Source organism: Microcystis aeruginosa NIES-843 (assembly GCF_000010625.1).
GTDB lineage: Bacteria > Cyanobacteriota > Cyanobacteriia > Cyanobacteriales > Microcystaceae > Microcystis > Microcystis aeruginosa.
In genome coordinates this window covers 2702887-2818229 of sequence record NC_010296.1, presented here as the reverse complement: position 1 = coordinate 2818229, position 115343 = coordinate 2702887, and the positions used below count along the sequence as shown (strand labels likewise).

95 protein-coding genes, 1 other RNA gene, 11 pseudogenes and 1 CRISPR repeat array (2 of these 108 only partly in view) are annotated in these 115343 nt (G+C 43.1%); of the genes and pseudogenes, 48 read left to right on the top strand and 59 right to left on the bottom strand.

Annotated elements, in window-relative coordinates; all coding sequences use genetic code 11:
- Positions 1–3461: direct repeats of the CRISPR family, unit length 37 nt; unit sequence GTTTCAATCCCTAATAGGGTTTAAGATTAATTGGAAC; it reaches 4583 nt to the left of the window's first position.
- A 233-nt stretch (positions 3462–3694) separates the two neighbouring features.
- From cas2 to MAE_RS13405, 12 genes and pseudogenes are all read right to left on the bottom strand, one after another.
- Positions 3695–3967, bottom strand: coding sequence for a CRISPR-associated endonuclease Cas2 (gene cas2, locus MAE_RS13455; protein ID WP_002742874.1), 273 nt, complete (start codon positions 3965–3967; stop codon positions 3695–3697).
- Positions 3968–3979: 12 nt separating this feature from the next.
- Positions 3980–4984 carry a type I-D CRISPR-associated endonuclease Cas1d gene (gene cas1d, locus MAE_RS13450; protein ID WP_012266061.1) on the bottom strand — a complete coding sequence of 335 codons (1005 nt, stop codon included), beginning with the start codon at positions 4982–4984 and terminating at the stop codon, positions 3980–3982.
- Between the two features lie 5 nt (positions 4985–4989).
- Positions 4990–5583 carry a CRISPR-associated protein Cas4 gene (cas4, locus tag MAE_RS13445; protein WP_012266060.1) on the bottom strand — a complete coding sequence of 198 codons (594 nt, stop codon included), beginning with the start codon at positions 5581–5583 and terminating at the stop codon, positions 4990–4992.
- Between the two features lie 2 nt (positions 5584–5585).
- Positions 5586–6419 (bottom strand): CRISPR-associated endoribonuclease Cas6, encoded by an 834-nt coding sequence (gene cas6 / locus MAE_RS13440; RefSeq protein ID WP_012266059.1) that lies wholly within the window; start codon positions 6417–6419, stop codon positions 5586–5588.
- A 240-nt stretch (positions 6420–6659) separates the two neighbouring features.
- Entirely contained in the window at positions 6660–7226 is a 567-nt protein-coding gene (locus MAE_RS13430; RefSeq protein ID WP_012266057.1) for a Uma2 family endonuclease, read from the bottom strand.
- A 9-nt stretch (positions 7227–7235) separates the two neighbouring features.
- A pseudogene (gene cas5d, locus MAE_RS29650) lies at positions 7236–7427 on the bottom strand (type I-D CRISPR-associated protein Cas5/Csc1); the annotation flags it as partial.
- 225 nt (positions 7428–7652) lie between these two features.
- Positions 7653–7745 (bottom strand): annotated as a pseudogene (locus MAE_RS35045) (CRISPR-associated endoribonuclease Cas6); the annotation flags it as partial.
- Entirely contained in the window at positions 7745–8311 is a 567-nt protein-coding gene (locus tag MAE_RS13425; RefSeq protein ID WP_012266055.1) for a Uma2 family endonuclease, read from the bottom strand. The gene MAE_RS13425 and the pseudogene MAE_RS35045, both read right to left, overlap by 1 nt.
- 47 nt (positions 8312–8358) lie before the next feature.
- Positions 8359–11082 carry a CRISPR-associated helicase Cas3' gene (gene cas3, locus MAE_RS13420; protein WP_012266054.1) on the bottom strand — a complete coding sequence of 908 codons (2724 nt, stop codon included), beginning with the start codon at positions 11080–11082 and terminating at the stop codon, positions 8359–8361.
- Positions 11075–11899 (bottom strand): hypothetical protein, encoded by an 825-nt coding sequence (locus tag MAE_RS13415; RefSeq protein WP_012266053.1) that lies wholly within the window; start codon positions 11897–11899, stop codon positions 11075–11077. Before MAE_RS13415 ends, cas3 (MAE_RS13420) begins: the two co-directional genes overlap by 8 nt.
- A gap of 3 nt (positions 11900–11902) precedes the next feature.
- Entirely contained in the window at positions 11903–12796 is an 894-nt protein-coding gene (locus tag MAE_RS13410; protein ID WP_012266052.1) for a hypothetical protein, read from the bottom strand.
- Positions 12797–12798: 2 nt separating this feature from the next.
- Positions 12799–15483, bottom strand: coding sequence for a hypothetical protein (locus MAE_RS13405; RefSeq protein ID WP_012266051.1), 2685 nt, complete (start codon positions 15481–15483; stop codon positions 12799–12801).
- A gap of 817 nt (positions 15484–16300) precedes the next feature.
- Between MAE_RS13405 and MAE_RS13395 the strand changes: the two genes are divergently transcribed.
- Positions 16301–17158 carry a helix-turn-helix transcriptional regulator gene (locus MAE_RS13395; protein WP_012266048.1) on the top strand — a complete coding sequence of 286 codons (858 nt, stop codon included), beginning with the start codon at positions 16301–16303 and terminating at the stop codon, positions 17156–17158.
- 99 nt (positions 17159–17257) lie between these two features.
- Here MAE_RS13395 and cas5d (MAE_RS13390) read toward each other — a convergent pair whose 3' ends face one another.
- From cas5d (MAE_RS13390) to cas3 (MAE_RS13350), 8 genes and pseudogenes are all read right to left on the bottom strand, one after another.
- Positions 17258–17932 carry a type I-D CRISPR-associated protein Cas5/Csc1 gene (cas5d, locus tag MAE_RS13390; RefSeq protein ID WP_012266047.1) on the bottom strand — a complete coding sequence of 225 codons (675 nt, stop codon included), beginning with the start codon at positions 17930–17932 and terminating at the stop codon, positions 17258–17260.
- Positions 17933–17987: 55 nt separating this feature from the next.
- Positions 17988–18995 (bottom strand): type I-D CRISPR-associated protein Cas7/Csc2, encoded by a 1008-nt coding sequence (gene cas7d / locus MAE_RS13385; protein ID WP_012266046.1) that lies wholly within the window; start codon positions 18993–18995, stop codon positions 17988–17990.
- 17 nt (positions 18996–19012) lie between these two features.
- Positions 19013–22521, bottom strand: a pseudogene (gene cas10d / locus MAE_RS13380) (type I-D CRISPR-associated protein Cas10d/Csc3).
- Positions 22514–22948 carry a type VII toxin-antitoxin system HepT family RNase toxin gene (hepT, locus tag MAE_RS13370; protein WP_002778659.1) on the bottom strand — a complete coding sequence of 145 codons (435 nt, stop codon included), beginning with the start codon at positions 22946–22948 and terminating at the stop codon, positions 22514–22516. Before hepT (MAE_RS13370) ends, cas10d begins: the two are co-directional and overlap by 8 nt.
- Positions 22949–22951: 3 nt before the next feature.
- Positions 22952–23410: a type VII toxin-antitoxin system MntA family adenylyltransferase antitoxin gene (gene mntA / locus MAE_RS13365; protein WP_012266043.1), complete on the bottom strand. Its 459-nt coding sequence runs from the start codon at positions 23408–23410 to the stop codon at positions 22952–22954.
- Positions 23403–23801, bottom strand: coding sequence for a type VII toxin-antitoxin system HepT family RNase toxin (hepT, locus tag MAE_RS13360; RefSeq protein ID WP_012266042.1), 399 nt, complete (start codon positions 23799–23801; stop codon positions 23403–23405). Before hepT (MAE_RS13360) ends, mntA (MAE_RS13365) begins: the two co-directional genes overlap by 8 nt.
- A 41-nt stretch (positions 23802–23842) precedes the next feature.
- On the bottom strand, positions 23843–24262 hold the full coding sequence (gene mntA / locus MAE_RS13355; RefSeq protein ID WP_012266041.1) for a type VII toxin-antitoxin system MntA family adenylyltransferase antitoxin: 420 nt from the start codon (positions 24260–24262) through the stop codon (positions 23843–23845).
- A 169-nt stretch (positions 24263–24431) separates the two neighbouring features.
- Entirely contained in the window at positions 24432–26597 is a 2166-nt protein-coding gene (gene cas3 / locus MAE_RS13350) for a type I-D CRISPR-associated helicase Cas3' (protein ID WP_012266040.1), read from the bottom strand.
- A gap of 99 nt (positions 26598–26696) precedes the next feature.
- On the opposite strand from cas3 (MAE_RS13350), the gene MAE_RS13345 reads away from it, so the two are divergent.
- Positions 26697–27560 (top strand): helix-turn-helix transcriptional regulator, encoded by an 864-nt coding sequence (locus MAE_RS13345; protein ID WP_012266039.1) that lies wholly within the window; start codon positions 26697–26699, stop codon positions 27558–27560.
- 68 nt (positions 27561–27628) lie between these two features.
- Here the strand turns inward: MAE_RS13345 and MAE_RS13340 are convergent, their stop codons facing one another.
- Both MAE_RS13340 and MAE_RS13335 read right to left on the bottom strand, forming a co-directional pair.
- Positions 27629–28798 carry an HhoA/HhoB/HtrA family serine endopeptidase gene (locus MAE_RS13340; RefSeq protein ID WP_012266038.1) on the bottom strand — a complete coding sequence of 390 codons (1170 nt, stop codon included), beginning with the start codon at positions 28796–28798 and terminating at the stop codon, positions 27629–27631.
- Positions 28799–29167: 369 nt separating this feature from the next.
- Positions 29168–29836 (bottom strand): hypothetical protein, encoded by a 669-nt coding sequence (locus tag MAE_RS13335; RefSeq protein ID WP_041804111.1) that lies wholly within the window; start codon positions 29834–29836, stop codon positions 29168–29170.
- A gap of 209 nt (positions 29837–30045) precedes the next feature.
- Here MAE_RS13335 and MAE_RS13330 point away from each other — a divergent pair, with 209 nt between their 5' ends.
- Positions 30046–32169 (top strand): serine/threonine-protein kinase, encoded by a 2124-nt coding sequence (locus tag MAE_RS13330; protein WP_012266036.1) that lies wholly within the window; start codon positions 30046–30048, stop codon positions 32167–32169.
- 22 nt (positions 32170–32191) lie between these two features.
- On the opposite strand, the gene MAE_RS13325 is transcribed toward MAE_RS13330, so the two are convergent.
- Positions 32192–33574, bottom strand: coding sequence for a Rieske 2Fe-2S domain-containing protein (locus MAE_RS13325; RefSeq protein WP_012266035.1), 1383 nt, complete (start codon positions 33572–33574; stop codon positions 32192–32194).
- A 193-nt stretch (positions 33575–33767) separates the two neighbouring features.
- On the opposite strand from MAE_RS13325, the gene MAE_RS13320 reads away from it, so the two are divergent.
- Together MAE_RS13320 and aroQ are read left to right on the top strand one after the other, a co-directional pair.
- Entirely contained in the window at positions 33768–34232 is a 465-nt protein-coding gene (locus MAE_RS13320; RefSeq protein WP_002797922.1) for a hypothetical protein, read from the top strand.
- Positions 34233–34273: 41 nt separating this feature from the next.
- Positions 34274–34729, top strand: a complete 456-nt coding sequence (gene aroQ / locus MAE_RS13315; RefSeq protein WP_002797921.1) for a type II 3-dehydroquinate dehydratase — start codon at positions 34274–34276, stop codon at positions 34727–34729.
- A gap of 221 nt (positions 34730–34950) precedes the next feature.
- Here the strand turns inward: aroQ and MAE_RS13310 are convergent, their stop codons facing one another.
- Complete coding sequence (locus MAE_RS13310) at positions 34951–35532, bottom strand: hypothetical protein (protein ID WP_041804110.1); 582 nt, start codon at positions 35530–35532, stop codon at positions 34951–34953.
- Between the two features lie 309 nt (positions 35533–35841).
- On the opposite strand from MAE_RS13310, the gene pyrH reads away from it, so the two are divergent.
- From pyrH to MAE_RS13290, 4 genes and pseudogenes are all read left to right on the top strand, one after another.
- Complete coding sequence (gene pyrH / locus MAE_RS13305) at positions 35842–36564, top strand: UMP kinase (RefSeq protein ID WP_002800489.1); 723 nt, start codon at positions 35842–35844, stop codon at positions 36562–36564.
- A 13-nt stretch (positions 36565–36577) separates the two neighbouring features.
- Positions 36578–37099: a ribosome recycling factor gene (gene frr / locus MAE_RS13300; protein ID WP_228021067.1), complete on the top strand. Its 522-nt coding sequence runs from the start codon at positions 36578–36580 to the stop codon at positions 37097–37099.
- A 468-nt stretch (positions 37100–37567) separates the two neighbouring features.
- Positions 37568–37858: pseudogene (locus MAE_RS29645) on the top strand (IS1 family transposase); the annotation flags it as partial.
- Between the two features lie 247 nt (positions 37859–38105).
- A complete protein-coding gene (locus MAE_RS13290) occupies positions 38106–39386 on the top strand; it encodes an HhoA/HhoB/HtrA family serine endopeptidase (protein ID WP_012266031.1) in 1281 nt (426 codons plus the stop codon).
- Between the two features lie 246 nt (positions 39387–39632).
- On the opposite strand, the gene MAE_RS13285 is transcribed toward MAE_RS13290, so the two are convergent.
- Positions 39633–41312 carry a DnaJ domain-containing protein gene (locus tag MAE_RS13285; RefSeq protein WP_041804108.1) on the bottom strand — a complete coding sequence of 560 codons (1680 nt, stop codon included), beginning with the start codon at positions 41310–41312 and terminating at the stop codon, positions 39633–39635.
- A gap of 60 nt (positions 41313–41372) precedes the next feature.
- A complete protein-coding gene (locus tag MAE_RS36455; RefSeq protein ID WP_158303523.1) occupies positions 41373–41546 on the bottom strand; it encodes a hypothetical protein in 174 nt (57 codons plus the stop codon).
- 653 nt (positions 41547–42199) lie between these two features.
- Between MAE_RS36455 and ssrA the strand changes: the two genes are divergently transcribed.
- The 3 genes from ssrA (at position 42200) to MAE_RS13275 (ending at position 45031) form a co-directional block, all read left to right on the top strand.
- Positions 42200–42590, top strand: a transfer-messenger RNA (tmRNA) gene (gene ssrA, locus MAE_RS27930).
- Positions 42591–42599: 9 nt separating this feature from the next.
- Positions 42600–43766, top strand: a complete 1167-nt coding sequence (locus MAE_RS13280) for a pyridoxal phosphate-dependent aminotransferase (protein ID WP_041804107.1) — start codon at positions 42600–42602, stop codon at positions 43764–43766.
- A 323-nt stretch (positions 43767–44089) separates the two neighbouring features.
- Positions 44090–45031, top strand: coding sequence for a glycosyltransferase (locus MAE_RS13275; protein ID WP_012266025.1), 942 nt, complete (start codon positions 44090–44092; stop codon positions 45029–45031).
- Here the strand turns inward: MAE_RS13275 and MAE_RS36450 are convergent.
- The 3 genes and pseudogenes from MAE_RS36450 to ilvA all read right to left on the bottom strand — a co-directional run bounded on the left by MAE_RS36450 (position 44955) and on the right by ilvA (position 48040).
- A pseudogene (locus MAE_RS36450) lies at positions 44955–45176 on the bottom strand (hypothetical protein). The gene MAE_RS13275 and the pseudogene MAE_RS36450 overlap by 77 nt on opposite strands.
- A gap of 217 nt (positions 45177–45393) precedes the next feature.
- Positions 45394–46272, bottom strand: coding sequence for a 16S rRNA (cytosine(1402)-N(4))-methyltransferase RsmH (gene rsmH / locus MAE_RS13270; protein WP_012266024.1), 879 nt, complete (start codon positions 46270–46272; stop codon positions 45394–45396).
- 256 nt (positions 46273–46528) lie between these two features.
- On the bottom strand, positions 46529–48040 hold the full coding sequence (gene ilvA, locus MAE_RS13265; protein ID WP_012266023.1) for a threonine ammonia-lyase, biosynthetic: 1512 nt from the start codon (positions 48038–48040) through the stop codon (positions 46529–46531).
- Between the two features lie 711 nt (positions 48041–48751).
- Between ilvA and MAE_RS13260 the strand changes: the two genes are divergently transcribed.
- From MAE_RS13260 to MAE_RS13250, 3 genes are all read left to right on the top strand, one after another.
- Positions 48752–49060, top strand: a complete 309-nt coding sequence (locus MAE_RS13260) for a hypothetical protein (protein ID WP_041804106.1) — start codon at positions 48752–48754, stop codon at positions 49058–49060.
- A gap of 410 nt (positions 49061–49470) precedes the next feature.
- Positions 49471–50955, top strand: coding sequence for an IS1380-like element ISMae9 family transposase (locus tag MAE_RS13255; protein ID WP_012264152.1), 1485 nt, complete (start codon positions 49471–49473; stop codon positions 50953–50955).
- 562 nt (positions 50956–51517) lie between these two features.
- On the top strand, positions 51518–51814 hold the full coding sequence (locus MAE_RS13250) for a hypothetical protein (RefSeq protein ID WP_012266020.1): 297 nt from the start codon (positions 51518–51520) through the stop codon (positions 51812–51814).
- Between the two features lie 261 nt (positions 51815–52075).
- Here the strand turns inward: MAE_RS13250 and MAE_RS34095 are convergent, their stop codons facing one another.
- Positions 52076–52216 carry a hypothetical protein gene (locus MAE_RS34095; protein WP_164516965.1) on the bottom strand — a complete coding sequence of 47 codons (141 nt, stop codon included), beginning with the start codon at positions 52214–52216 and terminating at the stop codon, positions 52076–52078.
- A gap of 248 nt (positions 52217–52464) precedes the next feature.
- Here MAE_RS34095 and MAE_RS13245 point away from each other — a divergent pair, with 248 nt between their 5' ends.
- From MAE_RS13245 to MAE_RS13230, 5 genes are all read left to right on the top strand, one after another.
- On the top strand, positions 52465–52698 hold the full coding sequence (locus tag MAE_RS13245) for a DUF433 domain-containing protein (RefSeq protein WP_002799619.1): 234 nt from the start codon (positions 52465–52467) through the stop codon (positions 52696–52698).
- Positions 52695–53036, top strand: coding sequence for a DUF5615 family PIN-like protein (locus MAE_RS13240; RefSeq protein ID WP_041804105.1), 342 nt, complete (start codon positions 52695–52697; stop codon positions 53034–53036). Before MAE_RS13245 ends, MAE_RS13240 begins: the two co-directional genes overlap by 4 nt.
- 71 nt (positions 53037–53107) lie before the next feature.
- Entirely contained in the window at positions 53108–53950 is an 843-nt protein-coding gene (locus MAE_RS13235) for an IS5 family transposase (RefSeq protein ID WP_012266017.1), read from the top strand.
- Positions 53951–54375: 425 nt separating this feature from the next.
- Entirely contained in the window at positions 54376–54531 is a 156-nt protein-coding gene (locus MAE_RS33370; protein ID WP_012266016.1) for a hypothetical protein, read from the top strand.
- A gap of 67 nt (positions 54532–54598) precedes the next feature.
- The gene (locus MAE_RS13230) at positions 54599–56335 is read left to right on the top strand and encodes an IS1634 family transposase (RefSeq protein ID WP_012266015.1); all 1737 of its coding nucleotides are present in this window, start codon (positions 54599–54601) and stop codon (positions 56333–56335) included.
- Positions 56336–56450: 115 nt separating this feature from the next.
- On the opposite strand, the gene MAE_RS13225 is transcribed toward MAE_RS13230, so the two are convergent.
- The 6 genes from MAE_RS13225 to MAE_RS13200 all read right to left on the bottom strand — a co-directional run bounded on the left by MAE_RS13225 (position 56451) and on the right by MAE_RS13200 (position 59990).
- Positions 56451–57494 carry an IS630 family transposase gene (locus tag MAE_RS13225; protein WP_012266014.1) on the bottom strand — a complete coding sequence of 348 codons (1044 nt, stop codon included), beginning with the start codon at positions 57492–57494 and terminating at the stop codon, positions 56451–56453.
- Between the two features lie 220 nt (positions 57495–57714).
- Positions 57715–58107 carry a hypothetical protein gene (locus MAE_RS13220; protein ID WP_002791850.1) on the bottom strand — a complete coding sequence of 131 codons (393 nt, stop codon included), beginning with the start codon at positions 58105–58107 and terminating at the stop codon, positions 57715–57717.
- Complete coding sequence (locus MAE_RS13215) at positions 58104–58481, bottom strand: DUF433 domain-containing protein (protein ID WP_002797905.1); 378 nt, start codon at positions 58479–58481, stop codon at positions 58104–58106. Before MAE_RS13215 ends, MAE_RS13220 begins: the two co-directional genes overlap by 4 nt.
- A 432-nt stretch (positions 58482–58913) precedes the next feature.
- Positions 58914–59177, bottom strand: a complete 264-nt coding sequence (locus MAE_RS13210; protein WP_223210680.1) for a BrnA antitoxin family protein — start codon at positions 59175–59177, stop codon at positions 58914–58916.
- Positions 59155–59433: a BrnT family toxin gene (locus MAE_RS13205; protein ID WP_002797901.1), complete on the bottom strand. Its 279-nt coding sequence runs from the start codon at positions 59431–59433 to the stop codon at positions 59155–59157. Before MAE_RS13205 ends, MAE_RS13210 begins: the two co-directional genes overlap by 23 nt.
- Positions 59434–59747: 314 nt before the next feature.
- Positions 59748–59990, bottom strand: a complete 243-nt coding sequence (locus MAE_RS13200; protein WP_041804104.1) for a hypothetical protein — start codon at positions 59988–59990, stop codon at positions 59748–59750.
- Positions 59991–60496: 506 nt separating this feature from the next.
- On the opposite strand from MAE_RS13200, the gene cobS reads away from it, so the two are divergent.
- Positions 60497–61255, top strand: a complete 759-nt coding sequence (gene cobS, locus MAE_RS13195; RefSeq protein ID WP_012266010.1) for an adenosylcobinamide-GDP ribazoletransferase — start codon at positions 60497–60499, stop codon at positions 61253–61255.
- Here the strand turns inward: cobS and MAE_RS13190 are convergent.
- The 3 genes from MAE_RS13190 to MAE_RS13180 form a co-directional block, all read right to left on the bottom strand.
- Positions 61252–61713 carry a PPC domain-containing protein gene (locus MAE_RS13190; RefSeq protein ID WP_002757946.1) on the bottom strand — a complete coding sequence of 154 codons (462 nt, stop codon included), beginning with the start codon at positions 61711–61713 and terminating at the stop codon, positions 61252–61254. The genes cobS and MAE_RS13190 overlap by 4 nt on opposite strands.
- 313 nt (positions 61714–62026) lie before the next feature.
- The gene (locus tag MAE_RS13185) at positions 62027–62227 is read right to left on the bottom strand and encodes a DUF4278 domain-containing protein (RefSeq protein ID WP_041804746.1); all 201 of its coding nucleotides are present in this window, start codon (positions 62225–62227) and stop codon (positions 62027–62029) included.
- A 69-nt stretch (positions 62228–62296) separates the two neighbouring features.
- Positions 62297–63376: a potassium channel family protein gene (locus MAE_RS13180; RefSeq protein WP_002797890.1), complete on the bottom strand. Its 1080-nt coding sequence runs from the start codon at positions 63374–63376 to the stop codon at positions 62297–62299.
- Positions 63377–63884: 508 nt separating this feature from the next.
- Between MAE_RS13180 and MAE_RS13175 the strand changes: the two genes are divergently transcribed.
- On the top strand, positions 63885–66092 hold the full coding sequence (locus tag MAE_RS13175; RefSeq protein WP_012266007.1) for a PhoX family protein: 2208 nt from the start codon (positions 63885–63887) through the stop codon (positions 66090–66092).
- Positions 66093–66388: 296 nt separating this feature from the next.
- Here the strand turns inward: MAE_RS13175 and infC are convergent, their stop codons facing one another.
- Positions 66389–66919, bottom strand: a complete 531-nt coding sequence (infC, locus tag MAE_RS13170) for a translation initiation factor IF-3 (RefSeq protein ID WP_002797889.1) — start codon at positions 66917–66919, stop codon at positions 66389–66391.
- A gap of 402 nt (positions 66920–67321) precedes the next feature.
- Between infC and MAE_RS13165 the strand changes: the two genes are divergently transcribed.
- From MAE_RS13165 to MAE_RS13145, 4 genes are all read left to right on the top strand, one after another.
- Positions 67322–68749, top strand: coding sequence for an AAA family ATPase (locus MAE_RS13165; protein ID WP_012266005.1), 1428 nt, complete (start codon positions 67322–67324; stop codon positions 68747–68749).
- Between the two features lie 10 nt (positions 68750–68759).
- Positions 68760–69461: a DUF4276 family protein gene (locus MAE_RS13160; RefSeq protein WP_012266004.1), complete on the top strand. Its 702-nt coding sequence runs from the start codon at positions 68760–68762 to the stop codon at positions 69459–69461.
- Between the two features lie 316 nt (positions 69462–69777).
- Positions 69778–70017 carry a helix-turn-helix domain-containing protein gene (locus MAE_RS13150; protein ID WP_002798518.1) on the top strand — a complete coding sequence of 80 codons (240 nt, stop codon included), beginning with the start codon at positions 69778–69780 and terminating at the stop codon, positions 70015–70017.
- A 100-nt stretch (positions 70018–70117) separates the two neighbouring features.
- Positions 70118–71419, top strand: a complete 1302-nt coding sequence (locus MAE_RS13145; RefSeq protein ID WP_002798517.1) for a hypothetical protein — start codon at positions 70118–70120, stop codon at positions 71417–71419.
- Between the two features lie 2 nt (positions 71420–71421).
- On the opposite strand, the gene MAE_RS13140 is transcribed toward MAE_RS13145, so the two are convergent.
- The gene (locus MAE_RS13140) at positions 71422–72135 is read right to left on the bottom strand and encodes a hypothetical protein (protein WP_012266002.1); all 714 of its coding nucleotides are present in this window, start codon (positions 72133–72135) and stop codon (positions 71422–71424) included.
- 78 nt (positions 72136–72213) lie between these two features.
- On the opposite strand from MAE_RS13140, the gene MAE_RS13135 reads away from it, so the two are divergent.
- Positions 72214–73284, top strand: a complete 1071-nt coding sequence (locus tag MAE_RS13135; RefSeq protein WP_012265278.1) for an IS630-like element ISMae27 family transposase — start codon at positions 72214–72216, stop codon at positions 73282–73284.
- 164 nt (positions 73285–73448) lie between these two features.
- Here the strand turns inward: MAE_RS13135 and MAE_RS33810 are convergent, their stop codons facing one another.
- The 5 genes from MAE_RS33810 to MAE_RS13115 all read right to left on the bottom strand — a co-directional run bounded on the left by MAE_RS33810 (position 73449) and on the right by MAE_RS13115 (position 77699).
- Entirely contained in the window at positions 73449–73577 is a 129-nt protein-coding gene (locus tag MAE_RS33810) for a response regulator transcription factor (RefSeq protein WP_002798515.1), read from the bottom strand.
- 44 nt (positions 73578–73621) lie between these two features.
- Positions 73622–74917: an adenylosuccinate lyase gene (purB, locus tag MAE_RS13130; RefSeq protein WP_012266001.1), complete on the bottom strand. Its 1296-nt coding sequence runs from the start codon at positions 74915–74917 to the stop codon at positions 73622–73624.
- 324 nt (positions 74918–75241) lie between these two features.
- Positions 75242–76576 carry an FAD-binding oxidoreductase gene (locus MAE_RS13125; protein ID WP_012265999.1) on the bottom strand — a complete coding sequence of 445 codons (1335 nt, stop codon included), beginning with the start codon at positions 76574–76576 and terminating at the stop codon, positions 75242–75244.
- A gap of 386 nt (positions 76577–76962) precedes the next feature.
- The gene (locus MAE_RS13120) at positions 76963–77082 is read right to left on the bottom strand and encodes a photosystem II protein Y (RefSeq protein WP_012265998.1); all 120 of its coding nucleotides are present in this window, start codon (positions 77080–77082) and stop codon (positions 76963–76965) included.
- 65 nt (positions 77083–77147) lie between these two features.
- Complete coding sequence (locus MAE_RS13115) at positions 77148–77699, bottom strand: gamma carbonic anhydrase family protein (protein WP_012265997.1); 552 nt, start codon at positions 77697–77699, stop codon at positions 77148–77150.
- A 108-nt stretch (positions 77700–77807) separates the two neighbouring features.
- Between MAE_RS13115 and MAE_RS13110 the strand changes: the two genes are divergently transcribed.
- The 7 genes and pseudogenes from MAE_RS13110 to MAE_RS13075 all read left to right on the top strand — a co-directional run bounded on the left by MAE_RS13110 (position 77808) and on the right by MAE_RS13075 (position 86268).
- On the top strand, positions 77808–78323 hold the full coding sequence (locus MAE_RS13110) for a TIGR02652 family protein (RefSeq protein ID WP_012265996.1): 516 nt from the start codon (positions 77808–77810) through the stop codon (positions 78321–78323).
- Between the two features lie 161 nt (positions 78324–78484).
- Positions 78485–78982, top strand: coding sequence for a VOC family protein (locus MAE_RS13105; protein WP_012265995.1), 498 nt, complete (start codon positions 78485–78487; stop codon positions 78980–78982).
- Between the two features lie 130 nt (positions 78983–79112).
- A complete protein-coding gene (gene glpX / locus MAE_RS13100; RefSeq protein ID WP_012265994.1) occupies positions 79113–80150 on the top strand; it encodes a class II fructose-bisphosphatase in 1038 nt (345 codons plus the stop codon).
- A gap of 184 nt (positions 80151–80334) precedes the next feature.
- The gene (locus MAE_RS13095) at positions 80335–81621 is read left to right on the top strand and encodes a glutamyl-tRNA reductase (RefSeq protein WP_012265993.1); all 1287 of its coding nucleotides are present in this window, start codon (positions 80335–80337) and stop codon (positions 81619–81621) included.
- A gap of 345 nt (positions 81622–81966) precedes the next feature.
- Positions 81967–82560, top strand: a complete 594-nt coding sequence (locus MAE_RS13090) for an IS607 family transposase (RefSeq protein WP_012265992.1) — start codon at positions 81967–81969, stop codon at positions 82558–82560.
- Positions 82532–83770: pseudogene (locus MAE_RS36100) on the top strand (RNA-guided endonuclease InsQ/TnpB family protein). Before MAE_RS13090 ends, MAE_RS36100 begins: the two are co-directional and overlap by 29 nt.
- A 98-nt stretch (positions 83771–83868) precedes the next feature.
- The gene (locus tag MAE_RS13075) at positions 83869–86268 is read left to right on the top strand and encodes a BsuBI/PstI family type II restriction endonuclease (protein WP_223210691.1); all 2400 of its coding nucleotides are present in this window, start codon (positions 83869–83871) and stop codon (positions 86266–86268) included.
- Positions 86269–86859: 591 nt separating this feature from the next.
- Here MAE_RS13075 and MAE_RS13070 read toward each other — a convergent pair.
- A complete protein-coding gene (locus MAE_RS13070; RefSeq protein WP_002798506.1) occupies positions 86860–87330 on the bottom strand; it encodes a pyroglutamyl-peptidase in 471 nt (156 codons plus the stop codon).
- A 107-nt stretch (positions 87331–87437) separates the two neighbouring features.
- On the opposite strand from MAE_RS13070, the gene MAE_RS13065 reads away from it, so the two are divergent.
- From MAE_RS13065 to MAE_RS13045, 5 genes are all read left to right on the top strand, one after another.
- Positions 87438–88493 carry a metallophosphoesterase family protein gene (locus MAE_RS13065; RefSeq protein WP_012265989.1) on the top strand — a complete coding sequence of 352 codons (1056 nt, stop codon included), beginning with the start codon at positions 87438–87440 and terminating at the stop codon, positions 88491–88493.
- 15 nt (positions 88494–88508) lie between these two features.
- Complete coding sequence (locus MAE_RS13060) at positions 88509–89396, top strand: ParA family protein (RefSeq protein ID WP_002798504.1); 888 nt, start codon at positions 88509–88511, stop codon at positions 89394–89396.
- A gap of 12 nt (positions 89397–89408) precedes the next feature.
- Positions 89409–89750 carry a TIGR03792 family protein gene (locus MAE_RS13055; RefSeq protein ID WP_002798502.1) on the top strand — a complete coding sequence of 114 codons (342 nt, stop codon included), beginning with the start codon at positions 89409–89411 and terminating at the stop codon, positions 89748–89750.
- A gap of 115 nt (positions 89751–89865) precedes the next feature.
- Positions 89866–90948 carry a GDP-mannose 4,6-dehydratase gene (gmd, locus tag MAE_RS13050; RefSeq protein WP_002798501.1) on the top strand — a complete coding sequence of 361 codons (1083 nt, stop codon included), beginning with the start codon at positions 89866–89868 and terminating at the stop codon, positions 90946–90948.
- A 12-nt stretch (positions 90949–90960) separates the two neighbouring features.
- The gene (locus MAE_RS13045; RefSeq protein WP_012265988.1) at positions 90961–91899 is read left to right on the top strand and encodes a GDP-L-fucose synthase family protein; all 939 of its coding nucleotides are present in this window, start codon (positions 90961–90963) and stop codon (positions 91897–91899) included.
- 53 nt (positions 91900–91952) lie between these two features.
- On the opposite strand, the gene MAE_RS13040 is transcribed toward MAE_RS13045, so the two are convergent.
- Complete coding sequence (locus MAE_RS13040) at positions 91953–92630, bottom strand: hypothetical protein (RefSeq protein WP_004159248.1); 678 nt, start codon at positions 92628–92630, stop codon at positions 91953–91955.
- A gap of 958 nt (positions 92631–93588) precedes the next feature.
- Between MAE_RS13040 and MAE_RS13030 the strand changes: the two genes are divergently transcribed.
- The 3 genes and pseudogenes from MAE_RS13030 to MAE_RS36445 all read left to right on the top strand — a co-directional run.
- The gene (locus MAE_RS13030; protein ID WP_012265986.1) at positions 93589–94809 is read left to right on the top strand and encodes a hypothetical protein; all 1221 of its coding nucleotides are present in this window, start codon (positions 93589–93591) and stop codon (positions 94807–94809) included.
- Positions 94810–94869: 60 nt separating this feature from the next.
- A complete protein-coding gene (locus MAE_RS13025; RefSeq protein ID WP_012265985.1) occupies positions 94870–96054 on the top strand; it encodes an ATP-grasp domain-containing protein in 1185 nt (394 codons plus the stop codon).
- Positions 96055–96488: 434 nt separating this feature from the next.
- A pseudogene (locus tag MAE_RS36445) lies at positions 96489–96663 on the top strand (IS200/IS605 family transposase); the annotation flags it as partial.
- A 117-nt stretch (positions 96664–96780) separates the two neighbouring features.
- Here the strand turns inward: MAE_RS36445 and MAE_RS13020 are convergent.
- From MAE_RS13020 to sfnG, 9 genes and pseudogenes are all read right to left on the bottom strand, one after another.
- On the bottom strand, positions 96781–97965 hold the full coding sequence (locus tag MAE_RS13020; protein WP_002798494.1) for an acyl-CoA dehydrogenase family protein: 1185 nt from the start codon (positions 97963–97965) through the stop codon (positions 96781–96783).
- Between the two features lie 68 nt (positions 97966–98033).
- Positions 98034–99683 carry an iron uptake porin gene (locus MAE_RS13015; RefSeq protein ID WP_012265983.1) on the bottom strand — a complete coding sequence of 550 codons (1650 nt, stop codon included), beginning with the start codon at positions 99681–99683 and terminating at the stop codon, positions 98034–98036.
- A gap of 423 nt (positions 99684–100106) precedes the next feature.
- A pseudogene (locus tag MAE_RS13010) lies at positions 100107–101294 on the bottom strand (bifunctional 3,4-dihydroxy-2-butanone-4-phosphate synthase/GTP cyclohydrolase II); the annotation flags it as partial.
- A gap of 121 nt (positions 101295–101415) precedes the next feature.
- Positions 101416–101997: an NADPH-dependent FMN reductase gene (gene ssuE, locus MAE_RS13005; RefSeq protein ID WP_012265981.1), complete on the bottom strand. Its 582-nt coding sequence runs from the start codon at positions 101995–101997 to the stop codon at positions 101416–101418.
- Between the two features lie 47 nt (positions 101998–102044).
- Positions 102045–103091 carry a hypothetical protein gene (locus MAE_RS13000; RefSeq protein WP_012265980.1) on the bottom strand — a complete coding sequence of 349 codons (1047 nt, stop codon included), beginning with the start codon at positions 103089–103091 and terminating at the stop codon, positions 102045–102047.
- Between the two features lie 78 nt (positions 103092–103169).
- Positions 103170–104384, bottom strand: a complete 1215-nt coding sequence (locus MAE_RS12995; RefSeq protein WP_012265979.1) for an SfnB family sulfur acquisition oxidoreductase — start codon at positions 104382–104384, stop codon at positions 103170–103172.
- Positions 104385–104424: 40 nt separating this feature from the next.
- Positions 104425–104940 (bottom strand): hypothetical protein, encoded by a 516-nt coding sequence (locus MAE_RS12990; protein ID WP_012265978.1) that lies wholly within the window; start codon positions 104938–104940, stop codon positions 104425–104427.
- A 20-nt stretch (positions 104941–104960) separates the two neighbouring features.
- Positions 104961–106469 (bottom strand): sodium:solute symporter family protein, encoded by a 1509-nt coding sequence (locus tag MAE_RS12985; protein WP_012265977.1) that lies wholly within the window; start codon positions 106467–106469, stop codon positions 104961–104963.
- A 34-nt stretch (positions 106470–106503) separates the two neighbouring features.
- Positions 106504–107601 (bottom strand): dimethylsulfone monooxygenase SfnG, encoded by a 1098-nt coding sequence (gene sfnG / locus MAE_RS12980; protein ID WP_012265976.1) that lies wholly within the window; start codon positions 107599–107601, stop codon positions 106504–106506.
- On the opposite strand from sfnG, the gene MAE_RS32200 reads away from it, so the two are divergent.
- The 4 genes from MAE_RS32200 (at position 107600) to ssuD (ending at position 112451) form a co-directional block, all read left to right on the top strand.
- On the top strand, positions 107600–107842 hold the full coding sequence (locus MAE_RS32200) for a hypothetical protein (protein WP_125730319.1): 243 nt from the start codon (positions 107600–107602) through the stop codon (positions 107840–107842). The genes sfnG and MAE_RS32200 overlap by 2 nt on opposite strands.
- A gap of 273 nt (positions 107843–108115) precedes the next feature.
- Complete coding sequence (locus tag MAE_RS12975; RefSeq protein WP_012265973.1) at positions 108116–109165, top strand: LLM class flavin-dependent oxidoreductase; 1050 nt, start codon at positions 108116–108118, stop codon at positions 109163–109165.
- Positions 109166–109168: 3 nt separating this feature from the next.
- Positions 109169–111187, top strand: coding sequence for a LysR family transcriptional regulator (locus MAE_RS12970; protein WP_012265972.1), 2019 nt, complete (start codon positions 109169–109171; stop codon positions 111185–111187).
- A gap of 145 nt (positions 111188–111332) precedes the next feature.
- A complete protein-coding gene (ssuD, locus tag MAE_RS12965; protein WP_002798483.1) occupies positions 111333–112451 on the top strand; it encodes an FMNH2-dependent alkanesulfonate monooxygenase in 1119 nt (372 codons plus the stop codon).
- 164 nt (positions 112452–112615) lie between these two features.
- Here the strand turns inward: ssuD and MAE_RS32195 are convergent.
- Positions 112616–112828 (bottom strand): annotated as a pseudogene (locus MAE_RS32195) (ISL3 family transposase); the annotation flags it as partial.
- Positions 112829–112967: 139 nt separating this feature from the next.
- Between MAE_RS32195 and MAE_RS29620 the strand changes: the two are divergent.
- Both MAE_RS29620 and MAE_RS12950 read left to right on the top strand, forming a co-directional pair.
- Positions 112968–113270 (top strand): annotated as a pseudogene (locus MAE_RS29620) (tail length tape measure protein); the annotation flags it as partial.
- A 199-nt stretch (positions 113271–113469) separates the two neighbouring features.
- Positions 113470–114903: pseudogene (locus MAE_RS12950) on the top strand (IS1634 family transposase); the annotation flags it as partial.
- Between the two features lie 253 nt (positions 114904–115156).
- Here the strand turns inward: MAE_RS12950 and MAE_RS12945 are convergent.
- On the bottom strand, positions 115157–115343 hold the end of the coding sequence (locus MAE_RS12945; protein ID WP_012265968.1) for a peroxidase family protein. 3683 nt of this gene lie beyond the right edge of the window; the window shows 187 of its 3870 coding nt (coding positions 3684–3870); its start codon lies beyond the right edge, outside the window; the stop codon is at positions 115157–115159.

The window sequence follows — 115343 nt, the reverse complement described above, 5'->3', positions numbered from 1 at the left end:
GAGAAAGAGAAATTGAGTATCAATTCCAATCAAAGTTTCAATCCCTAATAGGGTTTAAGATTAATTGGAACCCTAAACAAAGAAGATCGTATTTTTGGGGAAATCGGTTTCAATCCCTAATAGGGTTTAAGATTAATTGGAACTTGTGCTTTCTCTAACGCCCAATTAATAACATTTAGTTTCAATCCCTAATAGGGTTTAAGATTAATTGGAACAAAATTCGTGAGGATTGGGATTCAGCAATTATCGTGTTTCAATCCCTAATAGGGTTTAAGATTAATTGGAACGCGATCGGCTATGCGGGTCTCAGCCTTATCCAAGTTTCAATCCCTAATAGGGTTTAAGATTAATTGGAACTCGGTTAAATTAGGCTTAATCTGATTATTAAAAAAGTTTCAATCCCTAATAGGGTTTAAGATTAATTGGAACTGGTTGCTTTTTTGTACCACGATTCTATCAAGCAAGTTTCAATCCCTAATAGGGTTTAAGATTAATTGGAACGGGGCAGGGGTAGGTGTTCGATTTGTAGGCTTGTGTTTCAATCCCTAATAGGGTTTAAGATTAATTGGAACCCATTTAAGTTAGCGATGCTGTTTCGCGAAAGATTGTTTCAATCCCTAATAGGGTTTAAGATTAATTGGAACCTTAGTATGGATTGTCCCCAGGGTCGGGCAGTGGATGTTTCAATCCCTAATAGGGTTTAAGATTAATTGGAACCTTCCAATTCGCGTAGTTTTGAAATCGCCTGATGGTTTCAATCCCTAATAGGGTTTAAGATTAATTGGAACAGTAGCAAGATTTAAAAGAGATGCCAATTTATCAGTTTCAATCCCTAATAGGGTTTAAGATTAATTGGAACTCGAGAACTCGATCCCAAAAGAAAACAATCCCGTTTCAATCCCTAATAGGGTTTAAGATTAATTGGAACCATCTCCAAAATAATATGCAGTATTAGTCTTAGCACGTTTCAATCCCTAATAGGGTTTAAGATTAATTGGAACCGGCGGGAAACAATTTAGCTGCTTTAGGGAGTATAATGTTTCAATCCCTAATAGGGTTTAAGATTAATTGGAACCTTTGCGTGTTGTTGGTTTGATTGGGTGCTAAAAAACGTTTCAATCCCTAATAGGGTTTAAGATTAATTGGAACAGCCTGGACATCATCGAGTATGCCATGGCTGTTTTGGGTTTCAATCCCTAATAGGGTTTAAGATTAATTGGAACAAGAGGCAATCTGCTTTTTTTCGCTAAGGGATAAGGTTTCAATCCCTAATAGGGTTTAAGATTAATTGGAACCCTTTCATCATCAGATAAAGACGGCTCACCAATGGCATCGTTTCAATCCCTAATAGGGTTTAAGATTAATTGGAACGGGAGATGTAGCAATTAGGATTATGCAAACCATTGTTTCAATCCCTAATAGGGTTTAAGATTAATTGGAACCCGGTAGTAATCGACGCTTTTCGAGTAAAATTTCGGTTTCAATCCCTAATAGGGTTTAAGATTAATTGGAACCTAATCATACCACGCCCCCTTCTAGTAATTTTAGGTTTCAATCCCTAATAGGGTTTAAGATTAATTGGAACTATATTTCCTCGCCCGCCAGCGTGCTTTCTCAGGTGTTTCAATCCCTAATAGGGTTTAAGATTAATTGGAACGATGAGATAGTATTAATTGCAGTCAAAACTAAATTTGTTTCAATCCCTAATAGGGTTTAAGATTAATTGGAACAACTATAGATGTCACTACACAGGACCGAATCCTGAGTTTCAATCCCTAATAGGGTTTAAGATTAATTGGAACGAGTCTATCGGAGACGCGCCGATAGAGAATGCCGGTTTCAATCCCTAATAGGGTTTAAGATTAATTGGAACTAGAAGTCAATTCTCTTGCATTAGAATCAGGGTTGTTTCAATCCCTAATAGGGTTTAAGATTAATTGGAACATTCTGATGTTAACTCGCTTAGTTTTTCCATGCTTGTTTCAATCCCTAATAGGGTTTAAGATTAATTGGAACACGAGCTGGTTGCTTTGTAAAAGCTAGTGTTTGGGTTTCAATCCCTAATAGGGTTTAAGATTAATTGGAACACGCTTAAATCTTGGGTTCCTTTCTTAAGTGCCAAGTTTCAATCCCTAATAGGGTTTAAGATTAATTGGAACTTTGTTTTCAACTTATGCTGATGTTCCTAGTCTTGTTTCAATCCCTAATAGGGTTTAAGATTAATTGGAACCGGGTTTTTTATTGGGTAGATGGAGTAGTAGAGGTTTCAATCCCTAATAGGGTTTAAGATTAATTGGAACCGGTTCTGCCGATATCTTTAGGATGATTAATCGAGTTTCAATCCCTAATAGGGTTTAAGATTAATTGGAACACCAAGCTAATACCCTCCGATGCCCATCCATAGGAGTTTCAATCCCTAATAGGGTTTAAGATTAATTGGAACTCTTTTTTTATTTTTCTCTCCTCCCTATAAAGCATCGTTTCAATCCCTAATAGGGTTTAAGATTAATTGGAACAAGATGTACAGCAAAGTCAGCAATAAAAGTGATTAGTTTCAATCCCTAATAGGGTTTAAGATTAATTGGAACGGGATCATCCTTTGACTAATTCTGAAGATATTGTTGTGTTTCAATCCCTAATAGGGTTTAAGATTAATTGGAACTAGGTCAATAAACTGCCCAATTCGACACATTTCTGTTTCAATCCCTAATAGGGTTTAAGATTAATTGGAACAAGCCCTCAAATTAGCCAAGAAAGGCTATTGGGGGGTTTCAATCCCTAATAGGGTTTAAGATTAATTGGAACAGGAATTAACGAATTACGGAAGTTGGCTAAGGCAAGTTTCAATCCCTAATAGGGTTTAAGATTAATTGGAACGGCTCCCTATCCACTTGCAGTCTCACATTCACCACGTTTCAATCCCTAATAGGGTTTAAGATTAATTGGAACCCCCGCAACGCACCCTCAGAGATACCGATATTCTCCGTTTCAATCCCTAATAGGGTTTAAGATTAATTGGAACTCTATGACTCTCATGATTTTTTAGAGGATTAAGTTGTTTCAATCCCTAATAGGGTTTAAGATTAATTGGAACATTGATGAGGTAACATTCCGATCAAGGCAATCTCTCGTTTCAATCCCTAATAGGGTTTAAGATTAATTGGAACTTTAAATCATAAACACCCCTCTCCACTTGCCATTGGTTTCAATCCCTAATAGGGTTTAAGATTAATTGGAACCGTCCCATCGTTACGTTCTATCTGGTATCCTTCATGGTTTCAATCCCTAATAGGGTTTAAGATTAATTGGAACAATTTTGATTTTTCTTCATCCCATGTAAAATCCATGTTTCAATCCCTAATAGGGTTTAAGATTAATTGGAACGCTATCATTTTTTATAGCAATAATTGTGTCGAATTCTGAAGTTTCAATCCCTAATAGGGTTTAAGATTAATTGGAACCGCCCAGTGGTAAAAGCTATACGTTATGGGATTTTCAAGGTTCGTATGCGCCGCACCCGCAATAAACCAATCATACAGCAAGTGACCCAGTTCTTCAAGACCCCGCAAAACCTTACGGGATAAGGTGCGCCCCGCGTTGGAAAGGAAAATCATCTCGAATCTATATTGCATAAGCTTTTCAGCCACCAGATAATAGTTAAGGATTTTTACAGCTACCCGGAAGCGCAACCGAGCTAAACAAAAAAAATTGTATTATCCCGGGGTAACTCACCACCGATGCGTTCCACTTTACCCCGACAACAGGCGCAGAGAAAATAAAAGCGGATGCTATCGGTATCGGGTTTGATCAACTTACTCAAGCGCCCGCGCAGCTTAGCGTACTGGGTATCGGTTAGATCGCACTCAAAAACACTATACTGCACCCGTTGGCCGTAGGACTTTAACGTATTGTGAATTTTGGTTCGTCGCTTATCATCGGAAATGTCGTAACTGACAACAAAATACATGACCGCCTCTATCTACTTTAAAATCAAGGGTGGATACTTATCCGTCTCATCCATCAGATATTTCGCCATTAGTCGGGCCTGAATCTCGAAAGCTTCTTGATAAGTACACTGTTTACCCATTACTGGATGCTTAAACTTCGATTGTTTCTTCTGTTCGTACAAGCGCAGGAAAATCTGTAAACCTTCTCTCGTCAAGGAAACCGCACCGCTTAAGGGTTCGGTGGTGAAATGTTCGGGGGTAAGATAAGGATGATTGACCCCATTGAGAACCACGGCATCAACGACGATCGCTCTAAATTCTTCCATCAGATCTAGTGCCAGCGAGGGGCGACCGTAGCGTTGATAGTGAAGATAACCGAGATAGGGGTCAAAACCGACCAAATTGATCGCACTCTGCACGTCATGGCGCAATAACGCATAACCCAGACTCAAAAGAGAATTGACCGGATCTCGCGGGGGGCGACGGTTACGCGAGGCAAAGGTAAAAGTATCACCGAGAATTAAGGAATCAAAACAACTGAAATAGGCTGCGCTTCCCGCTCCCTCTAACCCCCGGAGAGAATCGATCGCCGAGGTTGTTTCGATCGAGCCGATCGCTGCTTCCAAACAAGCGATCGCCGTTTGTAAATCCAACTCCTTTCGATCGCGTTGACGACGGAGTAGAATGTTGCGGTAATTCTTCAGCTTGCCGCGGACGAATCCCCGCACTAAATGAATGGCTTTCGGAGAATCGCCGGCGGCCTGCCATTGCGCTCGACGAACGAAAATATTTTTGGTCATCTCCGGCTCCAATCTACCGAGATATTTTCCCGTGGCAGTGACAAAACTCAGGGGAATATGACGTTCCAACAATTCGATCACCAATGCGGGAGAAACTGAACCCCGTCCGAAAATCACCACTCCTTCCACGTTCAATAGAGGTACATCGAGGATCGTTTCCTTGGATGCTTTAACCGTTAAACGCTCGTCATTTTTGCCGAGAAATGCGTCTTCTCTCGTCACATATACCGTTCCCATATTTTTTAGTCTTCCTCTCGATATCGTTGGACTTTTTCGGTTAATCGGGGCAAGCAGCGATCGAACAAACTGCATCCCTTGCAGCGGGGTGAATAGACCGCCGGGGGCATTTTTCCCGTCTGGATCAGGGTTTCAATTGCTCGGATCGTAGCGATCGCCCGTTGCCGTAGAGCAAGATCGATCGCCACCGGTTGACGCTGGTGAGAACTGGCATAGTAGATATAGCCGGTATCTAGCCTTTTTCCAGTCATTTCTTCCAAACAGATGGCTTGAGCGCACACCTGCAACTCGTCGTTATCCCATTCGCCTTTACTGCCCCGTTTGTATTCCACGGGGATAAATTCGCCGTCGTGGGACTCGATCAGATCGGCTTTACCGATGAGACGGTAATTATCTGATTTAAGCCAGATCGCCCGTATTTGCCATATTTCCTCCCGGTTTGCCGCCCCGACGGTGTGAACTCGCTCGTGTAAATTTGTTCCCTCGATCGTGTAGCTATTATCGAGAAATTCCCCGGCGACGAACATTCTCCAACAACGGTGGGGACAGTAGGCGTAATGGTTGAGAGCGGCGATCGGTATGTAATCAGATTCATCCATGGCTATCTTTTCTCCTTAGCAATTCTGCGAGTCATCCCCATTCCCATGGTGGTTTTCCGTCCCACTCCCGCGTAGAGGGCAAAATCCGCCAGTACATTAATCGCTTTAATCTTTGCGGGTTCCACCTCTCCCAAAAGACGATAGTGAATCTCGCCCACACAACCGAACGACTGGTTTTTATAGGCTTCGTCGGCTAATTTCGTTTGAATATCGAAGAAACTAGGGAAAATCGACTCTAGGACGATGGAATCGAAGGGGATAGCGCTATAGCGATTCCAACGATTGAGAAGGCTATTAAACACCAGTTCCCGCGTCGGTAAGGCACTATCGAATTTTCCCTGCCGGAAGGTGACGGGGGTGGCGAAAAGGAAATCAAATTCCCGATTCGTTTCCGAGGCGTTTTCATACAGGTATTGATAAGTACAAGAGTTCGCCCAGGGTTGAACCGATTGCGGGGTGGCGAGGACGCTGGTGATAACCAGATCGGCGGAACCGAGATGCCAGGGGTGTTTTGGATTGAGATTCAACCAGAGCGGGGTTAATTTACCGAATAATCGGTCATCGAGCAGAGAAATCCGCCACCAGCAGGGAGTTTCTGGGGCGATTGGCCGTTCGTATCGCCACTGCGGGGAATTTATCGTTTTTCCCCCGGATTGCATCTGTAGTGGCGATAAGGTGAAGGCTTTATCTGCCTCGGCTGTGTGTAGAATTTTCCCTAATTCCTGATCAACACTACTGACAAGGGTAAGAAATAGCGCGTGAAGGTGTCGTCCGGTGAGAAAATTCGGATAGATCGGCGATCGAGGGGTGAGATTGAGAACGAGACTGTAGGGCATTAAGTAGCTGGTTATAATTAAATTAAAAATGGATTTTAGCTTCGATCCCCCCTGCCCCCCTTGATAAGGGGGGTGTCGATCCCCCCTGCCCCCCTTGATAAGGGGGGTGTCGATCCCCCCTGCCCCCCTTGATAAGGGGGGTGTCGATCCCCCCTGCCCCCCTTGATAAGGGGGGTGCCGATAGGCGGGGGGATCCCCCTTAATAAGGGGGGCATCTGATGATTTTTAACGCCTGCCTACTTAACTTAATCGGGCCTTGGCAAAAATTTGTCTGGGAGTTAGGGTTAAATCGGGGAGGAGAATATCGCTAATTTCGTCATCGCCTTTTTTAATCGCCGGGGGTGCGTCGGGATAGAAAATCGTGATCTGCTTGGCCCGGGGATCGACGATCCAGACGCGACTGACTCCCGCTTTTAGGTAGTCCACGGCTTTTTCGCTCAGGCTGCTGAAGGATTGTTCAGGAGAAATAATTTCGATGACTAATTCCGGGGGAACGGGACAAGCTTCATCGGTGAGGGTAATATCTCCTAACCTTTCCAGGGAAATGTAGAGAAGATCGGGAACCGGACACCAATCTCGACCGTTTTTGCTGAGAATGATCGCCCATTCGATTCCCACTTCTCCCCGTCCTTGATTCCAGCGATCGAGTACGAGAAATAAAGCACCAGTTAAACGAGAATGAAAGAATTTCGGTGACATTTTTGCGATCGCTTCTCCATCGACTAATTCATAGGTAATATCGCCCTCGGGATCGGTTAGCGAGAGAAATTCCGGTAAAGTGAGGGGTTTAGAAGAGATAAGAGTCATAGTCAATTTTCAACCGAAGTGATAGGACAATCGAACGGGAATTTTCAGATCGGGGCGATCGCTTATTTGGTAATATTCCCCGCGCATTCGTACATTACGGATTAAACTAACGGGAGGCATATTAATCACGTCGTAGCCAATCACCGGATGGGTAAACATAACATCGAGAGGATTTAAAGGATAGGGATAGATAAATAGGGCTTGCTGAATAAATGTGAAATGTAGGCAAAGTAAGGGTTTTGGGGCTTTACGAGCGAAACAGGTGCAAGATTTTGAGAGAATCGTCGTTCAAAACCTTGCGTCTTCATCGGCCCGGGTCCTGTAGGGGCGAAGCATTCGGGCAATAACCTATCGGTGAAACCGGAGATTTTCTATCCGAATGCTTCGCCCGTACTTTTTCAGCAAGCCCTAAATAAATCCTCTTTTTGTAAGGAATAGCGCCTGAAGGTGTCGTCCGGTGAGAAAATTCGGATAGATCGGCGATCGAGGGGTGAGATTGAGAACGAGACTGTAGGGCATTAACTTAATCGGGCCTTGGCAAAAATTTGTCTGGGGGTTAGGGTTAAATCGGGGAGGAGAATATCGCTAATTTCGTCATCGCCTTTTTTAATCGCCGGGGGTGCATCGGGATAGAAAATTGTGATCTGCTTGGCCCGGGGATCGACGATCCAGATACGACTGACTCCCGCTTTTAGGTAGTCCACGGCTTTTTCGCTCAGGCTGCTGAAAGATTGTTCCGGAGAGATAATTTCGATGACTAATTCCGGGGGAACGGGACAAGCTTCATCGGTGAGGGGAATATCTCCTAACCTTTCCGGGGAAATGTAGAGAAGATCGGGAACCGGACACCAATCTCGATCGTTTTTGCTGAGAATGATCGCCCATTCGATTCCCACTTCTCCCCGTCCTTGATTCCAGCGATCGAGTATAGAAGATAAAGCCAGAGTTAAACGAGAATGAAAGAATTTCGGTGACATTTTTGGGATCGCTTCTCCATCGACTAATTCATAGGTAATATCGCCATCGGGAGCGGTTAGTGAGAAAAATTCCGGTAAAGTGAGGGATTTAGAGGAGATAAGAGTCATGGTATATAGTTTTTAGTGTAGTGAACATATCCCGCGCCAGATAAAAATCAATCTTGTGTTAGAGCAGAAGTGTAATTAATCACTACTGATCTATCTTCTGTGGGGTTATACCGAAGTCTTTCTTGATAGCCATTTGATCTGCATTTAATAAAAACTCTAGGCAAGTCTTTAAACCCTAATTCATGATCATATATGGCTCCCTCCTGAACTGCACAGACTTTGATCACCATGTCTTTACTGTATGCACATCCCCAATATTTTAAAGGTTCTAACTTATATCGAGTTTCTTCCTTGTCGTAAATCCATTCGTACACAGACACATTAGCGTATTGATTTGTGTAATTTCCTTCATTATTGATTAAACGATCAATGGGGACTTGAATTTGAGGAGATTCTTTGACAATTTTTTCTAAACTATCACCCTGCTTACCGTCATCATATACCAAGGTAACGGATGGAGTCCAGCTACGGGTGATTACTAATCCTTTTTCATGAGCAGATTGACAAGTGAGATCGGCATTATAAACATAGTCTTGCAACAGGGAAAAAAGCTCAACAACTCGATAATCATCAATTTTCTGTTTTGTAGAAACACAATTCATGATCGCTTTCGGATCAAAGTTTCGAGCGTGCAAACCCTTAAGAATTGTTTTATAATCCTCTAGCTCTGCCTCGCTTAAAGTATTAATAAATTCAGGAATATTATTGCCAATAACAATGATTTTTGCATCTTCAACATTACCTTTACGATTGCAACGTCCCGCTCGTTGAATTAAACTTTCTGGGTTACACAGTTGAGTAATCAAACGGGTACTATTTAAATCACAACCAACTTCGATCGCACTGGTAGTAACCAGAATATAAGCTTGGTCATTTTCATCTCTCTCTTTTAATCTTTTATAAAGATTGGTGCGAGAATAATGGGAAGTTTTGGGAATATCTGACAAACGACCATGGTAGAGAAATAAAAATTCATTTTGTCCTGAAGATTTAATGTTTAATTTCTGTTTTATTTTTTCATAAATTGCTATGGCATCTTTAACAGTTTCTACAGAAACAATGATACGATGGCTTGGGTTAGAGTTCCATTCTGCAAGGGCTATCGAGGTCAACTTTTGTTGTAAATTTGTTGGTTCTTTTACATCATAAACAATATCATCAACCCATTCAAACTGTTTTAAATTAGAATAGTCTTGCTTCAAAATTTGCTGATAAAAATTATTTAGCTTCTCTAGATTGTCCTGAACATCAATGTAATCGATCATGTTATCCGCAAGATAATCGAATCTTTCCAGATGATTTTGTGATAAAGTTGCCGTCATTAAAACAAGCGAGCGTCCTGCTTCATACAAAGCTTTAACCAAACTGCAAAAGTTAGTAAACGAAATATCATCATAGGTATGAGCTTCATCAAAACAAATCAGTGTATTACCATGATAAATTCGATAGGGAAAGATGAATGATTTTTGCTTATCACCATAGCCAAAGTATCGATATATAAATTTATCAATCGTTGTTAAAATAATATCTCCTTTGTATAAATGTCTTCGAGAATTATTGCTAGATTTAATTTCTCCATCTAGATAAACATATCGATTCATTTCGGTTCCTGTATCTATCACCAAAGACACTTCACGTCCTTTGTGTAGGAGTGAAAATTGTTTTAAATATTTATCGCATCTCTGTTTTTGATCTTCTAACAAACTTCGTGCAGGTAGGGGTATAATCAGGCGAGGTCTATCTTCTTTTGTAGATAGCATAGCTAAAAAGGGAATAATAATCGCTTCAAATTTTCCCACTCCTGTAGGAGCTTTAAGTATAAAAGCTGGATGTTTGTTTTCAACCATCGTTTGAAAGACTTGCTCCTGCATTGGATTAGGTTGAAAATTCGCTAATTCTCTATACCACCACAAAATTGCATTTTCTGATTTTTCTGATGGGGAATAAGTGTTTGAATTATCAGGTTTGATAATGGCAGTAATTGCTCTATCTTCACTGATTGTATGTTCGTTTTTTTTCCACCACTCTTTAACAAGAGTATTCAATTTACCTCCTAATTCCTTATCTTTTCCGTTTTCGCGTAATTGTTGGAGTTGATTTTTATCCTCGTCTGACAAGTTATATGTCCACGAACGAAAATTTAAAGTGATAGTTGGTTCTTTAAAAGGATAGGGATCGAGATAAAAAACACGGTGGTTGCTATCTTCGGATGTACCTTTAGTTATTGTAAAATCCATAAATGTGCGAGATTTTGCCTGTTCGTCGTCTCCAATGACACGACAAGCTAATTCCGCTTCAATTTGATCGCACATTTCCAAAATATAAAGTTCTTTGGCGTATTGTAAGGGGTCTTTAGAGAAAATCTTCTGATATTTAGGATCTTTTTTTAATTGATAGGTATCCTTGATAATTTCCTTAGTTGAATAGTCATGATGTCCTCTTGCTAGAGCCTGCACCCAAAGATTTTGTGGTTCATCTACTTTAAATCGATGCCCTTTAAATGAATAAGTATATTTTGTAAACTCTCCCTGTTTATTAGTTTCAACGCGAATTTTGAAAGTTTGTGGTTTAGCTTTGTCGTGTAAATTGATTCCTTCAATAACTCGTTCTAAAGAAAAGTTGCCATCTTGCCATTTTCTAGCTAATTGTCTAACATTACCTACATGATTACCCAGGGGTTGAAAAAGAATTTTATCAGGAGCAATTGTAGGTTCGCCTGGAAAAAACACGCGGCCGAATTTGAAAAAAGGTTGAGGGTTAGATTTAGACATTAATTGATTCTCCTTGTAAAAGTTCCACAAGTGCTACAGGAATCTGAAGATTTCCATCCGTATAGAAATCTAAAGTGGGTAAAGGATTGGCTTTTTCGGGATAGTAAGCGGCAACAAAGGGGATAAAACCATTAATAGGAGATCGCTCTGTATCGAACAATCCCTTATCTTCATCTTGAGTCTGATCTGCTGACCATTCATGACGATAGAGATTATAAATATCACAACGATTGATACAAGGATTTCGCTGTATTAAAGCTTCCATGGGAACAACAGTTGACGGGTGAGCGGAAAGAATCTTTCTTTGGAGTCGTATAGATTCAGATACCTCGTCAATCACCGCAAATCCTTCCTTACCAATTTTACATCCGACTCCTTGTAGGTTAGAAAATGCCTCTAGACTGGACTTAGATTCGCTTACAACATAGCCGATTAACTCCTCAGCGATAAAATATTCCCAAGTGTGTAACTGAAAGTTTTCTCGATCGCCATCAATGTATAGTCTAGAAAAAACATCATGGTTAAACGATCGAGTTCCTTTGCGATGAGTACGATGGACTCCAGACCATTTATCTAGGACTGGATAGGCTCCTAACGCTATATACTGACGAGGTAGGGTGAAATAAGGCGGATTTTCCTTGTTAATGCTGGTTTCAGGGATATCTAATCCCTCGCTTAACATTACTATCCGTCGGAGAAACCCAGAAAAAGTAGTCGGTGGGACGAAGGGATAGGTGGCGATATTGAGAATCGATCCAGGCAGTATGCGAAATGTCATCGCCGCCGTTGGGATAATCTTAAAGGTCAGGCAATACATGATTTATGCTTGTAAAACTGTATCGACGAATATTGCGGAGTATTCTTGCAATTTGGCTAACGCTTCATTGCCTATCCAGCGATCGAAGTGCGCTTCTTGAATATGATTAGTGAAATTAGTTTCAGGATACAGTGCCAAATAAAGGAAATCATTGATCGCCTTTTGCGGGTCGGTTTCCGAGGGAGAAACGATTGGACGCTTCCCTCTAGGAGACAAATATCTATCCAAAACCAGAAGCGGGGTACGATCGTCCGTTTCCGCGATAGCAATTCCTTTCGGATTTCCTGAACCTATGCGAGGTAATGAATCTAAGAAAGCATAAGCCACAGCTGAAAAGTCTTGATCGGTGATACTCAGAGCGTGGTTATAAACGGGATAGAGAATGCCAGGTTGATTGTATTCTCGTCTAAAAGGTGTGGGAGTTTCATCATTGCGATTGACCAATAAAGCGGGGTGCATTGCTCGTTGTTTTTCGACTGGGTAAATCTCTTGTATGGCAACACCTCCACCATGAGTTACCCGACCGATTAAAGTCCGTTTTCCTGGATCGAGTGCGCCAAATGTAGCACAAATCGGACAAGTGGGTTCAGCACAGGTTTTCGGGATTCCGCAGTTTTGTTTATCTCCTAGCAGCTCTCCACTTTTCACAGGAGACCATAGTAAACAACGTCGTTCAACTCCTCGCCGTTTGGTCGGAGAAATATAACATTTTTCAATTTCTTTACCATCTTTTGTACTCAGTTTAACGATTTCAACTAAGTTAACATTAACCTGTACTTCATGTCCTAGGTAAAGCTCTTGAGAGCCTTCGAGAATGGCATAAATATCAAAATGCAATCTAGGTTTATTAGCATCAGTCTTAGGTAGTCCAGTCGTCACTTTAGATTCGGTAGCCATCGTTATTTATCTCCTTTAGATGAAAGTTTACGAACCAATTCAGGAAACCGCGTATAAAGAGAAAGTTTTAATCGATAAGTGAAGTCCCTCCAGTTTTTATCTCCTTGTTTATCCGTATATAGAGGATCATTTGCAAAATAAGTATAAGCATTTTTAATATCGTCAAGAGTAAGATTTAACGATGCGATACCATCTTTTTTTACTTCTATATCCTCCGAAATTTTAAGCTTTTCAAAAATTAACTTTCTGGCTTGATCGTAAATAAAATATGTGTCTCTATCTCGCTTGAGAGTGGCTTTGATTTTAGTACGGTCTTGATCTCCAATAGAGGCATAGTAGGTGAAAAAATGCTCATCCTTGACATTTTCGATGATTTTGCTAATTTCTCTGGCAACTTCTTTTTTAATTTTATCGATAGTTTTTTCATCTAAATTATCTTGTTCTTTTTTTCCTTGCTTCCGTTTTTCTTCCATCTCTTTATCCTTTTTTATAAGAAATTCAGCCCATTCTATAAAGGGATAAAGTAAGCCTGTTAATGCAGCTACATCTTCATAGATTTTAGCTCTTTTAGACATTGTTGTTTCTGACATAGAATAAACTCCTTTTGATCGTTGTTGATTTCTCACGTCTTCATTGATTTGTTTCCAGTAGAGTTCTCGAATACTCTCTAACCATATCTTGTTTTCAAATTTGAGATTGTAGTCGGGAACTCCAGATACAATAAATTCCGCCAAGTAAGGCATATCTTGTTGTACATAACGAATAGCGTCTCCTAGTTTAAGATTTATTTTGTGTTCATTTTTTTGTTCCTGGGTTTTAGCATCTTTAATAATGATGTTTTGATTATATCCCTCCATTATTCCTTTGAGCAAAATTAGTTGTCTTCGCTCTAGCTTATCTGGTGTACTTTTTTGTAAATATAAATCGATTTCCCAATCCGATAGAACCTCTAAAGGAAGTTTAGAAGCGATCTTGGCTAAAGCGTACTGCTTTAATCCTAATTTTTGAGAAGCGATATCACCATTGTTAGTTTTATCTTTTTGAGAATTTAAAATAATATATTTTCCCGCAGTAATATCTAGTTCACCAGTAGTTAATCCTCTCAAGTATTCTTTTAGGTTATGTAATCTAACTCTATCATCATAGCCAGATTTTTCTCGAATAGGCTTGAGTCGTAAGATAATACTATCATCCGTTACTTTTAAGGGGGAGGCAAACGATAATACAGAACAAGAAGAGCAAATGAAAGGTCTATCTTCACTAGAGGATGATTGACGACGTTGAGACGGTCGCTCGAACATAAATCTAGCTACTCTCCACCGCACAGTTTTAGCATCTAAAGTTACTCCGCAAGAGTAACAAAAATCTTTACCATCGTCTCCCGCTGTCCTTGCTGCTAAAATTTTTGGGTTAATCGTTAAAAGCGGTTCTGGAATGGTTTCGAGTTTTGGATTTTCTAACAAACGATACATCTCTAATATACATTGAGTGAAAATATCGCCACGAGTCGAGTTAATTTGTTCTGTGGCCGTTTTGTTAAAAGATTTAGCGATCACCTGAATTGGCTTCAATAGATCTGTTTGTTTTTGTTTTTCTATAAACTCAAACGGATTTCCGTCTGATTCTTCTAGAAATCTCTGCTTCTCCTCGATCGATCCTTCCTGAAAAATAATTTGTGACTCTATTTTATCCTTTTGCTTCTGTAATTTGCTAACTTGAGCTTTTGACAAACCAGTTTTTCCTAACTGCTCGTCAAGGGTTCTTATCTTATGATAAATAGCTCGTTGCTCATATAATAATTTAGACAAAACTTTCTGAAAATAATCTCTATATTTATTAAACTCTTTAGCTTGCATTTCCTGCCTGCTTTTTAGCTTCTTTTCAGTGGACTCTAAATCTTTCGAGTTAAGTTCTTCGGATTTAATTTTCTCAATAAGTTGAACGATCTCAGTCTCACGCTTCTCTTGGCGATCCTTTACTTGCTCGAAAATAGCTAAATAAAAAGCCGCTAACACCTTGGCTTGATCTCTGGTAATTATCGGAATTTCTAGGGTGCTAAAACCTCGTCCCGCTAAGGTAACACTTTTTAGCATTGTGATAAAAGTTTGCATTAATCCTGATAGCTGATATTGAAAATCACCATAGATAGAAAAAATAACTTTCGTGATAAATTCTATCCAAAGCTCCTCTATATTATGTGATTGTTGAGTTTGTGGAATAAAAATCTGCACATGGTAATTACTTTCATGCAGGGAAACAATCTGATATTTTTTTTGCAAAAACTCTAAAAACCGATCAATCGTGCTTTCATGAGTTAATTTTGCTTGTAGCTCTCCCGGTGACGGTGATTTGTACACAAGCTGTATCCTACCTATCTCTCGTTCTCGATAAAAAACTTGATTCCCTTGAAACGTGGGTTTAATGAACTCGCTTTCTTTTTGGGGTTGAGAAAGTCGTAACTGTCTAACCAATTTAGGACGATCAAAAGTTTTGGCGATCGCCATCGCTCTTGGATCGTCAGCTAAAGCGAAAATCAATGTCGAGTCGGTTTGAGCGATCGCATTTGCGGTCAAAGCACTCAATAAGATAGTAATTTCAAGTTCGCTAATCTCTTCCGAAGTCGTAACCGCTTTTGTATCTTGCTCTGGAGGAACATTCTCGAAAAGTGAAAGTTGTTTAATCGACATAGTGCTGTCCTTCCTTGATTTCTTATCTTGAGGGAGTAGGCTGAAAAGTGCCTACTTCCGCTCTCTAGAGGCGTTATTGCTGGGATTCTAGGTTAAATCATCGAAAATTCTGACTTCGCCTTCAGAATCCAAGACTGGAGACTGCCTCAGTTCTTTGATTTGGCACTGAAGAAGCTCGATTTGGTCTTGAATAATTTCGATTTGCTGGTAAATATCGTCAAAAGCAGGCATTACTGACCTCCATTTTATTTTGATTGAGGTGGGTATCCATCTGGGGTCAGCTTTGCTATAATGCAAGTGCATAAATTTTTCTATAGATAGCCGACCCCAAAACGGCTTCTTTTAATATAGCTCACTGTTTACGTCCTGACAAGTCTGAGGCAGGAAAAGCAAATCATTCTCTTAAGCATATCATGGTAAGATGATCGATCACTGAACCCCTGATACTAAGAGGGATTGAAACCTGACAAGTCGTGAGGCTACTGTTTAGCCTTTTCATCGAATCCCTATTAGGGATTGAAGCCAGACAGGGCAATATGCGATCTTTGTCTATGAGGTTGTCCATACTACTCTGTCTCCTTTTGTTCACTTCAGATATCTGCCGTTTTAGATCGCCTGAACTCCCCACAACGATGTGGCGGTGACACCATGCTGATCAATATTTTCCGAGTTCCCGACAAAAGGTTACACGGACGCAGAACCATCGTCAGTGGTATATCCCCCTCATTTCCTCTTACCATAGCTTTTTGCGCTCATTTATCATTACAATATAGGTATTGTAGCACAAATATTCCAGAATTGCAAGTACATTTTTCAGGTGAATCGCAAAAAAGAAACAATTACACTGTCAATCCCTCCCGGCACGAAGGAGAAGCTAGAGGCGATCGCCCGACGCTTTGACATCTTTTGGGGGAAAAGTCCTAGTCCGTCAGGTCTAATCGCCGCCATCGCCGAAGGAGAACTGGAGATCGGTGAACCTTTTACCCTCTCGGCAAAGCGGGTCGAAGCGATCAAGGAAGCGATCGACCGTCTGGTGCGATCGGGTCACATCGAACCGGCCCAGACTCTTTCTAATTTTCTTTTAGAGAGAGGAAATCTCTCCCCTCAAGAGCGTCGGGAGATTTCCGAACAGGTGAGTCAGTACGATCGCGATTGGCGGCTCACGGTGGAGCGCTATATCCATGACCGGCAAGCTTTTCGGGTAATGTACAAAAATTCTCAGGGACAGACCCTAGAATTTACCGTTCGCTCTGCCGAGATCATGTTTCGGGAAAAAGAATTCTATCTAGAGATCTGGTGTGAAGAAACGGTCGATCTGCCAGAAGAAGATAGGCGAGACTTTCCCGAGCTTGTTCACAATCGCTGTCTTAAATTCTCTCGTATTCAAAGCCTGATCCCGATCGAAGAACCATGGCGAGACAGTCTCGATTTTATAGAAGTACAATTACAATTAGAAAAAGACCTCGTGAAGGCCTATGAAAGGAACACAAGGGATATCGACGACCGAGAGGTAAACGGAAAAAGGATTATAACCCGTAAAGTCTCTAGTCCTTTTTGGTTAATTCGGGAGATTTTACCCTACGGAGATCGCTGTATTGTACTTACACCAGAGCCATTACGCAACCGGATCAAACAAATTTTATTTAAATCTCGTCAACAGTACGAATCGGGGTAAAATGTGCGATGCGACGGTAATATCGCCCTCGGGAGCGGTTAGCGAGAAAAATTCCGGTAAAGTGAGGGGTTTAGAAGAGATAAGAGTCATGGTCAATTTTCAACCGAAGCGATAGGACAATCGAGCGGGAATTTTCAGATCGGGACGATCGCTTATTTGGTAATATTCCCCGCGCATTCTCACATTACGAATCAAACTAACGGGAGGCATATTAATCACATCGTAGCCAATCACCTGATGGGTAAACATAACATCGAGAGGATTTAAAGGATAGGGATAAATAAATAAATCCTCTTTTTGTTTTGATAGGGAAAGTTCTGTCAGTTTTACTTCCGCTTTACTCATCCATTTTCCCAAACGAATCCATTTAGGAAGTTGTAGGGGGTGATGGGAAATGATAAAACATTCAAAAACACTTTCGGGAGCGATTTCTTTTGCCCTGCCAAAACTGGGAATATTTTTCTGGGTTTTTTCCATCTCCACATGATAGTTATTATTGGCATATTTCCAAGTATTGAGAACCGCCGTATGAACGATCGCCCGTGCGGGAGTGACATAAATTTTCTCTTCGTTAAGAGGATTTAAATGTTCTTGGTACTGGGGAATCTGTTCGGAACAGAAGTAACGATAACTATCGCTATTTACCAATCCCAAAGCATAACAGAGCGCGTAATTATGAATTACGGGTTCGCTTTCGTAGAGTCTGCCGATTTCACGGGTTGCGTAATAAAGACTATCGTGCAGTTCTAATTGACAGGAATAAATATGTACCATAACTCTTTAAAAATTGCGAGGATCTAGGGTGAGAAATTACTCACCCTACTGAAATTTACGGTTTTTGAGCGGCTGGTTTTTTCTCGGCGATATGTTTCTTAGCGTAGTCTTTCGCTTCTTTATCTGCTTGGTTCAAGATCGATAAAATTCCTGCTTCCGTACCCGTGAGAGTTTTCACCTCAGTTAATAAAGGTTGAAAATTTTCCCCGATAAAATCGGTATGAACGATAAATTCTTCCGCCATTAATTCTTGTATTGCTTCGGTGGCTTTTTCCATAACTAAATCCTCGTCTAAGGGATCGATCGAGTGTAATACTTCATCGGGAAGGCGATCATATATTGCCTGTGTCCAGCGCAAATTACTAACAATTTCCCCATCGGCAAAAATAACACCGATAAGCTCATTTCTTACCCGTCCCGTCCGGGTAGTTTGCGCGCCGTAGTGACGGGTACGCAGGATGTTATTAAAAACATAGAGAAAACTTGCTTCTGTCGGATCTTTGAGCGTGACAATACTAGGGAAAAACACCTGCGGACGGATGTGATCCTGCTGGTTAATCCTGCTAGTCACTTCTCCTACTTTTGTGTCATTCTCTCCCTTCGATGCCATAGTACCATTCTCGTAGGGAGCGTTCAAAGTAAAACTTTCATGGGATTCATCAAAGGGTGTGATCGAAAAAGCCGTATCTACTACTACTTTCGATTTTTCTGAACCCGAATCACCGATGGCAAAACCATAAATAATACAGTCGGGGTTATTCATGGCAAATTTTACATTGTACTCACATTCTTCGGCGGTAATTAATTTGTAGTTTCTGAGTAATTCTCGACCGACTAAACGTTCTGGAGTTGACTGTTTCCGTTTAAACATCGATAAACGACTAATCGTTTTTTTGCTATCAATTCCCGCACGAACACGAGCTTTATTTAGCTCTCCATCTGTTTGAAATAAAGGATAGGATTCTGTGACTCGAATCGTCAAAAAGTGAACGTATTTTCCCATCGGTTTGTAGGGAATCTCGCTATGAAAGAATTTAGAATTGAGGGTTTTCAGTAAAGACATGGTAGGTACTCCTTGAATTAATTATTGTTTTCAGAATCTTCATCCACAGTTTGACCCTGGGCTTTTAACTCTTGATTTTCTCTGTCCTGTTCAAGACGGTAAAGAAATTCGCAGGTATCGCGAATAAGGTTTAATTGTCTGCCGGCTAGACGCGCTCGATCGCCCTTAAAAGAAACCTCGAACACATCGATCACAAAATAACGAGCAAAAGACAATATTTTCTGTCTTTCCTGTTCTCGATCGGATAGAATCCAGCGACCTTCTGCTGTAGAAGCATGAACCCGATTCATTAAGCTGGCCACTTCCGCCGCTACTACAGAAACTAGGGCTTCTCCCTGATACATTCCTCCTTTGAGAATCGTATCGGCGGCCACATCGATCGGTTTTAAAACTGCGTTCGCTTTCGGATTATATCGTTTATTAGCTCGATAGAATTGACGATACAATTCGGTTAAGTTTTTCGGGTGATTTAAGGGCGATTCTGCTGTCATATCGATAGTTAAATTGGTTCGGTTGGCTTGTACATAGGGATCGAAACAAGGATAAAAATCGTAGAGATACAGAGCGATTCGATTAGCGCTCGGTATATCGGCATCTTTGCCCCGTTTCCACTGTTTAAGGTAATGAAAAACATAGAGAGGACTGGTTTCTAAATTGATAGCGAGTTCCGTTAATTTGCCCCAATTGGGATCATAACCCGTCTTACCCTGCTTCGAGTTCACGTCTAAATGAATAGAATAGGCTGCGGTGAGGGTATTTAGAGGGGCAGGATATTTTTTTCCGTCATTATCTTGCCATGGGTTCAAGACTCGATCGAGACGGAATCGATCGCATCGGGTTAAGGACCGGATCGCTTGGGGCGCACTGTCGAGAAATACCGTCTCTTCAAATTCCGCACCGTCGCGATAGGGAGGAATAGGAGACTCAGAAACCACCGTTTTGACATCTAGAATCATCGGGAAAGCTAATCCTAACCATGCTGGCATAACCCAGGATTCCGTATCGGTGGGATCGCGGCCCGGAGGTAGGGCTATAAAATAAAAGGTTAGGGGTTTATCTTCGGGATAGGATAGTTTAAAAGTGCGGTCTTTTTTGCCATCTTCCTCCTCGTTAATTGTTTCCTTTTTCTGCCTTAATTTTTCATCGATCAGGAAACTATCGACACTCTGATAACGGGTTCGATCGAAGTTAGCGACTAGATCCTTATCGACAAAGTGCAACTTTATCGAGCTATCAAAACGAGTTTGAGCGATGTTAGCGTAGGCTTTTTGTAAAAAACTATTGGTTTCGGGAGTAAAATAATAGGTCGGGTAAAAGTACAGATAGCGATATTTGCCGTCCTCGAAACGTTTTCCTACCGCTTGGGTTTGATTCATAAGAATCTGACGCAACATCATTTCCGTTCCCGCGATACTGGAAATATTTCGTTTGGCGTTCGAGCCTGCCAGCATTTGTTTATTGGTATAGACTTGGGGAGTAAAAAGAACCGCCGATTCCATCTGTTCGCTGACACTATAGGGAGAATGGGAGATCGAACAGAGAAGTTGACGGCCGCGACCTTGTTTTTTAGCGGCGTTGTAGTGGTTTAATTCTTTCTGGAAGATTTCGATCGAGTGGGCCAATTCCCGACCGGGTAACTGCACCACTTGATTAACCCACTCTCGCAAATCCTCCCAACCATCGGGTAAGTTATATCCCGCAACTATGGCGGCGATTTTTGCGGCGAGAAAAGCGATTAAATCTTCTGCAACCGGTCTAATATCCTCGATTCCGGGATGCTGTTTCAGGTATTGCGCCGCTAGATAATACCATTCGTAGGGAACCCCTCCCGTATTGCCTTTCAGTTTGAGTTCTTTTAACGATTCATTAATACGCTTGATCGCTCGAATTTGTGGCAGATAATTTTCTAGATTCCAATAATGCGCGATCTCGCTAATTAAATCTAAATCCGGCGGTGCGGGTAAGTTTTTCTGCAATTTTCGCGCCTGTTCGATTTTTCCCAAGCGATCGCCCCAGATTTTCCGCGTCACCACGTCCCCGAATTCCGCTAGGCGATCGATGCGGATATCATCTTCACAATGAAAATCGTAATCCGTCGGTAAAACGCCCTGTTGTTGAAATTTAATCAGGTTTTCGCCGCGACTTCCGGCCACGGACGCTTTATTATCACCGAGGATGCGAAGGGTGGCGTTGAGGGCAGCGCGCATTAACCCGGCATCGTCGAAAAATTGGCTGTAGTAATCTGCGTATTTCATCCCCTTGCCATCTCTACCGAATCCCGTTTGTTTACGCTGTAATTCGCCGCTACAGAGGGATTTAATCGTGTCCACCACTCGATTCGGTAAGGTTTCTAGGGACACTTCTGGCGCGTTTTTGGGGGCGATATAGACAACTCCCGTAGGCAAGTAAAGTAAAGGCTGATAGTCTAGTTCTTGATGTGCTTCCATCACCGCGTTATTAAGTACGTTCGTCAGTACCCCGCGGTTTTCGGCGATGCTGTGGTAAGTAAATTTTAGTTCCCCATCGCTGAGGCTGTATAAAAGGTCTTGTAACGAGGCTTTTTCCGCGTCGTGGGGGTGTTTAATAATGGATGCGAGGCGATCGGCTAGACAGGCAAGATCGGTTAAACTTTCGAGGGCGCTATTGTTTAAGCGAGTATTTAACCCATCTTCCGAGGTATTTCGATCGGTATCATTCCGACGCTGGGCATTTTTAGCGATGTATATCAAATCATCAAGATATTCAGTCCATTTTTCTGGTTGATCGGAAAATAAAAAGCGATCTAATCCTAATTCGGGAACCAATACTTGAAAAATCTCTCGATGTTCCTCTCGTGATAGTTTGCGGATATCTCGATCGAAGTCCTCGTTAATCTCGATATATTTCGCCGGCATCGCGGGAAAAAGCGAGTAGCGGAATTTCTCGAAATCGTGGAGAATAAACCCAGCGATCGCCAACCTGCGCTCGCATTCCTTTACTACCCGTCGAACGGTAGTATTGAGTTTTTCTAGTCGTTTTTCGATGAGATTGGCGGGAAATAATCCATTAAGTAAATGAGTATTGAGAGATTGATCGCCCGCGTTATCCCGTCGAACTTTGCTTTTTCCCTCTAATTCCCGACGGCGATCGATTTCCTCGAAGAAATTTCCTCCTGTCGAACTTTGCTTTTTCCCTCTAATTCCCGACGGCGATCGATTTCCTCGAAGAAATTTCCTCCTTTTGCCGTGACACCGATCGCTAATCGGAGTAAATTGGGTAATACCATTTCGGCAAAATCTGCCATAACTCGATCGTCGGGGTTTTCCGCTCGAATCGCCTCCCGTAGGAGTTTTAGGGTTAGCAGTTGGCGAACGGTTTCGACTCGGCGATCGCTTACTGATTCAGTAATCCCCAAATCTTCGGAAACAAGAGATTCTAAATCAATATCCTCGAACTCAAAATCCAGATCTTCATCGTCAATTTCTGTAGTGTTATCGAATAGATTTAACTGTCCCGTTTCCTCTAATTTTTTTTGTTTTTTAGGCATCTTTCACCTCTAGAGAGTCTAAATAGTCGGTAATTTGTTTGAGATAAAGCGGAAATTGAGATAAAGCGATCGGAATCGCCTTAAAAACAAGTTCATTATCGATCGCCTCGTATTGATGCACTAAACGATTTCGCATTCCTGATGATTTCGCCAACTCCCCGGCTAGTTCTCTGGTAGTTAAACCATTTTTACCAGCTTCTATAAAAGAATCGTAATAGGTAGCGGGAGTTACGTTATGTAATTGTAAAAGAAGATAGCTATTAATATCGGAAGATGACTCTACCAATAATTCTATCAATCTCTCAACCATAAGTTGATAGTCAAAATTGTCCAAATACTCTGATAGAGTAACGCTCTCGAACCCCCGTAATCGATTAAGATATTTGATCATCAAACGAATTCTAACGGTGACTATCTCCCTTTCCATCGTTTAAACTCCCCATTGTTTGAGCCAAAGATCGATACTGTCTTTTTGAATCTTTCGGAATTTAGCGGTATCGGCGTACTCTTTCCAAGCGCGTACACGAAATTTTAAAAAGTCTCCCGTATTTTTTTCATAGATAAGTTTTCCATCTCGTGCGACTTGATACTTCATTAATGGAGAACAGCGATCAAGTTCAATTAGATCGATCAAATCACGGTTTATCTCAAACAATTCACTCAAGATAGAGAGAGAAGTTAAGTAATCATTACTGATTTCCTTAATATGTGTTTGTCTGTTTGTTTCATCGTGTGAAATTGCCAAATCCCAATCGCTATCAGGTCTATGCTCTCCACGCGCTCTAGAACCGAAGAGAATTAATAGTTTTAAATTCGGTATTTTTTCCACAGTCGTGGTTATTCTATTGACTGTATTGATAATTTTCAATTCTTTCGTGTTTTTAACCATTTTCTGCCTCCAAGAAATCTAGATATTGAACGATCGAGCGTTGGTAGCGGGGATAATCTCGTAAAATATTAGCGATCGAGGAATGAACGATATCGGGATCAATTTTCTTGTATAGGTGTACGAGTAAGTTTCTTAATTTAATAGACTCGGCCAGTTGAACGGCTAGGTGTTCTTCTAAAATTCCCAGTTCTACGATTTGAAATAAAGCGTCGCGAGCATTATTCGGAGACTCGATATCTAAACATTTTAAAATCTGGTAATTGATATCGATGCCAGTTTGAACGATAAGCTGAATTAACCTTTCTATGGCTAATTGACGTTCTCTTAATGTACGATAATCCTCTAAGGTGATCGAACCGTACTCGCTAAGTTCGGCGAGGTATTGATTCATGAGGTTTAATTCGTCTATCGTGATCAGAGGTTGAATAGCATTTACACTCCTTTTTCTCGTAGAGAAATCTCTAGATTATTCCGTAATTGACGGTATAACGCTTTCGATTCTTCAGGATTCATGAGAAATTTTTCTTTAAATCCCTCGAATATTCCCGTTTCCCGTTCGTATAGAAGTTGACCATCCCGTGCGACATAATGAGCGAGGATCGGCGAACATTCTTTTAAATCAACCACATCAATTTTGTCATCGGGAATCTCTAAAGCTTGTTCGAGCAGTGAATAAATTTTCAATAGACTCGAAATATCCTTTTGATCGCTTCTTTCCTCGTATAAAACAGCGAAATCCCAATCGCTATCAGGTTTATGCTCTCCACGCGCTCTAGAACCGAAGAGAATTAATAGTTTTAAATTCGGTAGTTTTTCGACAATAGCCGTAATTTTTTCTACTAGCCTATTCATATTTAGCTCCCATCAAAAAATTGGCAAGAATCCGATGGATATATCGATCGATGTCCCTAGCGTCTGTCTATGTCTATTATCAAACGCGGAGGAAGCAAAGAGCAACTAAATCCCAGAAAAAGTGTCCGTACACTTTGACTCCCTCATCTCTTGGTAGCCTCAAACGGCATCAACAGATCCACACCTCACCCCCTTGACCTTTGAACCGATGAGCGAGAGTATCCAACAACAAAGCCGATTGACCGATCGCTATAGAATAGGGTGACAGGGGAGAATGAAGACTACTCTCGTCACTAATCGGATAGATACCAAAGTGCATCGGTAATTGTAAGCGTTGGCGAACTGCAGCGACGGGATAGGCAAGAACGAAGCTAACCAGAGCCAGATCCCGTAACTCCCGACTAATTCGATCGAGCCAAGGATTATCTGGTTGCCAAACACCGATTCCCGTCAAAACCTGTACTTTCCACGCGGAGGCAATCTCGCCTAAATCGCCGTCGTAGGTAAAGCGCCAGTTTAACCGTTCCTCTCGATATCCCTTTAAATTCAGAAACGTGAGACAATAATCGAAACGTCCGCGCGCGATCGGTGTTTCCGTGGCCTCGATCTGGCGCTTAAACTCGCCTTTTCTCCACACCTCCACCTCTAGATTACCGAGAATACTGGGTAAATCGTAGGTTTTAAAGCGATCGCCCTCCTCTGGTTCCGTCGAATCGTATAACCCGCATAGTAACGGACTCGACCCGCGAAAACTAGACGCATCCTCGAAAATCGGATTACCGTTTTTCCCCGATAACTCCTTCCATTCGTCGGCCCATCCTTTCACCCGACCGGCGACCCGTTTTAAACTGGTATCGAAAACCTCCTCGCATTCCTGTTGAAACTTCTGGCGACTTTCCCCGTATTGGGATTTGATCTTCGGACTCCCTAAATTCCACCAGAGTTGAAATGATTGTACCGCTCCCCAACGTTGGTAATAACCCTCGAAATTATTGATATGACGGTAGTTACTCTTGATGGCCTCCTGTAGCTGAATTCGGTCATACCGTTCCCCAACTTGTAACGGCGCGTCTTTCTTCTCGAATAACCGTTCTAGGAAAAATTTCGGAACCAGAGCGATCGCTGTGAAGTTAGCAAATTTTACCGCCGTTCCCTTTCGATCGTAGCCGCTGTGACGGCCTAAACGGCCGAAACGTTGAATAAAATTTCCCGCATCCGACGACTCGAAAATGAGAAAATTAATCTTGAAGTCCACCCCCACATCGATGGTACTCGTTCCGATCACCAGATCACGATTTAAAGATGCCAACTTCTCCCGCGTTCCCGAAAGACCCGTATTTTCCCCCACTGTTAAACCGATAGTCGCCAATAATTCTCGGAAAATCGGCAGCAGACGTTTAACCGAAGCGATCGAATTGAGAATAATCGCGCCCTTGCTGCCGGGGTATCGCTTAAAATAGTCTAAAATTCGCTCTTTATTTTCCTTCAACCAATTTTCCGAAGTTTGAAAACTCGACGGTAAGGGAATAAAAGATAGCTCGATTTCCGAGGTTACTTGCCGCCATCCCTGTTGAGCGAGGGAATTGGCCTCTTCTGGGGTATCGGGAAACCGGTATTTTCCTTCTCTTACTGGGTCGATCGATCGATAGCGAAACCCCGCTTTATCCAATCGTTTTAGTAAACCCTCGTCGGGAGTTGCGGACAAAAACAGGTATCGTTTCCCACGATTGGCCCGTCGGATTAGAAGCATGGTATTGATAATACTGGCGACCTGTGGCGTGCCGAAAACGTGAAATTCATCGAATAGGAAGAGATCGAAATGTTTATCGATCCGGTTCCATAGCTGATCGGGGTTATCGTAGGGGGTTAAATAGGCCCCCCGATGCAGATAATGGAAAATATCGGGGTTAGTTAAGAGAATTTCCGACTGTTTCGATCGAGTCTCTAGAGCGATCGCTTTCGTTTTCCCATCCCGTTCGGCGTACAATTCCAACTCGGGCCCGGTTAAAAGATTGACCCGCGGTTGATCCGTTGGTTGAAATCGTTGAATATATGCCTCGATCTGACCCCGCTGATCCCGCGCCAGTTCGTTGGTTGGGTAGAGTCCCATAATCGGGAAATATCCTTGCAAAGTTCGCAGGTAGGCCGCTAGACTTTTCCCGTCCCCCGTCATGGCCGTATTGAAAATCACATCGATATCGGGATCGTTGAGTGCTTTCCACGTCTCCACCTGATGCCACGATAACCGCCATCCTTGCGGAACCTTGATCCCGTCCGGGATCTCGTCCGCGGGACAGGAATAGACCGGCTTGAGCGTTACTTGATAATTACCCACAAATTTATGTCCGTAACTTCTTGCTATCTTCCATAGTAACCAGGATAATAGGGATGGACAAGTACCTTAACAGAAAAAGTGTCCGTACACTTATAAATTATGAGCCGGATAGGACAATCGATCACTTTATCGGTCAGTGAAAAAGAAAAACAGGCCCTAGAAATCCTTGCCAGTGAATTCGGGCTATTTTGGGGAGATAAACCGAATATATCGAAGTTAATCAAAGAAATTGCCCGTAATAAGCTTAAAATCGCCCCTAATCACGACTGGAAGCCCGATCGCTTGCAGATGCTCCAACAGGCGATCGATTCTCTCATTGATGCCGGACAAATCCCCATCGCCCTAGAACTAACTAAACTACTATTAGAACGGAGCGAACTGCCGGGACCCTTACGGAAAGAGCTAGAAGGCCGCCTCGATAATCCTCCCCCACCATGGCGACTGGAACTCGATCGCTGCATTCTCCGACAACAACCGTTTCAGTTATCCTATCAGGATGCCGGCGATCGAATCTGGGAATTCCATCTTTACCATGCCGCTATCAATCGTCACGAGGATCGCTTATATCTCGATTGTTGGTGCGAGGAAACCGAGGGAAATCAAGATATTTCCGAACTACAGCATAATTGGAGTTTAAGGATCGATCGAATCCCCAACGATTCCTTAATTACCCCGATCCCTAGGGGCAAATGGCGCAATCAGCTTGATAGTGTGTCGGCCGAGTTTAAGCTATTCGATGGATTAGCTCGATCGTACCGGACTAAAAGCGCTATCGATATCGCCAACGAATTGATCTCGAACGATCCCCTCGTCCGGCAGATTACCCGACAGGTAACGAGTAGCTTCTGGTTTTTCCGCGAGATTCTTCCCTACGGAGAAGATTGCTTGCTGATCTCCCCGGAAAAAGTCCGCAAGCGTTTCTATGACAAGTTGCAGCGACTTTATCGGCGCTACGAGTCCTGAAAAGATTTTCGTCGCTGCTCAATCAAGGCATGAAAACTCACATCTGATAACTGATCACTGACCGCCGATTACTGATTTGACATTTGGGCGGTGATTACGGTGAGATCGATCGCCCTTTCCCCCCTTCTGATTCTTAGGGGTAAAGATTGACCGATCCCGGTTTTTTCCACCATTTCCTGTAACTCAGCGCCATCGCTAACCGGTTGATTATTAGCTTTGACAATCACATCCCCGCGACGGATCCCGGCTTTTTCGGCGGGGGTATTAGGTAGGACTTTCACCACCAAAATTCCCGACACTTCCGGGACGATCATGGCAGAATTGGGGTTTTGATTATTAGCCCGGGCTAAATCGGGAGTTAGATTAACCATCTGTACACCAATATAGGGATGGGCTACCTTTTGACCTGATTCTAGGGTTGCTTGTAACTGCTTGGCCCGGTCGATGGGAATGGCAAAACCGATGCCCATGGCATCGGCACGAATCGCCGTATTGATGCCGATGACTTCCCCTTGGGCGTTGAGTAAAGGACCGCCGGAATTACCCGGGTTAATAGCGGCATCGGTTTGGATAAAATCAATGCGTTTATCGGGAATACCAGCCTTAGCCGCCGAGCGCCCGATCGTGCTAATAATTCCTAAAGTTACCGTATTATCTAGACCGACGGGATTGCCTACTGCGATCGCCCAGTCCCCCACTTGTATGGATGAGGAATTGCCGAGGACGGCTACAGGTAAATTTTCCCCTTGGGGATTAATTTTCACTACGGCTAAATCAGTGATCTCATCAGTACCGCGTACTTCTCCTTTGAAGCTACGACCATCTTTTAAAGTTACCGTTACCTTATCGGCATTATCGACCACATGGGCATTAGTTAAGATTAAACCACTGCCATCGATAATAAAACCCGATCCCTGGCCAGCCACTCGCTGTTGGGTGGGAAGACGAAACTGTTCCCCAAAAAACTCCTGAAAAAAAGGATCATCAAAAAAGGGGCTATTGGGACGAGTAATGATCGCTTCGGTGTCAATTCGCACTACTGCCGCACCCGTGCGCGCCACTGCCTTAGCGACAAAACTTTCCGCCGTCATCTCCGGGGGAATTCTGGCCAGATCGGCGGCAGCAGTGGGCAGATTTTGAGCATTTACCGCCGCTAAACTGCTAAAACCGAGCATAACTCCCAGAAAAGTTGCTAAAGCGTGGGTAATAGTTCGCCGTAACCCTGTAGGAAGTTTCATACTTTGATCTCTGATTCTGATGTTTTGACTGTTTCTGTCTATTGGTTGACAGACGGACTATTAAAAATCTAACAAATCGATCGCTCCGTTTAAATCGATGGTTGACACCAAATCCGCCAGCAGACGGATTTGGTCATGGTTTGCCGTTTACTAGGGCTGGCTGAATAAATCTAAAAACCTTGTTGGATAAGGCTTTTAGACTTTTTTTCCCTCAAAAAGTGCCTACCATTGGAGTGATCGGGGGTAAAATTCCTGGACTTTTTCCCTGAAAATTAGGTAACTGACTACCTCAAAATCGGTAAAACCCTACACCCCACACCCCACACCCCACACCCTGCCCCCACGAAAAACTTTTTCAGCAGACCCTAACTAATCTCTGATCACTAGGGGCGATTGCAGGGTAATATTTAAATCTCGATCGGGGTTAACAGAGTATAACTGCACGGAACTACCACCGACAATTCCCGCCGCCGGTAAGCCCCATCCTGCAAGGGTTCCCACGGCTGCCCCCGCTAAGACATCGAGAACTTCGATCTTGCGATCGCCCGTAAGAGCAGCGATCGCTGTGGCTGCCCCCGCACCGGCGAGGGTTCCCCCTAAGATATCTTGAGTTTTTGCCCCTTTACGCAGGGTTTCAGTGGTAGTAATTAATCGCGAAGTGGCATTGAGGGGAATGGTGCGATTACCCCCATCGAGGCGAATTTCATCGGCAATAAACCGCACACCTCGGCCCGCCGCTTCTAAAGTACCCTTGACTTCACTTCCCGCTGCAATCACCACAATCCCATTCCGGTCACGAATATCTCTGGCTACGGTTAAAGTCAGAGGAATAACATCACTTTTAGAAACTAAAATTTTATCGGCTTTCTCGTAATTCAAAGGGATAACTGTTCCCACCGGAATCGAGATTTGTTGAGCGATGAGACGTTGCCGATTAATATTACTTTGAGCGAGGACGGGAAAAGTACCGGACATCGACCCCATGAGCAGGGTAATCAGTAAAGCTGTGCTGGCTCTAGTAACAGGATTCATAGACATAGCGGTTATCCTCTCAAAAAACAACAGTGAACTTTCTCTGTTTCTAGATTATTTTTTTCTGTCTGTCATGTCAGTCCCCTCAACAGGGAATTTTTTCTCTCTCTATAGGGAAAAAAGTGGAGTGGGGAAAGTTTCCGCATTTTGTCCATCGACCGCAAAAGAGAGCCGAAAAGCCTAGAATAGTAAAAAACCTCGGATTGCCATCGTCTATGGAACTCGCTGCCGGAAAAATCCTTAGTCATCGCTACCAAATTATCCGTCAATTGGGAAAAGGGGGATTCGGACAAACTTTCTTGGCCTGCGATCGCCAGTTACCCAATCAAAATCGCTGTGTGATCAAACAATTTAAACCCCAGTGCCAGGATGCCGAAACTGTAGCCATCGCTAGACGACTCTTTGAAACCGAGGCGAAAATCCTGCAAGAATTGGGCATTCATCGCCATATTCCCTGTTTATTTGCTTATTTTGAGGAAAATGGGCAATTTTTCCTCGTGCAAGAATACATTGAAGGGGAAGATTTAGCCAGAGAAATTACTGCCGGTGTCTATAGGCAAGATGAAGGGAAAGTGGTGGCTTTATTAACAGAAATTCTCTCAATTCTCGAATTTGTCCATCACAAACAGGTGATCCATCGCGATGTTAATCCCTTTAATCTTATTCGTAGCAGCCAAGATCATCAATTGGTTTTAATTGATTTTGGTGCTGTCAAACAAATTAGCACTCAAGTGGTTAAAGAAGGTAAAACCGTTTCTACCATCGCTATTGGTACCCCTGGTTATTTCCCCAGTGAACAGGCCCAAGGTTATCCGCGTTTTAGTAGCGATATCTATGCCGCCGGTATGATTGGATTACAAGCTTTAACCGGTAAAGATCCCGAAGATATTCCACTGGATGCTCGCACGGGGGAAATTCTCTGGCAACATTTGGCCATGACTAGCGCCGAGTTTAGTTATATTATCGAGCGCATGATCCGCTATGATTTTCGTCAGCGTTATACCAGTGTCAGTGAAGCATTAATCGATCTGAGAAAATTAGAGAAAATTCATCATCTCGATCCGAAAACTACCCAGTCGGTGAAACCTCAAGGTCCGATTGCTCGTCCAGGGAAATCTTGGCTAACAAAAATCCTGGTTGTCTCTGGGACAATTGGCTTAATAGCGGGCGCTTATCTGGGTTTTGATTATTGGCAAAATTCTCGTAATTCTCTTGATTACTATCAACAAGGTCAGACTTTTTATCAACTCAAACGCTATACTGATGCCCTTAATTCCTATGGTCAAGCCTTAAAAATTAATCCCGATTATCTTGAGGCATTGCAAGGAAAAGCTGATGCTTTATTAGCTTTAAAAAGATACTCGGAAGCTTTAAATACCTACGAAAAAGCTATTCAAATTAACCCAGATTCCGCTTGGCAAGCTTGGCTCGGTCGCGGGCAAGCTTTAGATAAATTAGGCAAAAATCAGGAGGCTTTGGAAAGTTTTGATCGGGTCTTATCTTTTAATCCTGCCGCTAGTCAAGCTTGGCAAGGTAAAGCCGATATCTATCTAGAACTGCAACAATATTCCGCCGCCCAAAAAGCTCTTGAAAAATTGTTAACTTTTCAGCAAAATGATGCCAAAATATGGTACAAAAAAGGCTGGTCATTACAGAATCTTGAGGATTATGAAGGGGCAGTTAAAGCCTATGATCAGGCTCTAGCGCTCGAATCGGATAATGCCTTAATTTGGTATCAAAAAGCTAATAGTTTGTATCAATTAAATAAAATTAATGATGCTTTAGAAAGTTATAGCAAAGCCGGACAATTTAATCCCCAATTTTCCCAAGCTCACTATAGTCAAGGGATTATTCTGCAAAAATTAGGTCGCAAGTCAGAAGCTTTGGAGGCATTTACTCAAGCAACTAAAGCCAATTCTAATTATTATCAAGCTTGGTTAAATCAAGGGGCATTACTTCATCAAATGGAAAGATTTCAAGAAGCGATCGCATCCTACGAAAAAGCTCGCCGCATTTCTTCCCAAAAAGCCGAAGTTTTTATCGGTATCGGTAACGCTTGGTATCGTTTAGGCGACTATTCCCAAGCCATAATCGCCTATCAACAGGCGATTCAAAGACAAAAAGATAACCCCGAAACCTGGAAAAGTTTAGGCAATAGTTGCTTTAAACTCGGTCAATACGAGCGAGCGATTCAAGCTTATCAAGAATCACTTCGTTATCGTTCCAATGACCGAGAAGTGCAAACACAAAAACAACTGGCAGAAACTCGCTGGCAAGAACTTCAGCAATCTTCCCAAAACCAAACCCCCAAAGTCGATAATGAGGAACAGGTTCCCTAACTTCCGCTCTTTTTCGGCAGCTTTATCGCTTTTTGCCGGTATTTCTCGGCAATAGTTCCCGTCCTTGATAAAACTGTTTTATCAGTTCTCCCAAGCGCCAATAAACTGCCACCATAAGGACAGTTAATGCTGTCAGCACTGTCACGGGAAGGAGGGCCGATTGACCGAAAATTAGGGCTAAAAGTGGTAAAGATAGACCAAGAACAATAGCGATCGCTAATGTTAACCCCCGCAGACGATTAATATTTTTTAAAGCCCCTTGACAAACAGCACAATTTTTGGTATGGGAGTGATAGCGTTCCAGGAGAATCTCTTTTGATTGTCGGGGGGGAAAAGGTTGACCGGCGAAAGGATCAGCTTGGTATTGATTAACCCAATTGCGATACTCAAACACGAATAAATCCGCTTTGGTAGGGAGATAACAAGCTTGACTAAAATTCCGACTATCCCCCTGAGCTTGCAGATAACGCTCTTGATAGTAGAGAAAAATCTGATCATCTTCAAGAATAGCGTTTTGATTGATGTGGGAATACCAAGTGGGGGTAAGCTTAATGAAGAATTTCGGCAGTTTAGAGTTAAATTTAAAGGGAAAACGAGCAAAGAGACGACATTCTCCCTGACGGATTGGAGTTGCATAGACAGCTGTTAAAGTCCGTCCGAACTTTTCCGAGGTGAGATCGTGGTAAATGAATCCGGGGGCGATAAAATTGCTGTATTGTTGACCTAATTTACCTTTACGCGGTCCTTCGGGCCAAATTCCCTTAAATCCCTGACGATTGGACTCGATAATTTCTAACTCCATAGGAGCGGCATTGGCCCGATTACCGATGGTGAGATGATGGGTATAGGGAACATGACTAGAATCGATAATATTTTCGATTAAAGTGACGGCCGAGTAGGGTAGATCTCGAAAGGTATCCAAACAAATCCAAGCATCGGCATCCTCCTCCATGGGTTCAATAATTGGAATCGCAGTCAGGGGAGCATTTTCGGGATTACCCGCATAAACGAATAATAATCCCTGACGGATAGCCGTGGGAAAAGACCGCACACAAGCGCGTCGAGAGGTGTTAGCTTGACTGTTTTCCGGTTGTTGGGGAATAAATTCACAGTTTCCTCCTCCGGAAAAAGACCAACCGTGATAGGGACATTCTAGATGTCCGCTTTCGTTAAGACGACCTTCTGAGAGAGGAGCGAGGCGATGGGGACATTTATCCTCGAAAACTCGCCATTCTTGCTGATTTTTGTCCCACCAAATCACTAAATCCTCTTCTAGTAGGGTAAAGCGTTGGGGCTGCTTTTTGTCTAAATCTTTGACGTAGTAGATAGGATACCAAACTTGACGACAATCAAAGCGATCGATATCTGTTCCCCCGACGGGATGGGTAGCAGTGCTGGTCAGCATAAATTTTAAAATAAGTTAACATTTCTCCTCCAAAATCTAACAAATTTAATCGACAAAAGGGGACAGATGCCGGTATCTGCTGGGGAAACAAACACTGGGGCTATATTTTGGGGTGATAATTAAAGGGTAGTCTCCCATCGATAAAGCGAGAATGGGAGAAGGATCAAGATAAAACTAAGGGGAGTTTACCAGAATGTCCGGAGAAACCGTCACTTATTCCCTAGAAACTGTCTTAAAGGATATCAAAGACAGCGTTAAGGATGTTAGTCAAAAAATAGATAATCTACAAAGGGACGTTAATCAAAAATTTGACAAGATTGATGAGCGCTTTGACAGAATCGATGAAAGATTAAATAAAGTAGAGATAGGATTAGCTACTTTGACCGAGAAAGTCGTAGGGATGGATAAACGACTGGAAAAGGTGGAAAACGAACAAGTTAAATCGATAGGATTGGTCGCTTTAACCGAGAAAGTCGGGGGGATGGATAAACGACTCGAAAAGGTGGAAAGTGAACAGGCTACCATGATTAAAGCTATTTCCGACCTCCAGGGATTCCGAGGTCTGATTCTGCCGATCATCGTCGGTGCGCTCAGTGCTACTATTGGTGCGGTGATTACCGTAGCGGCAAAAATGTTGTTGATCGGCAATAGTCCCTGATCGAGATAAGATTAATTCTCGTGGTGATAGGGAGGACATTTGTGAATAAACTAAGCATTCTGGTTCTGCACGGGCCGAATTTAAACCTATTGGGGAAAAGAGAGCCGAATCTCTACGGTAACGTCAATTTAGAGGCGATTAACCGGTTTTTAAACGAAGAAGCTACCCGTTTAGGGGTGAATTTAACCGCACACCAGTCCAATCAGGAAGGGCAATTAGTGGACTGGATTCAGCAAGCATGGGGTCAGCATGACGGTATTTTGATTAATGCGGGAGCTTATACTCACACCAGTATCGCCATCCGCGACGCACTATTAGGCACAAAAATGGCCTGTGTGGAAGTACACTTAAGCAATATTTACAAACGCGAGTCTTTTCGTCATCATTCCTACATTGCCGATATAGCCATCGGACAGATTAGCGGTTTTGGGGCCGAAAGTTATCGCCTAGGATTATGGGCATTAGTCGATTATTTGCAAAAGAATAGAGAAGGCTAATTAGGGCTTGCTCAATAAATCTAAAAACCTTGTTGGGTAAGACTTTTAGACTTTTTGGAAACCAAAAAGTACCGTATCCCGGAGTGATCGGGTGGAAAATTCAGGGACTTTTTCCCTGAAAATTAGGTAATTGACCCCCTCAAAATCTCTAAAACCCTACACCCTACACCCCACACCCCACACCCTGCCCCCACCGAAAAACTTTTTGCCGCAAACCCTAATTAGGCAAGGGATTCTCCCACTTCTAAGAGGGGACAAAAGGGAAAATAGGGGGAAACCGTCCAACGATAGAATTTTTTGCTGCTGGTGGACTGAAGATTAAAACGCAGGGAAACAAAGGGGAAAAAGGGAGATACGGAACAATTCCAACTGAAAGCCGGCTTAGAAGTGCTATTATCGCCCTGGAAAGACCAAGCAGGGTATTGAAAAACCTCCCGGACGAGGGATTTTCCTTCATCGCTAACTTGGGCGCAGCTGCGACTAATGCCCGAAACCAAACAGAGACTATTACTGACACAATTATCATTAGAAGCCACGATCAAGAGAGCTTCCCCGGTGGTGGTTAGTTCAAAAGCGATAAAATCTCCAGCTTGCCAACGACTAAGGACTTGTCCCTGGGCATTCTGGTAGATAGCGCTGCAGTTTTCGGGATCGAGAAGACGATTACTATCGGGATCTAAGTAACCGCAAACCTTTCCCATCAGACGAGTTCCATCCTGAAACCCATACACCCAATCAAAGGTATCGATGTTAGCAGCCCCTTGATTGCTTTTGTTGACCAATAGTAATCGATCGCTGACCACGGTTATTAATTCTCTATAAAACTAAGTAGTCGTGCAAAATTAATTTCTTGGTTAGGATAGGCAGTCATGCAAAAGGCAAAAGACAAGAGCTAGTGAGATATGTGTAATTAATTTTGCCTAGGGACTTAAGCTTCCCTTAATAACAAAGGTATCACTAAATACCAATTTCCCAACGAAAAGATTTATTAAGTTTAACTTCTCGTCCCTCTGGAAGAGTGAACTGGTCAGCTTAAATCAAGGCCAAAACCTGCTATCTTATGGGGAGACAAAAATTATCTAGATCTTGTTTTAGCGAGTGGTAGTAAGGGCATGGCGTACAAGCGGGTATTATTAAAACTGAGTGGGGAGGCTTTGATGGGCAATCTCGGCTATGGGATCGACCCGATGGTGGTTTCCGCTATCGCCCAGGAAATCTCCGAAGTGGTTGCTCAAGGCATCCAATTGGCGATCGTGGTCGGTGGGGGCAATATTTTTCGCGGGGTGAAAGCCGCCTCGGCCGGCATGGATCGGGCCACGGCCGATTATATTGGTATGATAGCAACAGTCATGAACGCTATGACCTTGCAGGATGCCCTAGAACGAGCGCAAGTACCGACTAGGGTATTAACGGCGATTGCCATGCAGGAATTAGCTGAACCCTACATCCGCCGGCGAGCAATCCGTCATCTGGAAAAAGGTCGGGTGGTGGTTTTCGGTGCGGGATCGGGTAATCCTTTCTTTACCACCGATACCACGGCGGCCCTGCGCGCTGCCGAAATCGATGCGGAAGTGGTGTTTAAAGCGACGAAAGTGGATGGAGTTTATGATTCCGATCCCTCCCATAACCCTAACGCGCGACGCTTTCAAAGTCTTACCTACGGTCATGTGCTGACTCATGATCTGCGGGTGATGGACGGGACTGCGATCGCTCTGTGCAAGGAAAATAATATCCCGATAGTCGTTTTCGATCTGTCGGTGACAGGTAATATTGTTCGCGCTGTCAAAGGTGAACCCGTTGGAACATTGGTAGGAGGATTCTGTGAAGTTAGCTGAAGTTCAAGACCAGATGCAGAAAACCGTCGAATCAACCCAGAGAGCTTTTAATACGATTCGTACCGGCCGGGCAAATGCTTCTCTTTTAGATCGGATCGTGGTGGAGTATTATGGCATGGAAACTCCCCTCAAGTCCCTAGCGACCATTAGCACTCCCGACGCGACCACGATCGCGATTCAACCCTTCGATCGTACCAGTATGGGGGCGATCGAAAAGGCGATTTCTCTCTCGGACGTGGGTTTAACCCCCAGCAATGACGGTCAGACCATTCGTTTGAATATCCCTCCCCTCACTAGCGATCGCCGCAAGGAATTGGTCAAATTAGCGGCGAAATTGGCCGAAGAAGGAAAGGTGGCTATCCGCAATATTCGCCGGGATGCGATCGATGCTATCCGTAAACGGGAAAAAGGTCACGAAATTTCTGAGGATGAATCCAGGGATTTACAGGATCAAGTGCAGAAATCCACCGATAAATTTATCGCCAAAATCGAGGATTTATTAACGACAAAAGAAAAAGATATCATGACCGTTTAAGTTTTTTTCTCCTCATGGATAGAACAGGCTTTTTGTCTGTTCTATTTAGCTTTTTATCCCTATTTAAAAGGTATAGGGGAGTGAGAAGGTTTGGGGGTGAAGTCTTTCCGTATCGCGGCATCTCAGGTTCTACCATTTTCTTTATTCGTGGCAGGCATCCTACTCCCCCTCTCCCACCCCCGCCTTGGGGGCAAGGGTAATTAACCATCTCTGCCATTACTTGAGAAAATTTCTTCTTTCTGCTAGTTGATTGATCATAATAGCCGTACATTTTAGATCATGAGTAATCACTAAACAAGAATTTTTTTCTGGTAATAATTGTTAAAATTGAGGCAGTTTTAAAGCATCATTATGACGGGTATTATACTAAATAGGGTTATTAAAAACTGATTATTTATCCCCCCCTTTTGCCTGTCCTTATAAGTAGCATTATGCTCAACGGATTTAGTATTATTGGTTGCTATGCGCGGAGATAGGAGTCGTCAATCAGCCAAAAAACTTTGGGGCCAGTTTACCCGGTGTTTACCGACAATGTGCTGTTACTTACACAGACTTTTGGGAGTCCTATAAGACAGTAATTCCCAGTAAACGTCATCGACCAGTCGGTCAAGAAACTGGTCAAACTAATCCTATTGAAAGATTAAATAATACCTTTCGACAAAGGATTTCTCGGCTGGTGAGAGAGAGTCTATCTTTCTCTAACAAAATGAAGAATCACGTTGGGGAGCCTTTTGGTATTTTATCCATGACTACAATGCACAGCAAAGCAAAGGATTAAGCCGCCATCACTACTACCGAATCACCACCCTCTATCTTTCTATCTGTCTATCCACTAGGATAATGACCTTGCAATCAAAAGTTCATGTCTGCGTCACAGTAAGTTCATATCCCCTGCCTAAATTAGAGATAGTCAGTCCCAAGCCGTTTTCCGAAACACTCCTCTCACACCCACGATTATTAGGACTGACTTTTATTCCCTTCTCAGAATGGTTAAACAATAAAAACTATGACTCGCAATATTTTTAACGATAATATCTCCCCGCGCAACGAAGGCAATCCTAAACGCTCCAAATCTTCTGCAATGAAAAAACTTTTTGCCTATTCCTCTTTACTGGTTTTGGGTGCCGGGTTAGGCATCGGTGCCACCTACGCCTACAGTCAAAATCCTCTAGAATTAGCCCAAAATATTGCCCCCGCTGCCACTAATCCTCGCCCCTCCACACCGGCCGCAGCCGCTCCCTCAACCCTAGTTATGCCCACCAATTTTGTCGCTTCTGTGGTGCAAGAAGTGGGGCCGGCGGTGGTGAGAATTAATGCTTCTAGGGAAGTCAATGGAGGCGGTGATTTTTCGGAATTTGCTAACGATCCTGTTTTCCGTCGCTTCTTCGGTTCTCAAATACCCGAGCGAGGAGAAAAACAAGTTCAAAGAGGTACGGGTTCGGGGTTTATTATCAGTAATGACGGTAAAATTATCACCAATGCTCACGTTGTCGAGGGAGCAGATAAGGTGACTGTCACCCTCAAAGATGGTCGCACTATTGATGGTAAAGTTTTAGGTAGTGATCCTTTAACTGATGTGGCAGTGGTACAGGTGGAAGCGAGCAATTTACCCAGGGTTAAATTAGGTAATTCTGATAGTTTACAGGTGGGAGAATGGGCGATCGCTATCGGCAATCCTTTGGGATTAGATAACACTGTCACCACGGGGATTATTAGTGCCAAGGAACGCAATGGCTCCCAAATTGGTGCTAGTGATAAACGGGTGGATTTCCTGCAAACCGATGCGGCAATTAACCCCGGAAATTCCGGCGGACCTTTGTTAAATGATCGCGGAGAAGTCATCGGAGTTAACACTGCTATCATTCAGAATGCCCAGGGTTTAGGTTTTGCTATTCCGATTAAGACTGCCCAAAGAATCGCCGAACAATTAATCGCTACGGGTAAGGTGGAACATCCCTATCTCGGTGTTCAAATGGTACAGTTAACCCCGGAGGTAAAAGAACAATTAGCCGATAGTCCTATGGCTGATAATTGGACTATCCCCGATGATTCTGGTGTCTTGTTAGTGCGGGTGATGAGAGATTCTCCTGCCGCAGCAGCGGGATTGCGATCGGGTGATGTGTTAAGATCTGTAGGTGGTAAGAATGTCACCGATCCCGATGCGGTTCAGGAAATTGTTGCTAATACTCAAATCGGCGATAATTTACCCGTAGAAATTAGCCGGGAAGGACAAAAAATTAATCTGAATATTCAAGTGGGTAGCTTGAATACTGCTAACAAATCCTAGTCTGGAAGATAAGTGGTAGAAGACCTAAACTTTATAGAGAGCTTGTTACTAAGCTCTCTATATTTCTGGTTTTACTTTTGCCTCTTGAATCGAATAATTATAGCATTTATCTTAATGGTGAGATAAGTAGGTAGTCGTTAAAAATTATCAGATACCCCCCTTATCAAGGGGGGATTAAGGGGGGATCAAGGGGGGATTAAGGGAGAATCGAAAGATAGTTAAATACTTGACCCTAGGCTGACAATTTTACCGTTGGGAGATAGAAAATAAAAACCGCTCGTAAGCTCGATTAATTTTTTGCATAATTTTAATCGCCATGACGGAGGAATTGTGATCGGGGTGATACTGACGAGCAAGCTGATAATATCTTTGCTTAACTTCTGAAAAACTGGCATTCTTAGAAACTTCTAAAACCTCCCACCAATCGTCGGAATCTGGGGGGAATATTTCTAATTCTCCTAACATTTCTGACCATATTTTTACCTTATCTCCATAACTACCTGTAATTAAAAAGTGACCGTCAGGACTAAATTTTAAGGGAGCAGTTCCCCGTAAAATTTTAATTAATTCTCCTGTTTGTCCTTGCCAAATTTTAATTTCTGTTCGGGAAGCACTAGCAATTAGATGGCGATGAGGATTAATAGCAATACTGATAATTGCCTGCTCGTGTGCCTGCCAACTTTTAATAATTTCTCCTGTCTTTATATCCCAGATTTTAATCGTTTTATCACTACCGCCACTAATTAGATATTGACCATCATTACTAAAAGCTAAACTGTTAACGGCTGCCCTGTCACCGATAAAAGTTTGATAAGCATAACTATTATCAAATCGCCATAATTTAATAGTTTTATCATCACTACCACTAGCAATAATTTGGCTATCGGGACTAATAGCACAGGTATTAACTGCCTCCTCATGACCGATTAAAGTTCGCTTTAATTCTCCTGTATGATAACCCCAGATTCGCAGAGTTTTGTCATTACTAGCACTAACAATAAATCTTTCATTGGCAGCAAAAGCTAATTGTAAAATTACACCATCGTGGCTATGGGGAGCATTGACACGAGCGAAAAAACTACTTTTATACTGCTTAGTGTCTAATTGCCACTGACTAATTCTGCCATCCAATCCACCAGCAATAATCGATTTACCGTTAGGACTTATAGCCAGAGTTTGGATCGGTTCATTAACTCCCACAAAGGAATAAATTAATTTACCCGTTTCTCGCTGCCAAAGTTTTATGGTTTGATCTTCTCCCGCACTAGCGATAATTTTACCATCAGGACTAACATCGATCGCCCCAATATTTGCCTGATGACCTTTAAGAGTTTGGAAACACTGCCAAGATAAACGCTCTGGAATAGTAATTTCTGTAGAATCTAACTGTTGATTTTCCTGAACAGATACTTCTTCTAACAGTTGCTGTAATTCTGCTTCTAGATTTTCATATTTCCCCGTAACTTCTTGCCAAAATAAAGCTTCTTCGTACTCTCTAGTAATGCGATCAAAAAATTCTAGATTCCTATAAAAATTATTGTCGGAGTAGGTGGGAGATAACATTTTCATCACTCCGTAGATTCCTAACCCGACTAGGCCGCCAGCGATTGCCATAGAACCAACACCAACACCGAAAGCTGTACCTTTAACTGCGACTCCCACACCCCCAAAGGTAGAGTAGATACCGATTCCGCCAAGGCTTCCTATTCCCAAAGCTAACCCGACATTGTGATCGTTTGTTTCTAGTCCTTGCAGACTGGCATAAATTGCCGAACTTGTCAGGATGCCAATCCCCGTCATTCCCACTAAACCGACGCTTATACCGCCAAATCCGCCGACTAAGCCAATATTTCCCAGACAAGCAGATAAATTGGCTCCTGTGACTCCACCGACGGCGGGAATAACAAAATCGAGCTTTTTAGCCATATTTTTGCGAAATAATCAAGTTAGTCATCGGGTTTCTCCCATAGAGTGTAGCCTAGTTTGTTATCGACGACTGACTCCCCAAAACGGTACTTTTCCCTCCTGCCCCCTGCCGACCGCCTCTTTCAAGTCAGTCCCGATGAAAAAATTTTCACCCCCACAGATGAAAGAGGTTTCCTTCCCTACACCCCACACCCCACACCCCACACCCCACACCCTCTTTCCAGTCAGAGGCAATCAGGAAAAATGATAAGTATTTTATATGTAAATAGCTTCAATGCTTAAAAATATTTAAATTTACAATCGGTAATATTTATTTTTACTTAAGAATTTATTGAGAATAATTTTTATTTATTTACGAGGTTGCAATACTTCCAGCGATTCTGGTATGATTTTGCATTATGCTATGATGCCTCTTATTGTAATTTTTAGGGTTTTAATGATCTGGGTTGTCTTAAAACCCTTGCTAAATCTAGACTTTTCCCTTGGGCAAAACCAAACAGTTCCGCCAATTCTCCCTTTTTTTCCGAACAACGTTGATCTAATTTTTGTGTAGTTTTGTTGCAAAGTCAAATTTTTTTTGACAAAATGGCTAAATTGTGGTATGGAGATAGATTGTTGATAGGTGGCCATTCAAACCGAGGCAATCAATAATTAGGGGAGGGTTAGGGAATTTAACCGAAAATTGGGAAGATTCAGAAGAATTAGCCGAAGAACTGGATAATATCTTGGACGAGAGAACCTGATGGCTTATCTCTTTGATACCGATGCTATTGCGGAAAAATCAGCGATAAAACCCCTTTTTTACCGATCTAGCCTGGCTCTAACCCTTGGGAAAATCGGAAATTAGCTTAATCAAAAAATATGCTATAATCAGAATGTAAGCACAAGGGGCCGTAACGGTTTCGACAGGTTAGCGAAAGCTCCCCCGTGATACAGGTCGAGAGTGAGTCTCCTCTCGTAAATCAAAGGCTCAAACAAAAAGTAAATGCGAACAACATCGTTCCTTTCGCTCGTAAAGCCGCTCCTGTAGCTGCCTAATAGTCTCTAATCGACTCGAGCATTCATGGTTTGACTCCGTTAAGGACTATGGATAAACCCCCAACGGATGCCACGTTTAACTTTCTCTAGTTAGTTAACCGTCTAAGCTTTAACTAGAGCATCCCACTGTCCGGGATAAGTGACAGTCCCCGTTTCGAGGGTAATCGAAACTAAACCTGTGAATGAACGGACAGTCAATACCTAATTTGGACAGCAGTTCGACTCTGCTCGGCTCCATTGATTACTTTAATGAAAGACCTTCTCTCCCGCATGGACGGGGTACAAACACCGATTATTCCCGTGGTCGGTCAATTAATTAAAGCGAACCCTGGCACTATTTCCCTAGGTCAAGGGATTGTTTCCTATTATCCACCCCGGGAAGCGATCGAATCTCTATCTTTATTTTTAGCCAATCCCAAAAATCATCAATATCAATCTGTGGCGGGAATTCCCCCCTTATTAGCAGTAATTCGGCAAAAACTAGCCGAAGATAATCGGGTAGAAATCAGCGATAAACAGGCAATTTTTGTGACGGCGGGCAGTAATATGGCTTTTATGAATGCCATTTTAGCCATTACTTCCCCCGGGGATGAAATTATTCTCAACACTCCCTTTTATTTCAATCATGAAATGGCCATAAAAATGGCTGATTGTCAAGTTATTTTGGTTGCCACAGACAAAAATTATCAATTGCGTCCGGCCGCCATTGAAGAGGCAATCACGGAAAAAACTAAGGCAGTGGTGACGATTTCTCCTAATAATCCCACGGGAGTAGTTTATCCAGAAAATACCCTAAGAGAAGTCAATCGAATCTGTCAAAAAAAGGGCATCTATCACATTCACGATGAGGCCTATGAGTATTTTACCTATAACCATGCCCGCCACTTTTCCCCGGCGGCAATTGTTGGTAGTGAATCCTGGACTATTTCCTTATTTAGTCTCTCAAAAGCCTACGGTTTTGCCAGTTGGCGCATTGGTTATATGGTAGTACCAGAACATTTATCTGAGGCGATTAATAAGATTCAGGATACTATTTTAATCTGTCCGCCAGTGGTTTCGCAATATGCGGCACTAGGGGCGTTACAGGTGGGTAAAAGCTATCCTTTAGAACAGTTAAAAACCATCAGTCAAGTTAGAGAAATTTGCCTGAATGCTCTAGAATCAATCGGCGATATCTGTGATGTTGCCACTGCGGAAGGTGCTTTTTATTTCTTCCTGAAAATTTCTACAGACAAGAATGATTTTCAGTTAGTTAAAACTTTAATTGAGCGGCAGCGGGTGGCGGTGTTACCCGGTTCAACTTTTGGTCTAACAGAAGGCTGTTATTTGCGTCTTGCCTACGGTGCTTTATCTCCAGAAACGGCTTTAACGGCAGTAGAAAGATTGGTAAAGGGACTGCGTTATTTTAGTCAATGATTTTGAAGAATAAATACTGGCTTTCTTTCTTGGTTTTTACTTTACCACAACTGATGAAAAACCTTCTCTTGCCCATGGATGGGGTGCAAACACCGATTATTGCTGTGGTCGGTCAATTACTTAAAGCGAAGCCTGGTACTATTTCCCTAGGTCAAGGGATTGTTTCCTAATTATCCACCCTAGGAGGCGATCGAATATATTTCTTTAGACTAGGGGTTTGGCTGGCTGGTTTCCATAATCAGAATTGCTGACCTCTTGAGGGACAATTGACGGCAAAGCGCTTTTGATCTAGACTAGGGGATGCGGAATGCTCTGGCCTGAAAATGCAAACAATCTATTTTTATGCCCCTGGCGAAATCAGACAAAAAAATATCAAGGAAGACCAGACTCTATGGACAGGCGATCATAGCAATTTTACGGCTTGGATAGCCCAAACCTACTTTCATCTTAAACAAGCCGGCTTTCCCTGTGAAATAGCCAGAGAAATCCCAGAGCAAGGAATTTTAATCGCCGACCGAGATACCCTAGATAATGACTATCCTTTCCTGGATAAGGTCATGTTAATTTGTGTCAAAAGCGACAAAGAATATCACCCTTCGGCTCACCTACACATCGTTTATAATCCGTCTAATTGGGAGAAGGTTAAGGACTCTATTTGGAACCCCTATCTAATTAGTCATTGGCCGATGCCTGGGTTAATTCCCAGAGATAGGGAACGGAACACCCTAATCGAGAATATTTCTTACATTGGCACCAGGGGTCAGTTGGCACCGGAATTAAGGTCGGAAGCATGGCGAGAGTCTTTGGCCACTCTCAATTGTCATTGGATGCCGATTGGGGATAAATTTCAATGGAACAATTATACTAATCTAGATGTGATTGTCGCCGCGCGTAGTTTTGATTCTCGAAATTATCCTAATAAAGGTTCTATTAAGCTAATTAATGCTTGGCACGCCGGTGTTCCCGCCCTTTTGACTCCAGAGTTAGGCTTTTTAGCAGAAAGAAAGACGGAGTTAGATTTTATTATTATTCACTCTCTAGAGGAGGCAATTGAAGCAGTTCGTCGTCTGAAAAGTTCTCCAGAACTTTATCAAAAAATGGTTGAAAACGGTTATAAGAGGGCGAAAGAACACACAATTGAAACCACTTTAAATCAATGGATATCTTTTTTTGAAGATGTGGCTTTTCCTACCTACGAAAAATGGTCTGCTTTAAGTCAAATTGAAAAAAGATGGGGCTCTTCGTTACTTGGTATGGTTCGATAGGGGGGCATAAATCGACTAAATCCTTATCTGGCAAGAGTTCTATTGATTAGTTTGTTCTAGCTCGAAAACAATTGACAAAAATCGCATCAATGTCCTTCTCTATAAGGGTTTCATCCCTTATAACTCCGTCCATTGCATAGCACAAACCGAAGAACCAAAGATGGTTGTTCAGTCAGCGATATTTAGCTTTCAAATATGGCAGACAGAAACAGAAAATAAACAACCTTGGCAAGTCAAAGGCATAATTCAATTCTCGAGCAATTATTTCTCCTTCGTGTAAAAAATAGTTGACAGCCTTTCTCATCAAGATAACGACTCCCCAAAACCAGAGAGTTTGTACCTCACAATTAAGATAACTGCTATCAGATAACCTCTGATTCGATCTTTTGGGCTATTCTTAGTTTAGCCGAACGAGAACGAGGATTTTTAGCTTGTTCTTCTCGGCTGGGGATAATCGGCTTTTTCGTGATAATTTTCAAGGAATTATTTTCGCGAAAGCCATACTTGATCAGACGATCTTCTAGACTATGAAAACTGATCATAGCGATAATTCCCCTGGATTTTAGCCAGTGGGGGGCTTGATCTAACAATTGTTGGAGAGAATCTAATTCTTGATTAACAGCGATGCGTAGGGCTTGAAAAACCCGCGTTGCCGGATGAATACGTCCATAACGGTAACTAGCGGGGACAGAACTAGCGATGACAGCCGCTAATTCTGTAGTGGTAGTAAAGGGACGTTTTTGGACGATCGAGCGAGCAATAGGACGAGATAAACGTTCTTCTCCGTATTGATAAAAAAGATCTGCTAATTCTTTTTCGTGCCAATGGTTAATAATATCGGCTGCCGTTAGGGATTGACAGCGATCCATCCGCATATCTAAGGCTGCCGTGTGGCGAAAACTAAAGCCGCGCTCGCTCTGATCGAATTGGGGAGAACTGACTCCTAAATCGGCGATAATGCCATCAAAACTGCTATTTTGTCCGTCATAATCGGCGAAGTTCCCCCACCAGAGGGTTAAACGGCTATCTAGATAGGGGGCGAGACTAATTTTAGCGGCTTCTAGGGCGCTTTGATCGCGATCGATGGCGGTTACTGTCGTTTCGGGATGGGCTTCTAAAAGCAGGCGGCTGTGTCCACCACCCCCTAGGGTAAGATCGAGATAATGCCCCCCGGGTTGAATATTTAAGCCGGCGATTAATTCTTGACTCAAAACGGAAATATGGGGAAAATCTTGATTCATCTGCTGATAACTTCCTGAAAATGGCGATTTAACCTAGGGTTTGCTGAAAAAGTTTGTTGGTGGGGGCAGGGTGTGGGGTGTGGGGTGTAGGGTGTAGGGTGTAGGGTTTTACCGATTTTGGGGTAGTCAGTTACCTAATTTTCAGGGAAAAAGTGCCTGAATTTTACCCCCGATCACTCCAATGGTCAGCACTTTTTGAGGGGAAAAAAGTCTAAAAGCCTTATCCAACAAGGTTTTTAGATTTATTCAGCCAACTCTAACCTAAAAACAACTGATAGGCAGGATTTTGACTTTCATCCCAATAGCGATAGCCGAGAGTATCGAGAAAAGCTTGCCATTGATTCATTTCATCGGGGGGGACCTGTATGCCCACGACGATACGCCCGTAATCGGCTCCGTTATTGCGATAATGGAAAACGCTGATATTCCAGTGGGGACTCATGGAGGCGACAAATTTCATTAAAGCCCCCGGTCGTTCGGGAAACTCGAAGCGATAAAATAATTCATGGTCGGCTAAATGCGATCGCCCTCCCACCATGTGGCGCAGATGCAATTTAGTCAATTCATCATCGCTAATATCGAGGGTTTTAAAGCCGCAAGCTTCAAAACTCTCGGCTAATTTCTTGGCATCGGTGCGATTTTCGATCTGGGCGCCGACAAAAATATGTGCTTCTTTTTCATCGGCAATGCGATAACTAAATTCGGTTAGATTGCGTTTGCCGACACATTCGCAAAAACGCCGTAAACTGCCCGGTTGTTCGGGAATAGTCACAGCATACAACGCCTCGCGCCGTTCCCCTAATTCTGCCCTTTCCGCCACAAACCGCAGACGATCAAAGTTCATATTCGCCCCACAAGCCACAGCAACGAGGGTTTTATCCTCAATTCCTTCTCTTTCTACATAAGCTTTCGCTCCTGCTACCGCTAACGCCCCCGCAGGTTCTAAAATCGAGCGTGTATCTTGAAAAACATCCTTAATCGCCGCACAGATATCATCCGTATCCACGAGGATAATCTCGTCCACATACTGCTGACAGAGACGAAAAGTCTCCTCTCCCACCTCGCGCACCGCCACCCCATCGGCAAATAATCCCACTTGAGACAAACGCACCCGATAACCGGCTTTTAGGGATTGATTCATCGCGTCTGAATCCACAGGTTCCACCCCGATAATTTTAATTTCTGGGCGTAAACGCTTGACATAGGCTGCAATACCTGATATTAAGCCACCGCCACCAATAGCGACGAAAATCGCCTCGATCGGTTGCTGATATTGTCGTAAAATTTCCATACCGATCGTACCCTGGCCGGCGATTACCTCCGGGTCATCGAAGGGATGGATAAAAGTTAAGCCTTTTTCCGCTTCTAACTGCCGCGCGTAGGTGTAGGCATCATCGTAGGTGTCACCGTGCAGGACGACAATCCCGCCCCGGGCTTTTACCGCGTCGATTTTGACTTGCGGAGTGGTGACAGGCATAACGATAATCGCTTGGGTTCCCAATTGCCGCGCCCCCAAAGCGACTCCCTGGGCATGATTTCCCGCCGAAGCAGCAATTACACCTTTTTGTAACAAATCCCTTGACAAATGCGCCATTTTGTTGTATGCGCCGCGCAGTTTAAAGGAGAAAACCGACTGCATATCCTCGCGCTTGAGTAAAAGCTGATTGTGCAAGCGTTGGGAGAGATTGGGGGCAAGTTCCAAGGGGGTTTCTTGGGCGACATCGTAGACGCGTGCGGTGAGGATTTGAACCAGGTAATCGCAGTACATTATTCTTTTTTGGCGGTGGGGATTGGCGAGTCAGGCTAGGATACAGAATAGATCATCGTCAGTCCGGTTAGCAATAAAGAGCTATCAGCTGTCAGCCGTCAGCTTTTTGCTCTGTGTTCCCTACTTCCCACTTCCCACTGATGTAACCTCTCAATAACTGAACTTCCCCTGTATAAATATACTAGCTATGGCTCAAAGTCTTACAGAGCCTGAGTTAAAGCAATGTAATACTAATAAACTACTGGGTACAAACTCCTGAAATCCTTACGCAGACAGGGTTTGAGGCAAAATTTTTCAAATTTGACCCTTCGACCATTATAGCTTGTTTCCGGGCAGAAAACCATCAAAAACATGGCTACAGAGGGAATCGCTGACTCTAGAGATTAATGACACCATCTGTTACAATAAGGTTAGCGATCACTATACAGCCAACTCTACGGAATTGCTCTACTCTAGATACAGTCAACGGTACAGCCATTTTTAAAGGGAAAATGTACCCAGTAGCGTCTTTTCAATTTTTTCTGAGAAGCTCCAGGCAGTAAGGGTTTTGTTAATTTTTTAGTATTTCTGTATGGGGGAAGTCCAGGAATACAGTGGAATGTACGATTAGGGAGGGAAGTTATCGTTTTTCTAAGATAACTCGACCGACTCAACTGCAACAAAAAGCGTTAGATTTATTGGGAGTTTCCCTAATTTGTACCCAGTAACGGGGTGCTGGAAATTCTCTTAATCCCTCCTACAGCACAGGTTATGGCCTTTTGTCAACGGGGAAGTCCAGTTATTGGGGCATTCAGAAATATGGTTAAAGGATTTGGTCCCTACAATATGAAAATTTTAGGGATCATTTTAGTCGCAACTTTTTCTTCTCTTCTCGCAATAAACCATGAAGATGGTATGACATCAACTATGGGAATACTTGGAGCCATTGTAGGTTATCTTTTTGGTATTAAGTACCTAAGCAAAATTAATTACACATCTAAGCCACTACTCCGTCAGACTTCTGGTGTGAGGAAACAGTGAACTGAAAACTCAAATCCGATCCCTAATAGCTGTCTCCCGTCTCGGAGTCTCCTGTCTCGGAGTCTCCCGTCTCGGAGTCTCCTGTCTCCTGTCTCGGAGTCTCCTGTCTCGACTAGGAAATTAATTTTGCACGACTACTTAGCCCGCATTTCTCACAAAAAGTACGATCACCAACCCCCGAAGCCTTACAAAATCTGGGTTTTGACTGGGTGATCGCCTTGTAGCAAAAACGACAGTGTGTTGTTAGGATTCAACTTAAGCTCATCATCAATTAGACCTTGAAAAAAGAACAAATTTAAAATGCGTATTTTTAGGTTAATTAGTTGATAAAGTCTCAATTTTAAGTAGAGAATGAAGTCAAAAGCTTGCTATAATTTAATCATTAAAACTATTTAAAGTATGTCAAGTTTATGACTCCTAGTTCAGACCAGTCTCGACTCAATCAATTAAATTTTGGAAACCTCAATGGAAGACAAGTAATCGCTAATTTTGAGGGAGGAAAAATCACCTCAGATGCAGGAATTATTTTGATGGCAGAGTTAGACCAAAAGCTAAAAATAACGGCTCGGTTTGCCGAATGTTTTCGAGATTATCGAAATTCATCCTATCTAGATTATTCAGTTCATGAACTACTCGCACAAAGAGTTTATGGGATAGTTTTGGGATATGAGGATGTCAATGATCATGATAAATTACGTCATGCTCCAGCTTTAGCAATAGCATTGAAAAAACTAAATTTTATTGACTCAGCCCAAGCAAATTTAGCGGGAAAAAGTACAATTAATCGACTAGAATATTGTCCGGAAACAGTCATCAATCAAGAGAACAGTCGTTACCATAAAATCGAGCCTAACCCCAAAGAAATTGAAAAAGCTTTTGTGGACATCTTTCTAGAATCCTACAAAAAGCCACCGAAACCAATTATTTTAGACATGGATGTCACCGATGACCAAGTGCATGGAAATCAAGAGGGAGCGTTTTTCAATACTTATTATAAAGGAGTGTGTTATGCTCCTTTGTATATTTTCTGTGAGCATCATTTATTAGTAGCTAAACTCCGGTCTTCTCATGTAGATACTGCTGGGGGAGCATTAGAAGAATTGCAGCGAATAATCGGTATAATTCGAGAAAAATGGTCAGATACGCAGATATTAGTACGAGGAGATAGTGCCTATTCCCGTGAAGATATCATGAAATTTTGCGAAAGTCAAGCAGGAGTTGATTATGTTTTAGCAATGGCAACGAATAGTCAATTAAAATTACGAGCGACCGATGTAATTGAGAAAGCTAAGGCAGATTACGAGCAAAGACTTCAGCCAGTTACTGAATTAATGGAGACGTTATTTTCTCCCGATGAAGAGTTAGGAGAATTGGCGAAATTGGTACCAGAATCGACTTGGTATCGTTCCCTATGTTATCAAACCCAAAAATCCTGGAGCCGTTCAAGAAGAGTGGTGACAAAAGTTTGTCCTGGTAGTGAGGGCGTAAAAATTCGCCACGTTGTGACTTCTTTACCTGCATCAAAGATTCCCCCATCTAAACTTTACACTGAAAAATATTGCCCCAGAGGTGAGAGGTCAAATCGAATTAAAGAGCAACAATTAGACTTATTTGCTGACCGGAATTCGACACAGACATTTGAGAGTAATCAATTAAGACTTTGGTTGTCATCAATGGCTTATGTTTTAATGCAAGCTTTTCGTCAAAATTGTTTGGCTAAAACTTCTTTTGCCAAAGCGACAGTGGGAACAATTCGCCTTAATTTCCTTAAATTAGGAGCTAGAATTACTGTTAGTGTCAGAAGAATTTTAATCGCAATTGCCAGTTCTTGTCCCTATCAAGATATTTTAGCGATAGCTTACTCTAGAATTCAAGCGATAGCGGGAACTGGATAAGTTGAAGAGTTTTCAAAGATCATTAAATAGTCTTAAAAATGGCTGCTTATAAATTCAGCTAACTTTGTCGTGAACATTTTCCCTAATTGACGGAATTTTTCCAGTAATTCAGGAATTTTTTGATTAGTTTAGTCAGATTATTCCTTGATAACTAAGCGGGTTTCTCTTATTTTTGAAAAACACCAACTTTTAACCTCCAAATTAGGTTCTTAATTCAGTTTGTGAGAAATGCGGGATAAAGATCTAATTCCATCGCTAAACTTACCAGATGCCAATGACCGTCATGTACCCCACATTCCGCACCCTAGTCGTTGAAATCAAAAGTTGCTCTAGCCCTTGTATAGTAAGACTTTTAGCGATTACTAAGAATTATGAAGTGTCACACTCTAGTCAGCGATCGCCAGCTTAATGAGAGTTTATCTCAATAATTTGGTATCAGAGCTATCAGATTTTTAGGGCTAATTGTGCGTCTGCTGGGCAAACAAATTAGCCTGTAATTCAGAGCCGGCAATCGTTTTGACGATTTAGATAAAATTTTCAATGTGACAGTTGAGGGTGCGGAATGTGGGATGTACTAGCGGCTGCCATTTGTGCAGGAGCCGATGTGATTGTTACATACAATCTGTCAGATTTTCCGGCTACAACTCTTGAGCAATATGGTATCGAGGCTCAGCATCCCGATGAGTTTATTATTCATCTGATTGATTTAGCTCCTTCAGTGATCTGTGAAGCTGCTAAGCAACAGCGAATCAGTTTAAGAAATCCACCGCAAAGTGTTGATGGGTTACTTGCCGCTTATGAAAGGCAAGGTCTAGCCCAGACTGTAGCAGAACTCAGGGTGTACGATGGACTACTTTGAAATTCTGGTTCTTCGTTACTTGGTATCCCACATTCCGCACCCTAGTTGTTGAAATCAAAAGTTGCTCTAGCCCTTGTATAGTAAGACTTTTAGCGATTACTAAGAATTATGAAGTGTCACACTCTAGTCAGCGATCGCCAGCTTAATGAGAGTTTCTCTCAATAATTTAGTATCAGAACTATCAGATTTTTAGGGCTAATTGTGCATCGGCTGGGCAAACAAACTAGCCTGTAATTCAGAGCCGGCAATCGTTTTGACGATTTAGATAAAATTTTCAATGTGACAGTTGAGGGTGCGGAATGTGGGTTGGTATGGTTCGATAGGGGGGCATAAATCGACTAAATCCTTATCTGGTAAGAGACTTAATTGATTAGTTCGCTCTAGATCAAAAACAATTGACAAAAATCGCTAAATGCCTTTCTATATAAGTGTTCCATCCCTTATAACCCCCGTCCATTGCATAACACAAACCGAAGAGCCGAAATTCTCAAAACTTTGTCTGTCTAACGGCTCAAATCAGCGGCGGCAGATAACCTCGAACTCAGCACCAGCAGCTTCCACCCGTCCGCTGCCGTGACGTGTTAGCTGGCGCATGGGACAGAATTACCCGATAAAATAGGTGTAGATTAAATACTTTAAAGATTCGCCCCATGAACTCAACAGTTAGCTTGCTTACCCGCATTACTCAAACACCTGGTCAGTGTGGTGGTCGTCCTTGCATCCGAGGGATGCGAATTCGAGTGACTGATATTTTAGAAATGTTGGCTGAGAACGTTAGCATTAATGAAATTTTAGAAGACTTCCCCGATTTGGAACTAGCAGATATCCAAGCTTGTTTGCTTTTTGCAGCTCGCCGTACTGATTTCCCCAGACTAACGGCATGAAAATTTGGATTGATGCCCAACTACCTCCAACGCTGGCGAACTGGTTATCAGCGACTTTTGGTTTAGAAGCGTCTGCTCTACGAGACTTGTCCCTTCGAGATGCTCAAGACATCAATATCTTTGAAGCAGCGCGAGCCGAAAATGCCGTGATTATGACTAAAGATAGCGACTTCATTGATTTGGTCTGTCGCCTGGGAACACCTCCCCAAATTTTATGGTTGACCTGTGGTAATGTCACGAATCGGAATCTGCGGCAATTGCTGTCAGCTACTTTACCTGATGCTTTAGAACAACTACGTCAAGGAACAATGATCGTAGAGATCAGCAATGCTCCTTAAGCTATTCATTAGATCTCTTGCATAAGTCTAGACAAAATAGGATAAAATAGTCCAAGAGTTAAGATTGAAAGATGACTTACGAACAAGTAAAAACTTTAAAGCCAACAGAGTTCAAACGTTTGTGGGTCGTGTATCCAGATACATTTAAGGATATGGTAACAGTCCTAAAGGCAGAAAAAGTTTGGCAAAAAAAGACAGGTAGGCCTAGCAAATTGAGTACGGAAGACCAACTACTAATAACATTAGAATATTGGCGAGAATATCGCACCTATTTTCATCTGGGAAATAGTTGGGGTGTTAACGAATCAACGGCGTATAGAATTGTTAGGAAAGTAGAGAATATTCTCATCAAATCAGGTCTGTTTAATCTACCTGAAAAAAAAGCCCTATTAGAAAGTAATAGTGAAATAGAAGTAATAGTGGTGGATGTGTCAAAACAGGAGATAGAAAGACCCAAAAAAAAACAGAAATCATGCTATAGTGGCAAGCAGGGATACCACACATTAAAGTCGCAAGTCGTTGCCGATCAAAAAAGCGAGCAGGTAATCTGTGTCCGTTGTGAGAAAGGAAGAGTCCATGATTTTCGACTGTGGAAAGAGAGCAAAATAAGGTTAAATAAGGAAATAGAAATATTAGGGGATAAAGGCTATCAAGGAATTCAGAAAATCCATCAAAACAGTCAAATTCCTCATAAAAAAAAGAAAAAAGAAAAACTAAGTAAAGAGCAAAAAAAAGCCAATCGTCAGTTATCACAACGGCGCATAGTTATAGAACATATTCATCGTCGTCTCAAAATATTTCGGATACTTTCATCAAGATACAGAAATCGCAGACGGCGATTTGGTCTGAGATTGAATTTGATTGCTGGTATCTACAATTACGAACTTCGTTACCGACAAAAGGATATATCTTGATTACTTTTGCAAGAGATCTATTAAGTAGTCGTGCAAAATTAATTTCCTAGTCGAGACAGGAGACTCCGAGACAGGAGACAGGAGACTCCGAGACGGGAGACGGGAGACGGGAGACAGCTATTAGGGATCGGATTTGAGTTTTCAGTTCACTGTTTCCTCACACCAGAAGTCTGACGGAGTAGTGGCTTAGATGTGTAATTAATTTTGCTTAGGTAAGCTAAACGGCTTTTACTTCGGATCACCGATATAGACTCCAAAAGGGTTATAGCTGTTGGATCATGCAGGTTAAGCGCCGTTTAGCTTACTTAATACCAAAAAGATAACCTACAATGGCTCCAAGTATTCCCATAGTTGATGTCATAAGCTAAACGGCTTTTACTTCGGATCACCGATATAGACTCCAAAAGGGTTATAGCTGTTGGATCATGCAGGTTAAGCGCCGTTTAGCTTACCATCTTCATGGTTTATTGCGAGAAGAGAAGAAAAAGTCGCGACTAAAATCTGAACTTCCCCCATACATATATACCATAATAGCCGAAAACCCTTATCTATCAATGGATACACCCATTAACTTTTCTTAATGTACCCATGTAATTTGTAACATTTCTTAATGGACAAGAATTCTCTCTATTTGCTAGAATGATAGCCATGTATATAGAAAAAGTTCCTAACCGTAATTCCCCCCCCGCCGTTCTTCTTCGAGAGTCCTACCGAGAAGGAGAACAAGTCAAAAAAAGAACCCTTGCCAATCTCTCAAAATTACCCGATGATATTATCGACAATCTGAAACTGGCTCTTAAAGGGGCAACACTGTCCATGAATGAAGGCATTCCCAATCATTTTGAAGTGATTAGAAGTCTTCCTCATGGTCATGTGATGGCTATTTTAGAGACGATTAAAAAATTAGGTTTAGATAAAATAATCAGTGAAAAATCCTCACGAATCAGAAACTTAGTAGTGGCGATGATTGTGGCAAGAATCATCAATCCTAAATCGAAACTAGCCACAGCGAGAGGGTTTAATAGTGAGACTTGTAGTCAGAGTTTAGGACAATTGTTAGACTTAGAGAAAGCCGATGAAGACGAATTATATAACGCCTTAGATTGGTTATTAGAAAAACAAGATAAAATTGAGAAGCACCTAGCACTTAAACACTTAGAATCAGGAACATTAGTCTTGTATGATGTCACTTCTACCTACCTAGAAGGAAATGGTTGTGAACTGGGAAAATATGGTGATAATCGAGATAAAAAGAAAGGGAAAATTCAGATAGTTTTTGGTCTGCTCTGTTCAGCCAAGGGTTGTCCGATAGCGGTAGAAGTATTTGAAGGAAACACCTCAGACGGTGCTACTTTAAGCGGACAAATTGAGAAAGTCAGAAAGGGTTGGGGGATTGAGAATGTGGTCTGGGTAAGCGATAGAGGAATTTTCACCAACTCGAAAATCAAGGAATTAGTAAAACCGCTAGAAGGATTAGACTATATTACTGGTTTAACTAAGCCTCAAATTCGGAAACTGGCTGAGGTAGAAGTGATTCAATTAGGATTATTTGAGCAGGTAAACTTGGTGGAATTTGAGAGTGAAGATTATCCCGATGAAAGATTAATTGCTTGTCGGAATCCCTTCATTGCCCAGAAAAATCAACTACAAAGAGAGGCATTATTAGAAGCGGTAGAGAAGGAACTAGATTTGATTGTTCAGGCGACTCAAAGGGAGAAAAGAGCTTTAAAGGGTCAAGATAAGATAGCTTTGAGAGTGGGCAAGATTCTTCATCAGTTTAAGGTCAATAAATACTATAACCTAGAGATAACAGAAGAAGGCTTTTCTTATCAGCGTAAGCGGGAATTAATCGCTCAAGAAACGGCCTTAGATGGTGTGTATGTGTTAAGAACTTCTCTGGAGTCAACTTTGATGGATGCAGCGACGACGGTTAAAGCTTATAAAAGTTTGTCTCAAGTGGAGGAGGCATTTCGCTGTTATAAGTCAATTGATTTAAAGGTACGTCCTATCTATCATTATAAGGGTGATAGAGTCAAGGCTCATATCTTTTTATGTATGTTGGCTTATTATGTGGAATGGCATTTAAAACAGTGCTTGGCTCCTTTATTATTTGAGGATGAAGAAATTGATGATAGCTCCGTTGATGTGATTAAGGCGAGTCGCAGTGAATCGGTGCAATCTAAAGAGAGAAAAAAACGGAATCAAGAGAACTTTCCTGTGCATAGCTTTCGGACTTTGTTGGAAGACCTGGGGACAATTTGCTTGAATACAGTAGAATGTACGATTAGGGAGGGAAGTTATCGTTTTTCTAAGATAACTCGACCGACTCAACTGCAACAAAAAGCGTTAGATTTATTAGGGGTTTCCTTGATTTGTACCCAGTAACGGGGCGCTGTAAATTCTCTTAATCCCTCCTACAGCACAGGTTATGGCCTTTTGTCAACGGGGAAGTCCAGGTATACGGTCGGGTGCAGTGATTTGTTAGACGGGCTTATATACTTTAGACGTTCATAATCTGAGATTTATTAAACTTCTGAAATCGTAGAGTCAGCAAGGAATCCAGTTCTTTTTTATGTTTCAGATGGGCATCATTCAAACATTCATAAATGGCTGAAGAAAAGTCAGAAAAGTTTTCATAATATTTACCATATAAACATTTCTTTTTGACAAATTTCCACAGCCTTTCAATTAAATTTAGATTAGGCGAATAAGACGGTAGATAGAGTAGATCTATTGACAAAGAAAGAGCCAATTTTTCAACAATTTTACATTTCTGATAGCGGGCATTATCTAATACGAGAGTGATGGGAATCATTAGTCCTAAAGCAGCTATTTTTGACCGGAGTTCACAGACTTGAGTTGCTGTAATATAAGTGTCATTCGTAACCAGAATAACTTCATGAGTTATTGCATTTAATGCTCCTAAAACATTGAAGCGTTTACGCCCGCTCGGTGACTTAACAAAAAGTCTCTCAAAACACCAAACAAAACCGAGAAATGCTCCCATGACGAAGTGAGCGGCATCAACAAAAAAAACAGCCCTTTTTCCTTCTTTAGCCTCATTTAGTCTGGGTTCTAGCTTTTTTTCTTTGTAGTCCTCTTGTTCATCTGGGTCAGCTTTAGAAGGAAGAGAACCTACTTTTAAACATTTCATTCCCATTGATTTTAAAAATTTTCTCACTTGGGTAGGACTTCGTTTTATTCCCATCAATTCTTCTCTCCTATATACAGCTTCATTTATTGTGACTGGTGGATTTTTCTCGAAATATTTTTTGAGCGTTTCTCTTTGAGACTCTAATTCACTTTTAGGGCGATAGAAGTTGATTTCTTTTAATTTTTCTATTCCGCCTTCTTGATAATCTCGAAGATAAGTTAATAAGGTATTTGGCGAGATTCCTGCTAACTGACAAATTTTTTGGTGCGGTATCTTTTGACTCTTTAACCAAAGAACTTCCATCTTAAGTTGAACCCGGGGATGAGGATGATGAAATCTTTCATAATACAGTGAGTTCTTTTCTTCTTCGGTGAATTCTAGGTTAATCATGTTTTCAATGAGTGCTTTGCTTCTAATTATGACTCTTAAACTATATTATTGTCCTTGAGTAAAAAATGCAAGTTGTAGCCGTGCAAAGTATATTTAAAAAGGTAAAAGGTGCGTGAGACGCACCCTACAAGATTGGCGATCACACTGATTAGCTTTCGTCGGTCGGTGTGCATTGGGGTTGTTATGCCGTGTCACCAACAGATATGATGCGCCAATCACCTTATGGAATAAACAACCGACCAGCCCCCATATAGTCTTGGATATCGATCACAATTTCTACAAGCCTTTCAACGCAGCGTTCTCGATAATCAGATTCATTGACCCTATCCGGATCGCCAATCGTAATGATCGGAAATGAAGTCGGTTGATTTTCTTCACGCATTACTTGTTCCAACGAGTCTTCACCCTTCGCATTCCGGTTTGCCGTAAGTAAGAGCATCCCGTTGGTTTGGGCAAATCTCCAAACTACTCGATCATTGCTGTCTGCGGGTAAGCCAACGTCTTCAAATGTCCTCAACCGAATTAGAGCGAGATCTAATAACCCGCTAACAACAAGACTTCCAGAGATCAGAATTGCCTGCCGATTCAAGTTGTAATCAGCCAGAACAATCATTGCTTCTTCGCTTCCCGCTTTGCTCTCCGTTCCTGAAGTTTAGCTCTAACCGCTTCATAGCCTGGACGAGGAGGAGTAGCAGCGATCCGAGCAAAACGTTCGCGATTCCTCTCTTCCCAAAATTGTTTAGTTTCTGCGGCAGTCTTTAAAACCTCCTGATACTCTGCTTCCACTTCTGTTCGATGTGTTTCAATGTAGGAAAGGGCGGCATGAATCTGAGCATCTGTAAGATTGAAGGCATCACGAATAAACTTGGGTGGATACTGAGCTTTGAGATAATCCATCACGTCATACAGAGTAATACGAGTATCCGCAATTGTAAGCCCTCGCTCTGTGCGGATTATAGCTGTTTGTCCATTCGATGCCAGTGCCATAGCAGTCTTAGCTTTTAATCATTTAATTCCATAGTAGCGCACAAAAAAAGCAAGGGGATCCAACGCCCCCCGACGACTGATTCGCAAAATCCTTAACCCAGATTGCTTACCATGATTTTAGTTTATCATTGATCGCTTTATTAAGTCAGGTGCAACGTTGTGTTATACCCGATCGCTTTGGCAATCACTTAATCTTGGCGATCGATATGATGTAGCGTGTGTTAGCGTTAGCGTAACGCACGGATTTTGAACATTAGATAAGGTGCGTTACATTTCATTAACGCACCCTACAAGATCGGCGATCGCACTAAAAATGCAAGAGGGCATAAGTGCCTCAACCCAGAAGCAGAGCAGGCTAACGGCTAAGTTGAGCCGCCGCAGATAAATTTTAGGGTATAAAGATCACTTTTGAAGGTCGGCTCCAACGAAGGGTTATGCTTGGTGCTGAGTTTGGTTGCTTTCCATATATTGACGCAAAACCTTGTTTATTAGGGTTTTATACTGTTCTCCTTGAGCCTGAAACCACTGTTTCACATCTGGATCAAGCTGAACTAGGTTGTGTGCTTGATCTGCTGGAATACGTAAAGTAGCTCGTTCAAAAAATTCATCTGTCAGCGGCGGAATATCTGAGTAGTCGATATTCTCTTCTGACCTTGACTCTAAAGCTGCCCAATTAGTACGAGAGGTACTGTTCAAATCGTTTCTGCTCATGACGGTTGGCTCTTCGCGCTGAAATGATTCGGGTTACATTTTTTTGACGTTCCGTCCAGACTACTACTGCTATTCCAGAACCGAGAAAACCGATCCCAAACCAGCGATCTTCGCCATAGTCGAAACGATCATCTAGCTCAATCAGCATTTCTCCATCAAACATCGTGGGAACATCAGCAAAATCAATCTCATGTTTACGAATATTTTCAATATTTTTCGCTTCGTCCCACTCAAATTGCATGAAGAATTAAGGTATGCCAGACTGAACTAATTTCTTTCATTATCACACATTTGGCTGAAATGGGTTTATTCTTTGCTCGAAATCGATTGCCACCAAAAGTATAGACTCTCAGCCAGAAGATAGATAGCTGAAAATAATTGCCATACTAACACCATAGATGCAAATGACACCAATTTTAGTTGCAATTGGGAATGAACCAACTAGGGCAAATATTATGATCGCAACACCTATAAGGAGTGCGAATATGGCTTTAACTCTCTTCATTCGGAACTCTCAAAGACTAGAACTAATACATACTAAATCAGCCTCTATGGTCATGCCATAAAGTCGTCCATGAAATCAGTGACACCTTCAGCAATACCATCCGTAATTTCATCTGGAAGTAAACCGACAGCCAACACAGCTATCCCAGTTCCTACTGCCGAGCCAAGAAATTTAGCTGCCCAATCACGAGTATCGGTAATACCTCCACAATCTTTACACTCGACATAATTTTTTTGGTTAGTTGGTTGAATGTTTTTGCTATTGCAGTGCGAGCATATGACTTGGTTAGCCATTTTTTCTCTCCTAAATGCTATGGCTGAATATCCAAACTATGCCACCATCAACAATCGAAGCAGCATAACTATATAGTGTACGGAAATTTTCCGTATATCACGCTAAATACGCACTTTTTAAAGAATCTTTCCGTATATTACGCTCAAATAGAGCGATCGCAAGAACTCTTCCTATAAGTAGTCGTGCAAAATTAATTTCCTAGTCGAGACAGGAGACTCCGAGACAGGAGACTCCGAGACGGGAGACTCCGAGACGGGAGACGGGAGACAGCTATTAGGGATCGGATTTGAGTTTTCAGTTCACTGTTTCCTCACACCAGAAGTCTGACGGAGTAGTGGCTTAGATGTGTAATTAATTTTGCTTAGGTACTTAACATTACAATAAGCGTGTTATGCCGAATTATTATAGGCGTTCTCAGATGTTTTGAAAATCCCACAGGGTGGCCGATACAAAATTAAGTTATACTTCATCTTTATGAGAAACGCTGCCATACCGGAATCTAATTTTGGGGGGATTGACTACCATATTTAACTTCATTTGTCAAGAAATTCGCTCATTTTTAGGTGCGATCGCTTTTTACACGATTATTCCCGTTCCGATTGCCTGGCGGGATTTTGGCAGAATTGCCCGATGGATTCCCTTAGTGGGCTTATTTTTGGGTTTAATTCTAGTTTTGCTCGATATAACTCTAGCTGGTCTGGGAATGCCACCTCTAACTCGTGCAGTTGTCCTTGTGGGGGTTTGGGTTTATCTAACGGGAGGACTACACCTTGATGGAGTTAGTGACACGGCCGATGGTTTAGCTGTCACCGACCCCCCGCGTCGTTTAGCGGTCATGGCCGATAGTGTTACCGGGGCCTTTGGAGTCATGGCCGTGACTATGGTTTTGCTGCTAAAAATCGCCGCTTTGACTGATTTAAGCGATAATCGAGCCTTAGCTCTAATTTTAGCACCAATTTGGGGACGTTGGGGGCAAGTAATGGCGATCGCTCTTTATCCCTACCTCAAACCCACCGGCAAGGGAGCCTTTCATAAAGTGGCTTTTTGTCTGCCCTGGGACTGTGGGGGAATAATTTGGGGGTTAATCGCCCTATTTGGCGGTCTAAGGTGGGGAATAATCGCCATTAGTGCCGGAATCGCCCTCGCTCTGCTTACTGGTTACTGGTTATATCGTCGTCTTCGGGGTCACACCGGCGATACCTACGGTGCAGTAGTGGAGTGGACAGAGGCTCTATTCTTGGTTTTTTTGACAATAATTAGCTAATTTTTGCCATCCACAGCCCGTAAACGGGTTAATTTCAGGGTAAATTTTCCCCCACCGGTTTCTCCGAAAGCTCTCACCCGAATAACATACTTACCCGACTCGGTAATGCGCGCAAAGAGGAGGGCATTAGTGCCACCATCGGGACCATCATCATTTTCCGCTACAGTGGAACCATCGTCGGCCAGGAGAATTAAAACTCCATCAAAATTTTCCGATTTGAGATCGATGGCCACCTGATCGTCCTTGTCCAAATCTACGGTATAATCTCTAGCAAACCCCCCCTCACCCGTGGGAATATCTTTGTCGGTGAGAGTATCGTTAATTTCTTTATTGAGGATGAGGGGGAGGGGATTATAGATTTTTTCCGCTCGCACGGGTAAAGATTGACCGCTTAACCAGAATAAAGTGAGTAAGACGCATAAACCAGAATAGCGACCAGTCAAAGGAAATCTTGTCATAGGGCAGATGTTCGTTTTCTCAATCTCCCTATTCTACAAAAAACTGATAACTATCAGCAGTTCGACAAAATTAAATTCACACCCCAGAAAAGGGGAACACCGGAACTGCGGAACTGCGGAAGGGAAAAATATGTGTAATTAATTTTGTTAACTATGAACATATATTCCTTGCTGGCAAAACAAGTTAAAAATCCCCCTTGGAGCAAGAGGGAAGATAAAACCCGTTTAAGGTAATTGCTGTGATCATTAATTGACAATATTTAAAAGAGATTGATTGAAAAAGAACTAGAAGTTAAAAACTTAAAGAGGGTTCTTACATGGGCAAAGAAGCTAAAGACTGAGTGATATTATAGGCTTGACCGCGATAGGTAACGGCTACCTGTTTCTGAATGGTTTGAACGACACCACGGTTTTTTAAATAGGGAACACCACGATAGCCTAAAATCAGCGGACTGGAAGCAACGGTGGCAGTGGGATTTTTGTCGTAAGCAATGCTGCGATAGGTTAATTTCATAGCTGTATCTGGAGATAATTGGTGAGCCATTCCTATCTCCATCTGCGGCGAAATTAATTCCAGAAAAGCTCAACTTTTTTCTGGGTAAATATCCCACCAAGAAGACCCCCGATAGCGCATTTCTCGACGCAGAGCATAACGACGGGCAAAATTAGGAACATCGCCCCGATGACCTAATAAAATGACCGTATCGCCTTGCTGTAGAATGGTGGAATGGTCGGGATGGGCGATGACACGACCATCAAATTGACGGACAGCAACGATAATAAAAGCACCCTGTCCCCGCACTTCCATCTGACTGATGGGTTGTCCCAAAAAGGGCGAATCGCTTAAAATCGAGTATTCTTCAAATTGCAGGTCGATATCGGCTAATAATTCGTTGAGATTGCGCCTACCTTCATCTTCCTGTAAAAAATCGATTGCGGCCGGATGGGTGATTAAATGGGCCATTCTCTCTGCTCCAATGGTAGCAGGTAAGACCACTTGATCGGCCCCGGCTAGTTTTAATTTTTTCTCGGTGCTGGGATATTCTCCCCTGGCGATAATGTATAGTTGCGGACTGAGTTCCCTTGCGGTTAAAGTGATAAAGACATTTAAAGCATCATCGGGCAACACCGTCGCTAAAACTCGCGCTTTGTCGATACCGGCTTTCTGGAGAATACTTTCATCGGTGGCGTTACCATTAAGAGTTAAGTAACCTTTTTCCTGAGCTAATCCAATGCGATCGGGGTTATTATCGACGATAATAAAGGATTGGGCTGTTTTTGCCAATTTAGTCGTTAGAATGCGTCCTATACGCCCAAAACCGCAGATTATGACGTGATTTTCTAGGGATTCCATCTCTTTATTCATCTGGCGATCGCTAAAAGCTTTGTTAATTTCTCCCTCGGTGAGCATCTGAAAAAAACCTCCCACCACATAAACGGCCGAGGTGGTCCCACAGACGATAACTAACATGGTAAAAGCTCTCAGACTGGGAGTGTTAATCGGTTTAACTTCCCCGAAACCTACTCCAAATATGGTGATTATCACCATATAAACGGCATCGAGAAAACTCCAACCGTAGGCCATATAACCGATAGTTGCTCCGACTACCGTAGCGAGAAAAAAACTCGCCCCGATGATAATCCTTTTCAGTGAACTTTGCATCGATTTCCGTGACCTGACCATCTAGCTATCAGCTTACAGCAGAATTTATACTAAATCCGTTGAGCATAATGCTACTTATAAGGACAGGCACTCATGCAAAAGGGGGGATAAATAGGGTTTGCGGCAAAAAGTTTTTCCTGGGGGCAGGGTGTGGGGTGTAGGGTGTAGGGTGTAGGGTTTTAGCGATTTTGAGGGGGTCAATTACCTAATTTTCAGGGAAAAAGTCCAGGAATTTTCCACCCGATCACTCCGGGATCTGGCACTTTTTGGTTTCCAAAAAGTCTAAAAGTCTTATCCAACAAGGTTTTTAGATTTATTCAGCAAGCCCTAAATAATCAGTTTTTAATAACCGGATTTAGTATAACGGAAGATTTTTGCAGGAGAGCTTTTTAACTGGCTGTTAACTTAGTCATAACTTGGATACTGTATAATCCCTATGTCAAGTGTCCGTAATAAAATTTAACCTAATCAAGGTCTGAGTATCAGTTTTGACTTTATTGCCGAAAATATGAGTATTTCTCGCCGTAATTTCCTCACCTTTTTAACTGCCACTGCTGGTGTCTCTTTTTTCAGTCTGCAAGAGAAAAAATCTTCCTCTCTGATCAGCAGTCCTGCGATCGCTGCCAATAGTTTCGGGTTAAACTTTGCTGCAGTCAAACTGCCGATTCCCTTAAAAATTGACGGCATGAGCGATGAAAGCCAAAAAAGTGCCTATCAAACCTATAAAGTCCTAGATGATCTCGTTCTTCCGCAAGGATTCACCTATGATGTGCTGGCCCAGTGGGGGGATGCAGTGGGTGATTCCCGTTTCGGTTATAACAATGATTATCTATCTTTTATCGAAACCAGTCCGGGTCAAGGTTATCTAACCGTTAATTTTGAATATATCAGTGGTCGTACTTGGCTACAAACCTTTGAACAAGTGATCGGTAAAACCCTACCCGTCAAGGAAGTACGGGAAAAAACGAATGAAAAGGGTGAAATTGCCGCCTATCACCTGCAAGATGCCAGCTTAAAGGCAAAAATCGAGGAAATATCCCTAGAAGGCTTAATTGATCAGGGAATTGGCGTAATTTCCCTGGCTAAAGATCAAACGGGAAAATGGCAACGTACCTATAGTAAAGCCGATCGCCGCATTACCGGTATCTCTGGACTAAAGGACGGTCACTACCTGAAAACGACCGGTCCTGCTGTAGCAATTTTTACCAAAACCGATAAACTTGGCTACGATGACGGATTAGGGGCAAAAATTATCGGAACGTTGCAAAATTGCGCCGGGGGAACAACGCCTTGGGGGACTGTATTTAGTGCCGAGGAGAACTTTCAAGACCAAGTGACCGAGGTAGTGTTAAAAGATGGTTCCTCTTTGCATCCCGATACTACCCCCTTTATTCTCAATAGTTCGGAAGTGGATGGCCGGGGTAACGTCTTCGGGTTAGCAGGAAATAAATACGGTTGGATGGTGGAGGTGGATCCGGCCAATCCCGACGATTACGGCACAAAACACACTTGGTTAGGGCGTTTTCGCCATGAAGCGGTCGCTTTTCTCCCTCGGACGGGGCAACCCTTGGCGGTTTATTCAGGTTGCGATCGCAGAGGCGGTCATATCTATAAATTCGTTTCGGAGGGCAAAATTAGCGATATTAAGCAGAAAAATAACTCAAAACTCCTAGAAAAAGGAATGCTCTACGGGGCCAAATTCAACGCCGATAAAACCGGTTATTGGATACCCTTAAATCCCGACACGGAGATAAATCCCGTCCTACCGAGTCAAATTGCCGCTAGTCGCGGGGATGGGGTGGTAGCCTTGCCGAATCCCGAAAGAACGGTCAATGATACTAAATTACTGCTATTTAAGGACGATGAGGAGATTCTGGCCTACAAAGCTAAATATAAGACCCTCGCAGACCTGTATGAAGGTAATAGGACGGAAAAACAGGGGGCAATTCTCATCGATGCTCATTTTGCCGCTAACGCCGTTGGGGTCACTTGTACTGGTCGCCCGGAAGATACGGAAGTGGACGAGAATGGCACTTTATATATGACCTTTACCTCTGGTAGTCCCAGTGAAGCGGAGGGAGGAGCCGATAAGGAAATATTTAAGGGGCCAAATGGCGAAATACCCTACGAATTTGGTTGGATTATCAGCTTAAGGGAAGATAATAACGATGCTGCTTCCTTAAGTTTTCGTTGGGATGTGGTCGCTTATGGAGGGGAACCGACAGAGAAAGGTGAGGGTTTTTCTAATCCCGATAACCTCGCTTTCGATAAACAGGGAAATCTCTGGATGGTTAGCGATATTTCCACGGGTGGGTTAAATCGAGAGATGAAAACTCGTTATCCCCAAGGTGTCCCGGTTAGTCAACGGGATTTATTGGGTATTTTTGGCAATAATAGCGCTTGGGTGTTTGCCAAGGGTCAAGAGCATCCCTATCCTTTTGCTATCGCTCCCATGGATGCGGAATTAACGGGATTGTACTTTACTCCCGACCAAGAGACGTTATTTTTGGCAGTACAACATCCGGGGGAAGCGGGGGGAATTCGTCGGGATTTGGCCTTTGAAAACCGCAAATTTGCCCTTAAAACCACTAATGGGCAGGAATTTGAACAAATACGACAAGTACCCCTAGGGTCGAATTGGCCCAGTGGTCAAGTTAATCAACCTCCCCGGCCGGCAGTGGTGGCGATTCGGCGAATTGAGTCAAAATCTGGATAATACATTTGTTTTAAATTATTGGTTTCCTTTCCGGATTTCTGAAAAACAAAAAAGGGGTCTTAGCCCCTTTTTCCGGATTAGTTAGGGTTAGCTGAATAAATCTAAAAACCTTGTTGGGTAAGACTTTTAGACTTTTTGTCAATCAAAAAGTACCAGATATGGGAGTGGTCGGGGGGAAATCCCTGGACTTTTTCCCTGAAAATTAGGTAATTTACCCGATGAAAATGGGTAAAACCCCACACCCCACACCCTACACCCTGCCCCTAGGAAAAACTTTTTCAGCAGACCCTAGTTAGTTATTTTTTCGGCGATAACATCATCATCATGTTACGACCTTCTTTTTTTGGCGCTTGCTGTACCTCAGCCACATCCTGTAAATCTTTGGCCATGCGCGCCAGTAATTCTTCCGCTAGGTTAGAGTGTTGAATTTCCCGGCCTCGGAAGGTAATCGTCGCTTTTACCTTATCTCCCGCTTTTAAAAAACGTTGCGCTTGGTTGACTCGCACGTTGTAGTCATGCTCATCGATTTTATAGCGCATTTTAACTTCTTTTATATCGGCTGTATGCTGTTTTTTCTTGGCTTCACGCGCTTTTTTCTCCTGTTCAAACTTGTACTTACCATAGTCCATAATCCGGCAAACGGGAGGACTTGCCGTTTCACTGACGAGGACGAGATCAAGTTCCTTTTCTTCGGCCACGCGTAAAGCTTCGGCAGGAGTAATAATTCCTAGTTGAGAGCCGTCGCTATCGATAACGCGGATTTCGGGAAAGCGGATTCTTTCGTTAATTTGGGGGAGATCGCGAGTAGTGCGTCTTTTATCTATCACAGGCGTTCTGGGTTATCTCTATTCTGGTTAATTAATCGGTTGGAGTTTACAAAATGATTTACTTGCTATTCTACCTACTCGATCGAGTTTCTTGGCCAATTGTTAAGTTTTCTTGCAATGTTAATTTTTAGCCGCCGGTCCTCAGCCGTCGGCCGTCAGCCAGATAAGCTGTTGTCTATGGGTTTTGTTAGACTAAGACCCTATACTCTCAGGAATCGATCAGTAAGGTGCGTTCTCCCTCGTTGCGGCAGGTAACGCACCCGACAAAATCGGCGGCATCGCACTACCTCTGTAAACCAATGTCTAGATTATAGTAGGACAGTATCAGGCGAAAGTTGAGAAGATTTTCCAGTATGGTTAAATATTGCGCTGATGTTTTAATATTACCTATCGCCTAAAACTATGATTACTTATATTAAAATTCATGGCTTTAAATCCTTTCATAATTTTGAAATGGTATTCACGCCGCTTACTGTAGTTGCTGGGGTTAATGCTTCTGGTAAGAGTAATTTATTTGATGCTTTGCAATTGTTGGCGCGGCTGGCAGAAGTGGATCTGAAGACGGCTTTTAGCGAGCAACGAGGACATCCTAGCGAACTTTTTACCCAATATGATGAGGACGACTACGCCACGGAAATGGAATTTATAGTTGAAATGTTAGTCAATCGCAAGGTAAAAGATAATTGGGGTGGGGAAGTCGATCTTAAATATACAAGATTACGCTATCAATTAAAAATTAAACGAGAGTCTAATATAAGTGGCTTTGAAAACTTGTATATTGTTTATGAAAGTTTAGAAAACTTAAAGCACAATGAAGATAATTGGGTAAAAAATTATATTCCTAAGACAGTATTGGAAACTTGGCGACCAAAAGTAGTAACGGGTAGGAGAGCCATTCCTTATATTAAGACTGAAGATATTAATGGTATTGCTACCATTGTTGTACCTCAAGACGGTCAACAAGGAAATAAAAAAGTATTTCCCGCAAAAAACGCATCACAAACTGTTTTAAGCAGCATTAATACCATAGATTTTAAACATATATTAGCCGCCAAACAAGAAATGCTGAGTTGGAAGTTTATGCAGCTTAATCCCGAAGATCTGCGAGAACCTACGCGTCAAGATATGGGCATCAGAGATACAATAACAGCAAGCGGAAAGAATTTAGCCGCTGCTTTATTTCGCATCAAACAAGATGATGAATATACCCTCACAGCAATTTCCCGTGATCTCAATAATCTGCTACCGAATCTTACAGAAGTTAATGTTTATGACGACAAAGCAAATCGACAATTTATTATCAAGGTAAAAGGTGATGATGGTCGGGAGTTTTCTTCGAGAGTGCTTTCCGAAGGAACCCTACGTTTATTAACATTATGTGTCCTGCAATACGACCGACAACACACAGGATTACTGTGTTTTGAAGAGCCAGAAAATGGCATCCATCCTTTTCGTATTCAAGCAATGGCAAGATTATTAAAAGAGCTAACTGTCGATTTTGAAGATACTGAAATGCCTTTACGCCAAGTAATAGTGAACACTCATTCTCCGGTTCTGGTGAGTCAATTAATTAATTGGCAAGATGATAAAAATGTCAGCATTTGGCTTTCTCAACTTACCACTATAATATCCACTATTGAAGGGAAGCGAATTAAGATGAAAAGCAGTAATTTTCACCCTGTTATCAAAGAGAATAAAAAGCAATTAACCTTATTTTTCTCCGAAAATGAGGCCAAGCTAACTCTCTCGGAAGTTGTCGAATATCTAAAAACTGCTGATGCTGAAAGTGCGATTAAAAATATTAAAAATCAACAAAACCAATTAACGTAAATCAATTAAGATGGCAAAAAAAATCAAACAAATAATTATTGCCTTAGCTACAGAAGGCAGTTCCGATCATAGATTTTTACCGAATATTATTCAGCGCACTTTCGAGAGAGTTGCTTTTGACGATGAACAAGATATAAAAATTTTTGATCCAATTTGTCTTCCACAAATCTCTGGCGAAAATATCCGAGAAAAAGCTAAAAAATACGCAATTCAAGCGGCGGAGAAGGGAGCAATGGTTTTGTGCTTCCATGCAGACGCAGATGATAAAACAGATAAAAACGCATTTAAGGAAAGAATTAATCCGGCTTTTAATGCTATTAAATCAGACGAGCGAGACTTATGTAAAAATTTAGTTGCTATCGTTCCAATACAAATGACTGAAGCCTGGATATTAGCAGACAAAGAATTACTAAAAAAAGAATTGTGTACAAATAAAAGTGATAGTGAGTTAGCAATCGATAAAGAACCCGAATCTTTTAGCAATCCGAAAGAAACGATTAAAAATGCCATCAATAAAGCCAGAGAAGGTATTACTAAACGCTATCGAAATAAACTAAAAATTGACGATTTATATTCACAGATTGGTACAAACATCCCATTGTCGAAATTAGAATCCTTATCTTCCTACAAAAAATTTGAAGAGGCAGTACGAGATATTTTTCCACAATTAACGAAAGTCAACAATATAGAGGATAATCCTGATGAAACGTGAATAGGATCTTGCTAATACCATTTTTCTAAAGTAATGGCAGAGATGGTTAATTTCCCTCACCCCCAACCCTTCTCCCAAAAAGGGAGAAAGGAGTAGAATGTCTGCCACGAATAAAGAAAAATGGCATAGGGTGCGTTCCCTGTCGTCGATTAGTTGCTTAGTCGGATTTGCAGCAAGAAACGCACCCGACAAAATCGGCGTACTGCTAGGTAGTGCCTTCGACATCGCACTCAGGCAAAACTTCCAGCAACTGTGGACTGAAGCGAACACAGTATGATACAGTAATATCTTGAATAAAATTAATCAAGAAAAAAATATGTCAAAAAGCGATGGCTATCGTTCCTTTGGCAAACGAATCAAAGAACTTCGGGAGTCTAAAGCTAAATTAGTTAGGAAGGTTGCGGCCGATTTAGATATGGATCAGTCTGTCTTAAGTAAATTAGAGAATGGACTTTTGTTTCTAAATACCACTTTACTTGAAAAAATTGCCCAATATTATCAAGTCTCACTCGATGAACTTAAAACCATTTTATATGCTGACAAAATTATGAGTTAATATGCAACCTATACTCATGCTGATAGAGTAATCAATTTAGTTTGTGAAAGATTTGCCGAGTATCACACAGAATCTAACCATCAACACAAGGGAGAATCAGATGATCCAACTTGAATTATTTGAACCAAGTTACACAGATCAATACATTCAAGAAGGGTTTAATTTTTTGACACCCAAACTTGGGGATGTTACTTTCTTGAATGGTCTTAATGAACCTGTTCATCGTTGGTTTAGACTAACGCCAAGTTATGCTCCTGAATTAGTTAGATTTCTATGTGAATATTTAGAATGTTCATCAAAAACTGTATTGTGCGATCCCTTTTTAGGAAAAGGTACGACGATAATAGAAGCTAAGAAACTTGGACTATTTGCTATAGGCATAGAGTTGAATCCATTACTAAAACTTGCATCTGAATATGCCTTGACTTGGGCAGTTGATCTTGAACAATTAACTCAACATTTTCAATCTTTTGAAAATTATCTTCTTGATACTTTAGATGAAGCGAAGAATTTGTCTTTAGAAACTGCCGAGGAAAAATATCAATTAACTATCCCACCAATTCACAATGTATTTAGATGGTGGAGAAAAGAAGTTTTAAAAGAGTTACTTCTAATTCGTCGGGCTGTTTGGAAAATAGAGAATGAGAACTATAAACATCTTTATTGGTTAGCTTTGTGTTCTTCGGTTCTAGATTGCGCTAATATTCATCGAAATCACCCTACTATTAGTTTTGATGATAAACATAACCGTGAAATTAAGGTTTGGAAAGACTTCCGTGACAACTTTGAAGCTATTATCACTGATCTAAAACATTTATCTACAAGAGACAAGTGGGGAACTATAAAAGTTTACCTAGGTGATAGTACCCAATTATCTAGTTTTGTCGAAGAAACAATAGATAGAGTGATTACTTCTCCTCCTTATCCTAATAGATTTAGTTATGTCCATACTACTCGTCCACAACTTTTCTTTATGGAAGTTTTCTCACAGGCTTCTGAATCTGCCGATCTAGATTGTGCCTCAATTGGTGGCACATGGGGTAAGGCTACGTCAATGCTTTATGAGATTGAAGTAGCCCCAAATGATCATATTTTTGATATACTTTTGCCGATGGTTAACCAGTTACGTCCACAAAATAACTTGATGTGTAACTACGCCATAAAATATTTTAATATGATGGATAACCATATAGCTCAACTTGCCAAAGTTACCAGTAAAAAGTTTAGAGGGGCATATATAGTTGGCAATTCTAGACTATCTGGCGTTGATATTTTTACTGACATATTATTGGGTAAAATTTTTGAAAAGAATGGTTTTGCTGTTGAGCAAATTCTTGTTTTGCGGAAACGTGGAGGTAAGAAGAAACTCTATGAAACAGCAATTTGTGTAAAAAAAGCTTAAGACTACATCATGTCAAAAATCTTGTCCATAATTTCTCGTATTAACTTATCTTCCTGTTTGAAGTAGCTGAGTAAATCAAACCCTGTCAGCAGTTTGACAAACTCAAAAGCATTGTCCCCCTCGTAGACTTTCCAATATTCTCTTAGACGCCTTACAGGACTGGTCAAAGAAGATGAGCAAAAAATAATCATGACTGGTTCTATTTTTTTATTATTTAGTGCTAGAGCCATGTCTCGGTCAGCCTGTATGCGTTTTGAGTCACCAATCTGATAGCAAGAACGTACTTCAAAAGCCATCCCAATCGCTGTTTTATCCGTTTTTAACTGTTCAATACGTCTAGCATTCTCTAAAGATAATTTTGAGTAGCTGATTAATCCATCGGTAGAACGTTTCTGTGATTTGTTGTCAATATTTAGCATAAGACTATAAGATAAATCTTCCGAAGATATATTAAGTTTATCTGCTAATAGTGTCTGAAAAATTTCCTCATACATATCACCAAGTTTACGGTGGAGGCTAGTAATTAGGTTCCCTCCAATCCTTGCTGTAACGTATTTAGTATCATTAAGAAAAAAAGGAGCAAAAGCTGGATCATTACCAATCATATTAAGAAAACTACTCTTGTCAGTGACACCTTCAAAACGCTCAAAAGCATTATATTCGAGGACTTTTGATAAATGATAATTAATTATTTTTTTTAATTTTTGGTTGCTCATAGTGTTCCCCAAACTTATACCATTTTTCAAAAAGTATGTCATACTTGGTAAAGGTATAGTTTGTGTGGTAAAAAGGCAATGAGTGGAGTCCCTAATATTAATGTTGCTGAGTCAGTAGAAGACTTAAAATCCTTGTTGAAGCAACAAGTAACCTCTTTAAACTTTGCTAAAGTACAATCCCTGTATCTACTAAAAATTAAGGAGGTAGAAACGGTTCGTCATCTCGCCGTGTTAATAGGACGCTCAGAAAGAACTATTCATCGCTGGTTAAGTTGTTATCGAGAAGGAGGGATAGAAAATCTCTTGTCAGAACCAGAAAAACTGGGAAGACCCAAAAAGATTTCAGTGGAAGAAGCCGCTCTAATTCAGAATGAATTAAAAGACCCAGAAGGATTTCAAAGTTATAAAGAAATTCATTTTTGGGTATCAATTATTTTAGAAATACCCACCAGTTATATAACTGTTTACCGTCTCGTAAGAAATGAATTACAAGCTAAATTAAAAGTGGCTCGACCTCAAAATTTAAAACAATTACCAGGAGAAGTAAAAATATTCCAAAATAATCTATCTGAACAGCTACAAGCTTTACTAGAAAAGGAATCTGAAAAAGTTAGTCAATATTTAAAAGTCCGCTTCTGGTGTCAAGATGAAAGTCGCTTCGGCTGTCATACCATTGTCAGAGATAAAATAACAATTAAAGGCATAAAGCCCCTTGGTAATTTTCAGTATAATTTTCAATATCTCTGGCTCTATGGTTTAATAGAACCTCGAACAGGTAGCAGTTTTTTCTATGAATTTTCTCATTTAGATGGGGAATGTTTTAATCAATATTTAACGCTTTTTTCTCAAGCTTTTTCTGAGGAATTACATATTATTCAATTAGATAATGCTCCCGCACATACGGCGACCGACCTAGAAATACCTGATAATATTATCCTATTTTATCAACCTCCCTATTGTCCAGAAGTAAATCCAATTGAGAGAGTTTGGCTATATTTGAAAAACCTATTGGCCTGGGGCAATTTTAACTCCCTTGATAACTTAAGAAGTAAACTTTACCATCTTTTAAATTCTCTATCCAATGACACGATCGGGTATTTGACGGGATGGTCTTGGATTTTAGAAGCTCTATGTCTGTCAGGAATTTAGAAAAATGGTATTACATTAGTAACCAAGAATTATAACTGTTCTTCAGATACAGATTGGAGCATCACGGGCAACTAATGCGCTTAGAAGGAACAATCCACACCCTCCCCCACCGACAAAGCCTGAGACCGTCCTACTCCTCTATCTAACACCAGTAGATATTACTCCTATCGTTTGATCGTTTCCCAGTCAGTTTTTCCGTCCGCAGCCACGTCCACGGTATAGTTATCGGCGCTGGGGGTGTCTGAAAGTAATCGCCCAATCGCTTGATCGTCTTCTACCGATAAAATTTTCATCTCTATCTCGATCACCCCCGCTTCTCTATTCCCTAATTCGCTCCTTAAATATCTAACCTTTGGTAGATGCTATTAAGATGATTCAAGTGCTGCTGGGGATCAAAGCAACTTTCGATCTCGTCGGGGGATAAAATGCCGGTAACTCGCTCATCTTGGCTGATAAAAGCTTTAAAATTGCCGTTATCGGTGTTCCAAGCGCGATGGGCGTTTTCTTGGACGATTTTATAGGCAGATTCCCGGCTAATTCCCTTACTCACCAAAGTTAAAAGAACTCTTTGACTGAAAATCACGCCACCGTAAACATTCATATTTCGCTTCATGTTTTCGGGATACACCAGCAGATTTTTGACTAAATCGGTGATTTCCTTCAGCATAAAGTGGGTCAAAATGCAAACATCCGGCAGCATCACCCGTTCTACGGAACTATGGGAAATATCTCTTTCGTGCCAGAGGGCGATATTTTCTAAGGCGGAAACGCTATGACTACGGATAATTCTTGCCATTCCCGTTAAGCGTTCTGAACGGATGGGATTACGTTTATGGGGCATAGCGGAGGAGCCTTTTTGTCCTTTGGAAAAGTATTCTTCCACTTCTAGGACATCGGTTCTTTGCAGGTTGCGAATCTCCACGGCAAAACGTTCGATCGAAGCCGCTAATAAGGCTAATTGTTGCACATAATCGGCGTGTCGATCGCGCGATATCACTTGAGTGGAAGCGGTATCCGGTTCTAATCCTAACTTCTGACAGGTTAACGCCTCAATTTTCGGGTCAATATTGGCATAGGTTCCCACTGCACCGGATATCTTACCGATGGCGATGTCTTGGCGCAAGCGAATTAAACGATCGCGTCCCCGCAGCACTTCCGCTAACCATCCCGCTAGTTTAAAGCCAAAGGTGATCGGTTCGGCGTGAATGCCGTGGGAACGTCCTACCATGACTGTATAACGGTGTTCTTGGGCGCGATAGCGCAGGGCTTGAATAAAATCTTCTAATTGTTCTAGAATCAGGTTTAAACTGGCGACTAATTGTAAGGACAGGGCAGTATCTAGTACATCGGAACTGGTTAAACCCAAATGAATATAACGCCCCGGCTCGCCCACATACTCGTTAACATTTGTTAAAAAGGCGATGACATCGTGGCGCACTTCTGCTTCTATTTCTAAAATGCGATCAGGATTAAAATTAGCCTTTGCCTTAATTTCTTCCACTGCATCCCCGGGAATATAGCCTAATTCTGCCTGCGCTTCACAGACGGCTATCTCTACCTCTAGCCATGTTTGATATTTATATCTATCCGTCCACAAATTCCCCATTGCAGGGAGAGTATAACGCTCGATCACTATTAATTCTTCCAAGACAACCGTTTAATTGTATCGGATCGGGGCAAGTCTGGGAATAGGCAGGGGGCAGCGGGGAGTTTTGTTTTCCCCACTCCCTTTTTAGCGGTTAGTGATTCGTTGGTAAGTAGTCGGACATAAATTCTGTTGTCTATCTTAAGAAATGTAAATTGCCGCAATTCTTACTGACGACCGACTCCTGACTCCTGACGACCGACTCCTGACGACCGACTTCTGACGACCGACTCCTTACCCCACAGTTAACTTTACTTTTGTCCAACTACTTAGCGGTGAACTATCTTGTTTAATTTAGCTTGAATCGAATCCCTACCCCCTTGCTTCAACCCATGCTCGCATTTTACCCGGATTGTTCAATCCGTAGGGATCGACGAGTTGTTTAAATTCTAGTTGTAGCGGATTAATCTGTCTGCTGCCGCCATCTTCCATGATATAAGTGTGAGGATTGGCAATGGCTGCCCCCTGTTGTTCATAGATAGCAATAATCTCATTTAATCGAGTTTCTGTGGTAAATTCTAGCAAGGGAAGACCGGCGGGAATAACTTTACCTTGAAATTTCAAAAATTCTAGGTGCATCATTATTTCCTCACCAAAATAATTATGGAGTTTCTCTACCGTAGCTAGATTAAAATAAAAAGCTTGTAGATAAGTTATCTTGGGGTTACAACTACGCGCATGGAGAGTGGTATGATTCCAAGTAAATTCTAAGATACTGTTGCCTTTTTGGGTTTCTTCTGGCGTTTTATAGTAAGTAAGTTCACCATTATATTCTTTAATTAAAGACTCTAATGCGACTCGATCGCTGTCCGATACTATTAACAAAACTGCCGCTTTCCCCGTGGTTAAATAATCCTTAAGAGCAGTAAAATAAGCGGGAATTGGCCAAGAGTGAACACTAACCATTTTCTTGACAATGCCATCACTATCACTAAGAGCTTGACCGAATTTAGCGGCGGTGAGAAAATCGGCAAAAGTAACGATAAATTCTGCCCAAGGATAACAGGGAGCGAGGGCTATTTCTAACTCGGTAATAATGCCATTGGTTCCGTAGGCATGATTGACTTTTTCTACCTCATCCCCCCGTAATTCGATAATTTTTGGTTCCGCTTCTAGGGTGACTAATTGCACTGCTTGCAGATTGCCCCTATCCTTTAATTGTCCATAATTAATCGAACCCATGCCCACACTGCCACCCCCGATAAAACCGCCAATTGTCGCCGTCCGATAGGTAGAGGGAGCCATTCTTAATTCCCAACCGATTGCGCGAGCTTGTTTATCAAAAAATGCCATTTTCACCCCCGCTTCTACTCGCGCTGTACCCGGTTCGATCGAGATAATTTTTGTTAGTTTGGTTGTGTCTAAAATTACTCCGCCCTGCAAGGGAACACATTGACCATAATTACCTGTACCCGCACCTCTAACTGTTAAAGGAATTTGGTATTTAACGCAGGTTTTAGCGATGTCAATAACCTCTTGGCTATTGTGGGGACGAATGACTAAATCAGCCCGTTTATCTTGCAGTTGTGCCTCTAAAATGGGACTAAAATGATAATAATCTAAGGAAAGTTTCGCCACTTGCCCCGGATCGGTGATAATTTCCAGACGGGCAAGTTCTTCAATGAGATTTTGATAGTTAGATTTCATGGTTAGGTATTAGTGTAAAATTAGTTTCCTAGTCGAGATGACAATTCAGTTAAGTAGTCGTGCAAAATTAATTTCTTGGTTAGGATAGGCAAAAGGCAAGAGGCAAAAGGCAAAAGCTTGATCGAAATGTGTAATTAATTTTGCTTAGGTACTTATCAGTTATCAGTTATCATTCATAATTCATAATTCATAATTCCCCCATTTCCCCATCATCTTACACCCTACACCCTACACCCTACACCCTACACCCTACACCCTACACCCCACACCCTACACCCCACACCCTACACCCTACACCCTACACCCCAATCAGCGATCGCTGGATAAGAAAAAATTAAAAACCGATCGCCTAGGCGGTCGGTTTTACTAAAAATTATAAACTTTTATTAACTTTGTTTGCTGAGAAACTGTTGAGCTTGTCTAAGAGCGGCAGCGCCGATATTGAAGACAGCCCAGCCACCAGCAATAAGCAAAGGGGTTAAAACGATTAACACTCTCCAGTCCATAGATTTCCTTCTCCTCGGTCAGTGCTTAAAAGATTGTTACTTGATTCTCATTTTATATTTATACCCTAATCCGCCCCTTTTGGGAATCCGGTATCAGTACCTTTTCCCGCATGAACGAGGGCAAGTTTAGCATAGCGCTCGGCGTGTTCGATCAACTCTTGAGCCTCCTGTGGCGAGACTTCCCGGACGCGTTTAGCGGGAATACCCACCACTAAAGATCGCGGTGGTATATCTTTTGTCACAATACTACCCGCCCCGACAATACTACCCGCCCCGACGCGCACACCATCGAGAATCACTGCCCCAATGCCGATTAAACAACCGCGTTCAATATGGGCTGCGTGAATTACCGCCCGATGCCCGATGGTAACGTAATCTTCAAGGATAGTAATTTTGCCCGGATCTCCGTGTAGGATCGCCCCATCTTGGATATTAGTATAGGCCCCAATTTCGATGCGTTCCACGTCGGCGCGCAATACCGCCCCATACCAAACACTCACCCCGACAGCTAGGGAAATATCGCCCATTACCGTGGCATTGGGGGCGATAAAAGCCGCTTGACTGACATCGACAAGCGGCCAGAAATTAGAAGTTGATCTTAAGTTATCTAAAGACATGAAAGGAGCTGCACTAAAGTCGAAAGAGAATACCCGTCCAATTTGGTTGGGTATAATATGGATAGGCTTATTGGTACAAAGATAGCAATTTTTAGTTTAGGTTCTTCCATGATCAATGCAAGTTTACAATACCCTGTTTTTGGCCCCGATATCCATTGTCCTCACTGTCGGCAGCTAATCCCTGCCCTCACTTTGACGGATACCTATTTGTGTCCGCGCCATGGGGCTTTTGAAGCCGATCCCAAAACGGGTGAGTTGGTTCACTTGCAGTCAGGACGGCATTGGCGACTCTGGAATGGTGAGTGGTATCGTCAACACACTCACCCGGATGGTATTCGTTTTGAGATTCACGAAGCACTCGATCGCCTCTATACTCAAGGATTTAAAGCGACTAAAGTAATTATTGCCAACCGTTATCGCGATTTAGTTAGTTCCTACCTAGAACGTAACACCACTTGGCGCGGTAATGGACCGGGTGAAGCCACTATTCCCCGTCTCTACGGTTTACCAGTAGAATTTAGCCCCGATGCCCCCGATGAACCCTGTTGGGATGTAATTAATTTTGATCTGGAAAAAGAACCGGGGGTTCCCAAACGTTATCCCTATTTTCGTCTTTTTGATTAATCATTAGCCATCGGGAGTCAGGAGACAGAAGACAGGAGACGGGAGATAGGAGATAGGAGATTATTTCTATTTATTCTCCCCACACCCCACACCCGACACCCCACACCCGACACCCGACACCCGACACCCCACACCCCACTTCATAATTCTTTCTCCTGAAAATGCACCATGCTTCTATCCGCACCGCTAATATCCATCGAGCGATCGCTTTTTACCAACTTCTCGGTTTTACCCTCGAGGAAAGATTCACCACGGGTTATACTTTGGCCTGTTGGCTAACGGGGTTAAACGGACGCATTGAATTAATCCAAATTCCTCAACCGCAACCCGCCCCCGATGCCTTTAGCGATCAGCATTATGTCGGTTATTATCACTTGTCTTTTGACCTAACAGAAAATGTCAGCAATTTACCAGAATGGTTAGAAAAATTAACAAATAACTTTCAGCAAGCCCATCAAGAGGATGCCGATTTATATCAACCTTTAAACATTCTTTTGCCCCCCCAACAACAGATGATCGGCGATCACGTCTATGAAGTCACCTTTATTGCCGACACAGACGGTTTACCCCTAGAATTTATCCGTCGTTTAACGCCGAAATCAGCGATCCAGGTCTCAATAACGGAGATGGAGGCGACAGTGCCAGCAAAAACTCCCTAGCTATACCAGTCTCCTCCAGATGATCTACATAAAAACTTAAGAATGATCCCCGTCTGGTGATAGACTTTTGACTGTTAAGGAAACAAACTCACTAGATAAATCATAGATCAGCTGTAGGGAGGATCATCGAGTGGAAAGTACGCTAGGGTTAGAAATTATCGAAGTGGTCGAACAGGCTGCCATTGCCTCCTCGAAGTGGATGGGTAAAGGCGAAAAAAATACCGCCGATCACGTCGCTGTAGAAGCGATGCGCGAACGGATGAATAAAATTCATATGCGCGGTCGCATCGTTATTGGAGAAGGGGAAAGAGACGAAGCTCCCATGCTCTATATTGGCGAAGAAGTGGGTATCTGTACCCAAGTTGATGCCAAACAATATTGTAATCCCGACGAATTAGTCGAAATCGATATCGCCGTCGATCCCTGCGAAGGCACTAACTTGGTCGCCTACGGTCAAAATGGTTCTATGGCCGTGTTAGCTATCTCCGAAAAAGGTGGGTTATTCGCCGCTCCTGACTTTTATATGAAAAAATTAGCCGCTCCCCCAGCAGCTAAAGGTCATGTGGATATTAATAAATCGGCGACGGAAAACCTGAAAGTCCTTTCCGATTGTCTCAATCGTTCGATCGAAGAACTGGTGGTAGTAGTTATGGATCGTCCCCGTCACAAGGAATTAATCCAAGAAATCCGCAACGCCGGGGCCAGAGTTCGTCTGATCAGCGATGGTGACGTATCGGCCGCTATTTCCTGCGCTTTTTCGGGAACTAATATTCATGCTCTCATGGGTATCGGTGCCGCTCCGGAAGGGGTAATCTCGGCGGCGGCTATGCGTTGTCTAGGCGGTCACTTCCAGGGACAATTAATCTATGATCCCGAAGTGGTCAAAACCGGTTTAATCGGCGAAAGCCGCGAGGGTAATCTCGCTCGTCTGCAAGAAATGGGCATCACTAATCCCGATCGCGTTTACGGTTGCGAAGAATTAGCCAGTGGCGAAACCGTCCTCTTTGCCGCCTGTGGGATCACCCCCGGCACCCTGATGGAAGGGGTACGCTTCTTCCATGGTGGCGCTCGTACCCAAAGCTTGGTTATCTCCACCCAATCGAAAACCGCTCGCTTTGTTGATACCGTTCACCTGTTCGACCGACCCAAATACATTCAACTGAGATAATTCTCTGACCCGGTGGGGTGGGCATGGCTCACCTCGCCCCCATTGGTAAAAATATATAAAGTTTTTTTTCAAACATCTTTTATTTGCATCCCGATTGGGACTAAATTGCAACAATTAGAGACATAACGCACTGATCTTTATCAATAATTTTTGTAGCCTGAGCAACATTTGTAGGAGAACATAAATGAATATTGCTGTAGTGGGCTTGAGTCACAAGACAGCCCCTGTGGAAATTCGCGAAAAATTGAGTATCCCGGAAGCGAAAATCGAGTCCGCCCTTACCCACCTCAAGGGTTATCCCCACATCCAAGAGGTGGCGATTATCAGCACCTGTAACCGTTTGGAGATCTACGCCGTGGTTACGGATACGGAAAAGGGCGTGGTGGAAATTACCCAGTTTCTCGCTGAAATCGGGCATATTCCCCTTAATGTCCTGCGTCGTTACCTGTTTACCCTGCTGCATCAGGATGCTGTCCGTCATCTGCTGCGGGTGTCGGCTGGTTTAGAAAGTCTTGTCCTCGGTGAAGGGCAAATTCTCGCTCAAGTTAAAAATACCCATAAATTAGCCCAGAAGTACAATACTATTAGCCAGTTACTCGATCGCCTGTTTAAACAAGCGATGACTGCCGGTAAACGCGTCCGCACGGAAACCAGCATCGGCACGGGAGCCGTATCGATCAGTTCGGCAGCGGTGGAGTTAGCCCATGCTAAGGTGACAGACCTCAGCAGCAAGAAAATCGCTATTATCGGGGCAGGGAAAATGTCCCGATTATTAGTTACTCACCTTCTGGCTAAGGGTTCTCAGCAAATTGCGATCATCAATCGCTCCCAAAGACGGGCCCAGGAGTTGGCCCGTGAATTTCCTCACCTACCGCTGCAACTATATGGCTTAGAAGAGATGATGACTACCGTAGCGGCATCGGATATCGTCTTTACCAGTACCGGAGCCACGGAACCAATTTTAACTAAAACTTTATTGACAGAAGTGACGATTACTGCTAACTCGCTGATGTTAATCGATATTTCTGTTCCCCGCAACGTCCATACCGACGTGAAGGAATTGGCACAAGTGCAAGCTTTTAACGTCGATGATCTCAAAGCGGTGGTTGCCGCCAATCAGGAAAGTCGCCGTCAGATGGCCAGGGAAGCAGAGGCACTCCTAGAGCAGGAAGTGGAAGCTTTCGAGCTTTGGTGGCGTTCTTTGGACACTGTCCCGACAATTAGCTGTTTAAGAAGCAAAATTGAAGATATTCGCGAACAGGAATTAGAAAAGGCCCTCTCCCGTCTGGGGACGGAATTCGCCGAAAAACACCAAGAAGTTATCGAAGCAATGACCCGCGGTATCGTCAATAAAATCCTTCACGAACCCATGGTACAACTGCGCGCCCAACAGGATATCGAAGCGCGTAAGCGCTGTTTACAGTCCCTGCAAATGCTCTTTAATCTCAGTGTCGGAGAAGAATATAGTTAGGGACTGGTAATCCACAAAAATTAAGGGCGATTCTATTGGTCTGTCAAGGTGATTTTGAGGGATTGGGGGCGAATAATTTGGCAGCATTCCCCTATCCACAATTTCAAGATTGACAGACCAATAGACTTTTGGCTGTGGAAATGCGGTAATTATGCCCAAATTGAGGGGGTGTTTAACTGATGGAAGTGGGATAGAGGAGGGTGTGGGACCGCAGGGAGCGATATAATTGATAGTTAGGTGTACCGGGAAGGAGTTCTGTGGTATTGTAAAGTTTTGTAAAAAATATATGCAAATGACTGCAAACAACTGCTAATATGGTTAGTACAAGTTTACGTTGCAGTTCACATGAAACTATCAGATTATGCTAAGAAAAAAGGGATCAGTTATGACACTGCTTGGAGAATGTGGAATCGAGGGCAGTTACAAGGAGAACGTCTTCCTACAGGAACAATTATTATTTTTGAAGATGACCGTTCTTGCGGTGAAAATAAAGTAGCTATTTATGCGCGAGTTTCTAGTTCAGAAAATAAATCTAACTTAGAGACTCAGGCAAAAAGATTGGAAGCTTATTGTATTGCGAAAGGCTATCAAATTGTTCGAGTAGTTAAAGAAGTAGGAAGTGGAGTCAATGATCATCGAAAGCTATTATTAAAACTTCTAGAACAAACTGATTATAATTTGATTGTCGTAGAACATAAAGATCGTTTAAGCAGAGTAGGGTTTAATTATCTGAAAGTTCTTTTAACTCAAACAAATAGAGAGCTAGAGGTCGTTAATCTAGCAGAAGAAAGAAAAGACGATTTAAGGCAAGACTTCGTGAGCATAATTACCTCATTTTGCGCTCGATTATACTCATTAAGACGACGAAATAGAAAGACAGAATGTTTAATTAAATGCCTTGAGGAGAATGATGAAATTAGTTCAAAAACATCTAATTAAATTTAATCACAAAAATTATTCAGTAATTGATAAATTAGGATTTTTATCGAAGAATCTGTATAATTGTGCTGTTTATTTAAACCGTCAAGTTTTCTTTTCACATCAACCATTTTTAACAATGACTGAGTTACATCATGCCTTAAAAATGAGTCCAGATTATCAAGCCTTACCCGCCAAAGTAAGTCAGTTAGTATTAAAGCAAGTAGAAAAAACCTTTAAATCCTACCAAAAAGCGAAAGAACAATCCAAAAAATCGCCAGATAAATTTACAGGAGAGCCTAAGTTGCCAAGATACAAAGACAAGGAAAAAGGTAGAAACGTTTTAACTTATAACTATCAAGCCATTTCTCAAAAAGCGTTGAAGCAAGGTTTAATCAAGCTATCAGGGACTAATTGAGAATTTAAAACTAATTTAAAGAAAGTCTTAGAGGTCAGGATTATTCCTAAATTGGGTGCTTATTGTTTAGAGATTGTCTATGAACAACCATCCTCATCAAGTCAAGAGGGAGAAAGATATGCTTTTATCGATTTAGGCTTAAATAACCTAGCTGCTGTTACCTCTAATATTCCCGAATTTCAGCCAACTTTAGTATGTGGAAAAGCCTTAAAATCCTGCAATCAAAAGTACAACAAGACACTAGCTAAACTCAAATCGGAATTACCCAGTCTACAGAAGACCAGTAAAAGAATACAAGGTTTAACTTTAAAGCGTAATTGCCAGGTGGATTATTACCTCCACACCGCTAGTAAATATATTATTGATAAATTACTAGCTCATCAAATTAACCTTTTAGTTATTGGTCATAATCAAGGCTGGAAACAAAACATTAATATTGGAGATAGAAATAACCAGTCATTCGTAAATATTCCTCATTCAAGGTTGATCGAACAACTTACCTATAAAGCAAATTTAGTAGGAATAGAGGTCAAAACAACTAATGAAAGCTATACCTCTAAATGTAGTTTCTTGGACTTAGAGTCTATTCAAAAGCAAAAAAGCTATTTAGGCAAGAGAATTAAAAGAGGACTATTCAGAAGCTCGTCGGGTTATTTCTATGGAGCAGATATTAATGGTTCCTTAAATATTGGAAGAAAGGTAGTCGGAGAGGCCGCCTTTAGCGGGAATCCGATAGAGAGGTTCGTAGTTAACCCAGTACGGGTCAAAGCGTACAAAGCTAATTCTAGATGCAATATTTGCGTACAGAATTAGTAACTATTGATTCATAACTGCTACTAGATGACCAGATGGCAACGTTCCTTACTGATTCTGCTGATATAGCCAGAGTCTACTACTCTTCAAGATTGAACTTGAAACAGCGTAGTCAGTTGGGTCAGTTCTTGACCCCCGCAACTGTTGCGCGTTTCATGGCAGGACAATTCAACAACCTGTCTGGTCATATTCACCTTCTAGATGCTGGGGCTGGAATTGGAACTTTAACTGCTGCTGTAGTAGAGCGGTTACTGGCAAACCCCGATCAGGTTAGTAGTTGCAGCATTACAGCATATGAAGTCGAACCAGTCTTCTTCCCCTCGCTAAATCAAACCCTCACAGAATGCTGTGCCGCTTTGAACGGAAAAGGAATTCAAGCAGATTATTGCTTGCGGGGGGAGAATTTCATCAAAGCTAGTAGTGAAATGAACTTGCCACTCTTTAAGAAGGTAGTTCCAGGCTTTACTCATGCGATTCTGAATCCACCTTATAAGAAGATTCACAGCCAATCAGCAGAAAAGAAAGTTCTTGCAAGTATTGGGATTGATACTGTAAATCTCTACAGCGCATTTGTTTGGCTTGCCATCGTACAACTTATAGACGATGGCGAAGTGGTTGCGATTACGCCGAGAAGTTTTTGCAATGGCAAGTATTTTCGCCCTTTCCGAAAAGCCTTCCTAGAATATATGAAACTAGATAAAATCCATATATTTGAGAGTAGATCAGCAACCTTCTCAGAAGATGAGGTATTACAGGAAAATATTATTTTTCACGCCCTAAGATCTAAACAAAAACCTAGCACTGTAAAAATAACCAGTAATTCTGAGATGGCATTAGACGAGATTTCAGAATCTAGATATACCCCCTATGACGAAGTGATTGAGCCGAATGATTCTGAACAGTTTATTCATATTGTTACAAATTCTCTCAAGAATTCCTTGAGAGTTCAAATGAATAAAATGCCCTGTACATTGGATGAGATAGGCTTAGAAGTTTCCACAGGTCCAGTTGTTGATTTTCGCCTGAAATCGTCTTTAAGAAACCATTTGAGTGATAGAACTGTTCCCCTACTTTATCCAGAATCTGTAAAAGTAAGGAAAGTAGTGTTTCCTCCTGATAATCCCCGCAAGCCCATTGCGGTAGAAAAAAATAACGAAACAGAAAAATGGTTAATTGAGCCTGGCTGGTATGTTTTGACAAAACGTTTTTCATCCAAAGAAGAAAAGCGTCGTGTTGTTGCTGCTGTGTGTTCTCCTATTGGTTCAAAATCTCTAGGTGTCGAAAATCATCTTAATTATTATCATGCTAAAGGCAGAGGAATGCCTCCTGATGTAGCTAAAGGGTTAGCCGCATTTCTTAATTCAACTTTATTTGATAGCTACTTTCGTCAATTTAGTGGAAATACACAAGTCAATGCTACCGACCTTCGTAGGGTTAAGTATCCATGTAAAAATGACTTAATCCAAATAGGAGTTCAAGTTGGGGACAATGACTTAAACCAAGAAGAAATCGATCAAGTTGTACATGAAGTTCTATCAATTATGGATGAAGCAAGTGCCGCAGTTCAAGCAAACAAACGAATCGAAGAAGCACTGACAATTCTCAAGGCTATCTCTGCTCCTAGAGCGCAACAGAATGAAAGGTCTGCACTATGCTTACTTGCGTTAGCAGATATTCAACCTGATAAACCCTGGAGCCAAGCTACTGCACCAAAACGCGGAATTACAGAAATGATGGATTGGTTCCGTGATCATTACGGAAAACAATATGCACCAAACACACGCGAAACTGTTCGAAAACAGACAATGCATCAATTTGTGCAGATGGGACTGGTGGTTCAGAATCCAGACAAACCAGACCGACCAATTAATAGCCCTAGGTGGTGCTACCAACTTGATCGGCAAGCGTTATCACTGCTTCAAGTTTATGGCTCTGAGCAGTGGGAAGAAGCTCGTAGAAATTATGCGCTTTCAGTGACTAATTGGTTGCAAGCCAGGAATCGAAATCTGCCCATGATTCCTATAACCTTACCCGATGGTCGGGCGATTCAGCTTTCATCAGGTGGGCAAAATATTTTAATTAAAGACATCTTAGAAAGCTTTTGTCCAAGATTTACGCCAGGGGGCGTAGTTCTATATATTGGCGATGCTGGTGATAAATTTATAATCAACGAAACACAAAAATTCCGAGAAATGGGGATTGAATTAGATCCTCACGGGAAAATGCCTGATCTTGTTATCTATCATAGATACCAAGATTGGCTTGTCCTTATAGAAGCGGTGACGAGTCATGGTCCAGTGAATTTGAAACGCCACAATGAACTAAAGCAACTTTTTCAATTAAGCTGTAAGGGTCTTGTCTTTGTTACTGCTTTTCCCAGTCGTAGGGAAATGACTCGTTATCTTGCTGAAATTTCCTGGGAAACAGAAGTTTGGGTAGCTGATCAGCCCGATCACATGATTCACTTCAATGGAGAGAGATTCCTAGGTCCATATTAGAACCCAGAAAAGCGTTCTTAAAGATATCAGTTGTGAAAGTACACCTAACTTCACCGTTAGGTGGCTTAGGTTTTCTATTGGGACAGTGCTTCTAGGTTATTTTTGATCCTAAATCTTGTTTTGCAAAGCTGATAACAATCAATCATAAGTTAGCTAGTGACAGTTAGTGCGATGTCGAAGCCACTGCCTAACAATAAATCCGGTTATTAAAAACTGATTATTGGGACTTAGGCGTTTTCGGTCAGCAAAAAAGGCTCAAACCATTACGGGACAAAGGGTTAACCTCGATTTATGATTTTCCTTGATATATCTGGGTTTCAGCGATTTTGGGCTTCTCGAAGTAAATCCCAAGCGGGGATTGGAGTTGAGGCTTTTCTCGATTTGTTTTTTGTCTAAGTCCCATTATTTATTCTCCCCTTTGCATGAGTGCCTCTTGCATGAGTGCCTCTTCTCATAACTAGCCTATACTCAACGGATTTAGTATCAGGTACTTTTTCCCTGAAAATTAGGTAGTTGACCACCTGAAAATGGGTAAAACCCTACACCCTACACCCCACACCCTGCCCCTAGGAAAAACTTTTTCAGCAAACCCTACTTACTGATAATTTTTTGAAAATCTCTTTGAATAATGGCAAAATTTTTGTCAGTTAAAAGCGGCACATGAACGAATAAAGCTCTCGGATGATGTTTTAAGACTTGAAAATATAATTCTTCGCAGACAAACTGACCGGCATTATCGCTGATATAGCTATAGGCAAGCTCTTTGACAAAATCCTTAAGAGGAATTGGTGTAAATAACTTTTTTGTGCTACTCCTAGCCTGAGATTCTAAACTTAAACGATAACGACTTTCTGCCATGCCACAACAAATAACGAAATCAGGCTTTTTGTCTTGAATAGCTTTGATAACTCGTTCACTGGCTCGATGGGTATTAACGGGAAGTTGACGCAAAAATAAAAGCTTTTTTGGATAATTATCTTGAATGGATACTAACAAATCATCGGAGGAATTACTCCGGTGATGGCATAACCAAGGCGCAAAAGAAGTTAAGAGAATTGTCAAGTTATCTCCTGATAGTTAATTGGGATGATCAACAAAAAAGCGAGCGAGGGGACAAAAATTGCTACAATAACTGACGTGACCTCAATTAAAGACGAGATTGATATCCTATGCAACGCCGTAAATTTTTGCTGATCAGTGGCAGTTTAGGCGGTTTTAGCTTGGTAGCTTGCGCTCATCAAATTTTACAGCCCGTTACTTCCAAAAATCCCCCTGAGTCGGCTGTTAAACAAGCACAAAAGGCGAAAAAAGTCAAGATAATTGTGATTAGTGACCTTAATAGTCAATACGGTTCCACAACTTACGATCCCGAAATCGATCGAGCTATCCCTTTAATTATCAATAATAAACCCGATCTGGTCCTCTGTGGTGGCGACATGGTGGCAGGACAAAAAAGCAGCTTGACAGAGGCAGCAATTAACGCCATGTGGTCAGCCTTTGATCGCCATATCGCCGCGCCCCTGCGAGCTGCTAAAATACCTTTTGGTTTTACCATCGGTAATCATGACGCTTCTGGATCTCTATCGGCAGGAAAATTTGTCTATGCTCAAGAGAGAAAATTAGCCCAAGATTATTGGCAAAACCCCCAACATGATACAAGTTTAAATTTTATCGATAAAACCGGCTTTCCTTTTTATTATACTTTCACTCAAAATGGTATATTCTATCTAGTTTGGGATGCCTCCACTCATTTAATCTCTGGGCAACAACTAAATTGGGCAGCAAAAAACTTGAGTAGTAGCGACGCTAAAAATGCTAGAATGCGGCTAGTAATCGGTCATTTACCCCTCTACGGTATTGCCGTCGGCAGAAATCGACCGGGGGATTATTTAGCCGATGCCGAGAAATTAAGAGCGTTTTTAGAGGGCCATCAGGTGCATACTTATATTAGTGGCCACGCTCACGCTTACTATCCGGGTAAACGGGGGCAATTACAATTATTACACGCGGGAGCTTTAGGCAGTGGACCGCGACGGTTATTGAACAGTGAACAAGCGCCCAGAAAAACCCTAACAATTGTCGATATTAATCCCAATCAACAGGAAACAGTTTACACCACCTACGACATGAAAACCCAAGAGGCGATCAATATTACCAGTTTACCTCCTTTGATTATGGCTCCCAACGGGCAAGTTTTACGTCGAGATATTCCATCGGTTAACTAGAAAGGAATTCCCCTAATGGCCACTGTCATCAGCACCGTTAATATGAAAGGAGGAGTAGGAAAAACTACCCTTACCGTCAACCTTGCCACCTGTTTAGCTAAATTTCAGCAAAAACGAGTCCTTGTCCTCGATTTAGACGCTCAAATCAGTGCGACTCTTAGCTTAATGTCTCCCCACGAATTCGCTCAACTGCGTCGCAAAAAACGCACTTTAAGCTATTTATTAGAAGCAATTATCAAACCCAATCCCTACAATAAATTAACTATTGATGATATTATTGTCCCTTCAGTCTGTGAAATTCAAGGCTTAGATCTACTGCCAGGAGACATCGAACTTTATGATGAATATGTCGTCTCAGAAACCCTGCACCACCAAGCAATTTTACAGGAAGATTTAGGCTTTGATCATGCTTGGAATAACCTGGAAAGAATCTTAATTCAAAAAATCATTGATCCCATTCAAGACCGTTACGATTATATTATCATGGATTGCGCTCCGGGCTATAATCTTTTAACTCGTAGTGGTCTATGTAGCAGTCATTTTTATTTACTACCTGCCCGTCCCGAACCTTTATCAATTGTCGGCATTCAGCTATTAGAAAGAAGAATAGTTAAACTGAAAGCTAGTCATCAAGAAACCGAACCGATTAACCCCGGTTTACTCGGTATAGTTTTTATTCTTTCCGGTGGTGGTTTACTCAGTCGCTACTATAATCAAGTCATGCGCCGGGTACAACAGGATTTTCAAGCCCATCAAATTTTTGCTAATGCGATTCCTATGGATGTTAATGTAGCTAAAGCTGTTGATATGTTCGTGCCTGTGGTGGCAGCTATGCCCTCTTCTAGTGGTTCCAAAGCTTTTATGAAACTCACAGAAGAATTCTTGATGAAAGCCAAAAAATAGGAGATAATTACTATGGTCATTGAGTGGTTAGAATTTCAAGTTAAACCCGAAGCTAGGGAAAAATTTATCCAAAAAGATCAAGAAATTTGGACAAAGTTTTTAGCAAAACAACCTGGTTTTTTAGGTAAGGAGCTTTGGATTAATCCCGCCATCGAGGAAAAATTAATTATCGTTGTCCATTGGCAAACACAAGAACAGTGGAAAGCTATCTCCAAAAATTTACTTGATGACACCGAAGCCAAATTTTCCCTAGTCATGGGAAAAGATAATTATCAACTGCTCAAAGTCAAGGAATTTCAAGTCAGAAAATTTCGAGAAAATTTTCAGAACAATTTAGGCTCTCTGGGGACATGATCAAAAATCAATTCATCTTTTTGTCCCCTCTCAACCTAGCCAAACTTGTCCTGAGGGGCTAAAGTGTGCTATAAGCAGTCAGAGTCTTTATTCTTTCTGATTAGGTAAATTACTGATGACTGAAGCTAAACGCGCCCTAATTACCGGCATCACCGGCCAAGATGGTTCCTATCTGAGCGAATTATTATTAGAAAAAGGTTATCAAGTCCACGGTATCATCCGTCGTACCTCCACCTTTAACACCGATCGCATCGATCATATCTACACTGACCCCCACCAGCCCGATACTAAATTATTTCTTCATTATGGCGACCTCACCGACGGCACGACCCTGCGGCGTATCCTCGAACAAGTGCAACCAGTAGAAGTGTATAATTTAGGGGCCCAATCCCACGTGCGAGTTAGTTTTGATGCCCCAGAATACACCGTCGATGCTGTGGGGGTGGGGGTCTTAAGATTACTAGAAGCAATTCGGGATTACCAAAAAAGAACCGGCATCGAAGTCCGTTTCTATCAAGCAGGTTCCTCGGAAATGTTCGGGAAAGTCATGGAAGTTCCCCAAAAAGAAACCACGCCATTTTATCCCCGCAGTCCCTACGCTTGTGCGAAAGTTTACGGTCACTGGCAAACGGTCAACTATCGGGAATCCTACGACTTATTTGCCTGTAACGGCATTTTATTTAACCATGAATCCCCCCGTCGTGGAGAAACTTTTGTCACGCGCAAAATTACCCGCGCTTTGGCCCGAATTATTGCCGGACAACAGAAAAAACTTTATTTAGGAAATCTCGATTCTAAACGGGATTGGGGTTATGCTAAGGATTATGTGCGGGCGATGTGGTTAATGTTACAACAGCAAGAACCGGATGATTATGTAGTGGCGACAAATGAAACCTATTCTATCCGGGAGTTTCTCGATATTTCTTTCCAATACGTTAATTTAAATTGGCAGGATTATGTGGAGTTTGATGAACGTTATTTGCGTCCGGCGGAAGTGGATTTATTGATAGGAGATTCCACAAAAGCCAGAGAGAAATTAGGTTGGCAGCCGTCGGTAACGTTCGAGGGACTGGTAAAATTAATGGTAGATGCGGATTTAGCGGCTTTGGGGATTAATCTTAATAACGGTGGTGATAGCGGACAGTTATTAAAAGATTTGGCTTATCTTCGCAATCGTTCAATGACAACTGTGGATTAAAGAGGTAAAAATATGCTGAATTTAAGCGAACAAAGAATCGTTGTCACCGGGGGGGCTGGATTTTTAGGTCGGCAAGTAGTTAATCAATTAATTGCAGCGGGGGCCAATCCCGAAAAAATTACAATTCCTCGGTCTAAAGATTGTGATTTAAGAGTTTGGGAAAACTGTCAACGTTTAGCCGACGAAGAAGATTTAATTATCCATTTGGCTGCTCATGTGGGAGGCATCGGTCTCAATCGGGAAAAACCCGCCGAATTATTCTATGATAATTTGATGATGGGAACCCAATTAATTCACGCTGCCTATCTAGCAGGAGTGCAAAAATTTGTCTGTGTGGGGACAATTTGTGCCTATCCAAAATTTACTCCAGTACCTTTCCATGAAGACGATTTATGGTCAGGATATCCCGAAGAAACCAATGCGCCTTATGGTATCGCTAAAAAGGCTTTATTGGTACAATTAGAGTCTTATCGTTTGCAGTATGGTTTCAACGGAATTTATCTTTTACCGGTGAATTTATACGGGCCAGAGGATAATTTTGATCCGGGTAGTTCCCATGTAATTCCTGCTTTAATTCGCAAGGTTTATGAGGCACAACAACGGGGGGATAAACAACTTCCTGTCTGGGGAGATGGTAGTCCAACCCGGGAGTTTCTCTACTCCACCGATGCAGCGCAAGGCATTGTCATGGCCAGCCAATTCTATAATGAATCAGACCCGGTTAATCTTGGTACAAATTCTGAGATTTCTATCAAAGATTTAGTCGAATTAATCTGTGATTTAATGGGTTTTGATGGCGAAATTGTTTGGGAAATAGATAAACCCAATGGTCAACCGCGACGCTGTTTAGATACAACCCGCGCTAGGGAAAAATTCGGTTTTGTTGCCCAAATGGAATTTAAAGAAGGTTTGCAAAAAACCATTGAATGGTATCGGCAAAACGCCGCTTAGTCCAGATAGCTGGTGTGTTAGATAAATAACTAACACACCAGATTTTTTTAAGGTTACTGACCGGTAAAATCAGAACGAAGGGTTAATTTTAAATCTTCCTTGGGGTTAATTGACAATAATTCCACCGATTCTCCTCGTAATAACCAACCGGCTAATACTTCTAATCCCCCTCCTCGTAATAATCCCTCGCTAACCGGTTGGTCAGAAGTAAAAGAAGCGAGGACAGAAGCGGCGGATTTTCCTAATACTGCACCCTGAATAATTTTGTCGGGGTTAACTCCTTTAATTAGCTTTTCTAGACGAGTGAAAACTGCCGAAATAGCATCAATAGATTTTTCTTGGGGTTGACGGGTTTTTAAAAAGATTTTTTGGGATAAAAAACGCGAACCTTGACCATCAGGTTTAATTTCTCCGATAATCTGACTACCATCGGGAATAATTGTCTGTCCTTGGGAATTTTTGATATTATCGGTGACGGTCAGAGATAAAGAAAAAGTTTCTTGTTTGGTTAAAAGAATTTTTTCCCCTTGCTCGTATTTTACAGGGATGTCTGTGCCGGCAGGAATTAATTGATCATTCCCCAAAGGAATCGGTTTAATCGGGTTAATTGGGGCGAATTGACGTGCGATCGCAGGAGTCAAGGAAAGGGAGACCACAACGAAAGAAGCACTTAAAAGCATTGTTAATAGGGTCAGAGGATGATGACGACCCTGCTTTTGAAAATATAGCATCTTACCCTTGAGTTTCCTAGTGGGAGCGAATTAAAGACAGAGACGAAAGCGGAAAAAAGTTTGTTTCCAAGCAAGAAAATGCGGTAAAAAGGGGAATTTTAGCAAAAAATAACTGAGATTTCCTACTAATTGCCAGTTATTAGTTTATTTGGTCTATTGAAACGCCAAAACTCTTGATTTGTCCGCAGTTCTTAGTTTGGCACGGTTAATGGAGAACAATAACTATTTATGGGAAAATTATAGGTTCAATCCTATCAAAAAAAAATCACCCGATCGAATTAAAATCTCTGAAAAAATGTAACAATTGTGACAAAAAACTGAAGAAACCTCTGATCGGGTTGCCACCGATCCCAAACTCAGGACAAGGGGTCATCTAAACCTGGCCCCACAGAAACGGCACACCTTCGCTTTCGGTTGAATTAACTCAGCACAATGAGGACAAGGAACCCTATCCCTGTCCTGTGATCGAACAGAAACAGTTCTCTCGCTATTCCAAGTCACGATCAACCCAAAAAGAGCCACTAGCACCCCAACTGCTGGATTAAAGGCCATCATTACAAACCCAAAAATCAGCATACTCAAACCAATAAATTTATCCATAAGCTCAGGGGAAGCGCATCTTAACAATCCTTGACAAAATGAACTTTGTGTGGGTTGCTTGCCCAGAGGACGATTCAGGCATATTTGAGGAGAATTTGTCATCTCAATTGTTAAGCAAAAATCGACCAGATGTTAAGATTTCGTAACTATTCTGATTGACTGATATCAGCTGAAATGCCCATGCGTATCACAAAATTGGCCAATTGTCAATAGCTTTTGAGATGCTCTCACCCTGAATTTCTGGTATATTTTTAATTAAGGAGAAATTTAACGGGAGTCCTCTTGCTCCATTTAGATAGGGGAGAGCGCGGGAAGTTTCCAAATATCATCCTTTTTGTCCTGTACTTAGGAGTAGATTATGTTTACTAAACTTAATAATTTGTGGAATCAGTTTTTCAGGAGATCAAGAAGGATTAATGATAAACCATTAAATAAAGTAAGTTTATTGGTAATAATAATTGTTGATATTTTCATCTTAGTTAATGTTTTTACAGGATTAGATGATATTAGTAGGTGGCATTTAAGCCCCCAACAAGTATATACTTGTTACAGCGAATGGCAAAGTTACAAGAAAAATAATAGTCCAGATAGAGATTATGATTTAATTACAACTTTTTTAGTTGATTATAAAAATAATAATTATCAAGATGAAGAAATAGGACATTTAGGTAAAGTTTCTCCAATTTGTTTGCAATATGCTGATATTAAAAATAAGTTAAATAATCAAGAAAATCAAACTTTATTAAGTAAAATACAAACAAAACAAGATAATATTAATATACTAGAAAATAATAATAAAATTATTAGAAGTCAATATGATTCTACCCTATTAGAGAAAATTGCCGGACAGTCTGCCAACAATTCGATAAACCGGGTAAAAGCGGAAGAGGCAAAACAGAAACTAGAGGAAAATAATAAAAAAATATCAAAAATCAAAGAAGAAATTGTTAAGCTAAAAAATGAACTACTACAAAAACCATCGAGTCAAAATTTACTTGCTTTCATGAGAAATGAAAGTAAATTTAATGATGTGGAAGCTGGTTATAAAAATGCGACTTTTTGGTATCCTAGCATTCAATTAGGTTTTCAAGTTTTATTTTTAGCACCATTAATAATTGTTGCGTTATTAGTGAATCAGTATGCCCAAAGTCGCGGCTATGGTTTAATAGCGTTAATTAGTTGGCATTTATTAGTTATTTTCTTCATTCCTTTAATTTTCAAAGCTTTTGAATTTTTGCAAATTGGTATTATTACACAATTCATTTTTGATATTATCGGTGCTATCTTTGGAGGTTTAGTATTTTTAGTTCAATATGTTTATATTCTGTTAATCCCTTTGTTCGGTTTTGCTATTATTAAATTTTTGCAAAAGTTTGTTTTTAATACCAAGTCTCAAGCAGCAAAACGAGTACAAAAATCACAATGTATTAACTGCGCTAAAACGATTAAAAATCAAGATGCTCATTGTCCCCATTGCGGTTATTATCAATATGTAGAATGTCATCATTGCCATGAGTTAACTTATAAAAATTTACCTTATTGTTATCATTGTGGTACTGCACAAACTTATGATAGTTAATAGTCCCCAAGCTACCGAAACGAGCAAAGAGAGAATTGCCACTTTATCAATTAATTAATTATGGATTTACTCGAATACCAAGCCAAGGAAATATTTGCTCAGGTAGGTATCCCCATTTTACCTTCCCAACCAATCCACGAACCGGGGGGACTAAAAAGATTAAACATTCCCTATCCTATCGTGCTGAAGTCCCAGGTACGAGCGGGAGGACGAGGAAAAGCCGGAGGGGTGAAATTTGTCGCTAATACCATCGATGCGATCGCTGCTGCCCATGCTATCTTTCATTTACCGATCGCCGGAGAATATCCAGAGGTAATCCTAGCAGAAGCCAGGTATAATCCGCAACAGGAGATATTTTTAGCCATTTTACTCGATTATCATCTGCAAAGACCAGTTTTACTGGGTGCGAGTCAAGGGGGGATGGATGTGGACAGTTTACTGGCAACCATGCAAAAAGTGGTCATTGAAGAGAGATTTTCCCCCTATCTCTGTCGGCAATTAGCCGTATCTATGGGTTTAAGAGGGTCTTTGATCGAGTCTATCAGTCAAATTCTCGAAAAAATGTATAGTCTCTTTGTCAGCAAAGATCTCGATATTATCGAGATTAATCCCCTGGGTATCAACGAAGCCGGGGAAGTGATGGCCCTAGATGGCAAAATAAGTGTTAATGATGCCGCTTTAGCTAGACATCTCGATCTGCTCGCTTTGACCCCACCCCAATTACAATCCCCTTGGTCGATAATTGATCAAACTGGCCGAATAGCGATGATCAGTAATGGCCAGGGTTTGATGTCCAGTATCTGGGATGTCTTAGCTGGCCAGGGGGCAAAACTGGCGGCATGGCTTATACTGGAGGAAAGACTAGAATTAGAGCAATTAAACGAGCAAATAGAGGCCGGTCTGCAACAATTCCAACTATTGCCTGATTTAAAAGTGGTTATCGTTGATATTGTCAGTTATCCCGACTTTGGCCAAAAAGCGATCGAGAGTATTAGCAATTACTACCGCAGTTATAGCCCATTATCACCCGGCCGGGGCAGCGGCGAAAGAACGATCCGGGCTACCCGACAGGAAAGACAAACCTTGGAACCCAGACCTTTTCCCAATCCCACCGTACCACAAATAATTTTTCGCGTCCTAGCTGACAGCAAAGCGATCGATCTCAGCCGGAGTTTAGCTGATGTTAACTTTCATTGGTTAGAGTCTTTAGAAGAGGTGGTCACTGCAGCAATTAAATTAGCCTAGAATCAGTGATCAGTGATCAGTTATAATTTGCACGGCTATAATTTGCATTTTTTACTCAAAGACTATAATAGGGCTTGCTGAATAAATCTAAAAACTTTGTTGGATAAGGCTTTTAGACTTTTTTTACCTCAAAAAGTGCCGACCATTGGAGGGATCGGGGGTAAAATTCCTGGACTTTTTCCCTGAAAATTAGGTAACTGACTACCTCAAAATCGGTAAAACCCTACACCCTACACCCCACACCCCACCAACAAACTTTTTCAGCAAACCCTATATATCTTAATTCTATCTCCCCCAGAGTCCCAGAAGAGCGTTAGTACATACGAAGCACTTAGAAGATTGTCGTCCCAACCAAAACCAGTGAATGAAAAGGTATGTTCAGGAAATACCAGAATTAGAGTGTGTTTTGTTAGCAATAGATCGTACAGCATGGGATGAGCGTCTTGCTATACCATCTAGTTTTCCCAACTAAATATCGCAAGAACCCTTTTTGATGAACAGGTAGATTGCCTGTTGAAAGAAGTCTGTTTAGAGATAGAAAAACGTTATGAAATTAAGTTTCTAGAGAGCGGAGTTGCTCGAGATCATGTACATTTTTTAGTTGAAACTACAGTTAGAGCAACTCGTGCAAAACCTGAGCAAAAAAAGCCCACTCCCTTGGCTTTGAGATAATTCCTTAGCCTCTCCCACCCTCTATGACTAGCTCTGTTTCTTAGGAGAGCGTTATTAAGAATAAAAATTCGGTTCCGGGAATTTTTCATTGACAATCCAATTGCCCAGATCGCGAATTTTGTAATCCACAGGATCATGAAGGGTAAAAGTTCGTAGATTCCGCCAGTAGCGATCAAACCCGTAGGAACTCGATGTCGCCCTCGCCCCCATGACCTCGAACATTTGATTCACCACCTCTAATCCCACCCGTGTCGCCGCCACCTTGGCCACTGCGATCGCCACGGCACAGCGACCGCGCTTTTCTGCGGTGAGCTCCCATTGTTCCTCCCACGCGTCCTGTAGAATTTCCGTTGCTCGATCAACCAAACCCCTGGCCGCCTCTAAATCGACCCACAGACTGCCGTAACGATGGAGGAGATAGGGAGCTTCCGTCGCTCGCTCGACCCCGGCAGTTAGCCAAGGACGGGTTTGCTCTCTCGTGTACCGTCGTGCGGCCTCAAAAGCCCCCAGGGCAATCCCCAGGTAGATATTGGCTAGATTCAACTGGGTTAAACAGGCGCGGAAAGTGGCGAAAGGTGGCGCAGGAAAGGCTTGCGAACCGAAAAACTCGCGGGGGTAAATCGCCACATTATGAAACGAAACACTACCACTATCGGTTTGCCGTTGACCCATATTATCCCAATCGGCGTGCAGTTCTACTCCCTCACGCTGGGTGGGAACCACAAGAACCGATATTTTCCCCGTCTCCTGATCGATCGCCGTAACGGGTAAAATGTCAGAATCCCACGAACCGGAACAGAAGCTTTTCTTGCCTTCTAGTCGGAAAATATCGCCCTCGGAAGCGATCGCTGTCCGACGATCCAAGGGATTTAACGCATTCGCCCAAAACCAATTCTGTCGGATGGTTTCCTTGTAGTAGTATTCCTTCTGTTCGATCGTCCCGAAAAGATGGGGAACGATCACCCCAAGATGATGGTAGGAAAAAATATGAGCGATCGAGCTATCGACTTGGGCGAACTCTCGAACGATGCGAAATAAGGTAATCCAACTCTCGCCAGAACCACCGTATTCTCGGGGAATCAATAAGGTCAAAAGACCACTTTGGCGGAGGCGATCGCGCGCCAGTTTCGGGGTTCCACCCTGATGGTCTCGCTCCACTGCATCGATGGCGAATTCCGATGCCAGAGAAACCGCGAGAGATAGATAATAATCGGCAGACTGACTAGGGGATACTGACATGATCGAGATTCCTTAGATATATCGAATCCCCCTAAACAGGAAGGTATAGGGGTAAATTTTGTTGATTGCTAGAAGGTAAATGTGGTTCTCAGTGTACCGATAATAACACTGGTATTATTACTATTTTGACCGGGGTTGATCAGCCAAAATAAGCCAGGAGTGATGGCGATATTGTCATTAATTTGATATTTGTAAAAAGCCTCGACATGGATAGGTAAATCCTTGGCATCCGTGGGATTATTGGCTTGATAGGGCTGAACGCCAACCACGAGACCGCCCAGATTGCCATCTTTGCCCACATCGGGAAAGGCGAAACCTAGACTATAGTACCAAATGTCAGCATTTCCGTGGCCTTGGAGATTTCTAGAGTTGGTATAGCCCAGGAAACCATTAATCGCCAAGTTCGGCGTGATGGTAAAGAACCCCGACGCACCGAAGGAATCACTGATCAATGGGGTGCCAAAAGGATTATTAGCCTGCCTAGTGCCGACAATACCAAAACTACTGCCGATGTCAAATAAATCTCCCCGATTTTGGTAGGCGTGGACGTAGGTGATCCCGAAACCCGATCGAGAATCGAGCCAAGCGATTTGGGCGATCGCAGCGTATTGACCATTAAAAAGACCACTACCCGGATTGGGAGCGGCATGATCCCCGGCCAGATAACCCAAGCTGGCGATCCAGCGATCGCTCAGTTGATAGTTAAAGCCACCTCCCGCACCCCCACCGATCTGGTAAATGGGGTTGGCGGACGCAAACACGGTTAGTGCTTTTCCGCCGCCCGTACCGCTATCGAGATAGGGGTTCAGCGTCGGGATAAAATCGTAGGTGACACCATTGACCGCTGCAATATAGGCGGAAATGCGCTCGCCAATGGGAAAATAATAGGCGAGCCAACCGATATTGACATTATTGTCTAGAGAGGGAACTAGGTTAAAGGATTGAGTAGCTTCCGGAGTCCCATCCCCCAGATTAAATCGTCGGGCATTACCGGCATCTAACCTTACGTTTAACTGGTCTTTGCCCGTAAAACTGCTGACGAACCGAAGACGCACGCGATCTTGAAACACGGTATTGCTCCCCTCCCTCGCACCTTGAAAGGCGTTGGCGACCACGAAAATCGCCTCACCCAGTAGTTTCGTGGTCGTCGAAAAGGAATGGTCTTCTAGGAAAGCAGCCTGGTTTTCTAGGTTATCCACTCTCGCCCCTAAAGCCCCTAACTCGGCCTGAAATTCCTGGGCAAGGCGCTTGAGTGTATCGAGATCTCCTTGGGCGATCGAAACCCCTGCTTGCAGCGATCGCTCGATCGAGTTTAAACAAGCATTCAAACCGGCGGCAAATTCCCAACGGGTTAAGGCGCGGTCGCCCCGATAGGTGCGGTCGGGATAGCCGACAATACAGCCATAGCGTTCCACTAACGATCGCAGTGCCTCGAACGCCCAGCCCGTCGGCGGAACATCGGCAAGTTGGGACACAGAAGTGAGTTGCGCCATCGCTGGATCGGGATGGTTTTTCGACATATCGGTTAGCGGTAAACCCGAAGGGTCGATTTGAGCGAACGCGGGTACGGCAAAGAAAACGCTTCCCAGTAGGAGAGAAGGTCGCCATAACGAATTACAAGAGACAGAAACCATCGAAATCCTCACATCCAAAAAATAGAGATAGTCGGTGTTTTTTGGCCAGACGAATCCTCGGAACCGCGCTCGATCGATTCCCATATCTCCGGCAGCAATTGAGAAAGTCTCGTTATCCCAAGCCGGTGCTGTAGCAGAATTCCAGGGTAAAACCGCAGAATCCTAAGGCCTGGAGAATAGGAGTCCTATCTTGAGAACACGGGCAGAACTTCCGCCGCTTTGCCAACAGGCATTGCTCTTTTTCCGACCCCTACGCTAGAAAAGGGGAGTGATTAGCTAGGGTTTGCGGCAAAAAGTTTTTCGTGGGGGCAGGGTGTAGGGTGTGGGGTGTGGGGTGTAGGGTTTTACCGATTTTGAGGGGGTCAATTACCTAATTTTCAGGGAAAAAGTCCCTGAATTTTTCCCCCGATCACTCCCCTATCCATTACTTTTTGATGGCCAAAAGGTCTAAAAGTTTTACCCAACAAGGTTTTTAGATTTATTCAGCCAACCCTAGCTAAACGGCAACAGATGCCCTAGTTTTTCGCGCTTTGTCAGCAAATACTGTTGATTGTGGTAGTTTGGAGGCATGACGAGAGGGATTCGCTCGACAATGTTGATCCCCCAATCTCGGAGACCCTGAACTTTTTGGGGATTATTAGTTAGTAAACGGATATCGGCTACCCCCAAATCCTTGAGAATATGCGCTCCCAGCCGATAGGTACGCCCGTCCGCCTCGAATCCTAGCCTCCTGTTGGCATCTACCGTATCTAGGCCGAGATCCTGTAGGGAGTAGGCCTTGAGCTTATTGATCAGACCGACACCTCGTCCCTCCTGTGGAAGATAGACCACAACCCCTTGTCCGGCGGTTTCGATCGATTTCAGGGCGATATGCAGTTGTTGGCGACAATCACAACGGGAGGAACCGAGAACATCCCCGGTAAAACACTGGGAATGAATTCGGACCAGAGTCGTCCGCTCTCCGAATTTGTCCGGATCGCCTTTGATGATCGCCGTCGCTTCCGAACCATCGAGGAGGTCGCGATAGGCGTAGATATTAAATTCGCCGAATTCCGTAGGCAGACGGGCGATCGCTTCCCGCGATACCGAGGATTCTACCCCTTCGCGATAGCGGATCAGATCGGTGATTCGGATAATCGGTAGACCGTACTCGTCCGCGTAGCTCATCAACTCCGGTAAACGCGCCATCGAGCCGTTGGGGTTCTGGATCTCGCAGATTATTCCGGCGGGGTAGAGTCCAGCTAAACGAGCCAGATCCACCGCCGCCTCGGTATGTCCTGCCCGCTCGAAAACCCCACCCGCTCGCGCTCGGAGCGGGAAAATATGCCCCGGACGGCTGAGATCATCGGGGGTAGTGGTGGGGGAAAGCGCCACTTGGATGGTGCGGGAGCGATCGCTCGCCGATATCCCCGTAGTAACGCCGTGGTGCGGCGCCGCATCGATACTGACGGTGAAAGCGGTTTGATGGTGATCGCCATTTTTCTCCACCATCGGCGGTAATTGCAATTCGTCTAGGCGATCGCCGGTCATGGCCAGACAGATCAACCCCCGGGCCCGGGTAGCCATGAAATTAATCATCGTCGGTGTGGCAAACTCGGCGGCGCAGATTAAATCCCCCTCGTTCTCTCGTTTTTCATCGTCCACGACGACGATGGCTTGCCCAGATCGTAGGGCATCGAGGGCCCGATCGACCATGGTAAACCTCGGTTCGACCGGGTTCCGTCGCGCCAGGGTGATGATTCGAGAGGAAGAGGCAATCGATAGGGTAGGCTCGCTCATAAAAATAGTTCAAAGGAATCTTGACAAGCTGACACTTTTATGTATGTACGGGCAGGGGGGTAGGGGTTTTTTCCTTCGTGGCCGCTCGATGTAGGTTCACCGCAACGACGAAATCCCGTACCGCCTCTTGGGTTCTTTGCCCGATCTCCTCATCGGGTTGGAGTTGGCCAGAGGCCTGGAATTGCAATTGTTTATCGATCGCATAAATACCGCCGAGAATGTGACGCGCCTTCAGTTCCGAGAGAACCGGCTTGAGGGCATAATCGATCGCCAGTAGATGAGCGATCGTGCCTCCAGTGGCGATCGGCAGTACCACTTTGTTGGCGAACGCCCCCTGCGGCAGTAAATCCAAGAAAGCTTTCAGCAGTCCGGTGTAGGCGGCCTTGTAGATCGGGGTGGCCACGATAATCCCGTCGGCCTGTCCTAGTAGAGCTTTTATCGGTTCTAGGGCCGGACTATCGTAGCGTCCGTAGATGAGGTCTTCCGGCGAGAAGTCCCGCACGGCGATCGTATCGGTATGAAATCCCTCTTTTTCTAGGAGTTCGTTGACGTATTGAACGAATCCGTAGGTTTTAGAAGGAGCGGTGGGATTGCCAGCGATCGAGAGAATATTCGCCATCGTAAATCTCCTAGATTGGTAATAATGGGTAATAACGGTCTCGCGGATCAGGAACGAGATACGGCTTCGGCAGGGCGATCAGCGGTTATCTCAGCGCGACTTTGCCAGAGTCCGATCCCGTCGTACAATCCCGGGGCCATGAGAAACACCTGCACCCAGAGAATATCGAACCACCAGTACAGTCCCGGTCGGATATTGGCCGGACCGAAGAGGACTTCCGTTGCGGCGTAAAGAATCAGCGAGATGACCAAACTAATCACCGATGTAATGATTCCCTTGGCCGGTTGGGCAAGTCCTTGAAAGGGCCAGAGATTGAATTGCCAGAGTAAACCCAAACCCACCGTTGTCCAGATGGCGGCGAAGGTCGGCCCGGTCGCCGTGGTGAATAAATCCATCCCCGCCAGCCGGAGAAAAAACGCCATCAGGAGGGTGAGAAATAATACCGCCCCGGTAGGTCGAAAGCCCAGACGCGGCATGGTTAGGCCCAGTTGAGCGAGCGGCCAGCGATCGAAAAAACTACCGAATACCGTGGAGAGGGGATACCAGTACCAAGGAATATAGAACGGTTTTAATCCCCAGAGCTGCGGTAGAAAAGTGAGGGCGGGAGCGACCATAAAAACGGCAAAAAAGATGTTGAGAAATCCACTGGTGGGATGTCGGTCTTGGAGTTCTTCGGAAGCCACGATCGTGTTATCGAAAAAGAACAGACTGGCACAGGCGGCAACAATCGCGGTTTGTCCCCACAAACCTACGGGGGTATCGGTGAGACGGGCGGGGGTGAAGATAAATTTCCACGCTTCTCCAGTCAGATAGACCAACAGCAGCAAGATCGCTAAATTAACGGTTCCCCGTCCGAAGCGATGGGAAAAAAATCGAGAACCCGGATAGCCATTTAGGGAAAAACCCAGATGCCACCACCAGACAAAACAGAGGGTGATATAAACTAATTTTTCGTTTACATCTAGAGCGAATAGGCCCGTGAAGATCAGTTCAAAAACCAGACTGACCACAGCGATAATGCCGATGAACAAGAGTCCCTTAAAGGGTTGATTTTTCCAGATATTCCGTTTCTGGAGCGGATGGGCAACACTCATATTTCCTCTACAGTAGTGTGACCGATCGAAGGTAGAAATCAGGAGGAGAGGGAGGGCGCTCCCCTTCCTCCCGCAGACTTATAGCCAAGGATGGCGGGGCGGGTTGGCACCGTTGAGGAAGTAATTGCCGATCGCATAGTATTTCCAGCGCACCGGATCGTGGAGGGTGTGGGCGCGGGCGTTGCGCCAGTGGCGATCGTAGTTAAATTCCTCTAGGGTGGACTTCGTGCCGGCCAGTTCAAAGAGTTTATTGGTGGCCAGTAGGGAGGCTTCCGTGGCGAGCGCTTTGGCCTCGGCGACGGCGATCGACGATTCCACTACTTTCGCCTCCTCTAACCCGGATTCATAGGCTGCGTCGATAAATTCCCCGGCCCGCCGTAGTAGGGCTTCCGCGGCGTGGATCTGTAGGATCACGTTGCCCAGATTGTAGAGAGTCAGGGGATCTTCAAAACCCTTCTCCTGGTTACTATCCACCCAGGGACGGGTATGGTTGCGGACGAAATACAGGGTATCCCGCAGGGCGGCCTTGGCGATGCCCACGTCCACCGCCGCTTGGATAATCTGTGCCACCGCACCCATCGGGGTCGCCCGTTCAAAAGCTAGATAGTGAGGGATGACGTGTTCCGGTTTCACCAGGACATTTTCGAGAATCGTCGTGCCGCTTGCGGTGGTGCGTTGACCGAAACTCGTCCAATCATCGAGCAGAGTCAAGCCTTCCGCGTCCCGTTCCACAAAGGCGACGATCGTATTGCCGTTCTCATCGGCGGCGATCGTGGGAATCCAATGGGCCAGCAGGGCGCCGGCGGAGTAATACTTGCGTCCGTTGAGAACGTAGCCATCGCCCGATCGAGTTAATTTGGTTTGCACGTCCGTCACTGACTTGGTGCCGATCTCCGAGAAGGCGTTCCCAAACCGTTTGCCTTGCAGTACCAGGTCAAAGAAAAATCGCTTCTGTTCCTCCGTACCGTCGAGCCGGATCGCTTCCACCATATAGAGGTGATTCTGGGGAATCTGTCCCAAACTAGAATCCGCCTCGGCAATAATGGCGATCACTTGCGCTAGGGTGGCGTAGGATACGCCCGCACCCCCGTATTCCTTGGGAACGATGATCCCCCATAGCCCGCTGCGCGAGAATTTTTTTACCTCCTCCACCGGTAGACGGCGTTCGCGATCGCGGAGGGAATCCTCTTGGAGAAATTCTGCGGCCAGTTCTTTGGCCACAGCGATCGCTTCTTGATCGTCTTGAATCAGATGGGCGGTCGGTTCCGTTGCAACATTTACTAACGTGGTCATGGTTACTACTCCTAGACTGTGAGATAGAGTGGCCTAGCTTTTAATACAGAGAGCGCGAGGACTGATATCTCGCCCTACGGGCCAAAACTTGCCGGTATTTCTGGATATCGCGGTTCATGGCGAAAATGGGAACGAGAGGGCCGAGCAAACAGACGATCGGGCCGATATACAAGAACCTCCAGCTGAATCCGTAGGAAGTAATGATCAGAGCCGAACCGATAATCCAACCGAAGGCTCCATAGAGTAAGGCATTGTTTTCCTGGCCCCCTTCTAGATTCCCCTCTTCTTCCTCCTCTTCCAGTCCATAGGTTGCCGAAGCGTAGGTCAACACGAGATACATTCCCCGCAGAAAGAAAATCGTGATGATAGCGGCAATAACACCGGCGATAATGGTGGTCGGGGAATAGGGATTTTGAGTTAGGGGACGACTAGGGAGACTTTGGGCGGGAACCGCTCCGGCATAGAAAACCGTGAGCATCGTGCCGCCCAGGAAATAGCCGAGCCGCTTCGCCCAAGTCCGCAAGGAGGGCGGTATCATCTGCAAGAGACTATTCATGATCGTGATTCTGTGAAAACTTATCGCAGCGCGACAGAAGAAGTGTCCGGTATCTCGGATAGATCCTGTGCCTGACGTAGTTGGGTGTAATCGAAGCGTCGGGAATTGGTCAAGGCAATCACAATTGGGACGATCGTGCTGACTGCGACTACCGTATAGGTACCGATCTCCTCGCCGAACTTGGCGAGGGCGAAAACCCCGGCAATCAGACCGATGATCGTCCAGGCGGTAAAGGCCGTGGCATTCATTCGCGACCAGACGATCGACAGTACCAGAGGCACGAGAACGGCGGCGCGGATGATGGAAGTCCCCAGTACCAGCGTCACCAGATCGATTCCCGATAGCACCACCGCCACCGAAATTCCCGCCGCTAAGACCATCGAAAACCGCGTCCAAGCGAAGAGGGAGCGATCGGAAATAGCGGGGAACAGGGGCTTGATCACATCCACCGCAGAAACCGAACTAACCGCCGCCAATGTGCCGTCACAGGTGGAATAGCAGGCCGACAGCACAATGATCACGAACAGGTAGATCACCCAATCGGGCAAACCTAAATGGGAAACCAAAAAAGGACCCAAGGCGGCGGGATCACCACCAAGATCCCGGGCCAGATCCACCTTGAGCGCGATGCCCACCAGCCCTACCACCCCTAGACAGAGGGCGACCACATAGTAGAGTCCCCCACCCCAGAAAAAGGTTTTGCCTAATTCCCGTTCTTTGATCCCCCAAGCCACCTGCCAGAATTCCTGTCCGGCGATCGTGGCAGTAATCAGTGCGAGGGCGAAGGTTAAGCCGAAATTCTGGAAGGCATCCGGTCGCGTCACCGAAAGAAGTTCGCCGCCCTGACTCTGTACGGTCTGCCACACGGCTTCCGCCCCTCCCACCTGGCCTAAGACCGCCGTGGTGACCAGGACAGAGGGAACCATAATCAGCAAACACATCAAGGTAGAAGTAGCCATGGATGCCCAGAGTCCCCCTAAACTGATGTACAGGAGAATGACGATCGAGGAGATGGTTGCGACTACCCCCTCCGGAAGACCGAAGATCGTGGCCACCATCAGGGATGCTCCCTTGAGATTCACCGTGACAATTTGGATCGCCCCGAAGAGGATACCAGCGACTACGACCACGCGAGCCAATTTTGCTCCCGCGTAACGAGCGGAGATAAACTCGCTGATGGTATAACCGTGGGGCATCAATCGCCGTAACTTTTTGGCAAAGGGAATCACGGCAATGACCGCCGCACCATTGGGGACGGTAAACCAAAATAAGCCCGATAATCCGTACTTAAAGGTGACCCCGATCGGCAGTAAAATCCCGATCACCCAAGTCCAGACGGAAAGCAAGCCGGCAATCCCGAATCCTAAACCCAGCTTGCGACCGGCAATCACAAAATCGTGGGTGTTTTTTACCAGTTTCCACTTAGCGTAGTAGGAAACAATCAACATAGCCAGACCTAACGCGATCAGGGTGACAATTCCCTCGATCGGTCCAAGGGGAGCCGCCTGAGCGAGACTAATCCCTTCCATTACGATTTTCTCCTTGTGTATTTCTTTCTTTCGCTTAAACCAGGGCGAACTCTTCTCTGGGGGAACGACGGGATTCCAGTTGCCGCACGAGCGGAATCACCTCGCGACCGAAGGCGGGTAAATCGTCCGTATAGTGCAGGAAACCACCGAGAATCAAATCGACCCCCACGGCGTGAAACTGCTGGATTTTTTCCGCTACCTGTTCTTTTGTGCCGATCAGTCCGGTACGGAATCCATCGTTGTACTGTACTAGATCTTCAAAGTTCGAGTTGGCCCACATTCCCACTTTTTCACTGGTGGCGGAACCCGCTTGTTTGACTGCTTCGCCAAATCCTTCCACGGCCTCTTTGTCGGCTTTGGCGATAATCTCCCGCAGTAACTCGTGGGCTTCTTTTTCGGTATCACGGACGAGGATAAAGGCGTTGAGACCGAACTTGATACTACGGCTGGCTTGACGGGCAAGGGCGGAAACTTCCTCGATCTGTTCGCGGACTCCCTCGATCGAGTTGCCGTTCATGAAATACCAGTCCGATACCCGACCGGCCATCTGTCGGGCGGCTTTGGAGTTACCCCCCTGAAAGATTTCGGGATGGGGATGATTATTAACGGGGCGGGGTTTGACCCAACCGCCGTTGATGCGATAAAAATCCCCTTTGAAGTGGAATTCGTCTTCTGTCCACAGTCCCTTGAGGATGCGAATGAATTCCTCGGAGCGTCGATAGCGTTCATCGTGATCGAGCCAAGGTTCACCATAGATGGTGAATTCACCCTTGAACCAGCCACTGACGATGTTGAGGGCGAAACGACCTTTGGAAATGAAATCGATCGTCGAGCCGATTTTGGCGACGACCCCGGGATGCCATAAACCGGGATGGACGGCGGCGATTAGGGTGATTTTCTTGGTTACGGGGGCTAGGGCGGCGACGGTGGCAAAGGCCTCTAGTTGATACTCCGCGCCGTAGCTGGCGATGAATCGGGCTTGGGCTAACGCGTACTCGAACCCGACTTCTTCGGCAGTCTGTGCCAGCCAAGCGTTGTAATCGTAGGTCCAATCGGTGTTTTGCGGGATTTTACTCACCACTAACCCGCCACTAACATTGGGAACCCAGTAAGCGAACTTAATATCTACCATGATTCGGTTACTCCGTGATGGAAACTATTGGTTCGACCGCTTCACCGTTCGCAAGAATCCAGTGTACACGGTCATTTCGGACGATCTCTTTCGTGTTCGTCTGGAGGAGCGATCCCGTTTTTGGCGATCGCCAAGCACCCTAACTCAAGTCTTTAGAATGCTGTTTCTAGCAAGATTCGAGTTACCTATATCGGGGTCAAAACTCGCTCTCTCTCAAGCCTGGAGCCGAGAACTACTGTAATTCGACCGAAATATAGTTGATTGCCTTTCAGTGTAATCACTACTCAAGGATGACGTCGTAGTTTGATACACCCCGATTGACTTTTTCTATGCCATTTTGGAATACGGTGCGTCTTCCAGGGGTACTCCAATCGAACCTCAATACCTGATATTCCAAATCGTGATAGACAAGAGGAATTTCGGTATAAGGAAAAATAACGCTTCTGGGGAAGGAACATGATAGAGTGATGGCTCCTAAAAAACACGTCTCCCTCGTGGGTATTGGAAAACACCTATGCCGCTTCAGTTTGGAATTTGGGCACCCGTTTGTGGTGGATGGTTGCGAGTGATTAACCCGGAGAGAAATTGGTCGATTTCCGATCTGGTCGAGTTGGCCGTTCAAGCCGATCGAGTGGGCTATGATTTCTACTACATTCCCGAACACTATCTCAATGCGGTACACGGGCCGGATCATGACGTAACTGACCCTTGGCTCACGGCTGGCGCGGTGAGTTTAGCGACCCAAGAGATTAAAATCGTCACGGCCGTACAACCGGGGTTTAAATTGCCCGCAGTGGTGGCCAAGCTAAGTGCCGCTCTCCAGAATCAACCCGGTGGAGGCCGGTTCGGTTTGAGCGGGATCGCGGGGTGGTGGCAACTAGAAGTGGAAAGCTACGGTGATGTTTGGCTCTCCCACGGCGATCGCTACGCTAGATTAGAAGAATATCTTCAGATTATTCGGGGATTATGGACGACTGCCGATTTTAATTATCGGGGCAAATATTACACGATCACCCAGGGCATTTTAGCCGAGCGACCGACACCGCTTCCTCTCGTTTTTATTGCGGGGGAATCGGAACGAGCGATCGATCTAGCGGCTCGTTTGGGGGATTATCTTTTTATTAATGCGGATGATGTGGAAAAAACGGCCGCGCTGGTGGAGAAGGTAAAACGATGGGCGAGCGATCGCTATCAACGGCAGATTCAAGTAGCGATGAGCGCTTTCGCCATTGTCCGCCCTACCAGGGTCGAAGCCGAGTCCAGACTAGACAAGATTTATCGCTCTGCCGACACTCGAAAAATTCGTTATTTCCAACAACAAATCGATGCCAATGCAGTAGCCCACAATAAACTAGATATCGGTCAAACGATCGAGGCAAATCTTGGCCTCTCGGCTCGATTTGTCGGTGATCCACAGACGGTGATCCGTCGCTTGAGAGACTACGAATCTATCGGAGTTGACCTGATTATCTTCAAGTTTGAATCCACCCGGGAAGATGCTCTCTATTTTCATCAACAGGTGATCGATCGATACTCACACCCCTATCCTTTAATTTCTCGGTGAATTATGAGTCGAATTACCTCGGAAGACATTACCCTAAATCACCTGAAAATTCTCAAGACGGTCGATGATTCTGGTAGCTTTTCTAAAGCGGCCTATCAATTGGGCTATAGTCAATCATTAATTAGCAAAAAAGTCAAGCAATTAGAGGATTATTTTGGAGTATTGCTGGTTAATCGCTCCCCTGGCTCGATCAAACTAACCAATCAGGGTAGAAAGCTAATTTCTGAAACCTTTCAGGTGATAGAAACCGTGGAAACCCTTCAACGAGAGTTTCAGCTGACCTTAAGTGCCGACGGAGAAGACTTAATTCTCGGTGCTACCCCTTTAATTTTAGAAGTCTGGTTAAAACATTACTGGCGACGATTTCGGCTTTGCTTTCCAAGTCGAAATATTCAAGAGATTTCCCTATCCGCTCAAGGTTTATTGGCCGAATCCTCGCCCAAAAACCTTGATATTCTGCTCAACAGTTTCTCCGCTTATAAAGATAAACATCATTGTACTAGACTAACTACCCACCGCTTCCAACTTATTTCTTTCGGTAAGAATGATCTATTTCCTAGCAAAAAATTGATTAAAATCTCAGATATAAACCCAACTGACTTGGTTCTTTTAGATGAAATTTATCAAGAGCTTTGTAAAAATCAAGTTGTATTAAACTATCTAAGGGATGTACGAATCATTGAAAGTTATCAAGAACTTCTCGATTCTGTGCAAAAAAGCCATAAATCAACTATCCTGCCTGATTTTTGCCAATTTAATTCCCTCTTGAATTATCCAGCATCGATAATACCTATACAGGATGTCAACGAATATGGAGTCTATCTGCACGTCCCTCATTTTAGCGAGCTATTAATATTAGGAGAAAGTTTGGTTAGAAGTTTTCGCCTCGATCAGGATGATTTAGCCATTTCCCCGCAACCGAATCTTATTTTTGCCAGCGATACTTTGCCAACGGAAAATATACTCAGAGTTGGAATTCAACGGGATTCGATCGGACAGTTTATCGCCAGCTATGGAGTTAAATATGTTTTCGATCTACAGCGAGAGTCCAACGAAAAACCAATTTTTCAGAAAAATATCGAGATCGATCGAAATTTTACCTTACAGATCGTTGAATTCGCTTGTGGTGAACAAATGAATCAACAAATGAAAAGAGGAGATTTAGATATTTGTATTTTAGACGATATTTCTCTTTTAAACAATGGTACTATGTTTTTTAACAATCTCAGTTTCGGTTCTAAACTAATCGGGATTGCCTCTTATAATATTTTCGGTGAAGATCTGAGGATTCTGCTTCCTAAAGACTCTCCAATCGCCACCGTCCCAGAACTAAGAGGCAAGCGTATTTCTACCTTATTTGGTTCCAACGCGCATCGATTTATTATCACTCTTTTTAACCTGTACGGACTGGAGATTAGTCGAGATTGTCACTTGGTTAATGAAGATCCACATACGGCAAGTATGAGCTTTAGAAAAAAGCAAATAGATGCCTATGTATGTTGTGATACTTTTACTTCTATTTTTCAAGAATACGTTTCAGCCAAAAAATTACCCCTAGAGCAAAATTTCGGTTTAAGAATTCCTTCCCTTAGAGGCATTGTTTGTCGATCGCGGTTTCTCAAAGAAAACCCCAAACTTGTTATCGCTTACCTACACGACTTGGTAATCGCCAATCATTGGTTTCATTCAGATTCCGCAAGAGCGATCAAGTTGTTAAACGATGTAACATGGGTTTGTCCTGATCGGGTATTTCAGTTCTTCGCTCCTGCCTCTGGAAACCACACCGATCCCACCCTAAAACCCCAATGGTCTTGGCTATTAAAAACCCTCAATCGTAGGTTAGATGGACAATACGGTATCTCATTATTTGACGTAGATTTTTGGATGGACGATTATTTTTTACGGCTAGTCTATAATTTACTCGAACTAGATTACCATTTCCATCAGATTTCTTTTTCGAGCCAACTCTCTAATGGTTATTTTCCAGAGGAAAAATTTAATCGGTACGCTCAAGTTTTATAAAAGTTTTTGATATACTTTATCCCCATTTATACCCGTCAAATTCCGAGCAAATGGTAACAAAAATTTTCCTCCAGATGATACTTTTTTAAAGACAATATTTTGATAGAATTAATGTGTTATTATTTCTACACGAAGGATACCGACCATGCAATTACTCTGGTTTATCCCGACCCACGGCGACGGACGTTATCTGGGAACGGCGATCGGCGGGAGAAGCGTTACTTTCGCATATATGTTGCAGATTGCGCGTGCCGTAGACGATTTAGGCTACACGGGTGCGCTTTTACCGACCGGGCGTTCCTGCGAGGACGCGTGGATCGTCGCTTCCACCCTCGTCACGCACACGCGACAGATGCGCTTTCTCGTGGCGGTGCGGCCGGGGTTAGTTTCTCCTGGGGTGGCGGCGAGAATGGCGGCCACTTTTGATCGCCTTTCCGAGGGGCGCTTACTAATTAACGTCGTCACGGGAGGCGATCCAGTGGAATTGGCGGGAGATGGCGTACATTTAAACCATGATGATCGCTACCGTCTAACCGATGAATTTCTAACGGTGTGGCGACAACTATTATCGAAACCGAACACGGACTTTCAAGGCGATTACCTGCGGATCGAGGGAGGAAAAGTCCTGTTTCCCCCCGTACAGAAGCCCCACCCACCCCTTTGGTTCGGTGGCTCCTCGCCCATCGCCCACGAGATCGCCGCTAAACACGTCGATGTCTATCTAACCTGGGGCGAACCCCCGTCCGCGGTGGCCGAAAAAATCATCACCGTGCGCCGTTTAGCCGAGGCCCGCGGTCGGACACTCCGATTCGGCATTCGTTTACACGTTATCGTCAGGGAAACGGCCAGCGAAGCGTGGGAGACGGCGGAGACATTGATCCGCTATGTAGACGAGGAAGCGATCGCCACCGCCCAAAACGCCTACGCGCGCATGGACTCGGAAGGGCAACGGCGGATGAGTCAATTGCACAACGGCAGTCGCGCCGCCTTGGAAATTAGCCCAAATCTCTGGGCTGGGGTGGGTTTGGTACGCGGGGGAGCGGGAACCGCTCTCGTGGGGGATGCGGATACGGTAGCGCGCCGTCTGCTCGAATACCGAGATCTCGGTATCGAGACGTTTATTCTCTCCGGTTATCCCCATCTAGAGGAAGCCTACCGGGCTGCCGAACTGTTGTTTCCCCGTTTACCAGTAGAGAGCGCGCCGATCCGACCCCAACCCGTTCAGGTTCTCGCTCCTTTCGGCGAGATCGTTGCCCATATCTAATTTCCGCTAGTGTTCTAAATCTGTGAAATAAGTAATAATGGTTGGTTCTTCGGCACTTATTATGCAGACTTATGCAGACGGGGTGATTATGATTCTGAAACTCTTGATGGATAAGACTTGTAAGATTCACAAACCGTCTCCAGTATAGTATCTACCGAAGAGCCGTAATTTTTTTGTCCTTTGACTAGAGCGATTTCATCAATTCCTAGTCTTTTTAATTTCGATAAATCTGGCTCTGTAATTTCTTCGGCGATGTCCTCTAGCATTCTTTGAATCTCTTCTTCCATTACGTCATTTCTTCGGCTAACATTTAAAATATCTCCTTCTTTTAATTGTTCGAGTATATTCTCGGCTAGTCTTTTCGTATAGCTGAACTTCCCCCATACATATATACCATAATAGCCGAAAACCCTTATCTATCAATGGATACACCCATTAACTTTTCTTAATGTACCCATGTAATTTGTAACATTTCTTAATGGACAAGAATTCTCTCCATTTGCTAGAATGATAGCCATGTATATAGAAAAAGTTCCTAACCGTAATTCCCCCCCCGCCGTTCTTCTTCGAGAGTCCTACCGAGAAGGAGAACAAGTCAAAAAAAGAACCCTTGCCAATCTCTCAAAATTACCCGATGATATTATCGACAATCTGAAACTGGCTCTTAAAGGGGCAACACTGTCCATGAATGAAGGCATTCCCAATCATTTTGAAGTGATTAGAAGTCTTCCTCATGGTCATGTGATGGCTATTTTAGAGACGATTAAAAAATTAGGTTTAGATAAAATAATCAGTGAAAAATCCTCACGAATCAGAAACTTAGTAGTGGGAGCATCTCACTTACGCGATAAGTAATTATACTTAGCCTAAAAGCCACTCTTAATCGTGTCTTGGAACGAAATAGAGGCTTTTAAAGACTGCGTACATGGAGAATTAAAACAAGAATTACCCTCGAAAAGCCTATTTTTCCACTAAGTATTTATGCTCATTGCAAAGGTGAGATGCTCCCCTTAGTAGCTTAGTAGTGGCGATGATTGTGGCAAGAATCATCAATCCTAAATCAAAACTAGCCACAGCGAGAGGGTTTAATAGTGAGACTTGTAGTCAGAGTTTAGGACAATTGTTAGACTTAGAGAAAGCCGATGAAGACGAATTATATAACGCCTTAGATTGGTTATTAGAAAAACAAGATAAAATTGAGAAGCACCTAGCACTTAAACACTTAGAATCAGGAACATTAGTCTTGTATGATGTCACTTCTACCTACCTAGAAGGAAATGGTTGTGAACTGGGAAAATATGGTGATAATCGAGATAAAAAGAAAGGGAAAATTCAGATAGTTTTTGGTCTGCTCTGTTCAGCCAAGGGTTGTCCGATAGCGGTAGAAGTATTTGAAGGAAACACCTCAGACGGTGCTACTTTAAGCGGACAAATTGAGAAAGTCAGAAAGGGTTGGGGGATTGAGAATGTGGTCTGGGTAAGCGATAGAGGAATTTTCACCAACTCGAAAATCAAGGAATTAGTAAAACCGCTAGAAGGATTAGACTATATTACTGGTTTAACTAAGCCTCAAATTCGGAAACTGGCTGAGGTAGAAGTGATTCAATTAGGATTATTTGAGCAGGTAAACTTGGTGGAATTTGAGAGTGAAGATTATCCCGATGAAAGATTAATTGCTTGTCGGAATCCCTTCATTGCCCAGAAAAATCAACTACAAAGAGAGGCATTATTAGAAGCGGTAGAGAAGGAACTAGATTTGATTGTTCAGGCGACTCAAAGGGAGAAAAGAGCTTTAAAGGGTCAAGATAAGATAGCTTTGAGAGTGGGCAAGATTCTTCATCAGTTTAAGGTCAATAAATACTATAACCTAGAGATAACAGAAGAAGGCTTTTCTTATCAGCGTAAGCTGGAATTAATCGCTCAAGAAACGGCCTTGGATGGTGTGTATGTGTTAAGAACTTCTCTGGAGTCAACTTTGATGGATGCATCGACGACGGTTAAAGCTTATAAAAGTTTGTCTCAAGTGGAGGAGGCATTTCGCTGTTATAAGTCAATTGATTTAAAGGTACGTCCTATCTATCATTATAAGGGTGATAGAGTCAAGGCTCATATCTTTTTATGTATGTTGGCTTATTATGTGGAATGGCATTTAAAACAGTCTTTGGCTCCTTTGTTATTTGAGGATGAAGAAATTGATGATGGTTCTCTGAATGTGATTAAAGCCAATCGGAGTGAATCCGCTCAGTCTAAAGAGAGAAAAAAACGGAATCAAGAGAACCTCCCTGTGCATAGTTTTCGGACTTTGTTGGAAGACCTGGGGACAATTTGCTTGAATACAGTGGAATGTACGATTAGGGAGGGAAGTTATCGTTTTTCTAAGATAACTCGACCGACCCAACTGCAACAAAAAGCGTTAGATTTATTGGGAGTTTCCCTGATTTGTACCCAGTAACGGGGCGGCGGAAATTCTCTTAATCCCTTCTACAGCATAGGTTATGGCTTTTTGTCAACGGGGAAGTCCAGTAATATAGTCTCTGAAACGCTGATAATTGCGTTCAATATTCTTAATAACTACGGCGGCTTCAGGATTGGTCTGGTACATTCTCCACTAAGGAATTAGCTGTGCCAGACAAATAAAGCAACCGCCGTAATCGATACTGAATTGTAAAAAAATTCAGTATAATTTGTTACACTTCCAAGGCCACTCAGATCAGCAAGAAATTGCTGCTGACCAGGTTGGGGAAGACCGCGTTGGCCGACGCCACATCCGAGGGAAAAGCTGGATTGAAGCGGTTCAGGTTGGCGATCTGCGTGACCGCGAGAACGCCAGTGCCGTCGGGATCAAAGAACAGATCACCGTTGGAGAGGTTGTAGATGAAGCGCTGGCTCGCC

Coding starts and splice junctions, on each gene's coding strand:
- MAE_RS13150 (WP_002798518.1), top strand. CDS start 69,778: ATGTCAAAAAGCGATGGCTATCGTTCCTTTGGCAAACGAATCAAAGAA.
- MAE_RS12990 (WP_012265978.1), bottom strand. CDS start 104,940: ATGAATAGTCTCTTGCAGATGATACCGCCCTCCTTGCGGACTTGGGCG.
- cas3 (WP_012266054.1), bottom strand. CDS start 11,082: ATGTCTAAATCTAACCCTCAACCTTTTTTCAAATTCGGCCGCGTGTTT.
- MAE_RS13235 (WP_012266017.1), top strand. CDS start 53,108: ATGACTTACGAACAAGTAAAAACTTTAAAGCCAACAGAGTTCAAACGT.
- MAE_RS13335 (WP_041804111.1), bottom strand. CDS start 29,836: ATGTCTATGAATCCTGTTACTAGAGCCAGCACAGCTTTACTGATTACC.
- ssuD (WP_002798483.1), top strand. CDS start 111,333: ATGCAATTACTCTGGTTTATCCCGACCCACGGCGACGGACGTTATCTG.
- MAE_RS13165 (WP_012266005.1), top strand. CDS start 67,322: ATGATTACTTATATTAAAATTCATGGCTTTAAATCCTTTCATAATTTT.
- MAE_RS13205 (WP_002797901.1), bottom strand. CDS start 59,433: ATGCAATTTGAGTGGGACGAAGCGAAAAATATTGAAAATATTCGTAAA.
- cas5d (WP_012266047.1), bottom strand. CDS start 17,932: ATGGTACATATTTATTCCTGTCAATTAGAACTGCACGATAGTCTTTAT.
- pyrH (WP_002800489.1), top strand. CDS start 35,842: ATGGCGTACAAGCGGGTATTATTAAAACTGAGTGGGGAGGCTTTGATG.
- MAE_RS13185 (WP_041804746.1), bottom strand. CDS start 62,227: ATGAAATTAACCTATCGCAGCATTGCTTACGACAAAAATCCCACTGCC.
- cas4 (WP_012266060.1), bottom strand. CDS start 5,583: ATGGATGAATCTGATTACATACCGATCGCCGCTCTCAACCATTACGCC.
- mntA (WP_012266041.1), bottom strand. CDS start 24,262: ATGAATAGGCTAGTAGAAAAAATTACGGCTATTGTCGAAAAACTACCG.
- MAE_RS13090 (WP_012265992.1), top strand. CDS start 81,967: ATGAAACTATCAGATTATGCTAAGAAAAAAGGGATCAGTTATGACACT.
- MAE_RS13425 (WP_012266055.1), bottom strand. CDS start 8,311: ATGACTCTTATCTCCTCTAAATCCCTCACTTTACCGGAATTTTTCTCA.
- MAE_RS33810 (WP_002798515.1), bottom strand. CDS start 73,577: ATGAAAATTTTATCGGTAGAAGACGATCAAGCGATTGGGCGATTACTT.
- MAE_RS13065 (WP_012265989.1), top strand. CDS start 87,438: ATGCAACGCCGTAAATTTTTGCTGATCAGTGGCAGTTTAGGCGGTTTT.
- MAE_RS13025 (WP_012265985.1), top strand. CDS start 94,870: ATGGATTTACTCGAATACCAAGCCAAGGAAATATTTGCTCAGGTAGGT.
- frr (WP_228021067.1), top strand. CDS start 36,578: ATGCAGAAAACCGTCGAATCAACCCAGAGAGCTTTTAATACGATTCGT.
- MAE_RS12970 (WP_012265972.1), top strand. CDS start 109,169: ATGAGTCGAATTACCTCGGAAGACATTACCCTAAATCACCTGAAAATT.
- MAE_RS13285 (WP_041804108.1), bottom strand. CDS start 41,312: ATGGCTAAAAAGCTCGATTTTGTTATTCCCGCCGTCGGTGGAGTCACA.
- MAE_RS13160 (WP_012266004.1), top strand. CDS start 68,760: ATGGCAAAAAAAATCAAACAAATAATTATTGCCTTAGCTACAGAAGGC.
- MAE_RS13215 (WP_002797905.1), bottom strand. CDS start 58,481: ATGGCACTGGCATCGAATGGACAAACAGCTATAATCCGCACAGAGCGA.
- MAE_RS13325 (WP_012266035.1), bottom strand. CDS start 33,574: ATGCTGACCAGCACTGCTACCCATCCCGTCGGGGGAACAGATATCGAT.
- MAE_RS12995 (WP_012265979.1), bottom strand. CDS start 104,384: ATGACCACGTTAGTAAATGTTGCAACGGAACCGACCGCCCATCTGATT.
- MAE_RS13000 (WP_012265980.1), bottom strand. CDS start 103,091: ATGAGTGTTGCCCATCCGCTCCAGAAACGGAATATCTGGAAAAATCAA.
- rsmH (WP_012266024.1), bottom strand. CDS start 46,272: ATGAATCAAGATTTTCCCCATATTTCCGTTTTGAGTCAAGAATTAATC.
- MAE_RS13330 (WP_012266036.1), top strand. CDS start 30,046: ATGGAACTCGCTGCCGGAAAAATCCTTAGTCATCGCTACCAAATTATC.
- hepT (WP_002778659.1), bottom strand. CDS start 22,948: ATGGAAAGGGAGATAGTCACCGTTAGAATTCGTTTGATGATCAAATAT.
- MAE_RS13255 (WP_012264152.1), top strand. CDS start 49,471: ATGACTCCTAGTTCAGACCAGTCTCGACTCAATCAATTAAATTTTGGA.
- ilvA (WP_012266023.1), bottom strand. CDS start 48,040: ATGTACTGCGATTACCTGGTTCAAATCCTCACCGCACGCGTCTACGAT.
- MAE_RS13240 (WP_041804105.1), top strand. CDS start 52,695: ATGAAAATTTGGATTGATGCCCAACTACCTCCAACGCTGGCGAACTGG.
- MAE_RS13145 (WP_002798517.1), top strand. CDS start 70,118: ATGATCCAACTTGAATTATTTGAACCAAGTTACACAGATCAATACATT.
- MAE_RS12985 (WP_012265977.1), bottom strand. CDS start 106,469: ATGGAAGGGATTAGTCTCGCTCAGGCGGCTCCCCTTGGACCGATCGAG.
- MAE_RS13120 (WP_012265998.1), bottom strand. CDS start 77,082: ATGGACTGGAGAGTGTTAATCGTTTTAACCCCTTTGCTTATTGCTGGT.
- MAE_RS13275 (WP_012266025.1), top strand. CDS start 44,090: ATGCAAACAATCTATTTTTATGCCCCTGGCGAAATCAGACAAAAAAAT.
- mntA (WP_012266043.1), bottom strand. CDS start 23,410: ATGGTTAAAAACACGAAAGAATTGAAAATTATCAATACAGTCAATAGA.
- MAE_RS13415 (WP_012266053.1), bottom strand. CDS start 11,899: ATGTATTGCCTGACCTTTAAGATTATCCCAACGGCGGCGATGACATTT.
- MAE_RS13430 (WP_012266057.1), bottom strand. CDS start 7,226: ATGACTCTTATCTCTTCTAAACCCCTCACTTTACCGGAATTTCTCTCG.
- MAE_RS13125 (WP_012265999.1), bottom strand. CDS start 76,576: ATGAAATCTAACTATCAAAATCTCATTGAAGAACTTGCCCGTCTGGAA.
- MAE_RS13200 (WP_041804104.1), bottom strand. CDS start 59,990: ATGGCTAACCAAGTCATATGCTCGCACTGCAATAGCAAAAACATTCAA.
- MAE_RS13115 (WP_012265997.1), bottom strand. CDS start 77,699: ATGTCTTTAGATAACTTAAGATCAACTTCTAATTTCTGGCCGCTTGTC.
- MAE_RS13180 (WP_002797890.1), bottom strand. CDS start 63,376: ATGCAAAGTTCACTGAAAAGGATTATCATCGGGGCGAGTTTTTTTCTC.
- MAE_RS13140 (WP_012266002.1), bottom strand. CDS start 72,135: ATGAGCAACCAAAAATTAAAAAAAATAATTAATTATCATTTATCAAAA.
- cas6 (WP_012266059.1), bottom strand. CDS start 6,419: ATGCCCTACAGTCTCGTTCTCAATCTCACCCCTCGATCGCCGATCTAT.
- MAE_RS13040 (WP_004159248.1), bottom strand. CDS start 92,630: ATGCTATATTTTCAAAAGCAGGGTCGTCATCATCCTCTGACCCTATTA.
- MAE_RS13015 (WP_012265983.1), bottom strand. CDS start 99,683: ATGGGAATCGATCGAGCGCGGTTCCGAGGATTCGTCTGGCCAAAAAAC.
- MAE_RS13020 (WP_002798494.1), bottom strand. CDS start 97,965: ATGTCAGTATCCCCTAGTCAGTCTGCCGATTATTATCTATCTCTCGCG.
- MAE_RS13245 (WP_002799619.1), top strand. CDS start 52,465: ATGAACTCAACAGTTAGCTTGCTTACCCGCATTACTCAAACACCTGGT.
- MAE_RS13095 (WP_012265993.1), top strand. CDS start 80,335: ATGAATATTGCTGTAGTGGGCTTGAGTCACAAGACAGCCCCTGTGGAA.
- MAE_RS32200 (WP_125730319.1), top strand. CDS start 107,600: ATGATTCGGTTACTCCGTGATGGAAACTATTGGTTCGACCGCTTCACC.
- MAE_RS13175 (WP_012266007.1), top strand. CDS start 63,885: ATGAGTATTTCTCGCCGTAATTTCCTCACCTTTTTAACTGCCACTGCT.
- MAE_RS13135 (WP_012265278.1), top strand. CDS start 72,214: ATGAGTGGAGTCCCTAATATTAATGTTGCTGAGTCAGTAGAAGACTTA.
- MAE_RS33370 (WP_012266016.1), top strand. CDS start 54,376: ATGCAGGTTAAGCGCCGTTTAGCTTACCATCTTCATGGTTTATTGCGA.
- ssuE (WP_012265981.1), bottom strand. CDS start 101,997: ATGGCGAATATTCTCTCGATCGCTGGCAATCCCACCGCTCCTTCTAAA.
- MAE_RS13290 (WP_012266031.1), top strand. CDS start 38,106: ATGACTCGCAATATTTTTAACGATAATATCTCCCCGCGCAACGAAGGC.
- MAE_RS13405 (WP_012266051.1), bottom strand. CDS start 15,483: ATGTCGATTAAACAACTTTCACTTTTCGAGAATGTTCCTCCAGAGCAA.
- MAE_RS13280 (WP_041804107.1), top strand. CDS start 42,600: ATGAAAGACCTTCTCTCCCGCATGGACGGGGTACAAACACCGATTATT.
- MAE_RS13320 (WP_002797922.1), top strand. CDS start 33,768: ATGTCCGGAGAAACCGTCACTTATTCCCTAGAAACTGTCTTAAAGGAT.
- cas1d (WP_012266061.1), bottom strand. CDS start 4,984: ATGGGAACGGTATATGTGACGAGAGAAGACGCATTTCTCGGCAAAAAT.
- MAE_RS13055 (WP_002798502.1), top strand. CDS start 89,409: ATGGTCATTGAGTGGTTAGAATTTCAAGTTAAACCCGAAGCTAGGGAA.
- MAE_RS13105 (WP_012265995.1), top strand. CDS start 78,485: ATGCACCATGCTTCTATCCGCACCGCTAATATCCATCGAGCGATCGCT.
- MAE_RS13110 (WP_012265996.1), top strand. CDS start 77,808: ATGATCAATGCAAGTTTACAATACCCTGTTTTTGGCCCCGATATCCAT.
- MAE_RS13345 (WP_012266039.1), top strand. CDS start 26,697: ATGAGCCGGATAGGACAATCGATCACTTTATCGGTCAGTGAAAAAGAA.
- MAE_RS13060 (WP_002798504.1), top strand. CDS start 88,509: ATGGCCACTGTCATCAGCACCGTTAATATGAAAGGAGGAGTAGGAAAA.
- MAE_RS13190 (WP_002757946.1), bottom strand. CDS start 61,713: ATGACAAGATTTCCTTTGACTGGTCGCTATTCTGGTTTATGCGTCTTA.
- sfnG (WP_012265976.1), bottom strand. CDS start 107,601: ATGGTAGATATTAAGTTCGCTTACTGGGTTCCCAATGTTAGTGGCGGG.
- MAE_RS13340 (WP_012266038.1), bottom strand. CDS start 28,798: ATGAAACTTCCTACAGGGTTACGGCGAACTATTACCCACGCTTTAGCA.
- MAE_RS13030 (WP_012265986.1), top strand. CDS start 93,589: ATGTTTACTAAACTTAATAATTTGTGGAATCAGTTTTTCAGGAGATCA.
- MAE_RS13410 (WP_012266052.1), bottom strand. CDS start 12,796: ATGGCTACCGAATCTAAAGTGACGACTGGACTACCTAAGACTGATGCT.
- cas7d (WP_012266046.1), bottom strand. CDS start 18,995: ATGTCTTTACTGAAAACCCTCAATTCTAAATTCTTTCATAGCGAGATT.
- gmd (WP_002798501.1), top strand. CDS start 89,866: ATGACTGAAGCTAAACGCGCCCTAATTACCGGCATCACCGGCCAAGAT.
- MAE_RS13230 (WP_012266015.1), top strand. CDS start 54,599: ATGTATATAGAAAAAGTTCCTAACCGTAATTCCCCCCCCGCCGTTCTT.
- MAE_RS12975 (WP_012265973.1), top strand. CDS start 108,116: ATGCCGCTTCAGTTTGGAATTTGGGCACCCGTTTGTGGTGGATGGTTG.
- MAE_RS13250 (WP_012266020.1), top strand. CDS start 51,518: ATGTGGGATGTACTAGCGGCTGCCATTTGTGCAGGAGCCGATGTGATT.
- cas2 (WP_002742874.1), bottom strand. CDS start 3,967: ATGTATTTTGTTGTCAGTTACGACATTTCCGATGATAAGCGACGAACC.
- MAE_RS13225 (WP_012266014.1), bottom strand. CDS start 57,494: ATGATTAACCTAGAATTCACCGAAGAAGAAAAGAACTCACTGTATTAT.
- MAE_RS13220 (WP_002791850.1), bottom strand. CDS start 58,107: ATGATTGTTCTGGCTGATTACAACTTGAATCGGCAGGCAATTCTGATC.
- MAE_RS13045 (WP_012265988.1), top strand. CDS start 90,961: ATGCTGAATTTAAGCGAACAAAGAATCGTTGTCACCGGGGGGGCTGGA.
- hepT (WP_012266042.1), bottom strand. CDS start 23,801: ATGAATCAATACCTCGCCGAACTTAGCGAGTACGGTTCGATCACCTTA.